General features: G+C 33.7%; 92 protein-coding genes. 57 read left to right on the forward strand and 35 right to left on the reverse strand.

All coding sequences use genetic code 11. From position 1 onward, the window contains the following. Window positions 1–532: 532 nt before the first annotated feature. The 7 genes from FLP_RS10630 to FLP_RS10660 form a co-directional block, all read right to left on the reverse strand. On the reverse strand, window positions 533–1,738 hold the full coding sequence (locus FLP_RS10630) for a hypothetical protein (RefSeq protein ID WP_065449501.1): 1,206 nt from the start codon (window positions 1,736–1,738) through the stop codon (window positions 533–535). A 132-nt stretch (window positions 1,739–1,870) separates the two neighbouring features. Next, complete coding sequence (locus FLP_RS10635) at window positions 1,871–2,647, reverse strand: hypothetical protein (RefSeq protein WP_065449502.1); 777 nt, start codon at window positions 2,645–2,647, stop codon at window positions 1,871–1,873. 145 nt (window positions 2,648–2,792) lie between these two features. Next, window positions 2,793–3,410, reverse strand: a complete 618-nt coding sequence (locus FLP_RS10640) for a hypothetical protein (protein WP_065449503.1) — start codon at window positions 3,408–3,410, stop codon at window positions 2,793–2,795. 126 nt (window positions 3,411–3,536) lie between these two features. Next, window positions 3,537–4,508, reverse strand: a complete 972-nt coding sequence (locus FLP_RS10645; protein ID WP_065449504.1) for a hypothetical protein — start codon at window positions 4,506–4,508, stop codon at window positions 3,537–3,539. Beyond that, a complete protein-coding gene (locus FLP_RS10650; protein WP_165606664.1) occupies window positions 4,508–6,841 on the reverse strand; it encodes an AAA family ATPase in 2,334 nt (777 codons plus the stop codon). Before FLP_RS10650 ends, FLP_RS10645 begins: the two co-directional genes overlap by 1 nt. A gap of 65 nt (window positions 6,842–6,906) precedes the next feature. Beyond that, complete coding sequence (locus tag FLP_RS10655) at window positions 6,907–8,697, reverse strand: UvrD-helicase domain-containing protein (protein WP_065449506.1); 1,791 nt, start codon at window positions 8,695–8,697, stop codon at window positions 6,907–6,909. A 3-nt stretch (window positions 8,698–8,700) separates the two neighbouring features. After that, window positions 8,701–10,842 (reverse strand): ATP-dependent nuclease, encoded by a 2,142-nt coding sequence (locus FLP_RS10660; RefSeq protein ID WP_065449507.1) that lies wholly within the window; start codon window positions 10,840–10,842, stop codon window positions 8,701–8,703. Between the two features lie 200 nt (window positions 10,843–11,042). On the opposite strand from FLP_RS10660, the gene FLP_RS10665 reads away from it, so the two are divergent. The 6 genes from FLP_RS10665 (at window position 11,043) to FLP_RS10690 (ending at window position 17,967) form a co-directional block, all read left to right on the forward strand. Then, entirely contained in the window at window positions 11,043–12,992 is a 1,950-nt protein-coding gene (locus tag FLP_RS10665; protein ID WP_083195843.1) for an AbiJ-related protein, read from the forward strand. Window positions 12,993–12,995: 3 nt separating this feature from the next. After that, complete coding sequence (locus tag FLP_RS10670) at window positions 12,996–13,838, forward strand: hypothetical protein (protein ID WP_065449508.1); 843 nt, start codon at window positions 12,996–12,998, stop codon at window positions 13,836–13,838. Window positions 13,839–14,355: 517 nt separating this feature from the next. Then, window positions 14,356–14,778, forward strand: a complete 423-nt coding sequence (locus tag FLP_RS10675; RefSeq protein WP_065449509.1) for a single-stranded DNA-binding protein — start codon at window positions 14,356–14,358, stop codon at window positions 14,776–14,778. Between the two features lie 30 nt (window positions 14,779–14,808). Continuing rightward, window positions 14,809–15,870: a DUF932 domain-containing protein gene (locus FLP_RS10680; protein WP_065449510.1), complete on the forward strand. Its 1,062-nt coding sequence runs from the start codon at window positions 14,809–14,811 to the stop codon at window positions 15,868–15,870. 230 nt (window positions 15,871–16,100) lie between these two features. Beyond that, window positions 16,101–17,642, forward strand: coding sequence for a MauE/DoxX family redox-associated membrane protein (locus tag FLP_RS10685; RefSeq protein WP_065449511.1), 1,542 nt, complete (start codon window positions 16,101–16,103; stop codon window positions 17,640–17,642). Between the two features lie 61 nt (window positions 17,643–17,703). Further along, window positions 17,704–17,967: a hypothetical protein gene (locus FLP_RS10690; protein WP_065449512.1), complete on the forward strand. Its 264-nt coding sequence runs from the start codon at window positions 17,704–17,706 to the stop codon at window positions 17,965–17,967. Between the two features lie 61 nt (window positions 17,968–18,028). Here FLP_RS10690 and FLP_RS10695 read toward each other — a convergent pair whose 3' ends face one another. The 3 genes from FLP_RS10695 to FLP_RS10705 are packed head-to-tail and all read right to left on the reverse strand — an operon-like array spanning window position 18,029 to window position 25,016. Beyond that, window positions 18,029–20,647, reverse strand: a complete 2,619-nt coding sequence (locus FLP_RS10695; RefSeq protein WP_065449513.1) for a S9 family peptidase — start codon at window positions 20,645–20,647, stop codon at window positions 18,029–18,031. After that, window positions 20,634–22,025, reverse strand: coding sequence for a RagB/SusD family nutrient uptake outer membrane protein (locus FLP_RS10700; RefSeq protein WP_065449514.1), 1,392 nt, complete (start codon window positions 22,023–22,025; stop codon window positions 20,634–20,636). The genes FLP_RS10695 and FLP_RS10700 overlap by 14 nt, the downstream gene beginning before the upstream one ends. A gap of 15 nt (window positions 22,026–22,040) precedes the next feature. Further along, window positions 22,041–25,016, reverse strand: coding sequence for a SusC/RagA family TonB-linked outer membrane protein (locus tag FLP_RS10705; protein ID WP_243397567.1), 2,976 nt, complete (start codon window positions 25,014–25,016; stop codon window positions 22,041–22,043). Window positions 25,017–25,564: 548 nt separating this feature from the next. Here FLP_RS10705 and FLP_RS10710 point away from each other — a divergent pair. From FLP_RS10710 to FLP_RS10720, 3 genes are all read left to right on the forward strand, one after another. Beyond that, complete coding sequence (locus FLP_RS10710; protein WP_065449516.1) at window positions 25,565–25,804, forward strand: hypothetical protein; 240 nt, start codon at window positions 25,565–25,567, stop codon at window positions 25,802–25,804. A gap of 268 nt (window positions 25,805–26,072) precedes the next feature. Next, complete coding sequence (locus FLP_RS10715) at window positions 26,073–28,250, forward strand: ATP-dependent endonuclease (RefSeq protein ID WP_065449517.1); 2,178 nt, start codon at window positions 26,073–26,075, stop codon at window positions 28,248–28,250. An 11-nt stretch (window positions 28,251–28,261) separates the two neighbouring features. Continuing rightward, entirely contained in the window at window positions 28,262–30,157 is a 1,896-nt protein-coding gene (locus FLP_RS10720; RefSeq protein WP_065449518.1) for a UvrD-helicase domain-containing protein, read from the forward strand. Between the two features lie 218 nt (window positions 30,158–30,375). Here the strand turns inward: FLP_RS10720 and FLP_RS10725 are convergent, their stop codons facing one another. Both FLP_RS10725 and FLP_RS10730 read right to left on the reverse strand, forming a co-directional pair. Then, on the reverse strand, window positions 30,376–30,552 hold the full coding sequence (locus FLP_RS10725) for a histone H1 (RefSeq protein WP_065450242.1): 177 nt from the start codon (window positions 30,550–30,552) through the stop codon (window positions 30,376–30,378). Window positions 30,553–30,630: 78 nt separating this feature from the next. Further along, window positions 30,631–32,328: a helix-turn-helix domain-containing protein gene (locus FLP_RS10730; protein ID WP_065449519.1), complete on the reverse strand. Its 1,698-nt coding sequence runs from the start codon at window positions 32,326–32,328 to the stop codon at window positions 30,631–30,633. 242 nt (window positions 32,329–32,570) lie between these two features. Here FLP_RS10730 and FLP_RS10735 point away from each other — a divergent pair, with 242 nt between their 5' ends. The 32 genes from FLP_RS10735 (at window position 32,571) to FLP_RS10890 (ending at window position 71,276) form a co-directional block, all read left to right on the forward strand. Continuing rightward, window positions 32,571–33,347, forward strand: a complete 777-nt coding sequence (locus tag FLP_RS10735; RefSeq protein WP_065449520.1) for a hypothetical protein — start codon at window positions 32,571–32,573, stop codon at window positions 33,345–33,347. Window positions 33,348–33,622: 275 nt separating this feature from the next. Continuing rightward, the gene (locus tag FLP_RS10740; RefSeq protein WP_065449521.1) at window positions 33,623–34,507 is read left to right on the forward strand and encodes a helix-turn-helix domain-containing protein; all 885 of its coding nucleotides are present in this window, start codon (window positions 33,623–33,625) and stop codon (window positions 34,505–34,507) included. A 25-nt stretch (window positions 34,508–34,532) separates the two neighbouring features. Continuing rightward, a complete protein-coding gene (locus FLP_RS10745) occupies window positions 34,533–35,723 on the forward strand; it encodes a hypothetical protein (protein WP_083195844.1) in 1,191 nt (396 codons plus the stop codon). A gap of 113 nt (window positions 35,724–35,836) precedes the next feature. Continuing rightward, on the forward strand, window positions 35,837–36,034 hold the full coding sequence (locus FLP_RS10750; protein WP_065449522.1) for a YqaE/Pmp3 family membrane protein: 198 nt from the start codon (window positions 35,837–35,839) through the stop codon (window positions 36,032–36,034). Window positions 36,035–36,281: 247 nt separating this feature from the next. Beyond that, window positions 36,282–36,719 (forward strand): hypothetical protein, encoded by a 438-nt coding sequence (locus tag FLP_RS10755; RefSeq protein WP_065449523.1) that lies wholly within the window; start codon window positions 36,282–36,284, stop codon window positions 36,717–36,719. A gap of 175 nt (window positions 36,720–36,894) precedes the next feature. Then, on the forward strand, window positions 36,895–37,185 hold the full coding sequence (locus FLP_RS10760; protein ID WP_243397568.1) for a DUF4134 domain-containing protein: 291 nt from the start codon (window positions 36,895–36,897) through the stop codon (window positions 37,183–37,185). Window positions 37,186–37,197: 12 nt separating this feature from the next. After that, window positions 37,198–37,527 carry a DUF4133 domain-containing protein gene (locus FLP_RS10765; RefSeq protein ID WP_065449525.1) on the forward strand — a complete coding sequence of 110 codons (330 nt, stop codon included), beginning with the start codon at window positions 37,198–37,200 and terminating at the stop codon, window positions 37,525–37,527. An 18-nt stretch (window positions 37,528–37,545) separates the two neighbouring features. Then, window positions 37,546–40,014, forward strand: a complete 2,469-nt coding sequence (locus FLP_RS10770) for a TraG family conjugative transposon ATPase (RefSeq protein WP_065449526.1) — start codon at window positions 37,546–37,548, stop codon at window positions 40,012–40,014. A 13-nt stretch (window positions 40,015–40,027) separates the two neighbouring features. Beyond that, window positions 40,028–40,711, forward strand: coding sequence for a conjugal transfer protein TraI (locus FLP_RS10775; protein WP_065450244.1), 684 nt, complete (start codon window positions 40,028–40,030; stop codon window positions 40,709–40,711). A gap of 15 nt (window positions 40,712–40,726) precedes the next feature. Beyond that, window positions 40,727–41,341 carry a hypothetical protein gene (locus FLP_RS10780; RefSeq protein WP_065449527.1) on the forward strand — a complete coding sequence of 205 codons (615 nt, stop codon included), beginning with the start codon at window positions 40,727–40,729 and terminating at the stop codon, window positions 41,339–41,341. An 11-nt stretch (window positions 41,342–41,352) separates the two neighbouring features. Further along, window positions 41,353–41,988, forward strand: a complete 636-nt coding sequence (locus tag FLP_RS10785; protein ID WP_065449528.1) for a hypothetical protein — start codon at window positions 41,353–41,355, stop codon at window positions 41,986–41,988. 55 nt (window positions 41,989–42,043) lie between these two features. Continuing rightward, on the forward strand, window positions 42,044–43,195 hold the full coding sequence (gene traJ, locus FLP_RS10790; protein ID WP_089477460.1) for a conjugative transposon protein TraJ: 1,152 nt from the start codon (window positions 42,044–42,046) through the stop codon (window positions 43,193–43,195). A gap of 17 nt (window positions 43,196–43,212) precedes the next feature. Then, window positions 43,213–43,833 (forward strand): conjugative transposon protein TraK, encoded by a 621-nt coding sequence (gene traK, locus FLP_RS10795; RefSeq protein ID WP_065449529.1) that lies wholly within the window; start codon window positions 43,213–43,215, stop codon window positions 43,831–43,833. 6 nt (window positions 43,834–43,839) lie between these two features. Then, the gene (locus tag FLP_RS10800) at window positions 43,840–44,106 is read left to right on the forward strand and encodes a hypothetical protein (protein ID WP_065449530.1); all 267 of its coding nucleotides are present in this window, start codon (window positions 43,840–43,842) and stop codon (window positions 44,104–44,106) included. 4 nt (window positions 44,107–44,110) lie between these two features. Continuing rightward, window positions 44,111–45,394, forward strand: a complete 1,284-nt coding sequence (gene traM, locus FLP_RS10805; protein ID WP_065449531.1) for a conjugative transposon protein TraM — start codon at window positions 44,111–44,113, stop codon at window positions 45,392–45,394. A 19-nt stretch (window positions 45,395–45,413) separates the two neighbouring features. Continuing rightward, the gene (gene traN, locus FLP_RS10810) at window positions 45,414–46,274 is read left to right on the forward strand and encodes a conjugative transposon protein TraN (RefSeq protein ID WP_065449532.1); all 861 of its coding nucleotides are present in this window, start codon (window positions 45,414–45,416) and stop codon (window positions 46,272–46,274) included. A gap of 15 nt (window positions 46,275–46,289) precedes the next feature. Further along, a complete protein-coding gene (locus tag FLP_RS10815; protein ID WP_083195845.1) occupies window positions 46,290–47,429 on the forward strand; it encodes a hypothetical protein in 1,140 nt (379 codons plus the stop codon). Between the two features lie 5 nt (window positions 47,430–47,434). Then, window positions 47,435–47,755 (forward strand): hypothetical protein, encoded by a 321-nt coding sequence (locus FLP_RS25120; RefSeq protein ID WP_083195846.1) that lies wholly within the window; start codon window positions 47,435–47,437, stop codon window positions 47,753–47,755. A gap of 871 nt (window positions 47,756–48,626) precedes the next feature. Beyond that, window positions 48,627–49,697, forward strand: a complete 1,071-nt coding sequence (corA, locus tag FLP_RS10825) for a magnesium/cobalt transporter CorA (RefSeq protein WP_065449534.1) — start codon at window positions 48,627–48,629, stop codon at window positions 49,695–49,697. Between the two features lie 49 nt (window positions 49,698–49,746). Next, the gene (gene pta, locus FLP_RS10830; protein WP_065449535.1) at window positions 49,747–51,840 is read left to right on the forward strand and encodes a phosphate acetyltransferase; all 2,094 of its coding nucleotides are present in this window, start codon (window positions 49,747–49,749) and stop codon (window positions 51,838–51,840) included. Between the two features lie 221 nt (window positions 51,841–52,061). Beyond that, the gene (locus FLP_RS10835; RefSeq protein WP_065450247.1) at window positions 52,062–53,246 is read left to right on the forward strand and encodes an acetate/propionate family kinase; all 1,185 of its coding nucleotides are present in this window, start codon (window positions 52,062–52,064) and stop codon (window positions 53,244–53,246) included. 99 nt (window positions 53,247–53,345) lie between these two features. Then, on the forward strand, window positions 53,346–56,090 hold the full coding sequence (locus FLP_RS10840) for a helix-turn-helix and ligand-binding sensor domain-containing protein (RefSeq protein ID WP_065450248.1): 2,745 nt from the start codon (window positions 53,346–53,348) through the stop codon (window positions 56,088–56,090). 295 nt (window positions 56,091–56,385) lie between these two features. After that, window positions 56,386–59,352, forward strand: a complete 2,967-nt coding sequence (locus FLP_RS10845; RefSeq protein WP_243397566.1) for a SusC/RagA family TonB-linked outer membrane protein — start codon at window positions 56,386–56,388, stop codon at window positions 59,350–59,352. A 4-nt stretch (window positions 59,353–59,356) separates the two neighbouring features. Further along, window positions 59,357–60,811 (forward strand): RagB/SusD family nutrient uptake outer membrane protein, encoded by a 1,455-nt coding sequence (locus tag FLP_RS10850; protein ID WP_065449537.1) that lies wholly within the window; start codon window positions 59,357–59,359, stop codon window positions 60,809–60,811. A gap of 18 nt (window positions 60,812–60,829) precedes the next feature. Continuing rightward, window positions 60,830–61,729: a LamG domain-containing protein gene (locus FLP_RS10855; RefSeq protein ID WP_065449538.1), complete on the forward strand. Its 900-nt coding sequence runs from the start codon at window positions 60,830–60,832 to the stop codon at window positions 61,727–61,729. 69 nt (window positions 61,730–61,798) lie between these two features. Further along, a complete protein-coding gene (locus tag FLP_RS10860) occupies window positions 61,799–63,187 on the forward strand; it encodes a glucoamylase family protein (protein ID WP_065449539.1) in 1,389 nt (462 codons plus the stop codon). A gap of 11 nt (window positions 63,188–63,198) precedes the next feature. Then, window positions 63,199–63,912, forward strand: coding sequence for a carboxylesterase family protein (locus FLP_RS10865; protein WP_065449540.1), 714 nt, complete (start codon window positions 63,199–63,201; stop codon window positions 63,910–63,912). A gap of 88 nt (window positions 63,913–64,000) precedes the next feature. Then, window positions 64,001–66,301, forward strand: a complete 2,301-nt coding sequence (gene bglX / locus FLP_RS10870) for a beta-glucosidase BglX (protein ID WP_065449541.1) — start codon at window positions 64,001–64,003, stop codon at window positions 66,299–66,301. A 127-nt stretch (window positions 66,302–66,428) separates the two neighbouring features. Continuing rightward, window positions 66,429–67,214 (forward strand): glycerophosphodiester phosphodiesterase family protein, encoded by a 786-nt coding sequence (locus tag FLP_RS10875; RefSeq protein ID WP_065449542.1) that lies wholly within the window; start codon window positions 66,429–66,431, stop codon window positions 67,212–67,214. Between the two features lie 69 nt (window positions 67,215–67,283). Next, complete coding sequence (locus FLP_RS10880) at window positions 67,284–69,206, forward strand: discoidin domain-containing protein (RefSeq protein WP_065449543.1); 1,923 nt, start codon at window positions 67,284–67,286, stop codon at window positions 69,204–69,206. Between the two features lie 149 nt (window positions 69,207–69,355). Next, window positions 69,356–70,744, forward strand: coding sequence for a M20/M25/M40 family metallo-hydrolase (locus tag FLP_RS10885; protein ID WP_065450249.1), 1,389 nt, complete (start codon window positions 69,356–69,358; stop codon window positions 70,742–70,744). Between the two features lie 7 nt (window positions 70,745–70,751). Further along, a complete protein-coding gene (locus tag FLP_RS10890; RefSeq protein WP_065449544.1) occupies window positions 70,752–71,276 on the forward strand; it encodes a PsbP-related protein in 525 nt (174 codons plus the stop codon). 53 nt (window positions 71,277–71,329) lie between these two features. On the opposite strand, the gene FLP_RS10895 is transcribed toward FLP_RS10890, so the two are convergent. The 15 genes from FLP_RS10895 to FLP_RS10970 all read right to left on the reverse strand — a co-directional run bounded on the left by FLP_RS10895 (window position 71,330) and on the right by FLP_RS10970 (window position 86,039). Then, on the reverse strand, window positions 71,330–72,430 hold the full coding sequence (locus FLP_RS10895) for a PAS domain-containing sensor histidine kinase (protein ID WP_065449545.1): 1,101 nt from the start codon (window positions 72,428–72,430) through the stop codon (window positions 71,330–71,332). A gap of 187 nt (window positions 72,431–72,617) precedes the next feature. Further along, on the reverse strand, window positions 72,618–73,301 hold the full coding sequence (locus tag FLP_RS10900) for a YiiX family permuted papain-like enzyme (RefSeq protein WP_065449546.1): 684 nt from the start codon (window positions 73,299–73,301) through the stop codon (window positions 72,618–72,620). Between the two features lie 223 nt (window positions 73,302–73,524). Then, a complete protein-coding gene (locus FLP_RS10905; protein ID WP_065449547.1) occupies window positions 73,525–74,427 on the reverse strand; it encodes a hypothetical protein in 903 nt (300 codons plus the stop codon). 19 nt (window positions 74,428–74,446) lie between these two features. Further along, complete coding sequence (kdsA, locus tag FLP_RS10910) at window positions 74,447–75,265, reverse strand: 3-deoxy-8-phosphooctulonate synthase (protein WP_065449548.1); 819 nt, start codon at window positions 75,263–75,265, stop codon at window positions 74,447–74,449. 681 nt (window positions 75,266–75,946) lie between these two features. Then, window positions 75,947–76,399: a 2-dehydro-3-deoxyphosphooctonate aldolase gene (locus FLP_RS10920; protein ID WP_065449550.1), complete on the reverse strand. Its 453-nt coding sequence runs from the start codon at window positions 76,397–76,399 to the stop codon at window positions 75,947–75,949. Window positions 76,400–76,647: 248 nt separating this feature from the next. After that, window positions 76,648–77,325, reverse strand: coding sequence for a lysoplasmalogenase (locus tag FLP_RS10925; protein WP_065449551.1), 678 nt, complete (start codon window positions 77,323–77,325; stop codon window positions 76,648–76,650). 7 nt (window positions 77,326–77,332) lie between these two features. After that, entirely contained in the window at window positions 77,333–78,604 is a 1,272-nt protein-coding gene (locus FLP_RS10930; protein ID WP_065449552.1) for a sterol desaturase family protein, read from the reverse strand. 134 nt (window positions 78,605–78,738) lie between these two features. Further along, the gene (locus FLP_RS10935) at window positions 78,739–80,250 is read right to left on the reverse strand and encodes a WG repeat-containing protein (protein ID WP_065449553.1); all 1,512 of its coding nucleotides are present in this window, start codon (window positions 80,248–80,250) and stop codon (window positions 78,739–78,741) included. Window positions 80,251–80,335: 85 nt separating this feature from the next. Further along, on the reverse strand, window positions 80,336–80,611 hold the full coding sequence (locus tag FLP_RS10940; protein ID WP_065449554.1) for an ATP-dependent Clp protease adaptor ClpS: 276 nt from the start codon (window positions 80,609–80,611) through the stop codon (window positions 80,336–80,338). 282 nt (window positions 80,612–80,893) lie between these two features. Then, a complete protein-coding gene (prmA, locus tag FLP_RS10945; RefSeq protein ID WP_065449555.1) occupies window positions 80,894–81,727 on the reverse strand; it encodes a 50S ribosomal protein L11 methyltransferase in 834 nt (277 codons plus the stop codon). 147 nt (window positions 81,728–81,874) lie between these two features. After that, window positions 81,875–82,627 carry a triose-phosphate isomerase gene (gene tpiA / locus FLP_RS10950; protein ID WP_065449556.1) on the reverse strand — a complete coding sequence of 251 codons (753 nt, stop codon included), beginning with the start codon at window positions 82,625–82,627 and terminating at the stop codon, window positions 81,875–81,877. 90 nt (window positions 82,628–82,717) lie between these two features. Then, window positions 82,718–83,212 carry a TlpA family protein disulfide reductase gene (locus FLP_RS10955; RefSeq protein WP_065449557.1) on the reverse strand — a complete coding sequence of 165 codons (495 nt, stop codon included), beginning with the start codon at window positions 83,210–83,212 and terminating at the stop codon, window positions 82,718–82,720. Window positions 83,213–83,632: 420 nt separating this feature from the next. Next, window positions 83,633–84,073 carry a hypothetical protein gene (locus FLP_RS10960; protein ID WP_065449558.1) on the reverse strand — a complete coding sequence of 147 codons (441 nt, stop codon included), beginning with the start codon at window positions 84,071–84,073 and terminating at the stop codon, window positions 83,633–83,635. A 248-nt stretch (window positions 84,074–84,321) separates the two neighbouring features. Then, window positions 84,322–85,422 (reverse strand): BT_3928 family protein, encoded by a 1,101-nt coding sequence (locus FLP_RS10965; RefSeq protein ID WP_065449559.1) that lies wholly within the window; start codon window positions 85,420–85,422, stop codon window positions 84,322–84,324. A gap of 77 nt (window positions 85,423–85,499) precedes the next feature. Then, window positions 85,500–86,039 carry a DUF1599 domain-containing protein gene (locus tag FLP_RS10970; RefSeq protein ID WP_065449560.1) on the reverse strand — a complete coding sequence of 180 codons (540 nt, stop codon included), beginning with the start codon at window positions 86,037–86,039 and terminating at the stop codon, window positions 85,500–85,502. 230 nt (window positions 86,040–86,269) lie between these two features. On the opposite strand from FLP_RS10970, the gene folP reads away from it, so the two are divergent. Continuing rightward, window positions 86,270–87,094: a dihydropteroate synthase gene (gene folP, locus FLP_RS10975; RefSeq protein ID WP_065449561.1), complete on the forward strand. Its 825-nt coding sequence runs from the start codon at window positions 86,270–86,272 to the stop codon at window positions 87,092–87,094. 151 nt (window positions 87,095–87,245) lie between these two features. Continuing rightward, entirely contained in the window at window positions 87,246–87,869 is a 624-nt protein-coding gene (locus FLP_RS10980; protein ID WP_065449562.1) for a hypothetical protein, read from the forward strand. Window positions 87,870–87,916: 47 nt separating this feature from the next. Here FLP_RS10980 and rlmH read toward each other — a convergent pair whose 3' ends face one another. The 7 genes from rlmH to FLP_RS11015 all read right to left on the reverse strand — a co-directional run bounded on the left by rlmH (window position 87,917) and on the right by FLP_RS11015 (window position 93,589). Next, window positions 87,917–88,390 carry a 23S rRNA (pseudouridine(1915)-N(3))-methyltransferase RlmH gene (rlmH, locus tag FLP_RS10985; protein ID WP_029269532.1) on the reverse strand — a complete coding sequence of 158 codons (474 nt, stop codon included), beginning with the start codon at window positions 88,388–88,390 and terminating at the stop codon, window positions 87,917–87,919. A gap of 86 nt (window positions 88,391–88,476) precedes the next feature. Further along, window positions 88,477–88,779, reverse strand: coding sequence for an antibiotic biosynthesis monooxygenase family protein (locus FLP_RS10990; protein WP_065449563.1), 303 nt, complete (start codon window positions 88,777–88,779; stop codon window positions 88,477–88,479). A gap of 171 nt (window positions 88,780–88,950) precedes the next feature. Beyond that, window positions 88,951–90,366, reverse strand: a complete 1,416-nt coding sequence (locus FLP_RS10995) for an amidohydrolase family protein (RefSeq protein WP_065449564.1) — start codon at window positions 90,364–90,366, stop codon at window positions 88,951–88,953. Between the two features lie 233 nt (window positions 90,367–90,599). Continuing rightward, window positions 90,600–90,884, reverse strand: coding sequence for a GNAT family N-acetyltransferase (locus tag FLP_RS11000; protein WP_065449565.1), 285 nt, complete (start codon window positions 90,882–90,884; stop codon window positions 90,600–90,602). 6 nt (window positions 90,885–90,890) lie between these two features. Then, complete coding sequence (locus FLP_RS11005) at window positions 90,891–91,286, reverse strand: OsmC family protein (RefSeq protein WP_065449566.1); 396 nt, start codon at window positions 91,284–91,286, stop codon at window positions 90,891–90,893. A gap of 3 nt (window positions 91,287–91,289) precedes the next feature. Beyond that, window positions 91,290–92,171, reverse strand: coding sequence for a pirin family protein (locus FLP_RS11010; protein WP_065449567.1), 882 nt, complete (start codon window positions 92,169–92,171; stop codon window positions 91,290–91,292). A 317-nt stretch (window positions 92,172–92,488) separates the two neighbouring features. Next, window positions 92,489–93,589: a DNA alkylation repair protein gene (locus FLP_RS11015; RefSeq protein WP_065450250.1), complete on the reverse strand. Its 1,101-nt coding sequence runs from the start codon at window positions 93,587–93,589 to the stop codon at window positions 92,489–92,491. A gap of 237 nt (window positions 93,590–93,826) precedes the next feature. On the opposite strand from FLP_RS11015, the gene nadC reads away from it, so the two are divergent. The 7 genes from nadC (at window position 93,827) to priA (ending at window position 100,090) form a co-directional block, all read left to right on the forward strand. Then, on the forward strand, window positions 93,827–94,684 hold the full coding sequence (gene nadC / locus FLP_RS11020) for a carboxylating nicotinate-nucleotide diphosphorylase (RefSeq protein WP_065449568.1): 858 nt from the start codon (window positions 93,827–93,829) through the stop codon (window positions 94,682–94,684). Between the two features lie 72 nt (window positions 94,685–94,756). Continuing rightward, window positions 94,757–95,677 carry a YihY/virulence factor BrkB family protein gene (locus FLP_RS11025; protein ID WP_065449569.1) on the forward strand — a complete coding sequence of 307 codons (921 nt, stop codon included), beginning with the start codon at window positions 94,757–94,759 and terminating at the stop codon, window positions 95,675–95,677. 4 nt (window positions 95,678–95,681) lie between these two features. Continuing rightward, window positions 95,682–96,110 carry a DUF2147 domain-containing protein gene (locus FLP_RS11030; protein WP_065449570.1) on the forward strand — a complete coding sequence of 143 codons (429 nt, stop codon included), beginning with the start codon at window positions 95,682–95,684 and terminating at the stop codon, window positions 96,108–96,110. A gap of 15 nt (window positions 96,111–96,125) precedes the next feature. Then, entirely contained in the window at window positions 96,126–96,860 is a 735-nt protein-coding gene (gene bla-B1-FLAV / locus FLP_RS11035) for a subclass B1 metallo-beta-lactamase (protein WP_065449571.1), read from the forward strand. Window positions 96,861–96,917: 57 nt separating this feature from the next. After that, on the forward strand, window positions 96,918–97,181 hold the full coding sequence (locus FLP_RS11040; protein WP_243397500.1) for a hypothetical protein: 264 nt from the start codon (window positions 96,918–96,920) through the stop codon (window positions 97,179–97,181). Continuing rightward, entirely contained in the window at window positions 97,181–97,585 is a 405-nt protein-coding gene (locus FLP_RS11045; protein WP_065449573.1) for a PIN domain-containing protein, read from the forward strand. Before FLP_RS11040 ends, FLP_RS11045 begins: the two co-directional genes overlap by 1 nt. Before the next feature lie 54 nt (window positions 97,586–97,639). Next, window positions 97,640–100,090 (forward strand): replication restart helicase PriA, encoded by a 2,451-nt coding sequence (gene priA, locus FLP_RS11050; protein WP_065449574.1) that lies wholly within the window; start codon window positions 97,640–97,642, stop codon window positions 100,088–100,090. 1 nt (window position 100,091) lies between these two features. Here priA and FLP_RS11055 read toward each other — a convergent pair whose 3' ends face one another. Continuing rightward, window positions 100,092–100,790, reverse strand: a complete 699-nt coding sequence (locus FLP_RS11055; RefSeq protein WP_065449575.1) for a LytR/AlgR family response regulator transcription factor — start codon at window positions 100,788–100,790, stop codon at window positions 100,092–100,094. A gap of 177 nt (window positions 100,791–100,967) precedes the next feature. On the opposite strand from FLP_RS11055, the gene rpsF reads away from it, so the two are divergent. The 7 genes from rpsF (at window position 100,968) to FLP_RS11090 (ending at window position 115,143) form a co-directional block, all read left to right on the forward strand. After that, window positions 100,968–101,309 carry a 30S ribosomal protein S6 gene (gene rpsF, locus FLP_RS11060; RefSeq protein ID WP_007810575.1) on the forward strand — a complete coding sequence of 114 codons (342 nt, stop codon included), beginning with the start codon at window positions 100,968–100,970 and terminating at the stop codon, window positions 101,307–101,309. 5 nt (window positions 101,310–101,314) lie between these two features. After that, complete coding sequence (gene rpsR / locus FLP_RS11065; RefSeq protein ID WP_002987043.1) at window positions 101,315–101,611, forward strand: 30S ribosomal protein S18; 297 nt, start codon at window positions 101,315–101,317, stop codon at window positions 101,609–101,611. A 66-nt stretch (window positions 101,612–101,677) separates the two neighbouring features. Further along, window positions 101,678–102,118 carry a 50S ribosomal protein L9 gene (rplI, locus tag FLP_RS11070; RefSeq protein WP_065449576.1) on the forward strand — a complete coding sequence of 147 codons (441 nt, stop codon included), beginning with the start codon at window positions 101,678–101,680 and terminating at the stop codon, window positions 102,116–102,118. A gap of 143 nt (window positions 102,119–102,261) precedes the next feature. Next, window positions 102,262–102,735 (forward strand): DUF6495 family protein, encoded by a 474-nt coding sequence (locus FLP_RS11075; protein ID WP_065449577.1) that lies wholly within the window; start codon window positions 102,262–102,264, stop codon window positions 102,733–102,735. 1,236 nt (window positions 102,736–103,971) lie between these two features. Next, a complete protein-coding gene (locus FLP_RS11080) occupies window positions 103,972–112,215 on the forward strand; it encodes an Ig-like domain-containing protein (protein WP_065449578.1) in 8,244 nt (2,747 codons plus the stop codon). A gap of 45 nt (window positions 112,216–112,260) precedes the next feature. Beyond that, complete coding sequence (locus FLP_RS11085; RefSeq protein ID WP_065449579.1) at window positions 112,261–113,193, forward strand: PorP/SprF family type IX secretion system membrane protein; 933 nt, start codon at window positions 112,261–112,263, stop codon at window positions 113,191–113,193. A 12-nt stretch (window positions 113,194–113,205) separates the two neighbouring features. After that, window positions 113,206–115,143: an OmpA family protein gene (locus FLP_RS11090; protein ID WP_065449580.1), complete on the forward strand. Its 1,938-nt coding sequence runs from the start codon at window positions 113,206–113,208 to the stop codon at window positions 115,141–115,143. Window positions 115,144–115,343: the final 200 nt, after the last annotated feature.

Consider the following 115,343-nt stretch of genomic DNA (forward strand, 5'->3'; position numbering starts at 1 on the left):
ATGAGGTTGATTAGGTATGTATGTAGCTGTAGTCCAAGTACGTTAGTTAGTTAGTTAGTTAGTTAGTTAGTTAGTTAGTTAGTTAGTTAGTTAGTTAGTTAGTTAGTTAGTTAGTTAGTTAGTTAGTTAGTTAGTTAGTTAGTTAGTTAGTTAGTTAGTTAGTTAGTTAGTTAGTTAGTTAGTTAGTTTTATTTTGATTTTGGCCGGTTATGGGGAGGTTGCTTAGAGTGATCAGTTGATTTGAATGAACGGATTACTTTAAGATTCTTTCTTAAATAATTTTATAAGAGATGGACAGAGGAGCTGTTTGAAAATATTTTGGGTCGAGTACTGTTCCCGCTACTAGAAAAAATTAAAAATCCACTTTTATAGCGTTTTTTAGTTCTACAGAACACATTTTTAATTAAGAAGCTCAAAATTTGTACGAAGCACTTCCTAGTAGCCCTAACGGGACAATTTTCGAACCATTTTTTAGATGATTTGAAAAATTTAAATTTTATTTGAAACCAAATCTATTGCAAATATTTTTAATTTAAAGATCAAATTTTATTTTTTCCTTCTGTAGTAAATCAATTAGAGGTTGAGTTAGTTTTTCATAATTATTTTCCATTTCCTGAATAACTTCCATCTTAATTTCTTTGAAAATAGTATATTCTAATTCATTTCCAATATTATATTTGAAGTCATTAGATTTGTCTAAAATTTTTCTTTGAAGATTAAAATTTAAGGAATTCCACACACTTGGTTTTAAAAACCAATGGTCAGTGCCATGAATCATCCAACTTTCAATCATGTTTATTACTTGTAATGAATTCCATGCAAAATATGACATATAGTTGCTTAACTGTTTAGAGTTTTTTTTTAGGCTCGATATAATTATATATGTCTTATCTTCATATGGTAATACATTGAATATTACTTCGATATTTTTTCTTTTTGTTCTCAGATTTATTATGAAATTTCCCCTCCCAGCTATTGCGACTGGAATTTGTACATCAAAATGCATTCCTATAAATGCAATTTTTCCAAATTTTTTCTTTTGTAGATCGTGAAGAATTGCATTATGATAAATATATAGAAATTCATTAAGATATCTTATAATCTCTTTTCTACGTTCCGAGACAGCTTTTAGCCGATAGTCGAAACTCTCTATGGAAATTTTTTTTATTTTTATTGGAGATGATTCAAAAATATTATGATCTAATTTTGCAATTGTGGTCTCTTGTATTTTCTTATCTCGAAAAATCTTGTAGCTGGAAACAAGGGAATCAAATCGTTTGAGGTGATTTTTATTTATTATTATTTCTCTACATACAGTCCTATATAATTGAAGCCCAAAATCTTCATCTGTTTTTAAATCTTTGGCTTGCTCAAAATTATTAAATAAGTTTTCGTGAAGATTACAATAGCCAGGAAATGTCGAAGCTTCATTAATTCCGATTTTTTTTAATTCAATTTTTTCCGTTTTGTAATTAAAAGCTGGACTCAAAACATAACCTTTTTCAGCAATTTGCTTAATTGATCCCGCTTTTTGTATTGTATGTGATCTTTCAATGCTAATATTGCTACAATTTTTAACTATACAATTCCGGTTTTTTTTCCAGTCTTTCAATTTATCAAAAGCACCATATCGAAATTTTAAATGTTCTGTATCGTCAGCGAAAATTATATCAGGATTATCCAAAAAATCATTCATTGCCTTTTCCATTGCGTCAGGAATAGTTATGCTCTTTTTCATAGTTTAAGTTTCTGATTATATAAAATTAAACTCATATTATTTTTTAAGAGTAAAATAGGTGGATCAAAATTGATATATAATTAATTTTTAGTTTGTGTTCGTTGTAGATTAATAAATAGTCGTTGTTGTTAATTACCACGAATCATTACAAGGACATTCTTCAATAAATCCTTCTTTATAAAAATTTAATAATTTAAATGTTGCATTAAAAGTTTCCTCATATTTAAAGTTTAAAAGTTTTTTTAAAATTTCTACATGATTTTGTCCTGTTATATCTGACTTTGTATGAATGATTTCATTTCTAAGATTTCTAAGGTTATGAATATGAGCATTTGTTGGACTTGGTTTTGAGAAGAAATTTACTCCTAATGCCAGTGGTAATACTTTTGTTAATTTATCATTAAATGAAATTGAGTATTGAATTTGACTTTTATTATAAATCTCTGTTTTTTTGTCACTATCAATTTTATATTCAAATTCTTCCGGTATTATATCATTAATAAAACATTCAATAGATGTAAATAAACTAATTATACATGCGCTTGCAGTCCCATGGTAATCGTAAGCGAAATTAAAACTAATTTCACTGGCGCTTGAAATATTAGATAGATTTTTAACCAAACTTTTACGTAGTTCTTTTCGCTGTATGTTAAGATTATAGGCGAAATTGAAATTAACCAATGAAAAATCAGGAACCGGAATCATACATTGATTCCCATTATCATTATAAATAAAACTAAAGATTTTTTCATCTGAATCTGTGGTTATGACAACAAATTTATCTTTTGAATTTTTCTTAAGAAAATTTTGGTCGATTTTACTCATTTCTACATTTTCTAATTCTCCTGTTATTACATTATCTTTTTTCAATTGTGTATGAAAAAGAAAATTTCTTTTTATGTGCTTCATTCTAAATTATTGAAAGTTAGTATAATTGTAGCAAATGTTTTGCATTTACTAATGTTGTAGAATTTTGAAAAGTGTAGTTTTAGGTAAACGTTGACATGGATTAAAGCTTTAAATTTCCATACTCCTGATTTATTATATGATTACTTTATTCGTGTTCCTTTATTATTTTAAGAAATTCTTTTGTTGTTATTTCTGCTTCGTCGTGTAATCGTTTAATATTTTTAATTTCATTTATCGTACTTAACGAATGAATAATAAAATAGAAAAGGTTAAACCAAACTGCCATCATTGGCTGTTCTAAAATTAACTTTTCCATTTTGTCTCTATCTATATTTTCATTAGTTAGTAGTTTTTTCCAATTCTTTTTATTTTCAGTATTTAATGTTGATACATATCTTTCAAATGTGAAGTCAATATTTTCATATTTGTGGACAATACTATTTCTAATTTCTGAAAGCTTGCAAATAAATTTTATTTCTTCTGGAGTAACTAATTGGTAAATTTTAAGTATTGAAACTTTACTAACAGTTTCTCCATGCAATGGCATTCTTTCTATGACTTTTTTTAGTTCAATTTCTGAAATTTTTGCTACAATTAATTCGGTTACTAAAGATTCGATAAGCGCATGAGATTTTATGACGAAAGACCAATCATCGCCTTCTATAAGCTTGGAGAGGAATTCGAATTTTTCAGTATAATCTATTTTTATATTTTCAAAAAATTCTTCAAACAACTTCTTCGATTGCTCAATAGTTAAATACATATTTATGTCTTTTAAATTCGGTTTAAAACTTCACGTATACAGTATTGCTTTGGTAGTATATTTTTTTTATTTTGTAATATCATAATTTGGAAGTCTTATTTTTTTATGTAATAATACCAATACATTTTATTTAACTAATCCAAGATCTTTAGCAATATCCATCATTAATTTACTCATAGGCCTTTTATGCAAATCTTTATCTTCTGTATAATTGCCGACTAAAGTTCTTTTAAACAATTCAGGATGTAATGATAACTTACTGAAATTAGATTTTAGTGTTTTTAAATAAGCTTTATTGTAAATTTGACTTTTAATTATTAATTCTTCAATTAGGTCATTTTGTGTTTTGTATATTCCTTCAATATGAAATAATTCATTAAATGCTTTTCCGCCTAATAAGTAAACCGGTTCTACAAAAGTAAAGTTAATTACATCTGAATCTTTAGTTGTTAAATATTTTGCTTTAGAGTACGCGTCTAGCTTAAATTTATATTCTGAACTTGTAGTTTTATTTAATTCATTAGAATACAAATCAAATTCAACTATGTTCGTACTTTTTAATCTATTACAAGATGCGCAAGCTGGATATAAATTGAATAAACAGATACTTAAAAAAGGGTAGTCGTCTTTAGAATGATAATGATCAACATCAAATTTTGCAGAGTATTCATTTTTGGAATTTTTGATAGCTGATATTGTTAATTGAGAATTACAATAAACACAAGCTTTAATTCCTATTTCTTTAAAATATTTGGGATAAAATTTACTTCTTAGTTCGGTGTAACCTAGTGCTTTTAAAATTTTATTTTTTATGTCACTTTTTACTTGTTTAGCTACTCCTTTATAATTTTTAGTAACAAGTGGCACATTACCAAGTGAAGTTTTTACATTAGATAGTTTAGCTGAATCCCATAATAAAATATCTGAATTTACATGAAAAAGTGATATTACACTTTCAAGATAAGTTTTGTCAGATCCTGCAACTGTGGCAACATTTAAAGAATTTAGATTTTTAAGAGCCTTTATTCTTTGATTTTCGATTTCAGATAAAAATTGTTTTTGAACAACCTTAACTTTATTAATATGTATTGCTATCATTATCCTTTCAATTTTATAAGTCTTTCAATTTGATATTGAATAAAATCATCTTTCTCAGACGGATATGCCTGAACATACAGTTCCATTAAACTACTTGCTAGCAGGGGTTCTCCTACTAATTCAATTAATTTCCTACAATACTCGCTATTATACTTTGAATCTAGGAGATTAGTTAAATTTAAAAGCCTATTATTTTTAATAATGTCAATACTTTTTAATTTTTTTTGAAGCTGTTCTTGTTTAGATTTAGATGTTGAATTCCTAATTTCGGTTTCTAAAGATTGAATATTATTAGATATTTTTAGAACATTCAAATGTTCGATTGCTTTATTTATTTCATTTTTAGTAAACTCTCCCATAAAACCATTTTCAAGGAAGAAATCATTAGCTAGAAGATCATGTATATTTGAACCAAATGTTTCTTGACCTGATTTGAGAATGTTTCCATTATCTAAATGCAATATGTTGGCTGATGGAATATCAGATAAAATAAAAGGAGAATGTGTTAAAAAAACAATATTTACACCATCAAGGAGCATATTTGTTGAGTTAATTGATCTTAATAACTCGTATGTAAAAATTCTCTGAAATTCAGGATGAAAACATATTTCAATTTCATCTAAAACAATGTTGAAATATTTATATGTTATTCTTTCTTCTGATTCTATAGATTTTAAATTTAATAAATGATAGATAATCGAGTTGATACTGTAAATCATCTGTTTTTCTCCAGAACTTAAATCTTTAAAAAATCCATTTTCATTAAATTCAAAATCAATTTCAAAAAAAGAAGGCGGTAAATAATTAATAAGGTAATGCTTCTTATAGATGATTTCCATGTTATATTCATAATCGATATCATTATTTATCTTGAAATTTTGATCTAATTTTACTTTATCCTTAGCTATAAAATTCTCAATATTTTCATTAATAATATCCGTAATACCTTTTTTGTTTTTAGTAGAAAGAAGATATTCTTTATTTATTGATGAAGACAAGTCATAAAAATTATGAATCAAGAAATTTATGGCCTGCCTTATTTTAAAGGTGCTATGCGTATAATCTGTGGCTAGTTTATCAAAACATTCTTTTATTACGTCTTTTATGGAATTTGTTCTAAAAACTCTTTTAGAATAATTTTTATATTCTGGGTATGTCTTTATAATATCAAATGCTTTTCGCAGAATATACTCAATGCTTATTTTTTTTAAGCTAGAATCTATTATATCTAAGCTAGGATACTTGGGAAAAAAAGCACTAATTAGTATAGATAAGTGATTCTCTTTATATTTTTCTGTATATTCAAGATAAATATATTTTTCATCTATTTTTAATAAGTATTTAGGAATCTGGTCAGTTTTTAAATTTCCGTCTTCAACAACTTTAAATTTATTTAAGTCTAATTTTAATATTAATTTATTTACGATCTTATTGTTAACTAAATTTCTTAAACTATCTTCTTCTTTTTGTTCATCTTCTAATTTTCTAAAAAGATTTGTTAATAAACGTGATTTTGATAAATATGTTAATCTATTAATATCAATCAAACCTTCAGTTCGCATTGGATTTAAAACAATCGGTGTTTGATAACCATCATTTTTATGAAAAATTGATTTTAACCAAATACCTATTTCATTTGTATTTAAACCATACAAGGAATAATTAGCTAGTATTGAATAAAAAAATGAATCTCTAAGAAAATCTATTTTTTCAATCTCATTGAGTTTTTTTGATAGATCAATATTGCTGTCCGAAATTAATTCAAATTGTTTTTTGTTACTTTCTTCAGAAGCTTCAAATGTTCTCAGACTAAATATATTACCATCTTTAGTAATACAATAAATTTTCTTTTCAAGAAAGTAATATAATTCGCAATTAAATGATTCAAAACTATTTAGTTCAGTTTCTAGCCTTTTTATATCTTCATGATTTAAATTGTGATTTTTTTTAAACTTTTCAATATTAATTAAATCCAGCTGGTTTGATAAGCAAAATATAAAGAGACTAAAAAGTTCAACAATTGTACTTTTTCCACTTCCATTTTTTCCAACTATAGCAGAGATATTAACATCTATAGTGTTTGAATTTATTGAATTTAAATTGTACAAACCCTCAGGAACTACTGAATCATATTCAATTTTGTCAACCTCATTACTGAAAATTTTATTTTCTAAACTTTTGACGAAATTTAAGTTATTAATAGATAAACCATCTTTATCTAAAAATTGAAAGTCATTATAGAATTTATAAATCTGACATTCTTTTAAATTCTTCAAGAACTTTCTATCACAACCAATTAATGGTCTTATTGCAATCAATTTAAATCCACTCATATTATTATAACCATTAAACATAGCGTAAAATTCTTAATTTCTAATAACAAACATTTTTTGCAAGTTTATTTTCTTTCAACTTTTATTCCAAATTTATTCATTTTAATTTCTTCCTCTTGTGACAATCTTGGAACATTAATAAACAACCTTGCCTGTGCTCTGCTACAAGCAACATATACTAAACGAGTTTCTTCACCAATTTCTGAATCAAGAACAATATTTGATTTAGCATTAAATATATAATCTTCTAAAATATTTTCTAGTTTTTTTCTAATATCTCCATTTTTATCTATTTTATCATTTAAGTACAATAACACATGCGTAAACTCACCGCCCTTTGATTGGTGGATAGTTCTAATTTTACTACTAATTTTTGTTTGCTTAGAAAGAAATGGTAGAAAATCTTTAAAAGGTGATTTATGAACGTCTTTTACTTTTTGCAAACCAGGTAAGCCGATTGAATATCTTTTAACTATTGGATGCAAATATTTGTAAATGTCTTCAATAGTTGAATCTGAATTATTTTTTAAATAGTCAATTATTTCAATCACTAGCTTTCTTTTTTCGAAACCATCTATTATGATGTTTGTTTTAAAGTATTTTTTAATTTCTTTAATTGCTTCTTTAAATTCTAGATTTTCATTAAAGTCGTAAGCTTTAATTAATGAGTGAATAAACATAGATCTTTTGTAGACATTATCCTGTGTGTAAAGTAGATTTATCAAATTGGAACCTTCACTATATTTGAAAAAAGACTTTAACTTATTAATGTCATTATTTGAACGGCATAATATAACAAAATCTTCATTGTTTAAGCCTTCAACATATGAAATTGCATATTCTGCATCAGAAACAATAATAACTACTTCTTCACCTAATTTTGCATCATCCTTTGGCTTTTGCTCAATGTCATTTCGTAATTTTTTTAAAAAGTCAATTATTTTTATAGTACTACGGTAATTATGCGATTTTTTGAAATGTTGTATCTCTGGTAGATGAAAATCATGAAAATCTTTACGTCGGGCACCTGCGAACTCAAAAATAGATTGAGCGGGATCCCCGATTACCCCAATCGTACTCCCTTTTTTTGCAATTTCAGAAATTATCCAAGTCTGTAAAGGATTTGTGTCTTGAAATTCATCTAAAAAAAGATATGGGAATTTATTACTTATAAATTCTATGACCCTTGGACTTTTATTAAAAATATAATGAGTAAAGTATAACACATCTTCATGGTGCATAATTCCTTTACTCCAGCAAGCTTGTTTGTATTCATACAGTTTTGAAGAGGGAAATTTTAAATTACTATAATTATTTTTTCTTAGTTTTCCTTTTAATTGATTTCCAGAAAGTACCCATTCGAATTCTTGTAGTAATTTACATGTCATCGCTAAATTTGTATATCCTTTACTATCTGCCTTTTTCTGATCATATAAATAGATATATTTATTGCCGATTCGATTGATCCAGCTACTAATTCTATCAAAACTAGGTCTATGTTCAGTATGCCCGCTTAGTTCTTCAACACAAAACAATTCATTTCCCTCTTCATCATATGAAATCAAATAAGCAAATGGTTTTATTACATTTCGGTATAAAAAACTATGAATTGTACCAATATCTAATCTATTTGTACCTGTAAGTTTTTTTACCTTCTTATCTACATTATCAGCGCCCATTCTAGTGTATGTAATACAAGCAACTTTTTGAGTTTTACCTAAATTTGAAGAATTTTTCAGGACATTTTGGACATGACTTACTAACCATGTTGTTTTACCAGCACCTGGTCCAGCAGATATTTTGAAAGGAATATCAATTTTTTCTAATATTGGGGGTAATTCATGTATTGTTGCCATGTCTTATTTTAATATTTCATTAATAGCATTTTCAATATAATCTGGAACAATAAATGTCGGTGATTCACTTAATAAATCTTTACGAAGATTCTTTTCTAAATAAAGAGCGTGTTCTCCTTTAAGTTTTTTTACAACATTATAATATATTGCGGAAATAATTGCTTTTGATTTATCATCATCTTGATACTGACTTTCTATTATATTAGTCTCTAATATTTCATATTTTTTACTTTGGTCAGCAGTTGTCAATATTGACTTATACTTTGCTAGTAAATTACGGTAGTCTTTGTCGTTTTTTGAAACTTCATCTTGCAAAATTTTAAAGTTTGCACTCGTATGTGGACTATTGCTAGATGGAAAACATTCTGTTATAAGCAATTCACTAGCTGGATTATACCTTGCTAACTCATACTCTAGTGTTTTCCCCATTCCATCTTCAGGGTGATATACTCTTATATTTTCAAATTTTGATTCATAGTCATTCTTCATATCTGTAACATGAGTTGCTAAATATTTGAAATTTGAATTCTTTTTTAATTGGAATGGAAAACACCCTCTCCATTTATTATCATTTCCTTTTTCTTCTGGATCAGCATCTGTGATGCACACGACTTTTTTTTGAATTGCAGAATCATTACAGTCTGAGTGTGAATAAAGATTTAAAAAATGTTTAAATGTCCTACTGTCTACAGAAATTATTGATATATGTTGATTAATTATCTCGTCCTCATTTGTGATTTTTTTTTCTTCGTTAAAGAATTTGTAAGCAGACATTGCAGGTAATAAAATTTGCTCTGCTAGTCCTTCTACAAAAATTACTTTATCTGCAAACAACATATTTGACTTAGTTGCGTCTAAAAATCTTTTGACATAATTTTTTGAATCGCTATTTTCTCCAAATGCTTTTCCAGGATAGCCTACTTTGAATTCACCAGATAGTCCTTTGTACAAACAAATGATATTATCTAAATCAGCAGCAGATGTAACATGAGTAGAATGTGTAGTGACAAATAACTGTCTAACTTTTCCATCTTTGTCAATATTGTCTTTAAGGAATTTTAAAAATTTAAATTGCATTGATGGGTGTAAATGTGCTTCTGGTTCTTCAATCGCCAAAATTGGAAACACTTTCGCATTTTCGCCATAATAACTACTTTGACTTTCAATTTGCATTTTTGCCAAAATTAAAGCAGTGTAAAGTAAATTGTTATATCCTAGTCCATTATTGCTAATAGGAACATTAATTTCTCCAATTTTTACTATTAACCTAAGAGCAAAAAGTAAATCGTCTTCGCTTACATGTACATCAAAATCAGGTGTTCCTCCTTTATTTGCTCCAGTTTCTTCTGAATATTTTAATATATTATCTTTTGAGATTCGTTCTTTTAATTGCGAAAAAAGGGATTCAGATGTCGTTTCAAAATTGTTCTCTTTCTGTTTTAAATTTTCTTTAGCTACTTTCGATAAATCTTTTAATTTCTTTCCATCCGTAATATCAAAATCAAGAAAATAATTGAGTACTTCTTTTAGAATTGTATTATGCCCAAAAAACATTTCTTTTTCAGCATCTCTTATAGCATCTAAAAATTGAAAATCAAATTTCTCAAGCATTTCATGGTCAGCATTTTCTTTGTTTTGAGGATTTCCGCCATAAACACGAGCAACATATTTTGAGAAGAAATATTTTTTTATAAATCGCCAAGATTTTTCTGAATTATAGCCACTATCGGTTTTAAATCTTTCAATTTCTAAACAATAATCTTTGTAATCATCACCTTGAGGAAGAAAGAAAGAGAAAGTTAATTTGGCTTCATATAACTCATCTGGATTTGTAATCCAATCATACACCACAACTTTGTCATCTGGGCTTTCGCCTTTTTGTTCTCTAATAACAATGGTTATATTAATTTCTGGTGGCTTTGAGAAGTCTAAATACTCCTTGCAAAAATCATCTATAGTAAGTCTGCTTTTTGCTTTTCTTGAGTCAAATACCAATTGAAGAGCCTTTATCAAATTTGTTTTTCCAGCGTTATTGTGGCCAATTATTACATTAGTTCCCTCTGAAAATTGAATTTTAGTTCCACACCCATTTATGGCAGGGGGAAAATTTCTGAAATTTTCTATTTCAATTTGTTCTATGTACATATTAGGTTTTTAGATTAAATATAAGGGAAAGGTAATGTGTATTATCAAATTAAGAGTTAATGACAGACATTAATACAAGAAATCAGGTATATATACGTGCTTAGTAAAATTTAAATTTGGAAGTTCTTTTCTAATTAAAAAAAACACAATTCTAGTGTTTTAAATGAATTATATTAGCAAAATGATTAGTAAAATGCTTTATGGAAATTTCTAAAGAAAATAAAAAAGAAATATTTGATCTGCTTATAAAGAGCCAAACAGATTTTATTGGCGACCAACACAATAATTGGACAAATAATAATTTTGAATTCTTAAAAAGTATTTGGGATATTTCAACAATGCCATCTGAAGATTCTAGATATCCAACTGCAGATGGAGATATCTATCAGCATGTGATTAATAATGACGACTGGGATTTAGAATATTTATTTACTGTTAGGCTTAGGTTATATGAAGACAATGACGTATTCATAAAATTTATTGAAACTGTTGTATCTCCAATTTATAGAAAGGATGAGGACGACATTTTATTATATGTAATACAAGTTAATAATATTCTTAGTAAGGATGGATTGCAATTGGCATTATCTGATTATAATGAAATGGGAAAACCAGTTTATCATGTTTATATTAAAGAAGAAGTTCAGGACATTCCAATTGACGTAAAAAAGAATTCAATTGTTTTCCTTGTTGATTACAACGCAAAATCCGGAGAAAAGAGGATAAGTGATAATGCAAAAGATGGATATTTTATTCTGAAATATTCTAATTGGGATGATTATTATAATAAAACCTCATTTGACTTATATTACACACAAAATGATGTTATTACAGAGATAGGTTTTGTAAAAATAATGTCTTTGGAAGAGCAAGAAACCATAAAAGTAATTCCTTCAAATTTTGTAATGTTGACATCCAAGTTTTGTTCGCTAGGCCAGAATATGGAATTTTACCATAATTTAAAAACAGCTTTTCCTTACAGTTTTGAAGATATACTATATGCACTTGGAGATTGTGCTTTTTATCCCGATAAACTTGAAAAATTTGACAATTTTGATGGTTTTAAAAAATCATTAATCAGAGATGATGATGCAGAAAGAACATTAAGATTAGCAAGATATATAATTAATAATTATGACTTAAAAAATCTATTTTCCTTTAAATATAAATTTACACCAAAATACTCTAAAGAGTCGGTTTATGTTAATTTTGATTTTAGCACAAATGATATTCTCTCAAATAGGATTTACGCTATAATTGGTAAAAATGGCGCCGGAAAAACGCAGTTATTAACCTCCTTACCTCTTAATATATCTAAAAATGATGAGGAATATTTTACACCTAGAGTCCCAATGTTCAGTAAGATGATTTCTGTTTCCTATAGTATTTTTGACAGATTTAAAATACCCGAAAAAACATCTAAATTTAATTATTTGTACTGCGGTTTAAAAAATGAGAAAGGTGATTTTATTACCGAAAGAGGGTTATTGTTGAGATTCCATAATACTTGGAAAAAAATCGAAGAAAATAAAAGAATGAATAAATGGAGGACAATACTTTCTAATTTTATTGAAGTAGAAATTTTAAATGAATTTTTAGTAAAACGCGAATTTATAGCGTCACCTTATAATTTGTTTGAGGTTGATATTGAGGGGTTTAATCGAGTTAAAGACAGGTTGAGTTCAGGTCAAAATATTTTGCTTTACATCATAACCGAAATTACAGCACATATTAGATTGGATTCTTTAATACTTTATGATGAACCTGAAACTCATTTGCATCCTAATGCCATATCTCAACTAATAAATACGATATATGAATTAGTTAATGAATTTCAGTCATATTGTATAATTGGAACTCATTCACCATTAATAATTCAAGAATTGCTTTCTAAAAATGTTTATGTAATTGAACGTAATGGAAATCTTCCAGACGTAAGAAGAATTGGAATTGAATCTTTTGGAGAAAATTTGTCAACTTTAACAGATGACGTTTTTGGTAATAGAGAGATTCCTAAACAGTATAAAAAAATTATAGACGAGAAAGCTGGCTTAGGAATGTCTTTTGAAGAAATTGTTGATATGCTACAGTTTGATGAGATGCCTTTAAGTTTAAATACCAGATTATATATTAAAAGTAAAACACAATAGGATATGAGGAATTTAGACAATACAACGATAAATTCATTTGATTTCCATAAACTTATAGTAGATAGTAAGAAAGCAACAAAACTAGATCCAGATTTTAAAACTCGTTTAGTTGCATTGGAAAATGAGGTAGAGGAATTATATAATATTTATAAAATAAATTTTGATAGTAATTCACTTGAGAAAACTGTTGCAAATTCTTATCCTGATAATCATAAAAATGATTTGTTAAAATTGTATAATTATAAAAGTAAATTAATTCAGGCTCTCAAAATTGAAATTACTACTACGAGTACACACCGAATACTTAACACTTGCCAAAATTGTACTCTAAGTGAAATAAATTCATTTGATCATATTTTGCCTAAAGAAGAATTTTCTGAGTTCGTAGTAAATCCACTTAATCTGTTTCCTAGCTGTACAATCTGCAATAGTTATAAAAGTAGGTTTTGGCAAGAAAATGGAAAAAGACTCTACTTAAATCTTTATTTGGATGAGCTTCCAAAGTCTCAATATTTGTTTGTAGATATTGATTACAAAAATGATACTTTCGGTTTGAGATTTTACTTGGAAAATAGATCAGAAATTGACGAAAATTTATTTAATATTATACAGAGTCATTATAATAAACTTCATTTATTAGAAAGATTTTCTAGAAATAGTGATAAAGTAATTACACCTCTTCAAAATAAAATTAGACCATTCATAAATATTATTTCAATTGAAGAAATAATAAAAATGGCAATTCAATCAGCTAATTTAAATCGTAATATATTTGGAATGAATTACTGGGAATCAATTCTAGAGTTAGCTCTGATTAATAATGATGATTTTCTTTGGACACTTTGATATCTCTTTTGAGTTTCTCCACCACCGAGTTCCGAGGTAGTAGGTGGCAAGATATCGGTTGTGATACAATCGGACATCTTGCCGTGAGCTTTGACGCTGACTTAAATCATCCAGGCGCTTTGATTTTTTTTTGAGATTTGTATGTTTTGCAGGATTCGGAAGGCCGCAGACTTGATAAGCTTTGCTGAAGTAAATTTTTAGTATAGATGAGTTTTCATTCGAAACGGCTAAAAAGGGCAGCCAAGATAGCGCCATACGTTTGCTGCATGCGCATAACGGACTCCAGTTTCCTTTTGTCCGCCCTTCGGGACTTATAGCACTCCGCATCCTTTAACTGACGCTTGATCTGTGCTTTCTTTTTTTCCGTTTTTTCTTTTGAAAACAATTTTTTTAAAGGGCGGAGCGGGATTTAAGGAAGCAGGGATCAGTATCTATTACTTGAGTATTTCATAAAATATTCCTTAGGTTTTGATCCGTGGTTAACGAATTATTTATTCATTTTTTAAATTTAAAGGTTATGGAAATTACAGGAAGAGTTACGGCAGATGCGGCAGTGCGCCGTGCGGGAGAAAAAGAAGTTTTGAGTTTCAGTATAGCGGTTAATGACCGCTATAAGGTGGCGGGGAGCTCGGAGTACAAAGAGGTGACAACATTTATCAATTGTTCCTACTGGCTCAGTATGAAAGCAGCGCAGTGGGTTAAGAAAGGAGCAGTGGTGCTTTTAAACGGCAGACTGGGTATGCATGTGTATATCAACAGCGAGGGAAATCCGATAGGCAGCATTGACTTTCATGTTAATGCAATAAATATTATTGCTTTTGCAAAAAGAGGCAGTGATAAAGGTGATGATGAGCAAAAGGCAGCAAGTGTGCAGGAGGGGAACAGCAGAACTGCTGTTAAGAAAGGGAAAGACAAGGCAGTGGAGGAGGTGCCTTTTTAATTGGATGTTTAACTTTAAAAATCACAAATCATGGGACATCATATTTATTATAATGAACAGACCCAGAAGCACAGTTTTTTCAGTGTAAAGGAAAAAGCATGGCACAATCTTGGGCAGATAGTGGAAGAATACCCGACAAGCGCTTCAGCAATAGCGCACGCCGGATTGGATTTTGAAGTGGAGAAAAGAAGGCTGTTTACACCTTCCTCTCCAATTGTAACGCAGGACTTTATTACTGCAGGAAGGCTTGATATTCCAGATTACTGCAGTACCGTGCGTACCGATAATGACACGGTGCTGGGGGTAGTAGGCAAGGATTACCATATTGTACAGAACAGGGATGCTTTTTCTTTTTTTGACAGTATAGTAGGCGGTGACGGTATAATGTATGAGACCGCTGGCGCGCTGGGCAACGGTGAGAGGATCTTTATCACAGCAAAGCTTCCTGATTATATCCGAGTAGGAAAAGATGATCTGATTGAGAAGTATCTTTTCCTGACTACCTCGCATGACGGAAGCGGCAGTATTACGGCAGCTTTTACGCCTATCCGCATAGTATGCGCCAATACACTTAATGCTGCGATGCAGTCTAAAACCAATACGGTGCGCATCCGTCATACTTCAAATGCTAAAGACCGCCTAGAGCAGGCGCATAAAGTTATGGGGATTTCAGATACCTTATCCAGCAGTCTTGAAGCGGTTTTTAATTATTGGACAAAGACCCGTATCTCTGACAAGGAAGTTAAAAAGCTAATCCAGCATGCTATGGCACCAGGCAGGGAAGTATTGAAAAAACTGAAGGAGGGAAGAAACGAGGAATTATCCGCCTGCTTCAATAATATGGTAGATAGTGCCTTCGAATATGCAATGAGCCATCCTACACAGCTCACTGATACCACTAGAGGAACGGTATTCGGCGCTTACAATGCCGTAACGGGATATTTTCAGAATGTGAGAAAGTATAAGAATGACCAGGCTAAAGTATCTTCCATACTAATGGGAGGAACGGCGCAGTTAAGAAGTCAGGCCGCTTTTGACCTATGCCTTGATTTTGCTGTTAGGGGCTTTAGTTCTTATGTAGTGCAGAATTGATCTTTTTTTAAATGCAGGCAGTTTTAAACTGCCTGCATTTTTAATGCCGGTCGCGCTGCAAATCTAGCCGATTTACAGCGCGGTTTTATTTTAGAATGTAGTATGCATTATATCTGTTTTGGAAGAATTTTTGCCTGATTTGGATAAGATTTGCGTGAAAGTGTTGATTTACATTTGTTTATGTTCTTTTTGAATCATCTCACGTTTCCCATTCTAACCAACTGATCGCTATGAATCTCAAACCTCAAATAAGAAATACTATAATTGAAATCATCAGCCTGCTGTATGTGCTGCTGTTTGTTTATGCCGCAGCAAGCAAGCTATTGGATTTCCAGCATTTCAAAATTCAGCTTGGGCAGTCTCCGCTGCTGAGTCCTTTTGCGGACTGGATCGCAGTGCTTGTACCGGTAACTGAATTCCTGATTTGTATAATGCTGATGTTACCCAGATACAAGCTGGCAGGACTTTTCTCTGCCTATGGATTAATGGTTATGTTTACGGTCTATATTTTTATAATACTGAACTATACCTCTTTTATACCCTGTTCCTGCGGCGGTGTTCTGGAAAAACTGGACTGGAAGTCTCATATGTTATTTAACATTGTATTTGTATGTCTTGGCGCAGCTGCAATTGTTCTGTATAAAAGCAGATTTAAAGTGAGCAATCATTTTTTGAAGGCAGTTAAGCTGACAGGGCTGTTCTCCATCATAACCCTAAGTGGCAGCAGCATAGTGATAGTCTTATTTATGCTTTCTGAAAATATCGTACATTATCATAACAAACTGACCAGGCGATTTCCTCATTCGCCCATCACGCAGGAAGCAATAGCAGACCTGAAATTTAATTCTTTTTATATTGCCGGTGCTGACAGTGCTCATATTTACCTTGGAAATTTAACCGCGCCTCTTCGTGTTACGATACTTAACAAAAAATTAATCCGGACCCAGCAGGGAATAATTAATTTAAACTGTAAAGATCTGCCCTTTAGGGCGGTTAAAGTAAGTGTGGCAGCACCGTACTTTTTTGTAACAGACGGGACTGTTCCATGTGTCTTTAGAGGAAAAACAACTGACTGGAAGGCGCAAATGGTATATAAAGAAGGAGAGTATTTCACAACGGCTCTTGCAGTTGATTCATCCTCAATTGCAGTAGTTACAAATAGTAAAATAACGGGAGAAAATATACTGGGAGTCATCCAGACGGGGTATAATAAAAAGACTATTTTAAATCCGGATATCCTGCAGAAGCAGTTTGACGGTGTATTTGATACCGATGGGCAGCTGCTCTTCAGTAAGGGAATGAATAAAATAGTATATCTGTATGCTTACCGTAATCAATTTACAATTGCCGATGAAAATTTGAGGATTATAGGCAGAGGCAACACTATAGATACCATAACCCAAGCGAAATTAAGCATCGCTAAAGACAAAAAACACAAGCAGCGGAAATTCTCAAAACCGCCCTTATTCGTGAATAAAAGAAGCGCTGTTTACAAGAATCTGCTGTTCGTTAATTCTGCTGTGCCTGGTCTCTACGAAGATGACAGAATGTGGGAAAGAACAAGCATAATCGATGTGTATGATCTTTCGCGGAAGAGCTATCTTTTAAGTTTTACTATCATTAATCTGAATGATCAAAAAATCAAAGAGTTTTTGGTGTACGACGACCAGCTTTATGTAATGATCGGCAATCAGATCATTCGGTATAAAATCGATGTACAGATCACTTCTAAATATCATACAATAAATACAGACAATCTATTGGCCAAGTAGCAGGGATTTGATCGAAAACCTGTAAAAAAGAGTAGATCATTAATCATAAAATTATATTATTATGAAATTAAATGTTTTAAAAATCGGTCTGCCAATGGCAGTTGCTGCATTTGCATTAGCAAGTGCAGCCGGTACAAGCTCTTTAAGAGCAGATAAAGCGGCACCTATCCCAGGTTATGCCCGTTTAACTCCTTCTTCTGCCTGTTCCTATGTGGCTGATTGTGACGATGCCGGTACTGTAATATGTACCGCTCCAGATGATAACAGCATGGTGTTACACGCAGAAGCAAACACTTGTCTCACTCCGCTTAAAAAATTCGATTAAAACCCGTCAGCGGAAAAAAGTACCGCGGTATCTTAAAAGGATACCGCGGTATTTTTATATATTAACGATTATAGTCAGCCTTCATCCAATCTTCCCGAACGCCGTTTTTTAGGTAATAGTCAAACCATTTCATTATCCGATTGCTTAAATCAACCGCATTTTTTTTGCTGTTGATTTGATGTTCCTCATTAGGATAAATAAGCAGCGTATGCTCTTTGTTTAATCGTCGTAACGCAAGATAAAATTCCTTACTCTGAAGGGAATGAACCTGACGGTCTTCTTCTCCTGCCCATCCTAAAAGAGGCGTTTTTATATTTCCGGCCAAAAGCACAGGAGAATTGTTCAGGTAAGCTGGCATATCTTCATACAGGGATTTTCCGATTCTGATCTGGTGGTTCTCCGTTCTAAAGAAATTAGGCTTACGAAATAATGGCCCGATATACAGATAGGTGCTGACAAGATCGGTCCAGGCGGCTCCCGCTACCGCTGCTGCGAACAGGTCAGTCTGAGTGATGACCAGATCGGTTTCATAACCGCCGAAGGAATGCCCGATTAATCCTATCTTGTCAGGCTTTATACTTCCTTTCTGTACTACGGAATCAACTGCCGCAAGTATGCTTTTAGTGACAGATTCCCGTAAATTACCGAATTCATATACGATATCCGGATATAGCACAAAATAATCCTGAAGCGTAAAATTGGGGGTATTAAACCCGTCTTCAGACAGCAGAGATGGATTTACATAGTCATTTAATTTGTGAGACTGGCGCTCGTATATAGACACAATCATAGGGTATTTCCGGTCTTGCTGATAATTTGCAGGATAGAATAAAACCCCTTTTACTTTTCTATTATTAACTGTATATTCTATTCGCTCATTTCTGCCCCAGTGGTAATGATGTTGCTGTTTATTTGTCTGTACAATCTCTTTAGCGCTTTTGTCATAAAGCATCAATCTGGGCGGGCTTGTGAAATTCTGATCGACATACATGTAGGCCGCTTTATTTTGGGCCTTACTTATATGTGACACTTTCTTATCTCTCCATACCAGTTCTTTTACTCCGGATTTTGGTTCCCAGCAGCTGAAACCACTGGCGCCTGTCTCTTTATTCTCTGTTGACATCAGGATACCTTTGGCAGGATCAACGATGTATTTTTTAAATTCCATATCGCCATAGGTTATTTCAATATCCAGGTGTTTGATCCTGAATACTTTTTGAATTTCTCTTCCATTAGTCAGTCTTCTTTTGATTTTTCCGTCCATAGAAATTAACCATAGGTCGTATCTGTCATATAGTATAATTTGTCCATTCGTGGTCCATGCCCCAAGTCCGTAATAGGAATTCGATTTTGGCCTGTCCGCGTCTTCGTCTCGAAAAACAGCGGGAATTTTCGATGTTATGCAGGTATGTTTTTTTTTGCGAATGTCAAAGATCCACCATTGCCCGTCCTTTGCATAACACAAGTAAGCTCCATCAGGAGAAGCTGAAAGTGTGCTGCCTGGATAGTGATTTTTAAAAATTATATGCTTTTCCCCGCTTTTTAAATCCAGCGCAAATAAGTCATATGGACATGACTGCATACTTTGCGGCTCATAGGCAGCGGGATCGTAAGGAAAAGCATAATTGTAATCAGGACTTAAAAATGCTTTAGGTAAATTCTTATCGGTGATCTGGCGGACCGTATTAGTACTTAAATTCCAGACCGCCAGTTTATCAGACCATGTATAATATGGAGAAAATTCATGAAAGTCAAAAAGAAGTTTGTCTCTGGAATTTCGTATCTCGACTTCATTCTCTTTAATTTGTTTGTTATTGTCCTGAGGTTCTCTCAGCCAAAAAAATACTTTTGACCCGTCAGCGGAATGCAGCGGATTTGTATTTTCTGAAGTAGAAATGGTCATGTTGGGACACACTGAATTTAGATCCGACGATTTTAAAGACTGAAGTTTTTTTCTTTTCAGATCATAATTATACAGCACAGGATATTGTTTTTTATTTTGTATAAAAGCTATGGCATCTTCTTTCCAGATAATATTCTGATACGAGGCATCACTATTTTCAGCAAGTCGTTTTTTTGCAGCGGAATCACTGAACATAAGAACCTCGAGGCTAAAGATATTTTTATCTGCTGTACTGTACGCGATGCCTGTCAATTTGGGATCAAAATAGTAACGGCTGATATTCAGGATCTCCGATAGTAACTTTCCATCGGTATTTCTGATTTCAAGTCTTTTCTTCCCTTCAGGCATTTTAATAATAAGGGTAACGAATCTTTGATCTGCTGAAAATTCAAAACGTTCTGCTCCCGCTATTTCAAACTGTTTCCCCGTATTAAGATTCACTAATCGAAATATGCTTTTCGCTATGCAGGCAAAATCTGTTTCGCCATTAAATTTTCCTTTTAAAGCGTTAGGGAAAATATTTTTTTTGCTTTGATCTGAAGTGTGCTGCACAAAGAGTGTATCATTATCAGTGTATTTATACTGGAGCCGGTAACTAGTCCAGTTTCCGTTGTTTGATATCTGGTCAGGAAAAATAGAGCTCCACAGCTTATAATCATCTGTTGTAAGGATTTTTTTTTGGCTGGCCTGTCCCAGAATGGCGGGACAGGTTACTAACCAAAAAATGAAACAGGTAATCCAGGTAAAAAAATCATTGTATATTTTAGTAGCCTTCATTTTGGGGATTTAGATTGGTATTCAGCAATAATTCAGATTCAGGAAGAGGCAATTGACGGCTGGTATTCTTCCATTGGGGCTTGACTGATGATAGTGTCGAGTTAAGCCTTCCTGTTCTTTTGAGATCAAAAAAACGGTGTCCATGTTCGGTGAAAAGTTCCAGACGGCGCTCAGCGAGTACCGCATCAATTATTTCTGATGAGGTAAGAGCAGCCGTATTTTCCAATCCTGCATGATTCCGTATCCTATTTAAGTCTTCTTTTGCCCCAATTAAATCCCCATAATGAGCACGGGCTTCAGCTCTAATTAAATATTGTTCCGAAAGACGCAGTACTATGGAATATTCGACAGAAGCCGCCGTAGAAGACTGTTTTTTATATTTATAGGGATGATACCAGGTTGAACTGCCATTAGTCACCACTTTAATCCACTGTGCTTTACGCTGGTCTTTGCTGCTGAAAGCATTTAAGAGTTCTGAAGAAATAGCGGCCGAAGGCGGCGGGCCCTGCGTGAAAATGTTAATATTCCCTTCGTAGGTGTTCCTGCCTGCTGTCACAGGCATTAACTGCCAAATGGTGGAACGGCTGTCTTTTAGAAAAACTAAATCCAGCGGAACAGGCCAGATATACAATTCTTTTTGATTTAAAACAGCAGAGGCATAGTTCGCAGCTTCTTCCCAAAGTTCCATATAGAGGCATATTCTGGCCAGCATTGCCTGAGCAGCAGCTTTATTGGGCCTAACTCTGTCAGTTCCAGCATAATTTACAGGAAGGAGATTAGCCGCCTGCTGCATATCCTCTTTGATGAGTCTATATACTTCATTTTCGGGGGTTTTATGCAAGGAGCTGTTTTTTTTATAATCCGTTTCAGTAACATAAGGAATCGGTCCGAATGAGTTTACCAAATAGAAATGTATCATTGCACGGACAAACAAGGCTTCACCGGTAAGCTGCCCTGAATCGGAAGCAGAAAGAGAAACTGAACCTGAGATTCCTTTAATAACTGAATTTGCCGCATAAATCTGATTGTAACTGCTGTTCCATAATTCTGCTATTTCCGGACCTGTAGCCAGCAGTGTATTTTGATAAAAATAATCCTGTGCAGTTCCTGATGTGCCATAATATTGCAGTTCGTCGGCATATAATCCAAGCTGCCTGGAAAGCCCTGACGGAAAACCCGTCAAAAGACCCCGGTCTCGGATTTTTGAGTAAATATCAACCATTGCCGCTTCAGCAGTGGCTTTATTTTGAAAGACCGCATCACTGGTTAATTGTGAAGACGGAAGTTCTACATCAGTAAAATTTTGACAGCTTGCAAACAGTGCTGCAAAGCATGCCTGTTTCATTAAAACTTTTATTTTTAGTTTAAATGTTTTCATCTGAGAATAATTAAGTTAGAAGGTTATATTTACAGCCGTACTGTAAATTCGTAGGGGAGGAAGATATCCAGCGGATCTAAATTCAGGATCCATTCCTTTGTATTTAGTGAAAGTGAGCACATTTTGTCCCTGAAAGCTAAGTCTGCAGCTAAAATTTTTTGTCCATTCTTTGGGAAGCTGATAAGACAATGAAATGTTTTTCAGTCTTATATAAGAGGCATCACTGATCGAAGCATCACTTTGTGAATACCTGCTGTTGGCCAGATTTCGTAGGCTGTTACTGTTGCTGTATCCTTGATAAGGTCCGGAATCTCCAGGATTCATCCAATGGTCAGTTACTCCTGACAGCTGGTTAGACATTGTACCAGGCATCGGATTGGCATAATTTTCATTGAAATTTTCCTGCTTGACAAATTGAAACAAAAAATCGAGATTCAGATTACGGTATCGGAACTGATTTTGTAATCCCCCGTAAAACTTAGGGTTCAGGTTTTTTATTGTCTGTTTGTCATCAGCGGCAGTATAAACGCCGTCGCCATTAACATCATTAAAATGATATGTTCCTGTTGCAGGATCAAGTCCAGTGTACTGATAAACTTTTAGAATATTAAGCGGCATGCCGATTACATATTGATTTTTGTATGTTGAGACAGCAAGTCCAGGAAAAGAAATCAATCTATTTTTAATACTGGTGAAATTCAAATTTGTGGTCCAGCTGAATTGCTCAGATTTTAGATTCAGCGTTCTGACAGTAAATTCTATGCCCTTATTTTGAACCACCGCATCAAGATTAGCCTGTATGGATTGAAAACCTGTGGTGCCGGGAAGAGGCACACCTACAAGCTGGTTTGATGATTTATTTGTAAACCATGAAACAGTCGTAAAAATTCTATCGTTTAAAAAACCAGTTTCTAATGCTGATTCAAATTTCAGATTTGTTTCCCATCCAAAATTTGGATTAAACAATCTGCTTGGCTGTAATCCTGAAATCCCTGAATAACTAAGTCCCGAAGTGCTATATGTGTCTAAAAATTGATAATCTCCTATCTGGTCGTTGCCGCTTGTTCCGTAGCTTGCCCGTATTTTTGCAAAACTTAGGAAACCGAGATTCTCTTTTATATAATTTTCTTCGCTTAAAACCCATGCTGTTCCTATGGCGCCAAAATTTGCAAGCTGCCTTCCTGGTCCAAATCTGCTTGAACCGTCGCGTCTTCCTGTTAGGTTAAGAATATATTTTCCTTCCCAGTTAAAATTTATTCTTGTAAAAATGGCATTATAGCGATATAAGTTCTGATCGCTGCTCACAACTCTAAAGGTTGAAGCAGAAGAAGGATTTTCCATAAGACTATTGCTGGCAAATCCTGTTGCATTATTTAGCTGGCGATCTCCCTTCTGCTGTTGGAAGGTAGTACCAATAAGAACTTCGATATCCCCTTTTCCGTAACTGCTTTTATAAGTTAACTGTGGTTCAGCAATCCAGGAAGTCCTGTTTATAAGATTGGTATAGAGTGAGGAAGCTTCGCTTCCAAGGCCGAAAAAGGGATTTAGAATGGTATGGGGCTGAAAATTTAGCTGTTCCTGACGCAGGTCCGTGAAACCAAAACTGCTGCTGATAGTAAAACCGTAGCCTAGTTTATATGATAGCAATACATTTGCCAGCAGGTCATAAGTGGAGCCTTTTGTTTTTCCTTCTAAAGGAGCGACAGGGTTAGCAAAGGTGTTGTTTTCCCAATTAAGATTTCCAGAAGTATCATAAAGGGCAGGTGCGTTTGGTGCCAATCTGGTCGAAATCTGCGTCAGATCAACAGATGGCAGACTGCTAAATTGTGCAGTATATATCGCTGAGAAATTAACTTTGAACTTTTTGCTTTCCGACTCGTGATTAAGATTCAAATGACCACCCGCTTTAACGTAGTCAAAATCACCGGGAAAGACGGTAGTTTCTCTGGAATAGTTTCCGCTTAATAGAAAATTTGTCTGAGAAGATCCTCCTGAGATCGAAGCCTGTAGATTAGTATAACCAGCTAGACCACCGATTAATTCTTTCTGCCAGTTTGTGTTTCGATTCTGATCCCACGTGCCGTTAACATCATAAGCAGATGCGGGATATTGCGTGACACCATCGTTCGCAAAAGCTTCACGACGCATTTCTAAGTATTGTGGTGTCTCTAAGACATCTTTAAAACGGGTTACCCTGCCGAGTCCGTATACATACGAAGCAGAAAATGAAGTTTTGCCTTCTGCGCCTTTTTTTGTTGAAATTAGCACAACACCATTAGCTCCTCGGGAACCATAAATCGCAGTAGCATCAGCATCTTTTAAAACTTCGATAGTTTCAATATCGGATGGGTTAATACTGTTTAGCGGACTGTTCTCAGCAGGCATATTTGATGATGTAAAGGTGCTTCCTATACTTTGCGAGGAATAGGGTACTCCGTCAATTATATACAGTGGATTGTTTCCCTCAGATCTTAAACTGTTCTTTCCACGGATTTCAATTGTAAAACCACTTCCGGGCATTCCTGTGTTTTGAGTTACGTTTACTCCAGGCATACGTCCCTGCATCACGGAAAGAACATTAGAGACAGGCTGAGTCTGTATATCCTTGGATGTTATGCGTGCTATGTTACCGGTTCGATCACTTTCTTTTACAGTGTAATATCCAGCATTGACTCGTACTTCCTGTAGTGTTGTGGTATCGTAAACAAGTTTAACGTCTACAATTTTGCGTCCATTTACAGGAACATACGCCGTTTTATATCCAATAAAAGAAACAATCAACGTATCCGATGGGGATGCGGCAATTGAATACTGCCCGCTGTAATCGGATATCGAAGTAGAATTTAATTTATTCTTAATTGAAATAGTTACCCCGGGAATAGGACCCGATCCATCAGTTAAAGTTCCGTTGACCTGAGACTGCTGAGGTATAATTCTAAAATGCCGTTTTGTACTGGCAAAAGATGATGAAAAAGCGAAACAAATGCCCATAAAAATTAGGCAATAAAGAGCTCTTCCATCCTTGTAAAATGAAAAATAATTCATAATATTGGGATTGGTTAATTAAATATGATTTGATTAGCTGTAGGTCCTCTATGGTTGTTTGGCGACGAAATAGAGGGCCATTTTTTATGTTAAAACTTAAAACTAGATTTTAATTCACAGGCAATATTATTTCATGGTTGAATAATGTTTTTAAACTTGAAACATTGAAATAAGGAAGAATTGCTAAGAAAGAAAGAGGAGAAAAATATATGGCGTGGGTTGTTCTCGACTTATCATGCATTAAAGGTACTGGAATGACCCGCGCGCATACAAGTGAGCCCACGCCAATATTAATATGGCGTGAGCATTAACACTTATCATCTTGCGCGCTTAAAAATTTTCCAGTTTCTTAATGCAAGTTTCAAAGCGAATGCTTCAAATATTTTATATGAAGAATCGCAAAAATATGTATTTCATTACAAATATAACAAAATAATTTAAAACGCGCATTTTCGTACGCATTATTTTTTTTGCATTAGACTTACTTTGTTATAATGGCAGAGACAAATAAAATAATATGTACTTACATTTTTAATAACTGGATTAAAAGTTATAAGTCTCAACGTGCCTTTGGTTTAGATCATGGAATTGAAGAAAGTATTGTTAGAAAAATTAAAAATACTGCATTGATACCTGATCAGGTTGATTACAATATCCCTGTAAATACTCTTCAGAAAATTTGTGAAGCAAGAAATATTAAGCTTTCCGATTTCTTTAAACTTATTGAAAATTAAGGTTTATAATTATAGATCGTGCTTTAAGATCTTTTTTTGATATACGTAAAAAGCAGGTAATTCTACTGGTTCTTTATATGGAGTAAAGAACTAATTTTCCCTTTATAATTTCGATTACGGAAAACCGTAAAATAATACAGCATTGGTTTTATATGTTTGATTTTGTAAATGATTAAATATAAAACCAATGGACTGCTTTATTTGTGGTTTAAAATTCTAGTTAATGATTTTATAAAATTTGAAATAACTGCAATTAAAAAAATGATAAATGAGAATAGACTTTGTAAAAATTAAAAATTTCAGAAAATTACATTCCTGTAAAATTGAATTTTCCGAAAGAGAAACAATATTTGTTGGGGCAAATAATAGTGGAAAAACCACTGCGATGGATGCTTTAATAACTTTTTTAAAAAGAAAGGAATTTAAAACACAAGATTTTACAATTTCTAATTGGACTGAGTTAAATAAAATCGCTCAAACATGGATCACAAATCCTAATTTATCAGAATTAGATAAAAGTATAAAATTACTGGAACCGTACTTACCATCACTGGATTTATGGATAAATGTAGAGACTTCTGAGTTAAGGTATGTAAGTCATTTAATTCCTACTCTGGATTGGGAAGGTGGATTATTAGGAATTAGATTAATTTTTCAACCTAAGAGTATTGAAACATTAATTGAAGATTATACCTTAAATAGAAGCAAAGCAAATAAACTAAATGATGATTCTGGTAAAAAAGTTAAATTATGGCCTGAAGATTTCTGGCAATTCTGTGAAAAAAAACTAAATTCTTTATTTGAAATAAAAACCTATATTCTAGACCCTAAAAAATCCGATGAAGATCAAGAATTAACTGAATATAATATTGCCTTAGAAGGTAATCCTCTTAAGGGATTAATTAAGATTGACACAATTAACGCACAGAGAGGCTTTAGTGATCCCAATTCAGAAAATGCTGAATCGCAAAATTCTAGAAACCTTTCCTCACAATTACGTACCTATTATGACAAACATCTTAATCCTTCAATCGCTCCAACAATAAATGACTTAGATGCATTAGAAAAATTAAACGATGCTCAATTAGTTTTTGATAGCAATTTAAAAACCAGATTTGAAGACCCTCTTAAAGAACTAGAAGATTTGAATTATCCTGGTTTTGGTAATCCTCAAATAACTTTATCTTCACTCATTAGAGCCGCTGACGGACTAGAACATGAATCTGCCGTTAGATATGAAGTAGACAATGGATTATCTCTTCCAGAGAAATACAATGGACTAGGATACCAAAACTTAATCTCAATAATTTTCAAATTAATGCGATATAGGGATGAATGGATGCGTAAAGGAAATACAGCAAATGAAGACAATGATATTATAGAGCCTCTTCACCTAATTCTAATTGAAGAACCTGAGGCTCATTTGCATGCTCAGGTTCAGCAAGTTTTTATTAAGAAAGCGTATAGTGTTTTGAGAAAACATCCTGATTTGGGAGAATCTAAAGATTTTATCAGTCAATTGGTTATAAGTACACATTCAAGTTATATTGCACATCAAAAATTTGAGAGTTTACGATATTTTAAACGAAATAATACATTAATAATACCGACATCAGAGGTATTAAGTATAAGATCCGTTTTTGATAGTTCTAATAAAAAAGAAAAAGAAACAGAGAAGTTTGTAATTAGATATCTCAATACAACTCACAATGATTTGTTTTTTGCAGATGCAGCAATCATTGTAGAAGGACCAGCAGAAAGAATGCTTATTCCACATTTTATAAAGAATAAACACAAAGTGCTGGATTGCTGTTATGTAACTATTCTTGAAATTGGAGGAAGTCATGCTCATCGCCTCAAACCATTAATTGAAAAGTTAGGTTTGATAACTTTGATAATTACAGATATTGATTCACAAGAAAAGTATAGTGACAACACCAAAACTTCTCCAAAAGATAAATTTAGAAAATGCCAACCTAAAAAAGGATTAAAACAAGAAACTAATAATGACACGCTAAAAAACTGGAATCCAAAACTTAGTAGTATAGATAAATTATTGGCTTTAAAATATGAAAAGAAAGTTCTAGGTGATAATCCAATTAGAGTTGCCTTTCAAAATGAAATAGTTGTAAAAGGTAAAAAGATTTATCCATACACTTTTGAGGATGCACTAGTAGTAGAAAATATTGAGACGTTTAAATCAATTGCTAATGCAGCAGGCTTGCTAAAAAAAATGGTTGAAGCAGCTATTGAAACTGATATAATTAATAGTGCTACAAAAGCCTATAATGCAATTAATGCAGACGGTGCAAAAAAAGCAGAATTTGCATTAGATGTATTATATTTTAAAGATCCTGAAAGCTTAAGCACACCTAAATATATTGCAGAGGGATTAAGTTGGCTGGAAGAACAACTGAAGGTAAATAAAAATGTTAAAATTGATTAAACATAGGGAATATGACTATATACAATAATGATATTGATAAAAATGTTGATGATGAAATTTACGATTGTATCAATCCTGCTAATCTTAAAAGCTTTTTTCTCTTTGCAGGTGCAGGATCAGGTAAGACAAGTACATTAGTAAATGTGTTAGATCGATTTAGAGAAAATTACGCTAAAGAATTTAGGTTAAAAAATAAAAGGATTGCAATAATTACATATACAAATGCAGCCGCAGATGAAATAAATCATAGGTTAGCTTATGATCCCATTTTTGAAGTTAGTACAATACATAGTTTTTGTTGGAATTTAATTCAAAATTTTACGTCAGATATAAAGCCTTGGTTAACTATAGATTTAAATAAATCAATAGATGAATTAAACATACAACTGTCTAAAAGTACTGATCTCAATAATAAAACATCTGTTACTAATACAAAAAAGATTGAATCTAAAATCAAGAGACTTGAATCGTTACCTAAAATTTCTAAATTTATCTACAATCCAAATGGCGATAATTTAACAAAAGACTCGTTAAATCACGCTGAGGTAGTTTCAATTGCCTCTCATTTTATAGCTTCGAAGGATTTGTTTAAACAAATATTAATTAATAAATACCCAATTATTTTAATTGACGAAAGTCAAGATACCAAAAAAAAACTGATCGAGGCTTTATTTTCCTTGCAATCACTTAACGGTAAAAAAATCTCGTTGGGATTATTTGGCGATACTATGCAACGTATTTATAGTGATGGTAAAGAGAAATTAGAAGAAAATTTGCCACCCGACTGGCTAAAACCGGCAAAACAAATGAACCACCGTTCTAAATCTAGAATAATTGAACTAATCAATAAAATTAGAGAGGATGGCGATAAACAAAAACAAATTCCAAGAATTGAAAATTCAGGTGGTACTGTAAGATTTTTTATTGTTCAAAGGGGACTAGATAAATTATCTACTGAAGAATCAATTAAACAGAAAATGTGTTCGATCACTAAAGATTTTAAATGGACAAGTGAGAATACTTCAAGTAATAAAAACGATATTTCGGTAAAAACTCTTACTCTTGAGCATCACATGGCCGCTGTAAGAATGGGATTTTCAACTTTCTTTAATCCTTTGTATTCTATAGAAAAAATGAAAACTGGCCTAATAGATGGTAACTCTGCGTCGGTTAATTTTTTCATTAAAACGATTTTACCTCTTATTGTAGCTCATAAAGCCAATAATAGTTTTGAAATAGCTAATATTATTAAAAAACAATCACCCATTTTTGACAAGGAAAATATCAAAAATGAAAGTAATAAAATTAATATATTAAAAACGGCAAATATTAATGTTGCAAATCTTTTTAAACTTTGGGACGATGAAAAATCTCCAACCTTATTAGAAATATTAAAGAATGTCAATGGTTCAAAATTATTCAAATTACCTACCGAATTAATGTTGGCTATAGATCGCTCTAGTATAACTATCGAAGAAACTAGTACTGAGGAAGAGGAAGATGATAAATTATTGCTTGCATGGGATACCGCATTGAATGCAAATTTTAATGAGATAATGAAATACAATGATTACATATCTGAAAATTCAGGCTTTGGAACACATCAAGGTGTAAAAGGCTTAGAATTTGATCGAGTCATGGTCGTAATTGATGATGTTGAAGCAAGAGGTTTTATGTTCAGCTATGATAAGTTGTTTGGAACAAAATCACTAACTCCAGCTGATAATAAAAATATTGCAAATGGTGACGAAACAGGAATTGATCGTACTTCAAGACTCTTTTATGTAGCTTGTAGTAGAGCTAAAGAAAGTTTAGCTATTGTAGCTTATACAGATAGTTCAATGAAATTAAAAAATAATCTATTAGATTTTGGTTGGTTCAAAGAAGAAGAAATAGAAATTGTATAAATAGTACTTCGTGTGAAATTATTGAGTACTGAAAAGGTTCTCATAGATGTCAAATATCTTAAAAAGATAGGATTAAGAAAATGAGGGTAATTTTTACTCTTAAATAAAGTTTTGTTCATCATTTTACCTTGCAAATAGTGCACATTGTAAAAGATGGATATCAGAAAAAAAGCCTTTCAGAAATCTGAAAGGCTTAATTAAGTAAAGTAAGAATGAATTTATTTTTTAGATTCCTCTATCGAAACTTTTCTAAACTCTTTCAAAAGTTTCTCCAGTTCTAATGTTGATTTACGAGCTCTAGCTCCTGCAGCTTTAACTCCTTTTTCAATTAGAGAGTCTGATTCTGTTTTAAATGTTTCGATTTCTGCATTGATTTTTGCAACTAGATCTTTCATGGTTTTCTGTTTTTTTAAATTACAGGGCAAAAGTAAAAAGTTAAAAATCATATCCTACTATTATTTTCTGTAAAGCTATTAGGTTTTTTCTTTTTTTAGCTTATTGATAAAGAATGATGGAGAGAATCCCATTTTGGCTAAAAATGCTTTTTTAAAGCGTTCCGTGGTGCTGAAACCTGCTTCTTTTGCCAATGCTTCATAAGTATAATGCTTGAATTTGGATTCTGTCTGAAGCAGATTGATGATATAATCAATTCGAAGTCCGTTTATATATTCATTAATACCTTTAGTTCTGAAATGTTCCAGGATATTGGAGACATACTTCGGATTGGTATTAAAGGCTGAAGACAGACTGCTGAGGTTCCAGTCTTTGTCAAGGAACTTTTTATCCTTTTCGAAATTTTCAAAATGTTTTAAAAGTAAAGCAACAGTTTCGGAATTTATATTTTTGATAGGAACTTTTTCTGTTGGTGCTTTTGGCTTATCTTTAGCTTTCTGCTGTTCTTCGACATGAAACTGATAGTTCTTTTTATATTTTTTTCTAATTTTTTGATAGCGGTAAGTAACAGCAAGAAGTACCATAAACAGCAGTAAAATAACCCCTGCAAATATCCAGTGGTAATATTTCTCCCAATGCAGTTCTGCCACCATTTTCTCATTTTCCATTGTAATTCTTTCCTTTTCCAGAAGAAGTTCTTTGGTATCATACTGCTTGTGGATTTTTCCTACTATGTATTTATTGGTTTCTGTCAGCAGGGTGTCCGCTTTAAGCAGCTGGTCAACGTAATACAGCTGTTTATTAAAATCTTTTTTGGTTTTATAATAATTGATCATCAGCTCAAAAGCCTGTCTTAAATCCGGCCTCAATATTTTTTTTTCATTGAAAATTTTATCTACCCGCTGGAAATAAGTTAACGCTTTTTCTTTCTGATGCAGTGACCAGTAACATTTGCCTATGTAAAAGTATCCGACTTCCTCATTGGCAGAGTCATCATTTTCCTTAATGGCTTCAATTGAAGATTCAATATTTTTGATTGAGGCTCCGTAATTCTTCTTAAAATATTCATTGATGCCTTCTGAGTGAATAAAGTAAGGCGTCATTTCTTCAATTTTGAGTCTTTTGCTTTCCGAGATTCCAAGAGCGTTTATTTCAGAGCACCGGCCAAAATTACCAAGTTTGTTATAACACAGTCCAAGGGAGTGCAGCGAATTCAGATAAGGCCTCGCGTGCCCGTCTTTGTAATATACGATGCACTCCTGCAGAAGTGAGACAGCCTCATCGTAAAATCCGATATAAAATTTAGTCTGCGCAATACTGTATTTAACCTTATGAATTAAGTATTGGTTGCTGGTTTTTGAAATATAGCTGTTGGCGGCAAGGTAATTATCCATTGCCTGATCCTGGATCCTCTGGCTGTAGTACACAATTCCTTTACTAAGATAGGAACTACCGATCAGTTCATCATTATTTGATTTTTTTGCCGCATAAATCATGCTGTCAGCATAAACAATGCGCAGTTTTAGAGGAGACATGTGCAGCAGGTTTTGATAGCCGTTTATAATTTCCTTCCAGTTCTGTTCTGATTTGGCTCTGTAAAGCAGGGCATATGCATATATTGACGCCTGGGCACTGTCCTTTCTGAAATGATAAATTTTATCATCAAGGTATTCGTAATCCTTTTTCTTCAGTGAATCCGGTATCTTAAAATTGTTTTTCTGGGCAGATGCCAAATAAAAAAAAAGGAGCAATAGTAAAAGTAGATTTTTTCGATTCATAGGGATGGCATTAATGGAAGTTTAACTGGGGATAACGCTGAACTTCTAATTTGAAACTGTATGAATTGGTTTACTTTAAATTAATATAAAAATAACATAAACGATTGAATAATAAAGGAATGTTGAGGAAAAAAGCACTGTGGATTTCTCGAAAATCCATAGTGTAATTGACGAAAATCCACTGATATAAGGTTGCGGGAGATTTTTAAGCGGAATAGTTTTGTCCTGAATTCAAAAGCAAAATGTCCGGCATGGTGCCGGATAAAAGTTCTGCTTATCCGGATGAAAGGAACTGGGAAGATATTCCCATTCACCTTCAAACCATTCAAATCATGAAAACCTTTTTATTATGCATTATCACTTCTGTTTTTTTTGTTTCCTGTTCTGCCGGGGAAGATATTAGCACTGTTGCAAATTTGTCTGCTCCGAGAGCTATTATGCCGGAAGAGTATCCAGCTAATACCTCTAATCCCTTTGATGCCAGAGGGAAAGCAATTTATGATGCGCTGCAGTTTTATTATCAGGATCATCAGGCACCAAATTCCGTCTCAGCACTTTCCGGTCAGATCAGGCATGTTTCTGCAAAGGTGTTTAGAAATGGAAACCCGACAGGCAGGTTAATACCCTTTACTGACGAAATGGTAGAATCCATAATGGAGGATCCTGATGAAAGTATGATCTTAATTGTTGAAAATAGTGTGCTGCAGGTTTATGCAAAGAACAATTTGATCACCTTTCTGCAGCATCTTATTGTTAAGAGGCAGCAAGAATTCAGTGTAACTTATGACTACATTACTGATTATGAGCAAGAAGTACTGAATGATACTGTTTTTTCAGCTGAAGAAATGGAAACGATCCTCACAGTAGCTTCTATTTCAAGATATTCACTCTATTCCGCTGAGGACCGCAAAGACAGGGACTGGGAGACAAACGTAGGAGGTAAATCCGTTAGACCTTTTTTTGGAACCAATGAAATGCCGATTATTTCGATAATCGCTTTACTGTCCGAAGTTATTTAAATTTAAAACAATGATAGCTTAAATGAAACTGCCAACTGTTTTATATGTGCTGCTGGTATTTTTTAATCTGTTAAGTCTCGGCTTCATTACAGCGCTTTTTATCTTTGATGGAACCTATGACGCTATGGTAATCGTGCATACCAGATTTACCTTCTATCTGCTGTATATTACAGTACTTCTTAATCTTTATGGACTGTTCTATATAGTCGTAAATAACAGGTTTAATGGCTAACAGAAGCAGTTTCTTTTGAGCTGTCTTTTAATTAGACGAATCTATGCTGAAAGATTTGATTAACAAAGAGGTGAATAAGTTTCCTTTTTTAGGAGCTACAGTTTACAGGGTCAAAAAGTATGTTGCTGAGACTCCTGCAGATGAAAAATTTAATCTTCATTATCCTGCAGCACTGCTTATGAAGTCCGGGAGATTTAAAATACGGACTGGAGAAATCGTTCTTGATCTGGAGCCTTATGATTTGATAATCCTGCCTGAAAAATTGCTCTGCACGCAGATCGAGGCAGGAGATAAACTCCAGTTTTTTTTAATTGTATTTTCTTCCGCTAAACAATTGCACGGACTTAAATACAATAAAGAGAGTACCTTGTTTTACCTCTATGGAAATCAGCCTGTACAAGTAAGTCTTGATTCCATTGATTATCTTGTACTGTACTTAATCTGCAGGCTGATTTATGCTGAAGGGCAGAAGCGGCCGGCAGGTGATTTTGAACTGGAACTGCAGCGATTAAGTTCTGATCTGCTGTTTTTTGAACTCAAGTACATTTATTCCATATATATTGCTTCATCGGGTCTTCATGTGTCAAAAGCTGAGGCTTTAACAGCAAGGTTCTTAACTGTTTTATCCATTCATTGCCGAAAACATCACAACGTCAAATTTTATGCCGGGGCACTTTATGTGGCTCCCGAATATCTGAACAGGGCGGTGAAGGAGGCTGTGGGAAAGACTGCCAAAAAGATGATAACCGAAGCAGTACTTGCTGAAGCGTTACAAATGCTGGAAAATTCTAATTACAGCATTGCTGAAATTGCTGAGGATCTGGAGTTTAGTTCTTCCACCTCATTCGGCATCTTTTTTAAAAAATGGATGTCATGCACACCGTCAGAATTTCGTTCGAATGCTGCCGATAAATTTAAGAGTCGTTAGTCTTAACTGTTAACTGCAATTAAACATGAAAATGATGAACAATAACTATCCTTTAGAATGGCTTGATACGCTGATACTGGTTCATTTTAATCCCGATAAAACAGATGTAAACCGATTGACAGAAGTTGAACTGGCTGTTATTTCAGAACATGCTGTAAAAGAGTCCAGCCGAATCCAGGTCAGGATTAAAAATGAAATTTTCGATCTCAGACGAAAAAGACAGATCCGTCTTCTGGTGCGAAAGTATCATTCCATGCTGATCTTTCTTTTGGATACGATAGTGGACAGCCATAAATGCAGTGCATTTCAGAAGCCTCTGTTAGCCGCCACTGCTGCGGTCGTAGTTAAATGCTTAGACGATCTGCTGTCCTTTTTAGAGAAACGGTTTTCCAGTTATCTGAGTTTAGATGAGAGGGTGCCGATAACCTATCTGCTGGTGTCCAGAAAGGAACTGCAGCTGAAATTAAAAAGCCTTAAGAAGAGGAAAGTGGAAAATATGGAAGTGCAGCAGGTTTTAAATGTGGTGATTAGGGAGCTCGAATTATCCCTTTCAATGCAGGACAGAAACAGGATAACTTTCCGCCAGCTGCTGTATGAACGAACACTTTTAAATGAATTGGAACAGGCAAGTATTTTAGAAGCGCATGGGCTTTTCTCTATGCTCGATCATGTGCTCATAGGACTGAATTTCAACAGTGGTGCTTACATAGACCTGCTGGCCCAGCGTCTGGTTTCAAAACTCGTGACAGAGCAGGAATTGTCGGAGAAACTGAGCCTGCTTTCGTATTACCGCAAGGAGTTCAATCAGATTTATTCTAATGAGAAGCTTTTTTTTAAAGCAGGAACGCAGCATCTTAAAACAGTACTGGGAAACTGGTTTGTCCATGAGACACAGTATCTGGAAAGACAGGTGGAACTCTTGGCTGTTTCGCTTAAAGAGTCAGTGCCTCAGGATAAAAAGGAAAATAAGCTGGAATGTGATCTTTCTGCGGATCAGATCGCCATTATTCTGCGGGCAGCCGATGAAGCGCGGGTGGTGAAATCCCGATCCATGAGCCTTGTTTTTCAAAGGATCGTGCCTCATCTGTCCACGGCGTTTAAAAGAGATTTGTCTTATCATTCAGTCAGAAGCAAGTCCTATAATGCTGAAGAGAATGATAAAAACATAGCCATTATGACGCTCGAGAAAATGATTAAAAAAATCAGGTCGTATTAATTTTTGAATTATTACTGCATGCATTGAAACAAAACGAGGCAATTGCAGACTAATAATTCACGGATGATTTTAAATTATGCACTTTTAACCGTTAACTTAAACTAAAAACTATGATGACTTTAATCGCTATATTTCTTCCATCGCTGTCCTTTTTTCTGCGTGGAAAACTTTTGACAGCACTGCTGTGTCTCATACTGCAGATTACGCTGATCGGTTGGATTCCCGCAGCAATCTGGGCTGTAATATCGCTTCAGAATTCCAGAGCGGACAGAAGGAATGCAAAACTTATTAAAGCAGTGCGATCAAAATAAAATAAGCTCATAAGCCCATCAGGCCCCTGAAAGCAAAAGTGCTTTCAGGGGCTTTTTTTATCCTGCTTTTTCACGTTCTTCTGGCAGTTAAAAAAGGTTTTTAAAAATTTAACTTACTAGGGTACAAAAGGGTACAGGGAAAGTTGTACTTGTAGCAGGGCTGTATCTGCTGTTTCTTTGCGGTGTAATAAAATCATAATCCATTTATGATTTTAGGTGGTGATGTCTAATCTTTAAAGAAAAAGTTATGTTTTCAAATGTTTCATGGAGCAGTTACCTGACTACAGTGGCTCTTTTCGTTTTGGTGTGGTACGGTTATCTTATTTTTAACTACTACCGGAAAAATATCCAGGACCTTTTTAAAAATAAGATTAAATCTTCGAATCGGAAAGAGGACTTTTCCTCAGGGCCGTTCTCCGAATTCAAGGAATCTTTCAGTACACTGGAAGATGCGGAGGAATTGTATAATAAGATTTTAACAGTGTTTACTGAAAGTGATGCCGGAGGATTATCCAAAGCGGCATTTAAAAATTACATCCGTTTTATCCTCCTGGAATATCCGTTTGTAAAGCAGTCGGCACTGCGTGAGAAAATCAATTCGCTTGCTGTTTTGGAGAGTGCCAAATATCCCGAATTCCTCCTGACCAATGTGGAGATGGACAGTTTGTGGGAAGAAGAGAATTAAAAATTTAGTGGAGGAACAATCCCTGTTCTCTCTGGTGCGGTATGGCTTTATGTGACAGGAAATAGAGTTGCAACGGCGATATTCCTCTGCTTTTTAAAATTGATATAAACTTTAAAAATGATGTGTGATGAGAAAATGCTGGTGGAAATTAAAGGATTTAGATGAGGAAAAATTAATGTCGTATTGCATTCTTGTCTTGATGTTAGTATACGAAACAAGAATTTACGCGCAGGATGGTGTGGCCGGAATTAACGAAGCCAACCAAAAAGTCAGGAGTTATTTTGATGCAGGTACAGAACTTATGTACGCTGTCGGGGCTATACTGGGCCTTATAGGTGCAGTTAAAGTGTATCAGAAATGGAATGCGGGCGATCCCGATACAGGAAAAGTGGCGGCAGCATGGTTCGGTAGCTGTGTGTTTCTGGTTGTAGTGGCTACAGTAATTAAATCCTTCTTCGGGGTTTAAACATGAGATCTTATGAGTAACAGTGTTTATCAGATCAACAAAGGAATCAATCAGAGTATAGAATTTAAAGGCTTAAAGGCTCAGTACATATGGTATTTGGGAGGAGGCGTTGTATCGCTTATGATTCTTTTTGCAGTCATATATATTATTGGCCTTCCGTCACTATTGTGTGTTGGACTCGTTGGAACAGCTGGTGCTTTTCTAGTTTTTAAAATATATAAAATGAGCAACCAGTACGGAGAATACGGCATGATGAAGGCGCTGGCCAAAAAGCAGGTTCCAAAATGTATAAAAGTTTACAGTAGGGCTATTTTTTTTAAAGGCATGGTTGTAGAACGTTAATAATGAAAATGAAGGGTGATGGAGAAGAGGATGGAAGATTTACTGCCGATTATGGCAGTAGAACATGACTGTATTTTATCAAAACAGGGCGATGTAACTGTAGTGTTTAAGGCTGAGCTGCCTGAGATTTTTACTTTGTCTGATCAGGAGTATGAAGCTTTTCATCAGTCGTGGATAAAAGCAATAAAGGTGCTTCCCAAATTCTGTGTTTTTCACAAGCAGGACTGGTTTTTAGAAAAGAGTTACAAAGCTGATTTTACGAGTGATGACAGCAGTTTTTTAACCCGGAGCAGTGAGCGGTTTTTTAATGAAAGACCTTTTTTGGATCATTCCTGTTACATTATGCTGACTAAGAAGCCACAGGGAAGGAAGAATTCAAGTTCGCTTTTCTCAAATCTACTTAGGCGTTCGATAGTACCGGAGGAAACTCTAAAAGCGCAGCTGTTACAGGATTTTATTGACTGTACCGGCCAGTTTAAAAGAATTATGGAAGACAGCGGTTTTGTCAAGCTTACCCGATTGAAAAATGATGTGCTTCGAAGCGAGAGCAGAAAATTGGGACTCATAGAAAAATACTGTTTTTTATCCGGGAGCGAAGATTCATTTGTTTTTAAGGATATCAAATTTGATGAAGGTTTAGCGGTTGGCGATAAACATTGCCAGCTTTTCGCACTTGGGGATGCGGCTGATCTGCCAGCGTTGTGTGGTTCTCGAATCAACTTTGACCGGTATTCCACTGATAAAACCAAATTCAGTGTTGGCTTTGCATCAACACTCGGACAGCTTTTATCCTGTAATCATATTTATAATCAATATCTGTTTATTGAAGACGCCCAAAAAACGATTCAAAAATTGGAAAGCAAAAGATTAAGGCTTCAGTCTTTATCGGCATACAGTAGGGAAAATATGATTGCCAGGGATGCGACGAATGATTTTCTCAATGAAGCGGTGTCCCGGCAGCGCCTTCCGGTTAAGGCACATTTTAATGTGCTGGCTTGGAGTACAGACAAAGAGCAACTGAAGGATATTAAGAACAAAGTATCTTCAGCCCTCGCTCAGATGGACGCGGCAGCCAAGCAGGAAACAGTCGGTGCTCCGCAGATTTTCTGGGCAGGGATTCCGGGAAACGCAGCTGATTTTCCGATGAATGATACGTTTGACACTTTCACCGAGCAGGCAGTATGTTTCCTGAATATGGAAACGGGCTACAGGTCTTCACTCAGTCCTGTTGGCATCAGGCTGGGAGACAGGCTAACTGGAAAACCTGTTCATGTGGATATCAGCGATGAGCCCGTCAAAATGGGGATTTGCACCAACCGTAATAAGTTTATACTCGGTCCCTCGGGAAGCGGTAAGTCATTTTTTACCAATCATATGGTCAGAAGCTATTATGAGCAAGGGACACATATTGTTCTGGTGGATGTCGGTCACAGCTATAAGGGGCTTTGCGATATGGTTAACGGATATTATTTCACTTACGATGAGAAGAACCCGATCCGTTTTAATCCTTTTTATATATCGGAAGGAGATACTCTGGATACCGAGAAGAAAGAAAGCATAAAAACACTGCTTCTGGCACTTTGGAAAAAAGACGATGAAACCTTTAATCGGAGCGAGTATGTAGCTTTATCAAATGCGCTTCAGCTCTACTATGAAAAACTGGAGTTGAACTCCGATCTCTTCCCATGTTTCAACAGTTTTTACGACTTCCTGAAAGATGATTTTGTAAAGATTTTGCAAGGCGATAAGGTGAAAGAAAAGGATTTTGATGTAAACAATTTTCTATATGTACTACGGCCCTATTACAAAGGAGGAGAGTTTGATTATCTATTAAATGCCACAGAGAATCTGGAACTTTTAAAGGAAAGGTTTATCGTATTTGAACTGGATAATATCAAGGATCATCCGATTCTATTTCCTGTGGTAACGATCATTATCATGGAGGTTTTTATCAGCAAAATGAGAAAGCTCAAAGGCATCCGCAAGATGATCCTGATTGAAGAGGCATGGAAAGCGATTGCTAAAGAAGGAATGTCCGAATATATTAAGTATTTATTCAAGACCGTGCGGAAATTCTTTGGAGAAGCCATTGTAGTCACTCAGGAGGTTGAAGATATTATTTCATCGCCAGTTGTCAAACAGGCCATTATCAATAACAGTGACTGCAAGATCCTGCTGGACCAAAGCAAATACCAGAATAAATTTGATCAGATACAGGAATTGCTTGGGCTGACCGAAAAAGAAAAGGCATTGGTGCTATCGGTTAATAAAGCGAATGATCCTGATAAGAAATATAAGGAAGTGTTTATTTCACTGGGAAGTATGCTTTCAAAAGTGTACCGAACAGAAGTTTCATTGGAGGAGTATTTGGCCTACACCACAGAGGAAAGCGAGAAAGTGAAAATGAATACCTATGCCCAAAAGTTTGGGGGCGACATCAAAAAAGGCATCGCAGCTATGGCCCGCGATATGAGGAGTGGAAATTAATTTAAAGGAAAAAATGAAAGCAAAAATAATTACGTACATAATCTGTCTAGTGCTAATCAGCACGCCGGCAAGACCGGTAGAAAAGACAGCTGCACTGCCGATACTGGAAATTGTAAAAGCGGTCACCAAAAAAGTGATTAAAGCAATTGACCTTAGGATTCAGAAACTTCAGAACAAAACGATCTGGCTTCAGAATGCCCAGAAGCAGGTAGAGAATGTACTCTCTAAGTTAAAGCTGGATGAAATTTCGGACTGGACTAAAAAGCAGAAAGATTTATATAAAGGCTATTACGAAGAACTGGCAAAAGTAAAATCTATTATTACCTATTACCAGAGGATAAAAGATATTACCAAGAAACAGACTAAACTGGTACAGGAATATGAAAGAGCCTGGAATTTATTCAAACAGGATACTCATTTTAAAGACAATGAAATCCAATATATGGAGCGTGTTTATTCGGGTATTTTGGAAGAAAGCTTGAAGAATATGGATCATATTTTTTTAATACTTGATTCTTTCAGCACGCAGATGAGCGATCTGAAAAGACTCGAAATTATTAATGAAGCTGCAGATCAGATTGATGCCAATTATGATGATCTCACGCTTTTTAATCAGCAGAATGTGATGCTCAGTCTTCAGAGGGCCAAAACAGAGGCGGATGTCAATCAGGTCAAACAATTTTACGGAATTCCGTAATTCAATGAAAATATCATGAAAAAAATAATCTCATTATCCTTGATCGTACTGTTTATGCATCAGGGAATTCAGGCGCAGGCCAAGCAGAGAAAGGAACTGCTTTTGCAGATCGCTGCGCTTCAGGTTTATATTGATTATGCTAGAAAAGGATATTCAGTTGTGTCAAAAGGACTGAATTTTATTGGCGATGCAAAGAGGGGAGAAGTGAATCTTCATGGTGATTATTTTACGTCGCTTCTGAAGATTAATCCCAAGGTTAGTAATTATTATAAAGCAGCTGAAATTCTCTCGATGCAGTTTAAAATAATGAAAATATGTAAAAGGACATATGCCGAACTTAAAGGAAATGATCTGTTTCACGGCAGTGAACTCGATTATATAGAGCGTTCTTTTGAAAGACTGCTTGGGAACTGCAGTGATACCCTTGACCAGCTTTTGGTTATTACCACCGATTCCAAACTGGAACTTAAAGACGACCAGAGGATCGAGCGTATTGATGCGCTGCACAAAATGATGCTGGAGGATTATCATTTCTGTTTGTCTTTCAGCAATGAAGCGAAACTTCTGTCTTTATCAAAGACTCGTGAAAAAGGAGATGTCCGAAATGCAGGAGCTATCTATGGATTATAAAATAAAAAACGATGAAAAAAATATTGATTTTAATATTGCTAGTTTGCTTGGCTTTTGTTCCTAACACAGCAAAGGCGCAGTCAGCGGAAATCCAGCAGTTAATCTTAAACATTGAAAAACTCTCCCAGTTTAAAAAAATCCTAAGCGATATGAAAAAGGGTTATGAACTTCTTTCCGGCGGCTATAAAACAGTCAAGGATATGGCAGAAGGAAATTTTAGCCTGCATAAAACTTTTCTGGATGCCCTTATGCAGGTGAGCCCTGTTGTGAAAAATTACAAAAGGGTAGGGGACATCATCAATTTTCAGATGCTGCTGATGAAGGAAAGCAAAAATGGATTGAATCGTTTTGTAAAGAGCGGCAACTTTAGCGAAAAGGAAATCAGCTATTTTGAAAAAGTTTATGGAAATCTTCTGAGCCAGAGTTTAAGGAACCTTGATGAACTCACAATGGTTGTAACAGCCGATAAACTCAGGATGTCGGATGATGAAAGGCTCCACGCAATAGATGGTATTTACCTCCAGATGCAGGATAAGCTTTTTTTTCTCAGAAACTTTAATGCTACATCAAATGTGCTGGCACTGCAAAGAGCAAAAGAAGCGAAGGATGTTTATGCTTCCAAAGAACTTCACGAACTAAAAAACTAAAGCGATGAACATTTGTAAGTCTTGCAAAACAATTGTTTTTACAATTGGGGTATTTATGATGTCTTTTGCTATTCATGCTCAGGGGCTGGGCGATAACATGCAGAGTCTTCATACCGTTTTGGATCAGCTGTATGATGAGATGATGCCGTTATGCAGTAATCTTTTAGCGGTAGGTCAGGGTATAGCGGGATTCGGAACGATTTGGTATATAGCTTCGCGAGTATGGAGACATATTGCCAACGCCGAACCCATTGATTTTTATCCGCTCTTCAGGCCTTTTGTGATTGGATTTTGCATTATGATTTTTCCTTCGGTACTCGCGCTAATTAACGGGGTTATGAAACCCACAGTTACGGCAACTGCCGCTATGGTTACAGGATCGAACAATGCTGTTGCAGTCCTTCTCAAAGAGAAAGAAAAAGCGATAAGAGAGACTGATCCGTGGAAAATGTATGTTGGTGTTGCAGGAACAGGGGATAGGGATAAATGGTATAAGTACACCCATGATGAAGATCCGTCCAATGAGAGCATGCTGGCCGGAATCGGCAACGATGTCAAATTTGCAATGGAAAAAGCTTCCTATAACTTTCGAAATTCTGTCAAGGAATTTATGAGTGAAGTACTGAGGGTTTTGTTTGAGGCTGCGGCATTGTGCATTGATACGCTCAGGACATTTCAACTCGTGGTGCTTTCTATTCTCGGACCTCTTGTATTTGGAATAGCTGTTTTTGATGGTTTTCAGCATACACTCACGGTATGGCTGGCAAGATATATCAATATTTATCTCTGGCTTCCTGTTGCCAATATCTTTGGAAGCATCATTGGGAAAATTCAGGAACTGATGCTAAAACTGGATCTCTCGCAGGTTCAGGCAACAGGGGACACCTTTTTCAGCAGGACCGATATGTCTTACTTGATTTTTATGATTATCGGAATCATAGGATATTTTACGGTTCCATCGGTTGCCAATTATATAGTCCACGCTGCCGGAGGAGGCGCCTTAGGTCAGAAAGTTACCGGACTCTTTAGTAATTCAACCAGTTCAGTGGTTTCAAAAACATCAATGGGAGCTGGTATGGTACTGGATGCAATGGGCAATGCGGCAGGGCGTATGTCCCAAAGTATGTCATCATCGGCTGGAAGTACCCCTTACTTTGAGGAGAAAGGAAACTATATGAGCGACAGGCTTAAAGGGAATTCAAAATAATCAAAAAAAATCTGCTCATGTTTACCAAAATGAAAAATATTGATATTGCATTCCGATATGTAAGAGGGTTTACGATGCTGGTTATTGTGGGATGTATTATGATAAGCTGTTATACACTTTACAAAAGTTTTGAGTCGGTAACCCAGATGCAGGATAAGGTTTATATACTGGCAAATGGAAAAGCGCTTGAAGCTTACGCGTCGGAGAGAAAAGATAATGTACCGGTGGAAGCAAGAGATCATGTAAAGACCTTTCACAAATTTTTCTTTACCCTTGATCCTGATGATAAAGTAATTAAAACCAATATTACAAAAGCGCTTTATTTAGCTGATGACAGTGCCAAACGGATTTATGATGACCTGAAAGAAAATGGCTTTTACTCCGGAATTATCTCCGGAAATATTAGTCAGACCATTCAGATTGACAGTATTTCGATAGATATGCGTGATTATCCGTACCGCTTTAAATGTTTTGCAAAACAGAACATTATAAGAACAACCAGTATTCTGAAAAGAAACCTTGTAACAGAAGGGTCTCTTCGCAATGTGTCAAGAAGTGACAATAATCCCCACGGCTTTTTAATTGAACGCTTCAATACCATCGAAAACAAAGATCTAACAGTTGAGAATAGAAAATAGACGGATATGAAATCACTATTCAAAAAACAGCAAACTCCTTTTGTGTATCACAGGTATTATCATTCTGCACAGACAAAATGGGTTCAGAAAATGGATGTACTGATCAATGGTCTTCCCAGAAGAAAGCTTATCTGTCTGCTGATTTTATTTATCATTCTAACAGGAAGTTACTTTATCTATAACATTTATACAGCGTTTTCAGAAAGTGATTTTCCAATAGCTCAAAAGACAGCTGTCATTTCAAAAATTAGAACTATCAATTTTAAAAAGTAAAGTCATGGAACATAAAACAATATCAGCCAAAGAATCCAAAAAGCGAAAAATGCTTTTGGTTCTGCCCCTTATAACACTTCCTTTCATCACGATTCTGTTTTACACTTTGGGAGGAGCGACGATGGAAGCGATGGGAGGTAAAAATGAAATTAAAAAGGGATTTAATTTTAATCTGCCTCTTCCAAAATTTAAAGAAGATTCGGCGCTTGATAAAATGAGTTATTATGATCAGGCAGCAGTGGATTCTATTAAACTTCAGGAACAGATCAAAAAGGATCCTAATTATTCCAATCAAAAAACAGTACAAGAATCTATAGGAGAGTTTCCAGATACGTATTTTGAGGTTCAACGATTTCAAAAAGGCAAAACAGGTTTTAATTCGTCATCATTTCAAAACAGGAGCGAGCAGAAGGTTTACGAAAAACTGCAGGCCCTTCAAAAAGCAATCAGCCAGCCCGCCATACCTGAAAATTACGGTCAGGATATGAAAGAATTTGAAAACTACGGCTCATCAAAAGGAGTTTCTGATGAGATAGAGAGCTTAGAGCAAATGATGAGCAAGATGGGAGAGTCCCATGAACCTGACCCCGAACTAAAACAGCTTGGCGGAATGCTTGAAAACATACTGGATATTCAGCATCCATCCCGTGTGCAGGAAAGGCTAAAACAGTCTTCAGATAATAAAAAGGGAAAAATCTTAACGGTTAACCGTAAAAAAGAAGAAGATAATGTGACTTCACTTCAGCAGGATAAAACTGATCTGCGTTCTATAAAGAACAACTCATTTTATACAGTAGATGAGAATATAGAGCAGGAGCAGCACCAAAATTCAATAGAGGCTGTGATTCACGAGACTCAGACTATTGTCAATGGCTCTGTGGTGAAACTCAGACTAAGCAGTGATATATTTCTCCAAGGTACTATGATTCCAAAAAACACATTTTTATATGGAATAGCAACTTTAAAAGGGGAGAGGCTGGAAGTTAAAATCAACAACATTCAGTTTCGAAATTCAATTTTTCCGGTGGAATTAACGGTGTATGATATGGACGGTATTGACGGGATTTATATTCCCGGTGCTGTCAGCAGGGATGTTGCCAAGGCTTCGGCTGATCGTTCTATTCAAACATTAGGGCTTACAGGGCTTACGGACTCCTGGGGTGCGCAGGCGGCCGGGATGGGAATTGAAGCGGCGAAAAGCCTGATGAGCAAAAAAGTAAAACTGGTTAAAGTGGTTGTGAAAGCCGGTTATCAGGTGCTTCTGTATGATGAAAAACAAAAGAATTAAACCTTAAAAAAGAGAAAAAATGAAAAAAATAAATCAATTGTTTTTAACATTAGTAATGCTGGTTTATGTCTCAGCTTATCCACAATTAAAAGAAAGAAAAACTGTGTTTTATGAAGAGCAGTATAAGAACCTTCAGATCGGGTACTCTAAAACAACAAGCATCGTTTTTCCTTACTCGATTAAAAGTGTAGATAAAGGAAGCGCTGATGTGCTGGTGCAAAAAGCCAAAGGAGTGGAGAATATACTACTGGTAAAAGCCGCTAAACAGTATTTTTTCCAGACCAATTTGACAGTGGTCACTACCGATGCCAGATTGTACGTATTTGTACTAAATTATGATGACAACTGCCCCGACTTAAACATAAACGCGGAAAATGCTGTGCCTGCCAGTAAAGATGTTTTATTTTCAATGGAGCACGAAAATCAAAAGAAAATAGAACAGCTGGCCTCACTTGCCTTATCAAAAAAGAAAAAGAGCAGTGGATTAAAAAAATCGAAGTTTCAGATTAGACTTGAGGTAAATGGTATTTTTATTCATCAGGATGTTTTGTATTTGAGGGTCGTATTGGAAAATAAATCTAAAATTAATTATGATATCGACCAGCTGCGTTTTTTTATAAGGGACCAGAGAAAATCAAAGCGGACTGCGTCACAGGAAATAGAAATCCTACCGCTGTATACCACTTCATCATCTGCTGTAATTCCCTATAAATCTGAAGTAACAAAAGTCTATGCAGTAGAGAAATTTACGATTCCTGAGAATAAGTATCTGACACTTCAGCTCATCGAAAAGAATGGTGGAAGGCATTTAGAGGTTAATATTAATAATCTAAGTGATAAAGCATTTCCAATTCCTGCATCCGGCAGTAATGACTTTTAAACTTTAAAATATATTATGACAATAAACTTAGCCGATACTGAAATTTTGTCGGGGCTTGCTAAAGAAATGGTGGCAGGTGGTTATCACTATACAGCTTTTCCTTCAGATGAAATATCTGACAGCCACACTCTTGAGTTTTTTAAAACTTTATGGGAAGCAAGGGAATACTGTTATGAGATGACTAACGATGCAGACTATTTTGAGAGTCTGCCGACAACTTCGCTGATAAGCGACTTAAACATGCTTATGAAGAGTGGAATTGATACTTCATGCAATGAGGCATTTGATCTTACTGGATTTGCCCGCTTGGAAAGAGAGAAAAATGAATTATTAGGAAATAACTTAAATATAAACATTATGAATGAGAAAAACTTAGAGTTCTTAAAAGACCAGCTGAAATATACTGGCTTTGGAGAAACGTTCGACCAGGACTTGAAAGAGAAAATGCTTAAAGGCGAGACAGAATTTAAGCTGATGAAAGAAGGTGTGTATGGAGCAGATTCCATGACTGCAGTGCTGAATTTTAAAAAATCAGATCAGACCGATTTATACTTTTTTAATTCATATCATGTGAACCTTAAAAAAGAGGATTCCAAACAAGGATTGGAACAGACTTTTTATATTAATAATAACAGCAGCAATATTACGCTCAAAGAAGCTTATAATTTAATGGAAGGCCGCTCGGTGAATAAGGACCTGAAAACCAGAGAAGGAGAAGTTTATAATGCTTGGCTGAAAATAGACTTTAAAAATTCTGATGATAAATCCAATTTTAAGCTGGAGCAATATCATCAAAATTACGGTTACGATCTGGAAGCAAGTCTTGAGAAACATTCCATTAAAGAACTGAATACTCCAAAATACAAAGAAGATCTTTTAAACTCGCTAAAAAAAGGAAACCTGCAGTCTGTAACTTTTGTTGTAGCTGGTGTGGAAAGCAAGATGTACGTAGAGGCGAACCCGCAATTTAAAACTTTGAATGTCTATGACGGCGATAAACAGCGCATTAACCACCGCGAAAGCAAGGAAGAGAAAAAGGAAAATGCCTTGGATAAAAAAGAGTCTAAAGAACAGCAGAAAGATCTTGATGGTGAGCCCGAAGGCGGGGGACAGAAAGAAGGTAAGAAAAGAAAGGTAAAATCACAGTCTATTTAGAAGTGATGGAAAGTGTAAAACCCTTATCGGATTTCTTTTCGGTGATTGAAAAGGATTATCGGATCAGCAGCACCCATATTGCCATTTATGCGGCCCTGCTGCGATGCCGTTCCCTTAAGGGTTTTATCAATCCTATTGAAATCTTCAGGCATGAACTGGCACCTGTTGCCAAGATATCTTCTAAATATACCTATCATAAATGCATGCATGAATTGCATGATTACGGTTACCTGCGCTATGAGCCTTCTTTTAAAAAAAACAGAGGTAGCAGGATCTATTTTTTTGATTTTGAACTCCGGAAAATTGAACTGTCATTAAATCTTTAATACTGAATATCTTCCCAACATCTGACACATTCTCGTTTTGGATGTAGAATATTGATCTTATCATCCAGGTTATAAAAGTGAAGTTGAATTATAGAAAAGAGGTTATCTCAATAAATGAGATAGCCTCTTTTTATTTTGCTTTGAAACAAATGAACTTAAGAAGATGAGGTATGTTATATTTTTTTAAATTTCATTTATTTCCATCTCTAGTCAAGTCAGTATAGCCAAATCTGATTTGGAAATACTGACATTAGTTTTATTAAGTCGTTTGTTGAGCAGGGACATTTCACGTCCAATAGTCTTTTGCTCTGTAATAGCATACGCTACGGTTTGTTTGACAGATGCATGACCTAGCATTTCTTCAACATTTATAGGAACATTATTGTTTACTTAAATGATCAATCCTTATTTATTTCGTGACTATGTTTTACGCTGATAGAGTATAATGAATATAACAGTAAGATTTTAGAAAAGATAAAAAGGGGAGATATAGTTTCCTTTTTTAATGATGAAGGAGGATTTCTTTCTAATTAAAAAAACTTAGTTTATTCACAAACTAATCCTGTCTAATAAAGTTTAAAAAGATTGATTTTTAGAAAGGAAATATGTTATTTTGTGAAATAAAATAAGCACTTTGTTCCATATTTGTACCATTGATTCATAAGTTGTTGGTTTTCAGTATTGGTTATTTTTGAAGAAGTGAAATAAGTATTAAGTAATTAATACTAAATATTAAGAAAGCCGAGTCAGAAATGACTCGGCTTTTTTTATGCCTCATTTTTAAATATCTTCAGACCGATGCTGTCAAAATGATAAATGTCATTTATCGTTCGAATTCTTTTTCGTAATATTACTATGAAAATATTTTTGCATGAGAAAGATCAAATACAAGAAAGGGCGGAAGCTTCAACATATCACTTTAGAGTATACAGGCACACAAAAAGGACATGAAACCGAGATGCAGCTTTTTGTGTATGATAATGAAGATGTAGTTGAATATGAGAAGTTTACTGTTTTGGCATTGAATACCTGTATTGATTATACCAAAAATAACTGGATTAACATTCACGGATTAAATGATATTAATTTACTCAAAACAATTGGCGCTCATTTTAAACTTGATGATTTTTTATTAGCAGATATTTTAAATACAACCAAAAGAACCAAACTTGAGGAACAAAAAGATGTTTTGTTTTTTAATATAAAATCGCTTCTGCCATCTGAATATTCAGATAATATAAGTGTCGAACAAATAAGTTTTATTTTAAAAGACGGAATTTTGATTTCTTTTCAGGAAAAACGAAGTGATTTTTTTACTCATATCAGGGAACGCCTTCGTACACATGCAGGCATTGTAAGAACAAAAAAAGTAGATTATTTGCTCTACTTGTTACTAGATGCCGTAATGGAGAATTTTTACATTACAATTGAAGACGAAGAGGATAAAATTGAAGAATTAATCAATTTAACTAAAAAAGGCGCTGACCCCATTATTTTGGAAAAGATAGAAAATCATCGTGATAATTTTAATTTTTTAAAACGTTCGATTATTCCACTGAGGGATTCTTTGTATTATCTAAAAACAATTAAAGATGATGATACCTATAACGGAATTCAAAAAGAAACTTTTAGTTTTTTCATCCGTTTGCATCAAAAAAGCTTAGAACTTTTAGAACAAATTGATTCGGATATGAGTTCATTAGAAAGTGCCTCTAATTTTTATTTTTCGGAACAAAGCCGGAAAATGAATGAAATAATGAAGACACTTACGATTATTTCGGCCGTATTTATTCCGCTTACTTTTATTGTTGGAGTCTATGGAATGAACTTTGAATACATGCCGGAACTCAAAGCAAAAAACGGGTATTTTATTGTGCTGGGCGCAATGGTTTTATTGGTGATAGCCCTGATAATCTATTTTAAAAAAAGACGCTGGTTTTAGCGTTTATTATATATAATTAAAAAATTTGTTAAGTTTCAAAATATGAATTATGAGTAAAGCAGTATATATTGCCACAAGTGACCACAATAGCGGAAAGTCGATTATCACGCTCGGTTTGATGAGTATTTTAATTGGTAAAACGGCAAAAGTGGGTTATTTTAGACCGATTGTAGAGGATTTTGTTGATGGAGAATTAGACAATCACATCGAGACCGTTTTATCGTATTTTAATCTTGATATTAAGTTTGAAGATGCTTATGCAATAACGAAAAGTAAACTGATCAAGAAAAAAAATAAAGGAAAAATAGGCGAAGTCCTGGATTTGATTATCGAAAAATATAAAAAACTTGAAGAACGTTTTGATTTCGTTTTAGTAGAAGGAACAAGCTTTACCGGAGAAGGAACTTCGATAGAATTAGATTTGAATGTTCTAATTGCAAAAAATCTTGGTATTCCAACTATTATTATTGGTTCTGGAGTTGGAAAAACACTAGAAGAGTTAGTGGATAGTCTTTATTTGGTCTATGATTCCTTTAAAGTAAAAGAGGTTGAAGTACTATCTGTAATTGCAAATAAAGTACAATTCGAAAATATAGAACTTGTTACACAAGGATTACAAAAAAGCTTACCGGAGAATGTTTTAATCAATACAATTCCGTTGATTTCGAGTTTGAATAATCCAACAATGCAGGAAATTGTCAACCAGTTAGATGCAAAAGTATTGTTTGGAAGCGCTTACTTAAACAACGAAATTGGTCATTTTAGTGTAGGTGCCATGCAATTGCATAATTATTTAGTTCACTTGCATGACAATGCCCTGGTAATTACTCCGGGAGATCGTTCAGATATTATTCTGGGAGCTTTACAAGCTAACGAATCGGCTAATTATCCTACTATTTCCGGAATTATTCTAACAGGAAATATTGTTCCTGAACAAAGTATTTTAAAACTTATAGAAGGACTTTCAGCCATCGTTCCTATTATAGCTGTTGATGGAGGTACCTATAATATTACCAATAAAATTGGTGCTATTAAATCTGAAATTTATGCAAATAATACGCATAAAATTGAAACCTCGATTAGTACTTTCGAAAAATTTGTTGCCATGGATGATTTATCCGAAAGATTAATCACTTTTGAAGCTGAAGGCATGACTCCGAAAATGTTTCAGTACAATATGGTCAAAAGAGCCAAACAGCACCGCAAACATATTGTTTTACCAGAAGGAAGTGATGAGAGAATTATCATTGCAACATCACGATTATTAGCTATGGATGTAGTAGATATTTCGATTATTGGAGACAAAAAACAAATTGAAAGCAAAGTAGCAGAATTAGGAATTTCATTTGATTTTTCGAAAGTAAGCATCATCAATCCAAAAGAATCTGAACTTTATGAAGATTATGCCAATACATATTATGAGCTTCGTAAAGCGAAGAATGTAAGTATTACAATGGCAAGGGATTTAATGGAAGATGTATCTTATTTTGGCACCATGATGGTATACAAAGGTCATGCTGACGGAATGGTATCAGGTGCTGCTCATACAACTCAGCATACTATATTGCCAGCACTTCAATTCATTAAAACAAAACCAAATTCATCTGTAGTTTCATCGGTATTTTTTATGTGTTTAGAAGACAGAGTTTCTGTTTTTGGGGATTGCGCTATTAACCCAAACCCAACAGCAGAACAATTGGCAGAAATTGCGATTTCTTCCGCAGAGTCAAGTTCAGCCTTTGGAATAGAGCCTAAAATTGCCATGCTTTCTTACTCATCAGGTTCATCAGGAAAAGGAGATGAAGTAGATAAAGTAAGAACTGCAACCGAAATTGTAAAACAAAGACGTCCGGATTTAAAAATTGAAGGCCCAATTCAATACGATGCCGCAGTAGATCGTGCAGTTGGTAAAAGTAAAATGCCGGATTCTGAAGTAGCAGGGCAGGCGAGTGTACTTATTTTTCCTGATTTAAATACCGGGAATAATACTTATAAGGCAGTACAAAGAGAAACAGGAGCATTAGCTATTGGACCAATGCTGCAAGGTTTAAACAAACCCGTAAACGATTTAAGCCGTGGTTGTACGGTAGATGATATTATAAATACAGTAGTTATTACAGCGATTCAGGCGCAAGGATTGTAAATTAATTAAAAATTTAGAATTAAAAATTAAATTAAAATTTTATGACTTAGTGCCCTTGTGGTAAAACATAAAAAAAACGTTTTTATCTGCGTTTTGCTTTAGCAAACTGTGTGATCCGCGTTCAAATTTAGTTCTATATAAATAAATTTAAAAAGCTTTGAGGCTTTTAGTAAAAAATAAAACTTAGTGACTTAGTGCCTTTGTGGCAAAAACAGAAAAAAATGAAAATATTAATTATCAATTCAGGAAGTTCATCAATAAAATACCAATTAATGGTTATGCCAACAAACGAAGTAATTTGTACTGGTATGATTGACAGAATTGGACTAGAAACTTCAAATGTAACGTTTAAAACTTCATCAGATTCAATAGAAGAATTGCTTCCAATTGCGAACCATAAAGTAGGTTTGCAAAAAGTGGCTAATATGCTTTTAGATCCTGAAAAAGGAGTTATAAAATCTACTTCAGAAATTGGTGCGGTTGGACATCGTGTGGTACATGGAGGAAGTTATTTTTCAGACACGACCATTATTACAGAAGAGGTTAAAGAAAAAATAAAAGAGCTTTCAGAATTGGCTCCGTTACATAATCCTGCACACTTAGTAGGAATAAATGTAGCCGAGGAAATTTTTGCAACGGCAAAACAAGTAGCAGTTTTTGACACCGCTTTTCATCAAACAATTCCTGTTGAAGCACATAAATATGCCATTCCTAATTATCTTTTAACAGAGAATAAAGTTAGAGTTTATGGTTTTCACGGAACAAGCCACAAATATGTTTCTGAAAAAGCAATAGATTATTTAGAGAAGAGCTCAAAAATAATCACCATTCACTTAGGAAACGGCTGCAGTATGACTGCAATCAAAGACGGAAAAAGTATCGACCATACTATGGGATTCTCACCTGCAAATGGTCTAATAATGGGAACTCGTGCAGGAGATATTGATCAGTCGGTAATTTTTTATATGATTAAAAATCTGGGATATTCTGCAGATGAAGTGAATTCAATTTTATTAAAACAAAGCGGAATGCTTGGTCTTACAGGATATAGCGATTTACGTGACATTCAGACAGAAGCCGCTAATGGAAATAAGGATTGCCAGCTCGCTTTATTGATGAATGCTTATCGTATTAAGAAATTTATTGGTGCGTATACAGCAGCTTTAAATGGTTTGGATGCTATCGTTTTTACAGCAGGAATTGGCGAAAACTCAGCGCATATGCGTCAATTAGTGTGTACTGATCTGGATTATTTTGGAATTGAATTAGACGATGAAAAAAATCAAATCCGTTCAAGAGAAATTAGAGAAATTAATACACCAAATTCAAGAACAAAAGTTTTGGTTATACCAACTGATGAAGAATATGAAATTGCGAGTCAGGTATATCATTTACTTGAAAATTAAAACATATTAAAATTTACAAAAGCTCCTCGTTTGTGGAGCTTTTTTTATGCTTTAAGATTAAAATATTTGTCAGTATCTTTGAAGATAAAACCGAATATTTTGAAATCGATACTTTTAAAACTTCTTTTCTTCTTTTTCATTGCTTCACAACTACAAGCACAAGAATTACTTCCTTTCGTTGAAAATTACAATAAATCAGATTATCAGGGAGACAATCAAATCTGGAATGTCGCTCAGGGAAAAGATAATGCTATGTATTTTGCCAATAATCACTATTTATTACGATACGATGGCGTAATGTGGGAAAAATATACTTTACCTAATAAAACCATTATCCGTTCAATTATGATTGAAGGGGACAAAATATATTCGGGTTCTTATAAGGAATTTGGTTATTGGTATAGAAAAGAAGGACAAATGCATTATGTTTCGATTACTAAGAATCTGCGTTTGTTTGATGAAAAAGACAATGAAGAAATCTGGAAAATTTTCAGATTCAACGGATCAATTTATTTTCAGTCGTTTAATGATGTTTTTATTTATGATGGAAAACACATTCAGAAAATTAAATTTCCTTTTTTAATATCGTATTGCTTCGTAGTAGATAATGATGTTTATGTAGCCTCGGTAGAAAAAGGTCTTTTTAAAATGAATGGATCTGAAATTACAAATCCTAAAGGGTGGAATGTATTAAAAAAGACAGTAGTACATGCCATAGAGAAATATGAAAATAAAACCTACATTTTCACACAAAAAAAGGGAATATTTATAGTAGAAAAAGACGGTTTAAGACCTTGGAATAATCCTTTAAATGAAACTTTAAAAGCAGCTACTATCAATGTTGCTAAATTTATTAAAGGAAATAAACTGGTTATAGGAACCGGAAACAGAGGCCTTTTTATTTACGATTTCCCAACAAATACCTATAAAAATATAGATCGAAATAATGTTTTAATGAATAACTCTATTTTAAGCATTGGTTTTGATAAAGAAAATGATTTATGGCTAGGATTAGATAACGGAATTGCTCATGTAGAAGTTAATTCTCCAATTTCATTTTTTTATGATAATTCAGGCCTTTTAGGTTCCGTTTATTCTGTAGCAACAACTAATAAAGGATACTTGATAGCCTCAAATCATGGCGTATTTGAATTTGATTCGGGGAAATTTCATATGATGCCGAATACACAAGGGCAAGCCTGGAATATTACTAAAATTGAGGATAAGTATATCATCGGCCATAATGATGGTACATTTTGTTATAATAATGGAGCATTAGTAAAAACCAATAACGTTAGCGGTGGATGGAATTTGTCAAAAAGCATTATTGGTAATACCTATTTTCAGTCAACATACAGCGGGGTTTTAGTTTATGATGACATTTCAAAATTAACAGAGACGAAAAAGATCGAGGATCTTTCGAAACCCATAAAATATGTAGCCCAAAATAAAAAGAATGAAATCTGGGCTGCTGATAATTATCGGGGATTATATCGTGTTTTATATGATGATAATTATAAGACTAAAAAAGTTGAAAATATTACCCAGCAAAGTAAAATAAAAAATGATTTTGGAGTCAAAATTTTTGAGTTTAGAAATGAAATTCTTTTTCTAATTAATAATTCATGGTATACTTATAATTCTATAACGAATAAATTGGAAGAAAATGAATTGTTTAATGTGAACTTCAAAGATATAACTGATGTTGTGGCTATTGATGAAGATCATTTTATGGTACTTCAAAATGGAATTTTATATCACATTCTGGCTACAGGAAATAAATTTGTCTGGAATATTATTCAGGAGAAATATTATAAAGGAAAATTAATAAACGATAATCTAAGAATTTTTAAAACCAATAATCATTATTTGCTGAATCTGGATGATGGATTTATTTCCCTTCAGTTGAAATATGAAAACAAACAGAATTCAGATGTTAAAATCGAAGCATTTAATGATGATAACCTAGTTTCTGATGATTCTACGATTAAATACAATACAGAACTGAAGATAAATGTAATCTCAGGTATTTATGGTGCCAGCAAGCCAAATTTATTTTACAAGCTCAACAATAATAAAGATTTTATTCAAATCTCAGAAGGATTAATTGTATTAAATAATTTAAGTAGTGGCAGTCACTCTATGATAATTTACAAACATAATGGTGCCAGTTATGAGAAAGTTTCAGAGTTTGAATTTAATGTAGCGAAACCATGGTATTTTTCAATATGGATGGTCATTTTATATATACTTGTAATTGGAGCAGTATTATTTTTCTATTATAAATGGAACAAACTTCGCTATATGCAAAAATTAAAATTGCAGGCAGAAGAATTAAAGCATCAAAGGGAAATTCTTGAAATGGAATTAAAAGCCGAGAATGAAATAAATGTTCAGGAATATGAAAAGCATATTTTAGAACTCGAATTGCAAACTAAATCATCAGAAGTTGCCGGTAAATCTTTGTCTATAGCTAAACAAAGTGAAATGATTGAAAATATACAAAGCATTCTTGATTCAGAAAAAGATTTTAATAAGCTGAAGAGTGAAATTAGAAAGGCGATTAAAATAAATGAAGTAAATAAACACGAATGGGAAATTTTTGAAACCAATCTGAATCAAATTCATAATGAGTTTATAATTAATCTTTCTAAAAAGTTTCCAAATCTTACTCCAAAGGATATAAAATTGTGTGTTTACCTTAAAATGAATCTCTCCTCTAAAGAGATTGCACCTATGATGAATATCTCTTTTAGAGGGGTAGAACTACACCGATATCGCTTAAGAAAGAAATTAAATCTCTCTCAGGAAGAAAATCTCTCAAAATTTTTATTAAGTCTGTAAGATTCACATTTAAATTTTAAGGATTTTATATTTTTGAGCATCATTTTTTATATAATTCCAATACATCATTACTACATCATAACGTTATGTTAATGAAATTAATTTAACATTTAAAGCATTGGTAATCATTAGTATATGATAATGTTTTAACATAATGATGTAGCTATGTTGTAGTGGTATATGATGTACTACAACGTTGTAATTGTTTAATTTGGCTCTACTAACTTAAATGATTACGAACTGTATGAAAAATTTTATTTTTAGCTTTTTAGCACTCTTGCTACTACCAGCATATATGTCTGGTCAAGCAATTAAAGGAAAAGTAGTAGACAGTAGCGGAATGGGAATTCCTGGGGCAATTATTGCTTCTTCGGATGCCAGAGCAACTACTGATGCAGATTTTGACGGAAACTTTACAATTAACGCTAAGCCTGGGGACATATTAAAAGTCTCTATGTTGGGTTTTGATGCGGTTTCTCTACCGGCAACTGCCGCGCCAATGACAATTACTTTAAAAGACGCTCAGGATACAGCCTTAAAAGAGGTTGTGGTAATTGGGTATGGAACGAGAAAGAAAATTGATAATACTACTGCAATTTCTTCAATTAAATCAGAAGAAATTACCCGAACAAAGGTAATGAATGCTTCTCAAGCGATTCAGGGTAAAGCAGCGGGTGTTCAGGTAGTTTCTTCAGATCTTCCTGGTAGTACACCGTCTGTTGTTATTAGAGGGTTGGGTACAGCTTTAGGAGGAAGAAATCCTCTTTATATTGTTGATGGTATGCAAACGGAAAATATCAATAATATTAATACAAATGATATTACGTCTTATGAAGTTTTAAAAGATGCATCAGCACTTGCTATTTATGGTACCAGAGCAGCAAATGGAGTTATTATTATTACCACAAAAAAAGGTAAAAGTGGAGCGCTATCTGTTGAAATAGAGAGTTTCGCAGGATTTAGACAGCCATTACAAAAAGTCAAAATGGCGGGAAGCAATAAGTTTTCTTATTATACAAACGCTGCTTTGCAATCAACAACATATTCGCAGGATCAGCCGGTAAATACGGATTGGTTTGATGCCATTACAAGAACGGGTTCCTATACACAAAATAATATTTCTCTCTCAGGAGGTAGTGAAAATATTAAATATTTTTTCAGTTTAGGAAATTATGAAGAGAAAGCAGTTTTAAATGGTTTAGACTATGGGCGTACTACATTTAGGAATAATAATGAATATAAGATTTCTAAAAAGCTTACACTAAATCAAAATTTTAGTTTAACTGCTGCAAATTCAACTCCAAAACCTTTAAGCGCTTTTACGACTGCTTACAAGCAATCGTCAATTGTTCCTGTACGTTTTGCAAATGGTCAATATGGAGTAGCGAGAGTTGGAGCAAATGGTTTTGCAAGTACAACTGGAACGGCTATTAATAATGTTGGGAATCCTGTTGCTCAACTAGATCTTTTTGATGAACAGCAGAGAAGTGTTACATTACAAGGAGGTTTAAAATTAGATTATGAAATTTTACCTTCTTTAAAGTTTACTTCACAATTTAATGGAGAGTATTATACTTGGAAACAATACAATTTTTCAGATTCTGAAAGTATTTGGTTGGCTGCTAATCCAGATAAAACATCTGCTGATTTTGATCAAAGGGTAGTTAATGAAAAAATACCGTACAATTTATTAACAAAAGGAAGAGAAGAATACTTTAATTGGAATTTATCAAATTATTTAACATTTAATAAAATATTTAATAAAATACATGATGTTGAGTTAACAGCTGGAATTGAAACATCAATAAGAGGTCCTAGACAAAAGCTAACTATTGTTAGAAAAAATGCAAATACAGATTCTAATTATTGGTCATTAAAAGATGTAGATTATGTTGCAAATGTGACTAGTTACAAAGATGAAGTATTTAACGAAACAAAATTAGCTTCTTACTTTGGACGTTTTCAATATAAGTTAATGGACAAATATCTTTTAACAGGTACAATTAGACGTGACGGTTCTTCAAATTTTGCAACTGACTATCGTTGGGGAACTTTTCCAGCTTTTGGTGCAGGATGGATTATTAGCAAAGAAAGTTTTATGGCTGACGTAAAAGCAATAAACATGTTAAAATTAAGAGGGGGCTGGGGTAAATTAGGTAATCAAAATGTGCCTCTTAACAGACAAGGATATGCTTCTGGATTGTCTTCATATTTAGGAGGGTCTATCTTGTATGAAGGAACAACAATTAACTCTCAGATTGACCCAAGCTTGTCTTGGGAGGTTACAGAAGAGACTTCTGTAGGATTAGATTTTGAATTGTTAGATAATAGATTAAAAGGAACTTTTGATTTATATAATAAAAACACAGACAACGTTATTTTAAATGTAATGCCATATATGGCGTCTGGTATTACTAGTGCTTCGCCTGCTCATGTTGGAGAAGTTTCTAACAAGGGATATGAAATTTCGCTTCGTTGGGATGATAAAATCAATGATGATTTATCTTACTGGATTGGTGGTAACTTTTCAAATAACAAAAACGAACTTACAGGTCTAAAAAATGTTGTTCTCTCTCCTATTGAAGGTGGAAGCTTAGGAAATGGTCAAATTACTAAATTTCTTGATAATTCATCAATTGGGCAACCATTAGGAAGTTTCTATTTATATGAATATGCTGGTTTTGATGTGGATAATGGAAAAATGCTTTATTACAAGGCAGATGGGACAAAAGTAACTCAAGACGCTTTAGCTGTTGCCGACAAAAAATATGTAGGATCAATTCTGCCAAAGTCTAATTACGGCGTTACACTTGGAGTTAATTATAAAAACTTCGATTTTTCGGTAGACGGATATGGTACATCAGGAGCCAAAGTTTACAATGGTAAAAAGGCGCAACGTTTTGGAGGTGAAAATATTGAAGATTCAGTTGCAACTGATTTCTGGACATTAAATAATAAAACAGCTTCTAATCCTGGGGCTTTTAATTCAACTCCTATTGCTTCTACATTTTATTTAGAATCAGGTGATTTTTTTAGAATCAATAATATTACGTTAGGTTATAAGCTTCCTTTACAAGAAAATAGTTTTATTAGCTATTGTAGATTGTATGTAAATGCGATTAACCCATTTATTACCCAAAAATTCTCAGGTTTTTCACCAGAATTAAATGGAGACGGTAATCCATATGGCACTCAAGGTGTTGAGCTAGATGCTTATCCAACTCTAAGATCATTTGTTGTTGGTGCTAATTTAAAATTTTAATAGTATGAAAAAGATATATATATCAATCTTTGCATTAACAGCATTTTTATTTACAGGCTGTGCAGATGATTATTTAGATGTAGACCAAACAGAGTCTATTTCTACCGGTGACATTGAATTATTTAATAATGACGCTGGCGCGACAACATTTGTTACCGCTATTTACAGTAAGTTTTTAGATTGGGACATGACATCTTTTGGATGGATTGGATTAACTAGCATTACCTCAGATGACGCTGATAAAGGATCAACTCCAAGTGATTTGGGTACTGATAAAGATATATTAGACGCTTTAACGTATAATGCATCAAATCCTTCAGTTAGAGACAATTTTAAAGCGTATTACGCTGGAATTAACAGATGTAATCAAGCTTTAAATATTATTCCTCAACTAAATAAAGCGAATGCAGGTTTAAGAGGTAGATTAATAGGTGAGGCCAAATTTATGAGAGCTTTTATGCACTTCACTTTGGTAAAATTGTATGGTGGAGTTCCAATTGTTGATCACTTACCAAATCCGTCATCTGCAGAAGATAATGCAATGTTGCTTACTCGTAAACCAGTTGCAGAAGTTTACGCCTTTATAGAAAAAGACTTAGCAGATGCAATAGCAGCGTTACCATTAAAATCAGCATATTCTGCAGATGAGAAAGCTCGAGTATCGAAAGGTTCAGCCTACGCACTTTTGGCTAAGGTAAATTTATATCAAAAAAATTGGCAAAATGTGGTAGATAATTGTAATCTGGTGACAGGTTATTCTCTAGTGCCGAATTATGCTGTAATGTTTAGATTAGAAGGTGAAAATGGGCCAGAGTCAATATTTGAAATTAACGGTGTAGGCTCTGTACCTGCAAAAGGTATTAAACAATTTTCGCAAGTTCAGGCACCGCAAGGAACCGGCGGATGGGGATGGGGTTTTAATTCACCATCGCAAAGTTTAGTAAATGCTTACGAGCCTGGTGACGTTAGGAAAGAAGCAACAATTATTTTTAGGGGCTCAACTTTATATGATGGAAAATTAGTTCCTACAACAGTTGCAAATGAAAGATATAGTTATAAAGCGTACTCATCAAGCTATAGTGGAGCAGATGATAGTGATGCTAACGTTATTTTCTTAAGATATGCAGAGGTGCTTTTAATGAAAGCAGAAGCATTAAACGAGTTAGGACAAACAGGTGCGGCTATTCCATTGTTAAACCAAATTAGAAACAGAGCAGGGCTAGCCAATACAACTTTTACGTCACAGGATGATATTAGAAAGGCTATTTGGAGAGAAAGAAGAGTTGAATTGGCATTTGAGTTTGATAGATTTTTTGATTTAGTGAGAACTGGTCAAGCAAAAGCAGCTTTTCAAGCAGACGGTAAAGTGTTTACTGAAGGAAAAAACGAGTTATTCCCAATTCCTGAATCATTCTTAAATGAAGCAAAAGGTTTGTCTTCTCAAAATCCTGGTTACTAATCCTTAATAATAATTAAAATGAAAACAAATAAATCTATTTTATTACTTTCTTTTGTTTTGGCTTCATCATTTTTGATCAGCTGCGAGGATAGTATTGATAAAGTAAATAGTCCAATTCCGTACGAGTCAATTGGCGGGTATGAAAGTTCTGACGAAGTTGCAGCTTCACACTTAGTTTCCAAATTTAGTTTTGAGGGAAATTTAGAAGATTCTAAAAATGGAATTACAAATGGGGTAGGAACAAACGTTACTTATGGAGCTGGAATAAAAGGTGAAGCATATCAAGGTTCTTCAACTTCATTTATAGCTTATAATAATGTTGCAAGTTCTGTAAGTGATTTAAAAAGCATTACTGTTTCAATGTGGATAAAAACAAATCCGCATACAGGTGGAGCTCAATCATTGTTCATGCTTCCTAAGAAAACTGATTTTTGGGGAAATATTTTCACAATGATTGAAGGAACTGGTCCTGCAACAACAATGTTAATGAAAAATCATATTCAAAAAGATGTAACACCTAGCATTCCCTGGGCAGGACAATTTATAGAACATGGAGGGGCAAATGTTTTGAATAATATGTATGGTACATGGAAACATTTAGTCTGGACCTACAATGGTACAAGTTCTATATACAGTATTTATATTGATGGTCAAAAATTAGATTTGCCTGCGTCTATTTCAAAAAGATATGCTAGCGACCCATTAACAGGTGGTGGTCCTTTTGGAGAATTAGGTAATTCTGAAGTTTCAAAGTTCATCATTGGAGGTTTTCAACAGCATTTAGGGGCTCCATGGGGAAGTCCTGACGGATGGATGCTTAACTATACTGGTCTAATGGACGAATTTAGAATTTATGATGCAGCTCTTACAGACAATGAGGTTACTGCTCTTTATAAATTAGAAAAAGATAAGAGATAGATTTTTCAGCATACACCTGTAGCAAATTCAGGTGTATGTTTGTATTGAATAATTATAGAAATTGATAAAATGAAGTTAGGTATATATATATTATTGTTTTTGAGCGCAGTTAGCTCATGCTCGTCTTCGTCACCAGAAGGTGGAAATTCAGAAGGAACTCCTTTACCAACAAATCCTACAACACCAACTCAGCCTTTAACAGATGAGCAGGCAATGGATCAGGTCCAAAAAGATGCAATTAAATATTTTTGGGAATATGCAGAGTCTAATTCAAAATTAGGCAGAGAACGTTATCATACAGACCAACCTGAATTTGAAGCCAATAAAGTAGCGCTTGGTGGATCAGGTTTTGGGTTAATGTCTCTAATTGTTGGAATAGAAAGAGGTTTCATACCTAGAGAAGAAGCAGTTAATAGAATGAATACATCTATGAACTTCCTTGCAAAAGCAGAACGTTTTCACGGAGCATGGTCACATTGGATAGATGGAAACACAGGAAAGGCTATTACTTTTGGAAACAAAGATGATGGAGGAGATATTGTAGAAACCGCTTTTTTATGCCAGGGCTTAATTGCTGTCAGAGAATATTTTAAAAATGGTAACGATAAGGAAAAAGCATTAGCTGCAAAAGCAGATGAACTTTGGAAAGGCGTAGAATGGAGCTGGTATACAAACGGGGAAAATGCAATGTATTGGCATTGGTCTCCTAACTATAACTGGGAAATGAAATTTAAATTAGAAGGATACAATGAGTGCCTGCTTGCTTATATTCTAGGAGCTTCTTCAACGACTCACTCAATTCCTGCCGCTGCGTATCATGAAGCATGGACACGAAACGGAAATATTACAACTACAAAAACACAATATGGAATTCCTCTTGTATTCAAGTACAATACAGTTAGTGGAAATGTTGGCCCCTTGTTTTGGGCACAATATTCTTATTTAGGTTTAGATCCTTCTCAATTATCTGATAAATATGCAAATTATTGGGAGTTAACGCAAAATCAGGCCAAAATCGTTAATAAATATTGTATTGATAATCCAAGAAAATGGAAAGGATATTCTGAAAAATGCTGGGGTCTAACAGCAAGTTATTCGAGAAATCCTGATGGAACAATAGGTTATTCTGCTCATGATACTGACAACGATTTAGGTGTAATTACTCCAACTGCGGCATTATCATCTTTTCCATATACACCAGAAGAAAGTATGAAGTTTTTACATTTTTTATATGATGAAAATAAAAGTACTTATATTGGAATTGCAGGGCCTTATGATGCTTTTTCACCTCAATATAATTGGGTTGCACCACGTTATTTAGCAATAGATCAAGGAACGATTGCTCCAATGATCGAAAATTACCGCACAGGGTTATTATGGAAATTATTCATGAATGCACCAGAAGTGAAACAAGGTTTAGTTAAGCTTGGTTTTAAATCGGGGAAATACGGAATTTAATAGCATTTCGAATGAAATTTAAAATAGCATTAATAGCAATATTATTTTCTGTAATGGGTTTTGCGCAAAGCGAAACGACCGGAAAAATAAAAACAGTAATAGTAACCAATTATGAATTGGGTTATGCATTACACAAGCCGGTAAATACAAAAGATAAAAAGCCATTAATAGTTTTTATTTCAGGTGACGGAGAAAAAGGAACAGACATTGAAAAAGTAAAAATTAATGGGCCTTTAAAGTATCTGAAAACACATCAATTAGATGCTTATGTTTTAGCTCCTCAATGCAAACAAGATGAAAATTGGAATATTGAATCGATTAATGAATTGATTTTAAAAATTCAAAAAGAGAACAAAATAGATCCTGACAGAATATATGTTACCGGTTTAAGTTCCGGAGGTTGGGCAGCATGGAATTTGGCATTATCATATCCCGATAAGTTTGCGGCAATTGTACCTATTTCCGGTTTTGTTGATTTGATTGAATTAGAAAGTGCTTGTAAAGTTGCTAATATTCCAACCAGAATTTTCCACGGATTATTAGATGATGTAGTAAAGGTAGATTATGCGATCACCATTTACAAAGAATTAAAAAAGTGCAATACCAAAGATGTTCAATTGACCATTTTTGATGATGCAGGCCACGATAGTTGGTCGAGAGTTTATGACAGTCCCGAAATTTATAACTGGATGCTTAAACAAATCAAAACGAATACAAACAAATAAATAGAATGAAATCGCTTTGATTGCAAATTATAAATAAAAAAGACAAAAGCGATTCCATGTTCTAATAAGAAATAAATATTAAATACACATGAAAAACAAATTAGTCTTACTATTTTTAGGATGTGCTGTTTTGGGTTATGCTCAGAAAAAGAATACTAAAAATACAGTAAAAATTAAACCAAGGTCAGAGTTTGTAGCTGAATTAATGTCGAAAATGACATTGGATGAAAAATTAGGTCAGCTTAATTTACCAACTTCTGGAGATATTACTACAGGACAAGCAAACAGTTCTGACGTGGCGACAAAAATTGCTGAAGGTAAAGTTGGAGGTTTATTCAATATTAAATCTGTTCAGAAAATTAGAGAAGTACAAAAAATCGCTGTTGAAAAAAGCCGTTTAAAAATTCCATTGATTTTTGGTATGGATGTTATTCACGGTTACGAAACAACTTTCCCAATTCCGTTAGGATTATCTTGTACTTGGGATATGGGATTAATAGAAAGAAGTGCTCAAATTGCAGCTCAGGAAGCAAGTGCAGACGGTATCAACTGGACATTTTCTCCAATGGTTGATGTTTCTCGTGATCCACGTTGGGGAAGAGTTTCTGAAGGTTCTGGTGAAGACCCATACTTAGGAAGCCGAATTGCAACTGCAATGGTAAACGGATACCAACAACACGATCTTTCGAAAAACAATTCGATTATGGCGTGTGTAAAACATTTCGCTTTATACGGAGCTCCTGAAGGTGGTCGTGATTATAACACCGTTGATATGAGTCATATCAGAATGTTTAATGATTATTTCCCTCCATACAAAGCAGCTGTTGATGCGGGAGTTGGATCTGTTATGGCTTCTTTTAATGAAGTTGACGGAATTCCAGCAACAGGAAACAAATGGTTAATGACAGATGTTTTAAGAAAACAATGGGGCTTTAAAGGTTTCGTAGTAACTGACTTTACCGGAATCCCTGAAATGATCGAGCATGGTATGGGAGATTTACAAGCAGTATCTGCTCAGTCTCTAAATGCAGGTGTAGAAATGGATATGGTGGGAGAAGGTTTCTTAGGAACTTTGAAAAAATCTTTAGACGAGAAAAAAGTAACTATCGAAACCATTGATAATGCTGTAAAACTTATTCTGGAAGCTAAATATGATTTAGGATTGTTCAGCGATCCTTATAAATATTGTGATGAAAAAAGAGCAAAAACTGAAATATTTACTACAAGCAGCAGAAAAGAGGCAAGATCAATTTCAGCACAATCATTGGTTTTACTAAAAAATCAAGGACAGGTATTGCCACTTAAAAAATCAGGAACTATTGCTTTAATAGGACCATTGGCTGATGCTAAAGAAAATATGCCGGGTACCTGGAGTGTCGCTACCAAAATGGAAAATGCTATTTCACTTTTAGAAGGAATCAAAGAAGTAGCAGGGTCTTCTACAAAAATATTATATGCTAAAGGAAGTAACTTAGATTATGATGAAACTTTTGAAACCAACGCGACAATGTTTGGTAAAACATTACACCGTGATGGTCGTTCAAAAGAAGAATTATTAGCTGAAGCTTTAAAAGTAGCGAATCAATCTGACGTAATTGTTGCTGCTCTTGGAGAATCTGCAGAATTAAGTGGAGAATCTAGCAGCCGTACGAATTTAGAAATTCCACAAGCTCAAAAAGATTTATTAAATGCATTATTGAAAACAGGAAAACCAGTTGTTCTAGTTTTATTCGATGGACGTCCGTTAGTGATTAAAGAAGAAAACGAAACTGTTCCTGCAATTTTGAATGTTTGGTTTGCAGGTAGTGAAGCAGGTTATGCTATTGCTGATGTTTTATTTGGAGATGTAAATCCTTCTGGAAAACTTACATCAACTTTCCCAAGAAGTGTTGGTCAATTGCCAATTTATTATGCACACAAAAATACAGGAAGACCACTTTCTAACACAGAAGGTAAATTCGAAAAGTTCAGATCTAATTATATCGACGAAAGAAACGAGCCATTATTCCCATTTGGTTTTGGTTTAAGTTATACATCTTTTGAGTATTCAAACCTGAAAATTTCATCTGATAAAATGAACGCGACAGGAAAATTAAAAGTAACTGTAGATGTTGCTAATACTGGAAAATATGACGGAAAAGAAACAGTTCAGTTATATATCAGAGATTTAGTTGGTTCAGTAACAAGACCAGTTAGAGAACTGAAAAATTTCCAAAAAATTACACTTAAAAAAGGTGAAAAACAAACCGTGACTTTTGATATCACAGTTGAAGATTTAAAATTTTATAATTCTGATTTACAATTTGTAGCAGAACCTGGACAGTTTGATGTTTTCGTTGGTGGAAATTCAAATGCCGATAAGAAAGTTAGTTTTGAGTTAACTAAATAGTTGGTTTATTTATTATTGATCGGCCCTTCGTTGTTAGTTCGAAGGGCTTTTTTTTAGCTTTCAAATTCTATTTTGTAAGTAAATTCGATAGTACTAATTAAAAAATACAAATCTTAATTTCTATACAATGAATACAAATAAAACATTTTACGCATTTCTTATAATGCTGATCATAGTTGGTTTCTCTTCTTGTAATGCACAGAAAAATGCTATCGTAGCACATCGCGGAGCATGGAAAAAAAATAACTTACCTGAAAATTCAATAGCTTCTCTCAGGCATGCTATCGACTTAAAACTTCCCGGATCAGAATTTGACGTTTGGAGAACCGCAGATGATTCATTAGTAATCAATCACGATGCACATTATAATAAATTGCTTATCGAAGAAACAAATTATGCCGACCTAATCAAGTTTAAGCTTTCTAACGGAGAAAAACTTCCAACTCTGCACGAATATATTGTTGAAGGTAAAAAGAATAATAAACACACACTTTTGGTATGCGAAATAAAACCTTCGGAAATAAGTAAAGAAAGAGGAAAAGAAACGGCGCTAAAAACGGTTGAAACGATCAGAAAACTAAAGGCTGATAAAAATACCTGTTACATTAGTTTTGATTACGAAATCCTAAAAGAAATCAGAAAAGTAGATCAAAAAACAGTTTTGCAATATTTAGAAGGAAACAAATCCCCAAAAGAAGTAAAAGCAGACAATATCAATGGTGTCGATTATCATTATTCCTTCTTTAAAAAACATCCCGAATGGATTAAAGAAGCAAAAGAAAATAATATTATTCTAAATGCCTGGACAGTTAATGAAGCGGCTGATATGGATTGGATCATTCAAAACAAATTTGATTACATCACCACAAATGAACCTGAATTATTGAGAGAAAGAATAAAGAATAAGAAATAAAGAATTTGAAGTTAAGGGGGCACAGTAACTCATAACGAATATCTTAACGAATAACGAAAATAAAAAGAAATGTATAAATTATCGTCTATATCGCTTTTGATGCTTTTGATAGGATTTAATATCAATATATCAGCACAAAAATCCAGTATTCCTGGAAAAACGGAATGGTTTGATCCTAATAAACCTGCATCAACCTACTGTAATCCAATTAATATTGGGTACAACTATACTACTCATAATCATAATGGAATACCTGAATCTCGTCGTTCAAGTGCAGATCCTGTTATTATTACCTATAAAAATGAATATTACTTATTTGCCACCAATCAGGCTGGTTTCTTTTGGAGTAAAGATATGTCTGACTGGAATTTCGTTTACGGAAGTTTTCAAAGGCAACCAGGCGATGATGATCAATGTGCACCTGCTGCATGGGTTGTAAATGATACTTTATTTTATGTAGGTTCAACCTGGAAAAAAGATCATCCTGTTTGGAAAACTGCCGATCCAAAATTAGGAAGATGGTTACGACATGTAGATAAAGCAATGTTGCCAACGTGGGATCCCGCTATTTTTCAGGATGATGATAAAAAAGTCTATATGTACTACGGTTCAAGCGGAAAACTGCCACTTGTAGGTACCGAAGTAGATTATAAAACATGGCTGCCGGTAGGAAATCAGGCAGATTATGCAAAATTGTACGCTGCAACCGAAGTAGAAGACATTCAGCGTCCGTATGGACAAATTAAAGAAGTAGTAGGTTTGGATCCTAAAAACCACGGATGGGAACGTTTTGGACCTAATAATGATATGGAACCTGCGCCTTGGGGCGATTTTATAGAAGGTGCATGGATGACCAAACATAACGGAAAATACTACATGCAATATGGCGCTCCGGCTACTGAATTTAAAGGATATGCAAATGGAGTTCATGTGGGTAATAGTCCGTTAGGACCTTTTGAGTATCAAAAACACAATCCAATGTCGTATAAACCGGGGGGATTTGTAATTGGAGCCGGACACGGAAATACTTTTGCCGATAATTACGGAAATTACTGGAATACCGGAACGTGTAAAATTTCGATCAAAGACCGTTTTGAGCGTCGTATCGATATGTTCCCGGCAGGTTTTGACAAAGATGATGTCATGTATTCTATCACTTCTTACGGCGATTTTCCAATTGTATTGCCAACACAAGAACGTGATCAGACAAAAGGTGCTTCAGCAGGATGGATGTTACTTTCGTATAAAAAACCGGTAACAGTTTCTTCTTCTGAAGAATGTATGGAAGTTCAGACACATAGAGTTGATACAGGCGGAAAAAAAGTATTTGAAAAGTTTTGTTACGGACCAAATAATTTGACAGATGAAGATATTCAAAGCTATTGGTCGGCAAAAACGGCTGATCCGGGCGAATGGCTGCAAATTGATTTGGGACGCAAAATGCAGATAAATGCATTACAAATTAATTACGCAGATCATAAGGCAACGCAGTACAATAAGGCAATGGATATTTATTATCAATATAAAATATACATGTCAGATGATGCTAAAAACTGGACTTTGGTAGTTGATAAATCTAAGAATGACAAAGATGTTCCTCATGATTATGTAGAGTTGACAAAATCAATAAAAGCACGTTACATTAAAATGGAAAACATTCACAATGCATCGGGATTATTTGCGATTTCAGATTTCAGAGTGTTTGGAAATGGATTATTAGAAAAGCCAAAAGCGGTTACTTCGTTTAAAGTAGATCGAAATAAATCAGATTCAAGAAATGCTATGATCTCATGGAAAAAACAAGCAGATGCAATTGGCTACAATATTTATTACGGAATTTCACCTGATAAACTATACAACAGCATAATGGTGTATGGCGATAATACTTATGATTTTAGAGGTTTAGATAAAGGAACAAAGTATTATTTTACCATCGAAGCTTTTAATGAAAATGGAATTGGAACAAAGAATAAGATTATTGAAATAAAGTAGTTTTATTTTATTAATATCATAAAAACTCTAATTGTAAACTACATGGTTTGTAATTAGAGTTTTTTTTATGTGAATAGTTGAGTAGAAACTCCGGCAGTTCTAAAGAATTTTGTTCCTTTGTGTAACAACCCAAAAACATTATGAACCCTATGAAAAAAACGATTCTTTTAACTGCTTTAGTTTTAAACGGATTGACATCTTTTGCACAATCAAATGATGAAAAAAATATTAAATTATTCTATAAAAAAGCCTTAACCGAAGCTAAATGTTATTCATGGTTAGAATATTTGTCTAACGACATCGGAAGTCGTTTGTCAGGTTCTAAAGGTGCCGCAGAAGCAGTAGAATATACCAAAAGGCAGCTTGAAATATTAGGACTTGATAAAGTGTATTTGCAGGAAGTGATGGTTCCGCATTGGGTGCGTGGAGAAAAAGAAACAGCTTATATTTTAGATGGGAAAATAAAAACGAATGTTCCAATTTGTGCTTTGGGAGCTTCAGTCGCAACTCCAAAAGCAGGAATTACAGCAGAAATTGTTGAAGTAAAGGGAATCGAAGAATTAAGGGGTTTAGGAGATAAAGTAAAAGGTAAAATTGTTTTTTTTAACAGACCAATGAATCCTGAAAATGTTGGAACTTTTGATGCTTATTCAGAAGCGGGAGATCAAAGGAGAATAGGAGCAAAAGAGGCCGCTCAGTTAGGAGCTGTAGGAGCAATTGTTCGTTCATTAAATTTACGATTAGACGATTTTCCTCATGCAGGAAATCAAAGTTATGGCGATTTGCCAAAAGAAAAATATATCCCGGCTGCGGCAATTAGCACAAATGGAGCCGAATTATTGAGTAGATCCTTGAAAGCAAATCCAGCTTTAAAGTTTTATTTTAAGCAATCATGCGAGACTTTGCCGGATGTCTTGTCGCATAACGTAATTGGTGAACTGACAGGAACAGTGACACCAGAAAATATAATGGTAGTGGGCGGACATTTAGATTCCTGGGATCTTGCTGATGGTTCTCATGACGATGGAGCAGGAGTAGTACAAAGTATGGAAGTAGTTCGTATTCTTAAAAACCTAAACTACAAACCTAAAAATACGATTCGTGTAGTTTTGTTTATGAATGAAGAAAACGGCGGAAAAGGCGGAGCAAAATATGAAGAAGTCGCCAAGCAAAAGAACGAGAACCATATTTTTGCCCTTGAAAGCGATTCAGGCGGATTTACACCCAGAGGTTTTTCTCTTGAAGCAGATGATACTAACCTGAAAAAAATTCAAGGATTTGCTCCTCTTTTCGAACCTTATTTCGTGAATAGTTTTGTAAAAGGACACAGTGGTTCAGATATCGAACATTTAACGTCTAAAACGATCGTTAAGGCAGGTTTAATGCCAGATTCACAACGTTACTTTGATTACCATCATGCCGCAAACGATAAATTTGATGCCATCAATAAAAGAGAACTTGAACTGGGAGCAGCCACAATGACCTCATTAGTATATTTAATGGATCAAACAGGAATTATACTGCCAACGAAAAGTTAGATTTAAAATGAAAATAGTTTTTCAAATAGCCTTTTTAGCTTACGCTACAATTTCGTTTAGTCAGCAAAATTCTGAAAAGGCTTATAGAAAATTATATATTAGTGAGAAAAAATATTCGTTGCTGTTTCCTGAAAATTGGTATCTAAAAAGAACAGATTCACTTCAAAATTCATTTATGTTGCTGAGCGAAAAAAGTTCGTTACAGGATAACTTTACAGAGAACATTGGTTTATTAATTAAAGACATTGGTTATGAAAACGTTAAGCCAAAAGTGCTTAAAAAAATAATAGATAAAAAATTTAGTGTTAGCAGTGAAATTATTTCAAATCGAAAAGTCTTGAAAAATGGTTTAACAGGACAAGAAATCGTCTATAAGACAATGTTGGATAATGGATATTTTGCGACAATTCTTCAATATTATTTTATAAAAGGAAGAGACTTATACCTATTAACATTCTGTTCTAAACCTGAAGAGTTTTTAGAGTATATGCCAACTTATCAATATATATACGATAATTTTGATATTAGGTAAGCAGTGTTATATAAAAGAGCCATTCGATTTCGCGAATGGTTTTTTTATGCAACTTAATCCTTAAAAGTAATCGTAAATTTTGCACCCTCATTAAGTTTACTTTCCAGGCAAATATGCCCGCCAAGATTGGTGACATGGTTGTAAACCAAATACAATCCTATACCATTACTGTCTTTGTGTGAGTTGAATTTTTGATGCAGTCCAAAAATCTTATCCCTTACTTTTTCCATATCAAAACCAATTCCGTTGTCTGTGATAGTAAGTTGTGTACTTCCGTTAAAACGATGTGAATTAAAGTTAATGACAGGCAAAGAACCTGGTTTAGCATATTTAATTGAATTTGTAATTAAATTCAAAAAAATACTTTTAAGAGAACTTTTATTAAAAAGAACTGTTTCTGCCTCAGAAAATTCAATAGTAACTTTTGCTTTTGAATTATGAATTAAAGAGTTGATCGAAAACAAAACCTCTTTTAAAACAGCATCAAAATTCAATAATTCCAATTGATTGTCTTCTTCATTTTTTTTATCCAGAAGAGCAACATGATCAACCAACGTCTTTTTTAAGCTTTGCGTTGCAATTTCAATAATCGAAATAAGCTCGAGCGTTTCGGGATCTGAAATAGTCGATGTATCCAGAAGATCAAAAACAGCCAGTAAATTATTTACCGGAGATCTCAAATCATGTGCAGTAGTATACGTAAGCTGCTTGAGTTCGTTATTTACCTTGGTAAGTTCTGTTAAATGAGCATTTCGTTCTTGTTCTAGTTCTTTTTTAAACGTGATATTTTTAGCAATCGCAAAAATGAGTTTATCTTTTTGTATGGGGAATGAAGTCCATAATAACCAAACAACATTGCCGCTTTTTGTGACATAGCGATTTTCAAAATTAGACAACCCAATTTTCTTTGTTAGATTTTTTCTGGCGTGCGTTGTACTAATTCTGTCAGCTTCAAAAACAAAATCGTTTATGGGTCTCGAGAATAATTCTTCTTCGCTAAATTCGAGTAATTTCGATACAGACGGATTAACTCTCTTAAAGTATCCATCAAATCCTGCTACACATAATAAATCTGGTGAAGAATCAAAAAACTCCTCAAACTGATTGAAAAAATCAACAGTGTTTTTAGTAAGGCTAGGTGCGCTATTGTTCATAGATTAAACCTAATTTTGAAATTACATTACTAAAATAATATTAAAATTTTATACGAATGTTGTATTTTTAACAATACAGCGGGTTTTTCGTTTAAAACCGATTTAATTCGTTGAATAGCAATTTCGATTAAAATAATGCAGAAGTAAAATCTTATAAATGTTTTTTTGCATCATCATTTAAGAAGAATTAGTAAGTATCTATTACGGTTTTTAATAGATCAGAATCTACTAAATCTGATGGTGCAACCACTTTTTCATCAAACGGAATAGCATTCCCGTATCGCTCTTTTAATATTTTTTGAACTCTGACATCCGTTAAATTAAAATCCTTCAATTGCTTTAATTTAGATAATTCAATTCCAGCGCCATTTTTATAAATTTTCCAGATCAGTTCAGAGCAATAAATTCTTGTATCAGACCAATCAAAATAGGCATCATATTCTTTGCCCATAAAATTCTGACTATAATCTTTCATTTTTTGCAATGTAGCAGGTTTTAATACTTCATTAGCATTTTTTAATCTTTTTACAAGATATTTATGGTTTTTTCCGTGTTGAATCCAATCCTCCAATCGCGTCAGTTTTACAGGCTGAACAGCTTCAAAAACAAATAAACTTCCATTTATACTGTAAATAATTCCGCAATGCGAAAATTTAGAATTAGTTGCAATTCGAACCGCCTCGCATTGACTTGATTCCGAAGTTTGAAAAATAAGATCCCCATCCTGAATTTTGTTCTGTACAGAAGCTTCTGTATTATTTTTTGTCTTAGAAAAAGGATTGTTCGGAAAAACCTTAATCGCAACAAACAAAGCGCAGCCAAAACTCAGTAAAAATGTAACTATAGGAAATAAATATTTTGATTTTTTCATGTTTAAGTTTAATGTTTTATAGCCCACAGATCTAGCTGATTAAACAGATTTACACAGATTCTTAAAAAAAAGTTTTTAAATCTTTATAAAAATTAAAAACTGCGAAAAACGGTTTAATCCGTATAATCAGTGGGCAAAATAATTGATTTCATAACAAATAAAGCGCAAAAAAAAATAGTTACCAAAATGATAACTATTTTTAAATATAATTTGAACAGAACTATTAGATTCTAAAGATTCCGCCTACAGCAATAATTCTTTGAAAAAAGAAGAAGTCCTGCGAAGCACTATCATCATTACTTCGTGTAGTTTTAATATCCTGCATGTTAATGTAACCGCCTTTTAGCTCACCTTGCAAGTAGAAATACTTGAAGAAAGTAAAGTTAATTCCCGCTTTTGCAGATAAACCATATCCGGAAACGTGAAAATCATCATGACGTTCTTTTCCTAAAAGAGTTGTATTCGTTTTAGGATATAAAAGTCCTGCACCTAAACCTTCAGTTAAATTAATCTGAACTTTATCTGTGTTATTGATACCAAATAATTTCGAAATATCGTCATGTCTTGAAACCTCAGTATTCACATAATTCAAACCATCGGTATGTTCATACATCAAAAAAGCAGGACCATTTGGATTACCACCTTGTCCATAACCGCCTTCCTGAGCACCACCTTGTGACATACCTACAGGTGTATTATTATAAACTCCGTTGTAAACAGATCCGGCTTCATCAGCAGGTAAATTAATATAACCAGTAACATTAGCTGTCTGATTCTGCGTCATCACATATTTCATGTGGTCAACACCAATAGTTACACTGTAATGATCACTAAAAAAGTAACCAAGTCTTAGGTTTGTCTGAGGAATAGTCATGTTAGCAGGATTTATATAATCAACGTGCCATCCTTTTGGTTTATCATGAGCTTTCATATCATTAACCGTAAAGTTGTAATCTTTTCCTCTAAAATTAACATCAGATTTTGTATAACTATCTCTGTTACCTCCCCAGGAAATAAAGAACTTTCCTTTATTGTGAGCCGTATATCTTTGTACTGTGATTTCTTCCTGAGCAAAAGTGTTTAAAGAAACACACATCAGTAAGAAAAATAAAATTTTTGTTTTCAAAGAACTTAAGTATTATAAATTAAAATGCGTTAACTGTTTTTCTAATGGCAACCAACTTCGTCATTAGACCTTCAAAATAGTCCAAATGAAGCATATTAGCACCATCACTTTTTGCATTAGCAGGATCAAAATGAGTTTCGATAAAAATACCGTCTACACCAACTGCAATACCCGCTTTAGCAACAGTTTCGATCATATCAGGTCTTCCGCCTGTAACACCGGCAGTCTGGTTAGGCTGTTGCAGCGAATGCGTAACATCAAGAACTGTAGACGCATATTGTTGCATAGTAGGAATACCTCTAAAATCTACAATCATGTCTTGGTAACCAAACATAGTACCACGATCTGTAACCATAACATTTTCGTTTTGGCAATCCAAAACCTTTTGTACAGCGTGTTTCATACTCTCCGGACTCATAAATTGCCCTTTTTTAAGGTTCACTACTTTTCCGGTATTAGCCGCAGCCACAACAAGATCAGTCTGACGAACAAGGAATGCCGGAATTTGCAAAACGTCAACGTATTGCGCCGCCATATCAGCATCTTCATTAGTATGAATATCTGTTACAGTAGGGACATGAAAAGTTTCCGAAACTTTTCTTAAAATTTTTAATGCTTTTTCGTCACCAATTCCAGAGAAACTATCAATTCTCGAACGGTTGGCTTTTTTAAACGATCCCTTGAATACATAAGGAATCTGAAGTTTGTCGGTAATACCAACTAATTTTTCAGCAATTCTTAGAGCCATTTCTTCTCCTTCAATAGCGCAAGGTCCCGCCAATAAAAAGAAGTTACCACTTTCAGTATGCTTAATTTGTGGAATATGTTGTATGTTCATAATATGATTTTTTGACAGTGCAAAGGTAGTCATGATTTATGAATACGAGATGAAGATTTAAGATTATTTTAAGAAGCCAATCGCGCTATCCGCTGCAATATTTTTCTCTAAACCCTTTTTTTCTTGGTCTTTGCAGGAGCTTCCTCCGGTCGCTCTGCAAAAACCAGAAAAAATAGGCTTTCTCAAAAAATGATTTTCGCTCCTATCACGGCTAGAAGTGTAGTGGAATTATGTATCCTGCAAGGAATATTTCCTCAATTACGCTTTAATATTAAAACCGAAATTTTAATAGCTAAAAAAAGATTAATCTTCGTAAGATTTTTTTATAAAGTATTGAATAACTATAACAATTACAAGAATAACAGTTAAGAGAAGAGACAGCATAATGAGACCAAGAAATCCCATACCGCATCTAAAGGAATTTGGATTTTGTTCTAAAAATGTATTAAAATTATAGGAAGAAACGCCGAAGGCTGCGATCGATAATACTATTTGCGAAAAAAAACTAATCAAACAAACCGTTGCGAATTTTAAAGATATAGTTTCACCAATTGCTTTTCTGCCCGCTATAATCTGAAACAATAATGGAAGAATAATTAAGATTAATGGAGTTGTTCCGTACATGGATTTATTTAATAGTTTATAATCAATTACATAACGATGAGGTGCTTATGTAAATAGTTACTCCTTCTTCAAACTCAATCCCATCGGAACCATCAAAATACCTTTCTCATAAATGTTTAAATATAATTTGACAGGTTTCTTTTGTCCTTCCCATTTTAATTCATAAACATTCAGGAATCCAGCTCCCATGTCGCTTCTTTTAGTAGGGAAAGGACAACATGTTTCTAAACGTATGTAAGTAATTTTTTCTCCGTTTGGGCCGGCTAAAGCATTCAAAAAACGAGTTTCGTTTATAGCTTCATCTCTTGTGTTTCTAAAAAAAATATTAACCGGATAATCAGGATCATAACCGTATTTTTTATCAGTACTAAAAAGTTTTATTTCAAAAGTATTATTTTGCTTCAAAACCAAATCGGGAGCATTATCATCAACATTTTTCAAAGTCGATCTCGTACTCACGCAAGACGATACAGTAATTATTAAAATGATATAAAAGGCTATTTTTTTCATGGTTTAAAGTATTGGTAGTACAAATGTAAAAGTGTTTTTTCTTTTTACTCCGAATTTCAATAATTTTCTCTAATTTTTCTTTTTTGCCACAGATTACAGAATTAAAAAGATTCAAAAAAACCAGCTAAAATCTGCGTGATAAAATAATTTTCAATTCGTTTTATCTGCAAGCTATTTCGTTAAAAATTATTACGATTCAAAAAATCAGCGAAAATCAGTTTTATCCGTTAAAATCCGTGGGCTAATTTTTAATCTAATTTTTGTGCATTCAGTCTTATAATTCCCACTACAATCAGATATTGTGCCACAAGGTAAGATAGCATAATAAAAAAAGAGCTTTTTTCGATTGGAGCATGAAATTTGTCAAACGCCAGAATACTATCTGAAATGACAAATGTTATGGCACCCAGGAAAATGTATAAGGCTCCGGGCTTTTTCCAAATCAAGTAACCATTAAAAGCAAATAGTAACATAGTCGAAATTACAGCTGCGTAGACAATAACAGGAATTTTTAAATCGCCCAAATTAGGCATTAAAACTAAAATTATTGCTGTTAAATAAAAAGCAATTACAAGGCTTCCAAGTCCAAAAAGAACTTTGTTAATCTGAATTTCTCCTATAATTTGTTTATTAAAAAGAACACAATAAGTAATGTGTGCAATCAAAAAAGAAACCAATCCTAGGATGAAATAAATTTCAGCAATATCGGCAAAAATTAAAATCACATCTCCAATCCAGGAAAAAATCAAAGCATTCAAAAGGATTCTTCTGGAAAGAAATTTGGGATGAAAATAAACTCCAAATCCCAACAAAGGGATTAATGCCGGCTTTAAGTATAAATCCAGATTTTCATGTCCTGTAAACAAGACAATCAGATATAAGATACTAAAAACGATATAAATTTTAAAAAAAACAGCATTTCTCATAAGTACTTTATGAATTTATTATTTGGTTTGTTTGGGGTCTGAAATCAATGGTTACAAAGTATATCGTAATTAAAAACGATAAACTTAAATAACTTAAAATAATATAACTACTCATAGAAAAACTATGATTTAAGCCAAACCAATCTCCATAATACATGATAATTGCAATCGCAATTGTTACACGTAAACCTTCCCAAAAAATGGCATATTTGTTTTTGTCCATCAACTCCGTGTAGCTATAAATAGTAACCAGGATAAATAAACCATAGATGAAAATATTGGGCAAACCAATTGTAGCAATATTATCAAATAAATAAGTGACAAACAATAGCGTAATTAAAACCTGTGCTACAGACCAGTAGATTAATTTCTGAGAGTTTTGTGTGCCGTATTTCTCAAAATCAAAAACGTTATCGATTTTATGTACAGGATATTTTTCTTCAAAATTTTCCGGTCGCCAGCCTGTAGGTTTAAACCAGATGGTGAATTTGTCTTTCCAGTTTTCGGCTCTCCAGGCGTCTTTAATCAATAAACCCAAATGCTGGAAATTAATTCGGATAGGGTTCCAGGTTTGAGCAGGCCTTGTAATGCCAAATACGGGCGGAACATCGTCTAATTCGGCTTGAAAAGTGCCAAAAAGTTTATCCCAGAAAATAAAAATCTGCGAATGGTTTTTATCTAAATATTCGGGGTTTATTGCGTGATGTACACGATGATGCGAAGGAGTAACCAGAATATATTCCAGAATCCCCATTTTCTTAATATGTTTGGTATGATACCAAAATTGCAAAAACAAATGCAGCGGCAAAGTGATCGCGATTACTGTAGCCGGAACGCCTAATAACGCTGCAGGAATCAACAAAAAAGTAAATAAATTAACCAAACTCGCAATAGGCTGGCGCAGTGCACAGGCAAGGTTAAATTCTTCGCTGCTGTGATGAATTGCATGTTTATTCCAGAAAAGATTAATTTGATGCGCCCATCGATGACTCCAGTAACCATAAAAATCGATGACAAAAAAGGCGATGCAATAAGAGAGAACATTGGGTTCTAAATGGTAAATGGCAATTTTAGAAACCATCCATTCGTAAGAAATAAAAGTCAGGCTTAATCCCAAAACATCTTTTACAGAATTTGTAATTCCGGAACTGATACTCGATACGCTATCGATCAAAGGAGCAGTATCGTCCTTTTTATAAATGCCGTATATTTTTTCGATTATAATTAATACTAAAAAAATAGGCGTAGCGATAATCAATATCTTTCCGTATTCTTCCATAAAAAAAGCATTGTATTTTGTCCAAATATAGAATAAAATAGAATGTTTTTTAAATTATTAAGAAATTATAGCATTAATACAATCTAAATTTTTAATTAAGTCGAAATCTGCAATTTAAATTTGAAAGAAAATAATTATTTTTTTTCTTTAGAAAAATCAACCGGATAGAATTTTGGTGTTTTTTGATTTTTAATTCCAAATTTAATAACCTCTTTAATTATTTTAAATGAATCATATTTTAACTCTAAAAGGATTTTATTATCAGCGTTTACAATTCCGTATTTTTTGTTTTTTTGAACAATGAATTCTCCGGTAGCATAGATTTCGGTAATGAAATCAAATTCAGATGGAATTACAATTTTGTTTTGATTGCTAATGACACCAAATTTATTTTCGTTTTTGAAAATTTGATAGTTGCTTTTTGAAAATCCGTTAAAGCTAAATTTATCTTTAACAAATTCACCAGCAAATATTTCGGTTTCAGAATAAGCGTTATCTCCAATTGTAAGAAGATATTTTCTTGAATTTTTTACGGCAAAAATTTTATTTTGAGACACATTATAAAAATCGTAATCTTCCGGAATTATAATTGCACCTTGCGATGAAAACATCCCATTTTTGTTTTCCTGGTTAGCCGTAATATAATAGTTAGAAAGTTGTTCTACGTGTTTATAAGTAATAGGAATTATCTCTTTCTCTAAAAATGGATTTATTACACCGTGTAAATCTCCTTTACGGGCAAAATATTGATTTTGAAATGAAATACTATCTTTATAAAAAGCCGAAAAAATGTAATCATAAATTAAGGGTTTTAATAAAGAATCCTTTTTAGTAATGAGACCACTTTTTTTATTATTACTTACAATATAAATTGAATTCGATTGTGAAATTTCATCGTATTTGCATTGAATCTCATAGTGGCCTGAAGAATTAATTATTCCTTTTTTCTTTGTAATTGTATTTTTGATAAGATAAGAATCGGATGCAAATACTCTTTCGAATTGATGATCTTTAATGGAGCTTAGAATTATATTTCCTTCATTATCAATTATCAAAGTATTTTTGTTTGCAAGTGTTACAATAGATTTTTTATATTTAAAATACTCAATATCTATCGCTTTAAAATTGGTAAACTGCTTTCCCTTAGCATCAAATAAATCAATTGCATTGTTAGTCTGAACAAATAAAATACCATTATCATTCATGATGTCATCGTATTTTATAGGCAAAATGGTGCTGTTTTCAATATCAACAACACCTGTTTTGTTGTTTTTTGACACTCTGATGAGACCATTTCCTAAATAAAAAATATCATCGTGTTCAAATGGAATTTTTACATTGTTGCGTAAGTCAATAAAACCCCTTTTATATTTTTTATTTACAATTTTTGCAGCTTCAAAAAGGTTTTTAAGATCTTTTTTATTGTCAATATATTCATAAACAGGTTTAATGACTACGTTTCCTATGCTGTCTATCAATCCCATTTTATTATTGAAAGTTCGAAATACAGCATAGTTATTTTCGAATTTATAAACATACTCATATGTTTTATTTTCGATTAGCTTTTTTCGAAGAGGCTCAAATTTTGATTGGCCTTTTGAAATAAAAGGCAATAATAACAAGATTAAAAGTCTTATGATTCTCATTTATTTCAGATGATTTGAAATAAAAACGCATTCTATTCAGTTTTAGTGTAAAACAAAATAGAATGCGTTTTAAGTTATTGGTAATTTAAACAATTTCGGCGCTAAGTCCAGCTTCCAGAAGTTGTATGCATTGAGGTTTTAATTTGTCAATTGGACCTGTTTTTACAGTGCATTTTCCGTTGTAATGTACAATTAGGGAACATTGTTCTGCTTGTTCAGGTGTGTGACTGCAAACACGCATTAAAGTATCAATTACGTGATCAAAAGTGTTTACATCGTCGTTATAAACAATGATTTCGTTATTAAAAACCGTCGCTTCTTTTTCGCGAACTCTTTCTCTTACTTTTTCTTTAGTACTCATGTTTTTAGGTTTTTGTACTTTTTGTAATTATTAATTTTGTTTATCAAAGATTAAAAAGGATTCTCAAAGAATATAAAATTCACGCAGATTTAAAAAGGTGAAATCAGCGCAAATTATTTTAATAAATTGAATTAAATCTGCCTCAATCCGTAAAATCTGCGTGAAACAAAATCTTTTTAATCCTTTGTCTGTGGATTTGTTTTTATTAAAACTTTCACAGATTTTGTAAGTTCGCTAAATATTTAAATTTCTGAGTTTGTTTATAGATAGAAAATCAACTATTTAATTTACGTATTTTAAGGAAACCCAGTTGTTTCTTTGAAACTTTTTAACATATGTTAGCCCTTTTTCTGTGCATGAAGCATCAATAAACGGAATGTCTTCTTCATAAAATCCGCTAAACAATATGATACCGCCTTTATTTAAACAATCAACATAACTCTGCATATCATTCAACAAAATATTACGATTGATGTTGGCAATGATCAAATCATATTTTTTACCCGCTAATAAAGCCGCATCGCCTTCGTAAACCGAAATATGTTTACAATTATTACGTTCCGCATTTTCGATAGAATTCAGATAGCACCAATTGTCAATATCAATTGCATCAATAGGCTGAGCGCCTTTCATTTCGGCAAGAATGGCTAAAATCGCTGTTCCGCAACCCATATCAAGTGTCTTAAGTCCTTCAACATTCATCTCTAATAAATGCTGAATCATCATATGAGTAGTTTCGTGGTGACCCGTACCAAAACTCATTTTTGGCTCGATCACGATATCATATTCAGCATTGGTTTTTGGGTGAAAAGGAGCGCGAACATGGCATTTCCCGTCTACATCAATCGCTTCAAAATTCTTTTCCCATTCTTCGTTCCAGTTTACCTGATCGATTTCTTCAACTGTATATTCAATTTTAAACTCTTCAGATTCTAAAATATAAATGCCATCAAGAATATTCTCATCCCATAAATCTTTTTTTACATAAGCTGAAATTCCTGTTTCAGTTTCTGTAAAAGTCTCAAACGCTTTTTCGCCTAATTCAGCAATTAAAATTTCTGAACCCGGTTCTTTTGGTTCAATCGTAAAATGGTATCCTAAATATATATTCGACATAAATAATTTTTTTGCAAAGGTAATAATAGAAAGTAGAAGTTGCTTATAATTATGGGAGAACATTCTTAATTTAAGAATTATTTAATGCACAAAAAAAGCGTTCGAAAAACGAACGCTTTATATAATAATTAGCTGTTAAATCTAAATTTAGATAGCTGTTACGATAGCTAAGAAGTCATCAGCTTTTAAAGCAGCACCACCAATTAAACCACCGTCTACGTCTGGTTTACCAAAGATTTCTTTAGCGTTATCCGGTTTTACAGAACCACCGTATAAAATAGAAACTTCGTCAGCAATATCAGCTCCGTAAGCTTTACGAACAACTTCTCTGATGAATTCGTGCATTTCCTGAGCTTGTTCAGGTGAAGCAGTTTCTCCGGTTCCAATTGCCCAAACAGGCTCGTAAGCTAAAACCACTTTAGACCATGATTCTTTTGCAATTTGAAATAATCCGTCACGTAATTGGTTTTCAACAATATTAAAATGATTATTTGACTGACGGTCTTTTAATTCTTCTCCAAAACAGAAAATTACTGTTAAGTCATGTTTTAACGCAGTGTCTACTTTATTAGCGATTAAAGCATCAGTTTCGTGAAAAATTGCGCGACGCTCAGAGTGACCAAGAATTACGGTGTTTACACCAATACTAGTTAACATATCAGCAGAAATTTCTCCTGTAAAAGCTCCGCCTTCAGCCTGGTGAACGTTTTGAGCGGCAACACTAATAGTCGTGTTCTTAACTTTAGCAACCGCTGCCTGTAAGTTTACAAATGTTGGAGCTACAATTACCTGAGCAGTAGTTTGAGCTGGTATTTTAGTAATTAATTCGCTTAATAATTCTTCAGTTTGCGCTGCGTTTTTATGCATTTTCCAGTTTCCTGCAACAATCTTTTTTCTCATTTTGGTAGTTTTTATTTTATTTTTTTATTTTTTGTTCTGCGTTATATAACATTGACATTGAATTTTGCAATTGCCATTGTTATTATTTTTTTATTTCAGGCTTTTTAAAGTTTCATTGATTTTATCAAAATCCTTTTCAATGGCACGATACAATACAATTTTTCCTGTTTTATCAACGATGATATATCGCGGAATCCAATCCAGATCAATTGCTTTTCCAAAAAGGCCTTTCATACCGTCATTCATCATAAAATGATCACCTTTTAATTCGTGTTTTTCAATTCCTGCTTTCCATTTTTCAGCGGTTTTATCAGCAGAGATAAATAAGTACGAAACATCAGGATTGTTGGCTTGTAACTCTTTTAATTGTGGCATTGCTTTTACACAATCTCCGCACCATGAAGCCCAAACTTCGATAACCAAAGTTTTACCTTTGTATTTTTTTAAAATATTTTTGAAAGTAACCTGACTTTCATCAGTTGCTAATAATTTTTCAGACAAAGCTTCTTTAGAAAAACTTGTTTTCTGGGCTTGTGAGCATGAAAATGTAATAAAGGCAATTACAACAAGGGCTAATTGTTTCATACGTAGATACTATTTGTTTTTTTTTAATTCTAATTGAAGACCCTCTTTATACTATTAATTATTAGTTTTAAAATCCTAATGATTTCAGGTAATAAAAGATCATCAACAAAGTTAAACAAACAAATTGAATGAGAAATGGAGATTAACAAAAATTGAACAGTCCTATATTTTATAACAAAAGATAAAAATTAGGTTAAAAAATATAGAGTGAAATCGTAATAGTAGAGCAACGAAATACAAATTTTGATGTAATTTTTGATTTAATTAAAAAACAGATCACAAAAAAGTTTTGTTTTAATTTAAAATCTTTTCATTTTAGACCAAAAAAACGTCTGGAAAAAGTCTTTTTCAAGAAAAGGAATTCCTTGTGTTTTTTTCGAAAAGAAGAATGAAAATAGTAATGTAATTTATTTTATGAAGTTAGTCAAGAGAGGCCAGAACATTATAAACTCCTGAAGTTTTATCCCGCTTAAATGTTGTATTGGTAATTTCAACATTTTTATATTCAAAATCTAAACCTTTTTTTACCAAAATGGCATCTACATGAAGTTCAAAAATACTTTTGTCCCCCACATTTATCGAATAGTTGACATCTTCACTTTCTCGTCCCACATTTTCAAGAACGATTATGTTTAAATTGTTATCAGATACAAAATGATGTTTTACGACATCGTCAGAATCCAGATTTTTTACTGTGATTTTTTTCGCGTCATATGTTTTGTTGGAGAAAACATTTTCTCCCTTATGATCTAAAATTTGAAAAGCGAATGTTTCAGGTGCTGTTAGGTTATCCGTGATATCAGCTTGACTATTACATCCAATAAGTAAAAAAATAAATACGAGGCTCGACAATTGTTTCATAGTTATTGATTTAAATTAACAATTTCTAAGATTAACAAAAGGTACGGCTTAAAATTTATATTTTTTAGCAGAGAATGTTATTTTAACGTATTTTTTAGTTTAAATTATGATTGCATTTGGTTGCTTTTGCTGGGGATAATTCATTAATATGTGTTAGGTTAATATTCAATTCTATTCGTTTTTAAATAAAAAAAAACACCAATTCAACTATAGAAGAATTGGTGTTTCTGAATTTTAGTTTTGATGTGTTATAACTTCAAATCCTTAATATCATTATAATGAACTTTTTGAATTATAGTTCCGTTTTGTATCACAACAATGCTAGGGTTTGCTCTTTCTACCGTTTTTAGCGCTGTAGCGTCACAGAAATAAAAATCAGTATCTAAGCCGTATTGTTTCTTCGCTTTTGCAATTTCATCCGCCCCGGAAGCTGTCATTGCAATTACTTTGTATCCTTTTGCTTTTGCATCTTTGCTTAAGCTTTGTAATTTTTTCATTCCGTCAGGATTAGACAAGGCCAAATCATACGTTACAAAAACGAGTAATTTAGGTTCTTGTAATAATTCTTCTTTGTAATCAGAATCCTCTTTTACCATTGTAAAATCATGAATTGGCGGAATATAACCTTCAGTAATTACTTTGTCTTTTCTGTCTACAAAAGTAGCTCCCTCAGGAATATTGGCCAGATCTTTTTCGGTAAATTCTTTGTCAACACCATTTACTTTGTAGATAAAAATCATTTCAACTACAGATTTTGGCGCGCCTTCAGGAATTTCCATTCCTTTTTCTATATTCGTTCCCACTTTGTAAGGACGGAAATCTTTTATAGGATTATGATTTAAAACCCAAACAGCCATGAAAATGCACAATACAACACTTGCGTAAGTAATAATGTTTGTTACTGCACTTGAGAATAAAGGTTTTACTAGTTTTTTATTAATGAATAAAATCAGAATAAAGAATAGTAAAACAATATCTTTTGTAAAGGATTGCCAAGGCGTTAAGTGTAAAGCGTCACCAAAACAACCACAATCTTTTACCACATCAAAATAAGCAGAGTAGAAGGTAAGGAACGTAAAGAAAACGATTAAAAGCAATAAAGCCCAAATCGTTAGTTTTGATTTGTACCCCACCAACAACATAACGCCCAAAACAACTTCAAGAATAACTAAAAAGATCGCTAATCCTAAAGCCAAAGGCTCTAAAAACGGCATATTGAAAACCGGTTCGCTAAAATATTCTGCCAGTTTATAAGAGAAACCAACTGGATCGTTCAATTTTATTAATCCGGAAATGATAAATAATACGCCGACAAATAGTCGGGAGAATTGAGTAATGATGTTTTTCATGGCATACAGTTTAAATTTAAATCCCAAATTATAATTTTAGACTTGGAATTTGGAATTTATTTTTTGGAATTTGATTTTTATTTTATCGGTTCTAGTATCAATGCAAAAACAGCGTAATTAATCATATCCTGATAATTAGCATCAATACCTTCAGAAACTAGCGTTTTACCTTTGTTGTCTTCAATTTGCTTTACGCGAAGTAATTTTTGCAGAATCAAATCGGTCAATGAACTTACACGCATATCACGCCATGCTTCGCCATAATCGTGATTTTTGGCTTCCATTAACTCTTTGGTTAGTTTTACTTTAGCATCATATAATTCAGTTGCTTGTTCTACACTTAAATCAGGCTGATCTACAACACCTAATTCTAACTGAATCAAAGCCATGATAGAATAATTGATAATTCCGATGAATTCTCCTTTTTCATCTTCATCAACTTTACGTACTTCGTTTTCCTGTAAACTTCTGATTCTTTGTGCTTTTATGAATATCTGATCAGTCAATGATGGAAGTCTTAAAATTCTCCACGCACTGCCGTAATCTGTCATTTTATTGATAAACAAGGTTCGGCAAACCGTGATTACATTATCAAATTCAAGGGAAGTATTCTTCATTTATTGCTGTATATTTGCTAAAATTTCTTCAAAAATAAGGATTAAATTAAAGAGTTTCAAGTTTCAGGTTTTCTTTGTTTCAAGTTTTTTCTAAACAAAGTGTTAACGGCGGTAACTTGAAACTAAAAATAATGTAAAAAGTTTCAGGTTTCAGGTTTTCCTTGTTTCAAGTTCAGGCTTGCGCAATCGAGATTAACCTGAAACTTGAAACAAATAAAACTTGAAACAAAATGTTTATTAACTGCAAAGGCGAACTTATAGATTTATCGATTCCTAAAGTAATGGGGATTTTGAATGTTACGCCAAATTCCTTCTTTGACGGAGGAAAATATAAAAACGAAGACGAAATTATTTCTCAGGTTGATAAAATGCTTTCTGAAGGTGCGACATTTATCGATATTGGTGCCTATTCAAGCAAACCAAGCGCTGAATTCATTAGTGAACAAGAAGAAATTGATCGAATTGTTCCTGCAATCGAATTGATTTTAAAACATTTTCCTGAAGCGTTATTATCGATTGATACTTTTAGGGCTTCCGTTGCAAAAGCCAGTATAGAAAGTGGTGCAGCGATTATAAATGATATTGCAGCAGGAGAATTAGACGATAAAATGTTTGATGTTATTGCCAAATACAATGTTCCATATATAATGATGCATATGCGAGGAAATCCGCAAACGATGCAGAGTTTGACTCAGTATGAAGATATTGTAAAAGAAATGCTTTTTTATTTTTCAGAGAAAGTTAGAAAAGCAAGAAGTGTTGGAATCAATGATTTAATCTTAGATCCGGGTTTCGGATTTGCCAAAACAACCGATCAGAATTATGAAGTTTTGCAAAAAATGGAACTTTTTAATGTATTAGAATTTCCTGTTTTAGCAGGAGTTTCAAGAAAATCAATGATTTATAAAACACTTGGTAATACAGCACAAGAAGCCTTAAACGGAACAACAGTTCTGAATACAATTGCTTTGACAAAGGGCGCGAAAATCCTTCGTGTTCACGATGTTAAGGAAGCTGTGGAATGTGTTACTTTGATGAATAAAATAGGTTTATAAAATAAATAATCGTTTAGTTTGTCATTCCGAGGAACGAGGAATCTCCATGGAGTTGCTCGACAAAGATTGACGATTTTCTTTACGGAGTTTCTTGCGGAGATTCCTCGTTCCTCGGAATGACAAACTAGATGCTGAAAAAACAATAATAAATATGAAATACTGTACTCTAATTATCATTTTTCTTTTATTTTCCTGTGAAAAAAAAGAAGACGTCCTGCTTCCAAAATCAAACATAACAATTGTGAAAGACGTAGAAGATCATTCACCAATTTATATCTTTTTTAAAATAGAAGGAAAAGATACAATTGCAGATGTAAACCGTAAAAACAGTATTATTTCGACCAATTGGCTTTTCAATATCGATAAACGTCTACCTTTAAAACTGGTTATTCCCCAAGTAATAAAACTTCAGGAGAAAAAACGAGCGGATAGTGCACACAAAAACGAAAACGCCGAAAACTATTATTCTTACGCAGATTCTATCGGGAAGAATTTAGCCTTTTTACCTTTTACGAAAGTGTATTATAAAACAGAGAAACCGAAATCAGAAGGTTTGGTTATCTTCTTTAAAAATAATGAAACGGTTGAAGTTAATAATCAGGTTCTTAAAAAAGAAGAATTACTAAATTACATGGCAAGTCTTGATTTTGCGGTTAAACCGAAAATGCAATTTTGGTTTGATAAAAATATGAGTTTTGATGCTTATATTCAGGATAAGATTTTGGTTCAAAAATTAGAATCATTTGCAAAAATTACAGAAGAATTCATCTTCTAAAACTGAATACTAATCCCGATAGCTATCGGGAGCGACTGAAAACTCTTCTATTGATGATGATAAGGCTCATTCCTTAAAATCGTAAACCCTCTATACAATTGTTCGATAAAAAACAATCGAACCATTTGGTGCGAAAACGTCATTAACGAAAGCGAAATTTTTCCTTGCGCTTTGCTATAAACGGTATCTGAAAATCCGTAAGGCCCGCCAATTACAAAAACAAGCGTTTTGATTCCGGAATTCATTTTCTTCTGCAATTCTTCAGAAAAACCAACGCTTGAGAAGTTTTTTCCGTTTTCATCCAACAAAATCAACTGATCGGTTGGGGTTAATTTCGACAGAATCAATTCGCCTTCTTTTTCCTTTTGCTGGCTTTCAGATAAATTCTTTACGTTTTTGATATCGGGAATAATCTCCAAATCAAATTTGATGTAAAACGACAAACGTTTGGTGTAATCATCAATCAAAGTTTGAAGCGATTTGTTATCTGTTTTGCCTATGGCGATAAGTTTGATATTCATTTGTGATTTTTTTTTGCCACTAATTTCACGAATGAGCACGAATTAAAAAATCTGTGGTAATCCGTTTGATCCGTATAATCTGTGGGCTATTTTTTATTCTCAAAAACGGTTACGAAATGTTCTACAACAGGAAACGGTTCGTAATAATGATGTAACATCTTTTTCCATTCCAGATAAGCTTCAGAGTTTCTGAAACCTACCGTATGATCTTCAAGCGTATTCCAGTCGACTAGTAAAAGATATTTGTTTTCGACTTCAAGACATTTCTCTAAACGATGTCCTAAATAACCATCGATAGATGAAATGTATTGACTTGCTTTTGCAAAATCTATTTCAAATTGATTTGATAAATCAGTTTTTACGTAAAGGAATGCGGCTTCTAAAATCATAATAATTATATTTTGTATCTGCTCGATCTGCTAAATCTGCGAGAAAAAAATTAGCTCCCGCACATCTAGCAGATTTAGCAGCTTTTTTTGATATTTCGAAATAAAGAATCTGCGTGAATCCGTTTTAACCTGTTTAAATCCGTGTGCCATCTTTACTCACGGAAAAGTTTTTTAGTTCTTAGAAAATTTATCTTCAAAAGTTTTAAATCTTGCATCCAAATCTTTCAATAATTGCTTTTTCACAGCTGCATCCTGAATAAAACTATAATTAATACTGTTGTAAACGTATTGTTTTATCGTAGCGTACGAAACATCCGGATATCTTTTTGCTAATAAAACATATTGCTCTGTCATATTGGTTCTTAAAATTCCGGCATCGTCTGTACTGATTACGATTGGCACATTAAATTCTTTGTAAAGTGTAAAAGGATGTCTGTTTTCTTTTACTTTCAAAATGAATTCGTTACTCGTTAAGTTAATCTCAATCGGAATGTTGTTTTTTGCCATATAGCGCAATAAGTCGTATGAATTGGCTTCGTACGCAATATCAACTCCGTGACCAATTCTGTTTGCTCCTGCAACGTAAATCGCATCGTTTATATGCCAGGTTAGATCTTCGGGTTGAACCAATCCTAAAGTCAGTTCACCAGCGTGAAGCGTATATTTTACCTCTGGATATTTAGAATGACAATATTTGAACATTAGCATATGCAACCAATAATCTTTCATCGAATTTTCGCCATGTTCCGGAGAAACAATGTTTACACCAGCAACCAGTTTACTATCGTTTGCAGAGAGAAAAGCAATGGTAAGATTCTTGAATAAATCGACCGGATCCATAAAACGAAGTACAAAATTTTGATAACGCATAGTAAATTTGTCGTTATCAATTTTTAAGTCTTTATGTAGTTTTGCTATGAAATTAGTATTGAAGTCTGAAGCGTATTTTTTAGCATCTTTCTTTTGAATCGATTTGTACAATTCGTCTAAAAGTTTCAGAACTGCTTTTTCATCTCTTTGACTTGCTGCCTGACGTAATTTCGAATTAAAATCGGTTAAATCTGAAACGTTCATATCACACGGAATCGTTGATAATTGTGTTTCGATATAACTCACATTTTCAGCAATGGCACGTTTTTTTAGTTCGAGCATTCCTTCTGCAAAGTGTCCCTGAATAGTTGGTTCGAATTTCATAAAAGAATCAAAAAATTGATCGTCAGAAGGAACAGAACCATTATAGTCTTTAACCGACCAGGTTTGCATGATTTGCTGTTCGTAATAATCCAGTTTTTCGAGTTTTTTTATACTATCGAAATTTATCCAGTTTCCTTTTTCAGGTTTAGTTTCAGAAACTGCCAGAGTTTCTAAATTCAAATAAAAATTTTTTGCAATCGCTCTTTCTAAAAGAGGTTCTGCATAAACTGATCCTGAAAAATGGTGGTGTAAATCGCCGCCTTTTGGCATTTGTTGAAAGAAAGCTGTTAAGAGAGCTTCGTTATTTCTGATTTTATTTAAATAATTTTCAGCCGTTTGAGAAAAGCCGATTTGTGCTATGAAAAAACAGAAAAGTGTAATTATCCTTGACATACTCTAAGTTTAAATTACATGCAAATATAATGGTTTTTGAGGAGATTTTAAAATTTGATTTTCTGGATGATAATTTAACCGCAAAGAACGCAAGGTTTTTATCTCTAAGACTTAATACAAAACGCAAAGTTCGCAAATCTTTACCTAAAAACTTTGCGAACTTTGCGTAATTCGTTGCGAACTTTGCCGTTAAAAAAACCTTAGCACCTTAGCATCTCAGAAACTTAGTGTCTTTAAGAAAAAAGCACATCATGAATTTCATCTGTTTTATCAAAAACGCTTTTTGCAAAAGGACAAAGCGGAATGATTTTTAAATTGTTGTTTCTCGCATAATCAACGGCAGCTGTAAGCAGTTTTTTTCCAACCCCTTTTCCGTTGTATTGTTCACTTACTTCTGTATGGTCAATTATGAATTTAGAATCTCCCGCCCAGGTGTAGGTCATTTTTCCGGCTTCTTTTCCGTCTTCTACGGCTTCAAAATGGCCTCTTCTTGTATCGTTTATTTGTTTGATTTCCATGATTATTTATACTAATGAGGTTTCTATTTTAATTGTATTTACTAGAGTTTTATGAACAGGACAGCTGTTTGCAATTTTCAAGATTCGTTGTTTTTGTGCATCGTCTACGTCCCCTGTAATTAGGATTTTCGTTGCAAACAAAGAAACGGTATGCTCTTCATTTTTTTCAAAATCTACCCAAATACTAAGTTCTGAAACATCCCAGCCTTTGCGGTCAATATACATTCGTAATGTAATTAAAGTACAGGAAGCCAGAGACGAAGCCAAAAGTTCAAAGGGACTAAAACCTAAATTTTTTCCGCCCATTTCCTGTGGTTCATCTGAAATAAGAATGTTACCCGTTTTAGAGGTTATTTCGGTACGATATTTTCGTGTATCAATAGTTGCTTTAATTGTATCCATAATTTATTTGATTCTAGGTTGAGGTAAAGGCACAAATTCAGTTTCTCCCGGAACTTTTGGGAAAGTTTGTTCGGTCCAGTCTTTTTTAGCTTTTTCGATTAGGTTTTTATCTGAGGAAACAAAATTCCAAAAGATAAAATGTTCTTCAGGAAACGGTGTTCCTCCAAAGATGTATACCGTAGAATTCTCGGCTATTTCAAACTCGCATAAAGTGCTGTCGTTTGTAATAAGAATTTGTTTAGGATCGTAAACATGTTCACCGCTTTTGATACTTCCTTCAAGAATATATAAACCGCTTTCGCCGAATAAATGATTGCCGATATTTATTTTTTTAGCCTCTTTACTTTTTATTTCTATAAAATATAACGGACTGTAAACAGGAACGGGAGATTTTTTACCAAATGCTTCTCCGGCAATCAATTTGTATGAAACACCATCTTCTTCCCAAGCTGGAATATCATCTGCTTCAACATGTGTGAAATTCGGCTCCATTTGCTCTAATTCTTTTGGCAAGGCTACCCAAATTTGCAATCCGTGAAGCATTTTGTCAGAATGTCTTAAGTATTCAGGCGTTCTTTCAGAATGTACGATTCCTTTTCCGGCCGTCATCCAGTTTACGGCTCCGGGCTTTATTTCTAGTTCGGTTCCTAAACTATCGCGGTGCATAATGCTTCCTTCGAACAAAAAAGTAAGAGTCGAAAGTCCGATATGCGGATGTGGCGGAACATCCATATTTTCATGATCACTTAAATGTGCAGGTCCCATATGATCGATAAAGACAAATGGTCCAACAGCTCTTTTTTCACGGAAAGGCAATAATCTGCCTACCATAAAGTTGCCAATATTGGCAGCACGTTCTTCGATAATTAAACTGATATTTGACATGGTATTCGTTTTAGTTGAAGCAAAATTACAGTGGTAGTCACCATCTGTAACTTAATTTAGATTAAGAAATTTTGTTTCTGGTATTATTTATAAAAGTAAGAAATAGAATTATAAGGATTTCATTAGATTAAAAATATAACACGAATTATGTGTTTTTTTGTCAGACTGAGCGAAGTCGAAGTCTAATATGCTGAATCACTTTGCGAGACTTCGACTTCGCTCAGTCTTACAATGCGGTTAAAGATTATTCGTTTCTCAGATTGACAAAAAACTAGAAAATCAATTAGTGATAATTAGTGAAATTTGTGTTTAAAATTTTAATCCGTAAGCTCAAATTCCAGTGCTTCACTTTCATTTCCATTAATAATAATAGACAATTGATGCATTCCGGTATGAAAAACTCTTGTAGTAATAATTTTGAATGATTGATTTCTATCGACTTTAATTAGCTGATTGGGCTGATAAGTTTTCTCACTAATTTTAAAGACTTTTTTCGCCAAATGACCTTTTGATTTTTTGTAATGAACAGCATATTCTAAACGAACAGTTTTTACTTCGTTGTTTTTATTATTTAAATGAAATTGAAACTGCAGATAATCTCCAATCTTTACAACAGGAGTTTTAATTTCAAAATCAGAAAGTTCGATATTCGTGCTTTCTAAGCCATAATGACTCAGGATTTCAGGATGTCCTTGTTTTAGTAAAGTTCGGCAGCCGTGTTTGATGATTGCGTCTGTTTCTTTACTGTTATTTTTCCATTTATTGGCAATTTCTAATACAATTTGCGGGTTATCTTTTGCGATATCATTCAGATTATTGGCAACACTTCTGCGCACATATTCTGATGAATCATTTTTCAGGTTTTCTAAAATGGGCAGGATTGAAGTTGGATCTTTCTTTAAAAACGGAATCGCCATTGCCCAGGGTAATCTTGGTCGGCTTCCTTCGCTTGATAATCGGCGAACATGATGATTTTCATGCAAAGACCATTTAACCATTTCATCAATCATTTGTTCTTTGTACTTTAAAATAAAAGGACGAACTGCAAATTCGCAGCTGATAAATTGAGTGATCGAAACAAAGGCTTTCGCCGAAGTTTTAAAATCGTCTAAGCCATACATTTCGATATAATCGGCAAAGAAAATGAAAGCCAGATTGCCATCTGTAAAATTGTTTTTCTTAAGATTTTCAATGATTTTATGAATTAAGGAAACAGCTTCTGGAAAATTTTCCGGCATAAATTGATGCAACACCACTGTGGTGTGTTTCATTCGTTCTTTCCATTCTTTTTGAGCAAAATCACCTTCGTAAATGGTTTCAATAAATTTTTGTTTATCGAATGCCGGATGGACTTCGGCCACAGCCTGACCAAATTTTTCGTAAAAAGTAACCGAGTAAATATCTTTAATTAAGCCCATGATTTTGTTTGAATGAACCTCAAAGATATTTAATGTTTTTTTGTTTTGAACTATTAAGTTTTTTGTTTTTTGAACCATTAAGATATTAAGTTGATTAAGAACGGTAGCTTAATTTTCTTAATATCTTAATGGTAAAAAAAAAGACGTATTTTGCTGTTAAAAAATAAATTCACTTTAGTGTAGTTTTCAAATCCACAAAATATGTCCTACTTTAGCATCTCATAAAATTTAAGAAAAATGATTAGCGAAATACAATTTCAAACCGAATTACAACTATTAATTAGCAATGCAATTCGCGAAGATGTAGGCACAGGCGATTATAGTTCATTGGCGTGTATTCCGGAAACGGCGCACGGTCAGGCCAAATTATTAGTGAAAGATCAGGGAATTATTGCGGGTGTTGCGCTTGCAAAAATGATATTTGAATATGTAGATCCAAAACTAAAAATCAAAACCTATATAGAAGACGGAACGCATGTAGAATATGGCGATGTAGTTTTTGAGGTTTCAGGAAGCTCACAGTCTATTCTAAAATCAGAAAGAGTGGTTTTGAATACGATGCAGCGTATGTCGGCAATCGCTACAAAGACAGATTATTTAATGCAGCTTTTGGAAGGTACAGGCGCTAAAATATTAGATACGCGTAAAACAACTCCAAATTTCAGAGCTGCAGAAAAGTGGGCTGTAAAAATAGGAGGAGGAGAAAACCATCGTTTTGCATTGTATGATATGGTGATGTTAAAAGATAATCATATTGATTTTGCAGGCGGAATTACTTTAGCTATCAAGAAAACCAAGGAATATTTGAAAGCCAATAATTTAGATTTAAAAATTATTGTTGAAGCCAGAAATCTGGATGAAATTCGTGAAATTCTTTTGAGTGACGGAGTTCACAGAATCCTGATTGACAACTTTAATTATGAAGATACCAAAACGGCTGTTCAGTTAATTGGTTCAAAATGCCAAACAGAATCTTCTGGAAATATCAACGAAAAAACAATTCGTGAATATGGTTTGTGTGGCGTAAATTACATTTCATCCGGAGCTTTAACACATTCGGTTTACAACATGGATTTGAGTTTGAAAGCTTTTTAAAGAAGTTATAAGTTTTGAGTTATGAATTTTAAGGAAATCTAAAATCAGAACTCTAAAATCTAAAATAAAAATATGTCGAAAGAGATAGAAGACCGGATTGAAAAGTTGCCTTTAGTACGCAATTTGGCTCGACTTTTAAAAAAAATAAAGCTGCCTTGGCTGGAAGGTTTTTCGCTGTATGATTTGCTCGAAATGTATACTTTAGGAATTCTTGAAGGAGCATTTTCTTATCATGCGAGTGCGGTATCTTTTAGTTTTTTCATGGCCTTATTTCCTTTTACATTATTTATTCTAAACTTAATTCCGTTTATTCCGATAGATAATTTTCAGGGAGATTTTTTGCTGTTTGTGCAGCAAAGTGTTCCGCCCAATACGTACGATGCGATTAATAAAATTATCAGTGATATTTTAAATAATAGTCATTCCGGATTGTTATCATCGGGATTTTTACTTTCGATTTTTTTGATGGCAAATGGTATTAACGGAATCCTTAGTGGTTTTGAATCGTCTAAACACGTTTTTGATAAACGCGGTTGGTTTAGTCAATATTTAGTAGCGCTGGCCATTTCACTTGTTATGACTATTATACTATTTGTAACAGTGGCAACAATTGTTGTTTTTGAGGTGTTTATTCAAAAAACAATTATTCAGGATGTATTGAGCGATCGTATTCCTCTGATTATTTTGGGTCGATATTTGTTTGTTGTTTTAATGATTTTGATAACAACTTCAATATTATTGCGTTATGGTACAAAGCAATATAATAAAGTACCTTTTATAAGCATAGGATCTGTTTTTACGACCATATTAATTGTTATATCTTCGTTCTTTTTTGGGATTTGGGTTATAAAATTCTCAAAATACAACGAACTTTACGGCTCAATTGGTACATTATTGATTCTAATGTTTTATATTTGGATAAACTGTATGATTCTGCTTTTAGGGTTCGAATTGAATGCTTCTATCAGAAAATTAAAACAAAAAAACAAATAATATTATGAAAAATTGGATGTTAACTATTGGTGTGTTTTTCTTTGCATTGAGCATTCAGGCTCAAAGTGTTATTGGGAAATGGAAAACAATTGACGATGAAACCGGAGAAGCAAAATCTGTTGTAGAGATTTACGAAAAATCAGGAAAAGTGTATGGTAAAGTTGTAGAGATACTTCGCGCCGATCATAAAAAAGATGTTTGTACAAAATGTGAAGGAGCAGATAAAAACAAACCAATTTTAGGTTTAAATATTATTAACGGACTTAAAAAAGATGGTGATGAATATAGCGGAGGAACTATTTTTGACCCTACAAGTGGTAAAAAATACAAATGTTATATAACACTTGAATCTGCGGATAAACTTAAATTACGTGGTTATGTTGGAATTTCTATTATGGGAAGAACACAATACTGGACGAGAGTGAAGAATTAATTTTATTAAAATATAATGCGAAAGTTAGCATCAATACTTTTATTGTTGGGAATATTATCCAATAGTTTCGGACAATCTAAGAATTCGCCATTACAAATAAGTCATCTTACAGGTGACTTTTATGTTTATAAAACGTTTCATGATTATAAAGGAACGCTGATTTCTGCAAACGCACTGTATCTGGTTACCAATAAAGGAGTTGTGTTGTTTGATGCTCCTTGGGATAAAACCCAGTTTCAGCCATTGTTAGACAGTATTAAGGCAAAACATCATAAAGAGGTTGTGATGCATTTTGCAACACATTCTCATGAAGACAGGGCAGGAGGTTTGGATTTTTACAGACAAAAAGGAATTAAAACCTATACTATAAAATTAACAGACGAGATTCTGCAGAAAAACAACGAAAAAAGAGCTCAGTTTATAATTCCTAACGATACAACTTTTACAGTTGGTCAGCACGCTTTCGAGGTTTATTATCCTGGTAAAGGCCATGCGGTAGATAATATAGTGGTTTGGTTTAATAAAGAAAAAATACTTTACGGAGGCTGCTTTATCAAAAGTACAGAAGCTACAGATTTAGGATATTTAGGTGATGCCGATGTAAAAGACTGGGAAAAGTCCATTAAAAAGGTACAGACAAAATTTAAAAATCCTAAATATATTATTACGGGGCATGACGACTGGAGAGATCTGAATTCTTTAAATCATACTTTAAAATTAGTGAAGGAATTTAATGCAGCCCAGCACTGATTATTGTGAATGTTTCTTTAATTGGTATTAGATAAAATAGCTTAATTTTGCTTATATTTGAAAACTAATTTAATTAGATTTAAAATGACAATAACGGATAAAAATATACTTGAAAGCTACTCAGATTTATTTGAGGGGCTAAGTTTTTCGAATAAACTAGAACTGATCGAAAGACTTACAAAATCTTTAAAAGTTGCTAAATCTAAAGAGAATAATTTTTATAAGTCTTTTGGCGCATTTTCTTCTGAAAAATCTGCAGAGGAAATTGTTTCTGAAATTAAATCTAACAGAAAATTTAAAAACACTGAAATTAAATTTTAATGAGATATTTACTTGATACAAGCATTTGTGTTTTCTTTTTAAGAGGAAGATTGAATCTTGATAAAATAGTAAAAGAAGTTGGATTGGATAACTGTTATATTTCTGAAATCACAGTTGCAGAACTTCGATTTGGTGCTGAAAATAGTGATGATCCAATAAAATCGAATAAAGCCGTCGATGTTTTTTTAAAAGGTTTAGCTATTATTCCAATTTTTGGCTCGATTAAAAGATATGCAATCGAAAAAGTACGGCTTAGAAAAATTGGAAAGCCAATAAATGATGAATTTGATCTTTTAATAGGTGTAACTGCAATTGAAAATCAATTAATCTTGGTTACTGATAATACGAAAGATTTTAAACTTTTAAACGGAATTCAAATGGAGAATTGGTTTGAAAGAGTCTAAATTTTTCTTATTGATTTTTTTCAGATAGTTTTCTAAATCCTATAAAATATCTACATGTTTTTTGTCGAAGTTGTTCTACCGCTTTCTTTAGCCAAAACCTTTACTTATCGTATTTCTGAGGCCGAATTTCATTTCATTAAAAAAGGAATGCGGGTTGCGGTGCCTTTTGGTAAAAGTAAAATTTACACCGGGTTGGTTATTGATATTCATCAAAATGAACCGAGTTTGTATGATGCTAAAGAAATTCATCAGATATTAGACGAAAAACCTATTGCGACCGAAATCCAGATCAAACACTGGCTTTGGGTGGCAACTTATTATATGTGCGGCATTGGCGATGTATATCGTGGTGCTTTTCCCACCGGATTATTGCTGGAAAGTGAAACAGTAGTATCGCATAAGACGGATACGCTAGTAAATGATTCTGAACTTTCTGATGATGAATTTTTGATTTACGAAGCCTTGCATCATCAGAGTTCGCTTAAGGTTGGGGAAATTGTTTCTATTTTGAACAAAAAGAATATTTTTCCGATTCTTCAAAAACTAATTGCAAAAGATATTATTGTTTTAGAAGAAGAAATAAAAGAAAGTTATAAGCCAAAATTGGTTCGGTATGTAAAGCTACATGCAAAATACGAATCAGATAATGGTTTGGGAGAATTGCTGGAAGTTTTAAAAAGTGCTAATAAACAAAAGGAAATTGTTTTGGCTTATTTTCAAATAATGGCTTCTGAAAAGAAACCCATCACTGTCAAAAAACTGGTTGAGGTTTCGAATTCAACTTCAACTACGGTAAAAGCTCTAATTGATAAAGAAATTTTCGAAGAATATCTTTTGCAGCAAGATCGTGTTTCATTTTCCGGACAGGCAACTGAGAAGCAACTGTTGTTGAGTGAAGCTCAGAATACTGCTTTTGAATCGATTAAAAATAGTTTTTTAGATAAAGAAGTTTGTTTGCTCCACGGCGTTACATCCAGCGGAAAAACAGAAATTTATATCAAATTAATCGAAGAATATTTATTGACAGGAAAACAAGTTTTGTATTTGTTGCCGGAAATTGCGCTTACCACTCAATTAGTCTCTCGTTTACGTCTTCATTTTGGCGATAAAGTAGCAATTTTTCATTCTAAATACAGTAATAATGAAAGAGTTGAGGTTTGGAAACAAACACTCGAAAATTCAACAAAAGCCCAAATTGTAATAGGAGCAAGGTCGGCTTTGTTTCTTCCGTTTGAGAACTTAGGTTTGCTAATTGTTGACGAAGAGCACGAGCAGACGTTTAAGCAAACGGATCCTGCACCAAGATATCACGCCAGGGATTCGGCTATTGTTTTGGCTAATTTTCATAATGCAAAAGTTTTACTGGGATCAGCAACACCAAGTATCGAAACGTATTTTAATACACAAACAGATAAATACGGGTTGGTTACGCTTACAGAGCGTTATAATGATGTTCGAATGCCAGAAGTGCTTTTAGTCGATTTAAAAGACAAGCATTTTAGAAAACGAATGACAGGACATTTTAGTGATCTTTTAATTGAAGAAATTGCAGAGGCTTTGTCTTTAGGCGAGCAGGTGATTTTATTTCAAAACAGACGTGGATATTCACCTATAATAGAATGTATGACTTGCGGGCACGTGCCGCATTGTCAGCAATGCGATGTGAGTCTGACTTTTCATAAACATAAAAATCAATTGCGTTGTCATTATTGTGGATATTCTATTGCAAAACCAACGCATTGCCATAGTTGTTCAAGTATTGATTTAACGACCAAAGGTTTTGGTACAGAGCAAATAGAGCAAGAGTTAGTAGCGCTTTTCCCGAAAGCCAAAACAGGCAGAATGGATCAGGATACGACTCGCGGAAAGTTTGGTTTTGAAAAAATAATTGATTCGTTTAAAAACCGTGAAGTTGATATTTTGGTAGGAACACAGATGCTGGCCAAAGGTTTAGATTTTGATAACGTAAGTCTGGTTGGGATTATGAATGCAGATAATATGCTGCATCATCCTGATTTCAGGGCTTTTGAGCGCAGTTTTCAAATGATGACGCAGGTAGCAGGAAGAGCGGGGAGGTCAGAGAAACAGGGAAAAGTAGTTATTCAAACTTATAATCCAAATCATAATACAATTCAACAAGTTACAAACCATAATTATATAGGTATGTATAAGGAGCAATTGTACGATCGCCAGATTTATAAATATCCGCCGTATTTCAGGATTATAAAACTAACATTGAAACACCGTGAATTTGAAAAACTGAAAGAAGGTTCGATGTGGTTGTATCAGGTTTTAAGTCAAAATTTGGGTATTCCGGTTTTAGGGCCAGAGGAACCAGCAATTAGCAGGATCAGGAATGAATATATCAGAACAATTCTGATTAAGATTCCGAATAATATGCCTTTAGCAGGCACAAAAAAAACTATTCAGAAAATGTTGAATAGTTTTGAGGCTGTTGCTCAGTACAGAGCTATAAAGGTTATTGCGAATGTCGATTTCTATTAAATTATGATGACGTTGATAGTGCCTTGACTAAATCTTCTTTTTTATTTCGGCTAAGCGGAATTTTGGTAATGCCAATTTCGGCAAACTTACTATTAAAACGCTCTACCTTATCAATGTTGATAATATAAGACTTGTGTACGCGAATAAATTTGTCTTTTGATAAATCGTTTTCAAAAGATTTCATTGTAGACAGCACTAAATTACTATCATCCTCGGTAACCACTCTTACATAATCCCCAAAAGCTTCAATCCATTTGATTTTTGCTGTAAAAATTTTAAGTTTTTTAAGGTTGCTCTTGATGAATATGTGTTCGCCTTCTTCTTCTTTTACATCTTTTTTAAGCAAATGCATGTCTATCGCTCTTTTTACAGAAGCATTAAAGCGATCTACCGCAATGGGTTTTTGCAAATAATCAGTAGCGTCATAATCGAACGCTTTTAAAGCATACTCTGCTTTCGAAGTAATAAATATAATTTGCGGCTTAGATTTTAAGCCGTCAAGAAAATCAAATCCATTAATAACAGGCATTTCTATATCAAGAAAAATTAAGTCGATATTATTTAGAGAAATACAGCTCTTTGCTTCTATTGCATTAGAAAAATCCCCGATTAAGTGCAAACCTGGGTGATTATTAACTAATTTTGCAATAATGGTCCTTTGTATAGAACTATCATCTACAACAACACAGTTTAGTTTCATAACATTAAGATTTAGAATAAATTCAGGATAGCAGTAGTAAATGTATTATTTTTTTGTAAAAAAAACTAAAATCAGCCTGCATTTTTTACATTACAACGAATAAAAGCAAAAAAGTGTTGTATATATAAATTAAATGGTTACTTTTGCACCCAATTTTAACAAATAAATATTATATTTATGAATCATTATGAAACTGTTTTCATTTTAAATCCCGTTTTATCTGAGGTTCAGGTGAAGGAAACAGTAACGAAATTTGAAGAATTTCTTACTAGTAGAGGAGCTGAAATGGTATCGAAAGAGGATTGGGGTCTGAAAAAAATGGCTTACGAAATCCAAAACAAAAAAAGTGGTTTTTACCATTTATTCGAATTCAAAGTAGCTGGAGAAGTTCTAATTGCTTTTGAAACTGAATTTAGACGTGACGAAAGAGTTATGCGTTTCTTAACTGTAAGTTTAGACAAACATGCTATTTCATGGGCTGAAAGAAGAAGAGCCAAATTAAAATCTACTAAAGCTTAATTATTATGTCTACAATAGAGCAATCTGCAAAAGGAAAAAAAGACGGAGATATCAGATATTTAACGCCTTTAAACATTGAAACTAACAAAACTAAAAAGTACTGTCGTTTCAAAAAATCAGGAATCAAGTATATCGATTATAAAGATGCTGATTTCTTATTGAAATTCGTTAATGAGCAAGGAAAAATTCTTCCTCGTCGTTTAACTGGAACTTCATTGAAATACCAAAGAAAAGTTTCTGTAGCTGTAAAAAGAGCACGTCACTTAGCTTTAATGCCATACGTGGCCGATTTATTAAAATAATATTAAAAGAATAGTTGTTGGTTTCCGGTAAGATGGAACCTAACTTCTCAAATAAAGGACAACAACATGGAACTTATTTTAAAACAAGACGTACAGAATCTAGGATTTAAAGATGATGTAGTTACTGTAAAAGCTGGTTACGGACGTAACTTTTTAATTCCTCAAGGTTTTGCTGCTTTAGCAACTCCTTCTGCTAAAAAAGTTTTGGCTGAAAACCTAAAACAAAGAGCTCACAAAGAAGCTAAAGTTGTTGCTGATGCAAAAGCGTTAGCTGAAACTTTAAAAGCGATTGAAATTAAACTTTTCGCAAAAGCAGGTGGTGAAAAATTATTCGGTTCAATCACGAATATTGATATCGCTGAAGCTTTAGCTAAAGGTGGACAAGTAATCGATAGAAAATTCATCACTAGCGGTATCGTTAAACGTACTGGTAAATACACTGCAAATGTGCGTTTACACAGAGATGTAATCGTTGAATTACCATACGAAATTGTTGCTGAAAAGTAATCGTTTTTTATATGATACAAAAATCCCGATGCGAATCGGGATTTTTTTGTTTAAAAGAAATAATAATTAATCAGACTTAAAGTTATTTGCGCAAAGCATCTTGCTTAAAGCATATAGCGTAAGGCATAAAGCCTAAAAAGAAAATGAAGTACGCAAGATTAACAAAAGAGCAATTTGATGAATTGCACGCAGAATTCGCTAATTTTTTAGCTACACAAACTATTGATAAGGCAGAGTGGGATTCTATTAAAATAAATAAGCCGGAAGTGGCTGAACAAGAACTGGATGTTTTCTCCGATTTAATTTGGGAAGGTGTGTTGTCAAGAGCGGAGTATTTAGAGCATTTCTCCAGGAATCATATTTTCCTGTTCAAGTGTTTTGAAAAAGATGTACAATCTATAGTTTTAAAGTCATTGGTTCCTGAAACTGATTTTCTTACCAAAGACGGATTGCAATGGTTAAGTGATAATATGTTTACAGAAAACATAGAAATGAAAGTAGGAAAAAAAGTATTTACAGAAGACAGAAATGCTTCTATTTTTGAATTGATCCAACAAGGAGCTTTTTTAAGCGATGGACAGTTATTTACTCAAATTAATACTATTATCGAGTCTTAATTTTACAAAATATATTTTTTAAAAGGTAAATAATTGATCTCTAATTATTTGCCTTTTTTTTATTATTTTAACTTTTGTTTAAACTTTTATTCTTTTTTGACCCCGTATTTTTACTCGTTTTTTTTGAATAGTGTAAAGAATTCTTCTTTAGTAAATAAAATGTAGGTTTTGCTTTTCAAATTAACTTTTTTCTTTGTGTTTTAATCGAATATTAACCATTAAAAGTAATATAAAACTTACTTTGTACTTTTTTAACAAAAAATAATTAGATTTTTTTATGATGTTTATAACATTCATTTTTATGTTAAAGCTGTAGGTTTTTCTGATGTTTCGATTGTTTTTTATGACTATTTTGTTTTTAAAATTTAAAAAAATAAGAATTTTATGCTTGTTTTACATTTTTGTTTTTTCTAATTTTAGAATATGAAAGTTAAACAAAGCAGTTTTTTATTTTTTGAAATGCATAAAAAGTGAGATGATTTTTATTGTTATTTTAATTGAAAAGCATTCTTCCTTGAAACTTTAATTGAAACTGAATATTTAAATAATAACTTAATTAATTCGCTTATGGAATTGACATTTACTCTCTTTATCAGGTTTGCATTAATTATTCCTATTATTTTGACTTTGTTTTTTATCTGTATCAGAATTAATCGATTTTTCTTGAAATCCGATTTTTTAATAAGTGCAAACTTTTTTCAACAATTTTATAGTTATACACGTTTTTTATTTTCAAAGCCCAATCGGAGTCTTTGTTGGTGAAGACCTTTTTGTATTTAATATTTTTAAATCAGGAAGTGCTTCTTAATAAGCATAATGATTCAATTTTTAGAATTAATTCTAAAACAACAAAATTTACAGATTGCCTAATCAACTTTCTATAGATATTGAATCATACTATATATTAAGAATTCCCCCAGTTCTACTCAACTTAAATTTTCTTTTATGAAAATTAATCCTGCAACAAATCACTCCTTCTGGAAGATTGATTCAGATCAATATTTCCTAAATTTTTCCGGACATTTTTTATTCTACAGGAATAAAAACTGCTCTTTAGTATACTTCGGTATACGCAATACGACATGATTTTTTTATCGAAATGCAGTTTACATTCTTAGTATACTACGAATTTAAATTTCATTTTAACTAGTTGATTTTATTGTTTTTAAGAATTGCCTAAGCATACGTGCTTATCGCAACAGGTATTTTATTGTCCATTTTCTAATCTTCCAAATTATGAAAAAAAATTCTACTTTTTATGATCTCATCGTAAAGAAGAGATTGTTGGCCGTATGGCTTTTATTGTTTTTATTTCTTATAAGTAATAAAAACTTTGCCCAGACCTTTTGTAGACCAACCACACACAGTACTGATACTGGTGGAGTATGTTTAGGTACTACCGGAGTAAGTAATCCTACGCTAGCTTATGATTCTAGTTTAAATACTTATGCAACTATCACAAATTCTTTGGGCGTAGCTTGTTTTGCTGAGGAAACGGTAACCTTTAATCAAACTGCAAAAGCAGGAGATCAAATTGTATTATATTACGGTAATGGTAGTGCTCTAATAAGTGCAGGAGTATTAGCAAATTCAACTATTCAGCCTTTGTTATCGGGTGCCTCTGCAGGAAGTGCTGTTCCTTTGAGCGGATTAGTAAATCTTCAACTGTTAGATAATGGAGAGAATATTAATGTTGTAAAGTATACTTTAACATCAGATGCAAATCAGATAAAAATTCAAACAGGGGGACTTGTAAGTCTGCTAATTAATTTAAGAGTATATGATGTGCGTTTGCAATTTGCAAAACCTACTATTACTAATGGAGAAACACAATCCGTTTGTTTCGGACAATCAATAGCGCTTTCGGCTACTGCAGCTGCGGGTACTACAATATCCTGGTATGATTCGCCAACAGCGATTACACCGCTTTCTACAACTGGTAGTTATACAACGCCAGCTTTAACAGCTTCGACTACTTATTATGTAAGTACTTCAAGAATTGCTGGTTGCGAAAGTGATCAGCGATTACCTGTAACGATTAATGTTATTGAACCCATAGTACCTGTAGTTAGTACTACTGGTACGACTATTTGTTCAGCTGGAGCAACTCAGGCAACTACTTTATCAGTTGTAAATCCGGTTTTAGGAACAACTTATTCCTGGTATGATGCTCAAACAGGAGGTACACTTCTAACTACTGGAAGTACGTATACACCAACTGTGCCTACAGGTACTTCTACTTTTTATGTGGAGGCATCTATTGGTACATGTAAATCGACACGTACTCAGGTAAATGTCACTTCGACTCCCGTTCCTGGACCTGCGACGATATTAACACAAAGTGTCTCGATAATTTCTGGTCAGAATGCAACTTTAAGTGCTTCTACAGCTGAACCGGGTGTTAGTTTAGACTGGTATGATGCTGCTTCTGGAGGAACTAAATTATTAGCTAATTCTAATACTTTTACAACTCCTATTTTAACAGCAAGTAAAACCTATTATGTTGAATCTGTTAATCTTGCTGGAGGATGTGTGAGTGCAACGAGAGTTCCTGTTCCGGTAACGGTTATAGCTGCTGCGTTGGGTGGTTGCTTAGAAGCAAATAGTCAGCAGACCACTCAAAACGGACTTTGCTTACTTTGTTTTTCCACAACGCCAAACAATTCAGTTGATGGTAATACGACTACAGCTGCAAGGCTTACTCTTCCGGTTGGCTTATTAAACGGATGGATTCAGCAAACATTACAATTTAATAATCCTGGTTTAGCAGGAGATATTGTAGATGTTGAATTGGAGTTACCGGGGGGAATTGCTGACCTTTCATTGTTAGGAGCCGTTAGTCTGGCAACTTACAACGGTGCAACGTATAACAATGACAGAGTTTCAACTAATAATAATACTTTGGTTACTTTACAGCTGCTATCAGGAAACCGATTTAAAGCGAGCATCGTTGCCGGTGCAAATTTTGATCGTGTTGAGGTTAGGTTAGGTGGTTTGGTTTCAGCATTAACTAATTTAGATATTTATCAGGCATCTTACAGATATAAAGCACCAACATTTGCAGGTAACACTGCAATCTGCGGCGGACAAACTACAACTTTGACAGCAAATTTAGCTTTGGGCGAAACAATCAAATGGTACGATGCCTTAACAGGCGGAAACCTATTGAGCAGTGTTCCCTCTTATACAACTCCGGCTTTGACTGCTGATGCTACTTATTATGTAGAAGTTACTCGCGGTAATTGTGTAAACAGTGAAAGAAACCCTGTTACTGTTACAGTAAGTAATCCTGTTGCGCCATCAACAATTAGTGTTGTGCCTTTAAATTTATGTAGTGGAGAATCAACAACAATAACTATTCAATCACCTGTTGCGGGTACAACTTACAGATGGTATGATGCAGCTACTGCAGGAAATCTGGTATTTACAGGTACTTCTTACACCACACCAAATTTAACTGCTCCTACTACTTATCATGTTGAAGCTGTAATTGGAAGTTGTGTAAGCACACGTACACCTGTCAGTGTTAATGTAAATTCAAGACCTTCAGCACCTGTTCCGGTATCTTCGAGTGTTATTATTCAACCTGGTCAGACTGTAATGTTAGCCGTTACGGCTGAGGCGGGCATGAATTATAATTGGTATGACGCAGCTACTGGAGGAAATCTTTTACAAGCAAGTTCCAGTACTTATATACCCAATCCGGTTGTAACAACAAATAAAACATTTTATGTTGAGACTGTAGCCGGAGCATCAGATTGTAAAAGTAGTTCACGAACTGCAATTAATGTATTGGTTACTAATACAGTTAGTAGTTGTTTGAAACCAAGTGCACAAGCAATAACTGTTGACCCTGGGTTATTATGTGTTTTATGTAATGGTAATAACGGAGCTAACGCTGTTGATGCAGATCCAAATAATTTTTCTAGCTTAACTATCACTGCAGGAGTACTTAATTCCTATATTCAACAAGCGTTAGAGTTTACTACTCCGGGGCAGGCAGGCGACATTATTGATGTTGAATTAGAATTGCCTGGCGGTCTTGCTGATATTGCATTGCTAGGATCTGTAAGTATAGGAACTTCTTATCTAGGGACCGAAAATCCTGGAAGACTTGCAGTAAATAATAGTATATTGAATCTGCAAGTATTGTCAGGAAACAAATTTAAAGTTAGTTATCCGGCAACTGCAGCATTTGATAAAGTTGAGATTAGATTGGGAGCATTAGTTGGCTTATTAACTACTTTGAATGTTTATGGAGCTTCTTATAGATTTCCAAATGCTACAATATCAGGAGCAGCGGATCCAATTTGTGCAGGAGGAACTACCACATTGTCGGCATCTTCTACTTTAGGAACTGAACTATTTAAATGGTATGATGCTCCAACAGGTGGAACTGAAGTTAATGTTAGTTCACCTATTTCTTTTACAACTACTACAATTTATTATGTAGAAGCTACTCGTTCAGGATGTGTAAATAGCGTTCGTCAGCCTGTAACGATTACAGTATTGCCTATCCCAACTGCTGCGGATATTACAATTGCAAGTCCTTTGACTGCCTCTTGTAATGGAACTGTAGTATTGACTCCAACATCTGCTTTAGCAGGAGCAACATTTAAATATTATTTAGATCAAAATAAAACACAAGTTGTGGCGGGAACTATAGATCCTTCAACGGGAGCTTTAACCATTAACGGACTTACTGCCGCTAATTCGCCTTATACTTATTATGTATCTGTTCTTAACGGAGGAACTTGCGAGAATATAAACGGAACTTTAAAAGAAGTTGTCGTAAATTATCCTGCAGGTTCAGCTTTAACAGTTTCATCCCCATTTGCTGGTTGTGCTAAAGTAAATTTAAGAGATGCTATTACAAATTTTGATACATCAGGAAATACTACTTATACTTTTTTTGATGCTTCAAATAATCCAATTACAGATGTGGCGGCTGCAAATATTGTTGCTGATGGCACTTATTTTATTCAGGCTCAAACAGCTGGTGTTGATTGTCCATCTGTGAAATTACCGGTAGTGGTAACAATAAATCCGTTGCCAACACTAACAGGTGTAACAAGTTCAATAGCTGTTATAAAAGATTCTTCAGTTACATTAAATGCAACGTCAAACGGAACAATAACCTGGTATGATCCACAAGGAAATTTATTGTCTTCAAATATTGTTGGGCCACTAAATACTGTTGGTGTTTTTACTTATACAGTAGTTGCTACTAATGCAAATGGAACTTGTACTACCAGTCAGACAGTAACCATTAATGTTATTGATCCCGCTACTTGCGATACATTATTAGAAAGAGTTTATGCTAATACTGAATTATCAGGATCAATTATTACCGGAGCTGTAACAAGCGGACCTTTGGCGGTAGATACTGATCCTAGTACTTATTCAACAATAACTACAGGTTTAGGACTTTTAGGTATTGGTACAACATGGCAAAATCTACAATGGCCAACCACTATAGCTAAAGGAACTCCGGTAACAGTTAAACTCGGTTTACAAAATAGTTTACTTGCGGTAGGAGGAAGTATTTCGGTTATAGGAACAAAACGTGATGGATCTAACAATCCTGTTGATATTGGAACTTTACAATCTGTATCAGGATCATTATTGACTTTATTACCAGGTCAAAATTCATTCGAATATACATTTGTTCCTTCAAATACTGCTGGGGTTCAGGATTATGATGGTATCCGAGTTCAACTCGGATCTGTTTTAAGTGTAGCACAAAACATTAATGTTTATGATGCTTACTATAAAAAACAAGTAACACAAATTGCTTGTGGTCAAGGCGATATCGAAGATATTTTCTCTGGTGCAAAAGAGCAGGCAGGACTTGGCGTGTTAACAGCTACTGTAGGTGTTTCTAACCCTTGGAATGTCGCCGATGGAGATGTAGCAACATACGCTACAATGTTTAATGGAGTAGGAGTTCTTGCAGATGCTGAACTAACAACCACTTTTAGAACACCATCTATGGTGGGAGACAGTCTAAGAATTACAATTTCTAAACCTGGAACTCTTTTAAGTCTTGGCGTACTTTCAGGACTTAGTATTCAGCTTTATTCCGGAAATATTGCTGTTGGTCCACCAATACAAGGCAATGATGGAAATTTGCTGACCTTAAAATTACTTGCAGGAGATACTATGGCCATGACAATTGTTTCACCTCAAACACAGCCATATGATAAAGTTGTGATTACTTTAGGAGGAGTTGCAAATGTTTTAGATCAGCTTAGAGTGCATACTATTGATCGTGTAACCAATACTAAAGTCATTGGGAGCGATCCGGATAATAAAATCACAGTTTGTCCCGGAGCAGCAATTACGCTCGCAGTTACGCCAAAATCTTGTGCTGATTATGCATGGTACGATACCCCAATTGGAGGAACTCCTCTAACAAGTGGTCAAACCTACACACTTCCTGCTACTTTGGCAGCGGGTACTTATAAGTATTATGTTCAGCCAATTCGTTACGGTTGTGCTGCTTTAGAAAGAGGAGAAGTAACAGTTGTGGTTAGAGCAACTACTCCTGCTGCTGCGATAGCAAACGTAACAGTAAACGGAGGACCTGGTACTATAATTTGTTCTGAAACTGGTACAGTAACATTAGATGCTATTTTAAATGGCGCAACAACTCTTACTAATCAGATATATTATTGGTATAGTTTCAACGGCACAACAAGTCAGTTAATAGCTGGCGAAACTACTCCTAAATTGATGTTAAATGGATTAATTCCAGGAACTTATACTTATTACGTAGGAGTTAGTGCAGATGAATATTGTGAAACTGCAGCTGCCGATAGAAAACAGGTAACATTTACCATATTACCAAGTTCTCTTGAATCTGATATTGATGTAAATAACGCTTCTATTTGTCTTGGTACACCTGCAACGTTAACACCAACAACTGCATTAACAAGTCCGGTTTTCTTTTGGTATTTAGATGCTAATAAAACGCAACCTATCTTTGATAGTTCAGTAATCAATGGAGTAACTTATGCGGTTAATGCTGTAAATGGAACTTTAACCGCTACTGGTTTAACCGCTGCAATGAGTCCTGTTTCATATTATGTTGCCGTAACAAGTGATAATACTTGTCAGAATAAAAACGGAGAACTTAAAGTTGCAACTGTAATCGTTAATGATCCTCCAACTCCAACATCAACAAATAATCCTCAGAATTTCTGTTCAGCAGATCAGCCAACAGTAGCTAATCTTCAGGCAAATGAGGTGAATGTAGTTTGGTATCTTGCTTCGTCAGGCGGAACTTCATTAGATCCAACAACTGCATTAGTTAATGGAACAATTTACTACGGTGCTATAAAGGATTTACTAGGTTGTGAGAGCTCAGTTCGATCAGCAATAACAGTAAATGTTAACGATCCCGGAACACCAACAACGGCAGATGCCACACAAGATTTCTGTTTGGTTAATGCGCCAACAATTGCAAGTATTCAGTTAAATGAGACAAATATAGTTTGGTATGATGCTTTAAACGGAGGAAATTTAATTCCATCAACTACAGTATTAACAAGCAGAACATATTATGCAGCTATAAGAGACGCTTCAGGATGTGAGAGTGTACTAAGACTACCTGTAACGATTAATGTAACAGATCCTGTTACACCAACAACTACTCAGGCGAGTCAGACTTTCTGTTCAGGAAATAATCCAACTGTTGCGAGTATTCAGGTTAACGAAAGTAATATAGTTTGGTATCGTACAGAAAATGGAGGAACACCAATTGCGTCGACAGCAGCTTTAGTAAGCGGAGACTACTTTGCAGCATTAAAAGATGCAACGACCAATTGTGAAAGCAGTGTCAGACTAAAAGTAACTGTTACTGTTGGAAATTCAAATAATCCAACAACAAATAATACAGCGCAAAATTTCTGCTCAACCAGTAATCCAACATTTGCAAGTATTCAGGTCAATGAAAGCAATGTATCATGGTTTACTACTGATACCGGAGGAACAGCAATTCCTTTAGCTACAGCTTTAACTTCTGGTACTTATTATGGAGAGATTACAGAACCGGTAACAGGATGTAAAAGCGCAACTCGTTTAATGGTTAGTATTACCATTGTAAATCCAATGGCGACTCCAACAACGAATTCACTAACTCAAAACTTCTGTTCTGTAAATGCACCAAAAGTTGCTAATATTCAGGTAAATGAATCCAATGTAATTTGGTACAGTACACCGACAGGAGGAACAGCAATTCCATCAACAGCAGATTTAGCGAATGGTGTTTATTACGGTGTTGTTGCAAGTGGATCAGGTTGCGAAAATCCGGTACGATTAGCAATTACGGTAATTATAAATACACCACTTCTAGTGACTACGCCAAGAACAACTCAGACATTCTGTTTATCAGCAGTTCCATCAATAGAAGATATAGTTGTAAATGAAGCAAATGTAGTATGGTATACTTCTGCAAATGGAGGTACACCGCTAGCAGCAAATACACCGCTTACAGCGACAACATATTATGCTGCAGCACTTAGCAATACAACGAATGGTTGTGATGGAGTTTCCAGATTAGGAGTGGCAGTTTCTTTTGAAAATGATGCAATGGTTCCAATCACTACTACAGATGATACACCATGTGTTTTCCAGGGAATTACATATTCTATTGCTAACGGAAAATCAGATTATATCTGGACAATCGAAAACGGTACCATTACTTCTGGCGGAGGAAATGCTGACGGAACTGTAACCGTATCGTGGTCGGATATTGGACCTGGAAAAGTGAGTGTTGCTTACATTAATACATGTAATGAAAGAACCATCAAATCATTAAATGTAAACGTAGCTACTTGTTCTGATCTAACAATAACCAATACAGTTAATAACCCTGCACCTAATTTTGGAGAGCAGATTACCTTTACTGTAACGGTGAACAATGTTGGCGAAGGTAATTTTATAAATACGATAGTTAGCGAATTATTACCAAGCGGATTTGATTTAGTTAGCGCCAGTACAACTGCAGGAACATATGATTTAACTACACAGCTTTGGACAATTCCAGCTTTAAACGCAGGACAAAGCGTAGTACTTACAATTGTTGCAGAAGTATTGCCAAGCGGTAATTATACAAATGTTGCAACGGTCGAAATTTCGACTCCTTTAGATGTTGATGCATCAAACAATTCAGCTTCAGTTACTGTTGTACCGGTTTGTTTGACAGTGTACAATGAATTTACTCCAAACAATGACGGAGCGAATGATCTTTTCAGAATTGATTGTATCGAATCCTATCCAAACAACGAGTTGAAAGTGTATAACAGATACGGTTCATTAGTATATAGTAAACAACATTATGAAAATGATTGGGACGGAACGGCCAATGTATCCGGAGTTATTAATAGAGGAGATATGCTGCCAACAGGTACTTATTTTTATGTGATAACCATTGGAGATGGAACGGTTAAAAAAGGCTGGTTATCTATAATGAGATAATCACTGTATTAATCATCTAATTAATTAAACTTAATAAGTATCGTTATGAAACTATATATAAAATCATTAGAAACGTATTTCATCTTAATATGTTCTTTTATTACATTTTGTGCCAGTGCGCAACAGGATCCGGAGTACACACAATATATGTACAATACAATGTCGGTAAATCCAGCTTATGCTGGGTCTACCGGTACATTAGAAGCAACACTTTTACACCGTTCTCAATGGGTTGGAATTGATGGAGCTCCAGAAACACAGTCGTTTTCTATTCACTCACCGCTTCGAAACGAGATGATTGGTTTAGGGTTAAGCGTCGTTAATGACAAAATTGGTCCTTCAAACGAATTGTATGTTGATGGTAACTTCTCTTATTCAATTCCTTTAGGATATGAAAAAAGGTTAGCATTTGGTCTTAAAGCCGGTATGCGAATGCTGAATATAGACTGGTCTAAGGGTAGATATTATAATAATAATGATGTTTTGCTAAATCAAAACATAGATAATCAAATGAAATTAGCTGTAGGAGCAGGGATTTACTATTATACTGATAAATGGTATTTAGGTTTCTCAATTCCAAGTTTTATAGAAAATAGTTATTACGACGATGTTCAGGAATCTATAGATTACGATCGTTTGCATTATTATTTAATGGGAGGTTATGTTTTTGATTTGAATCCGAATTTAAAGTTTAAGCCGGCATTTTTGGTAAAAGCAGTAAATGGAGCACCGCTTACAGCTGATATATCGGCGAATTTCATGATTGCAGAGAAATTTGTAATTGGCGGATCGTATCGAACAGATGATTCTGTGAGTATATTGGCGGGTTTTCAAATATCCAGAAGTTTCTATATTGGGTATGCTTTTGATTACACAGTTAGTGAATTGAACAAATACAACGATGGTTCTCACGAAATCATTCTGCGTTATCAATTTACTAAAAACCAAAGTAAAATTAAATCTCCTCGATTCTTCTAAATCTAAAACCCTATGAAAAAACTATATATCCTTAGTTTAGTCTTGAGCATTACTTTCAGTTTTGCTCAAAAGACTAATTTAAAAAAGGCCGATGCATTGTTTAAAAACTATTCTTATGTAGACGCTTCTAAAGCTTACGAAGAATGTCTGCAAAATATCGAAAATCCGTCGGCTCAAACGTTAAAAAATGCTGCAGATTCGTATTACTTTATTTCAGATGCCAGAAATGCTTTAAAATGGTATAAAAGATTGTATGAAGTACAAGGCAATAATTTAACAGATATCTATTACCTGCGTTATATCCAGTCAATGAAAGCGGTGATGGATTATGATGATGCAGATAAAATCACGAAAGAATATCTAAACAAAAAAGGAGATCAGAAAGAAATCAACAGATACGTGGCTCAAAAAAAGCAGTTGGATAGTCTGGCGAAAGCGAAGTCTCTTTATTCCATTAAAAATTTAGATATCAATACCAGTAAATCAGATTTTGGAGCTACTTTCTATCAGGATCGAATCGTATTTACATCGGCTAGAGATACAACAAGGTTTGCAGATAAATTGTATAATTGGAACAATCAGCCTTTTCTAAATTTGTATGTAGCTGAGAGAAATCCAGCCGACGGAAGTTTGTTTAATGATGCATTGTTTATACCCAATATAATGACAAAATATCATGAAGCAACAGCAAGTTTTGATGCCAGCGGAAAAACAATTTATTACTCCTCGAATATTGTCAAGAAAAACAAATTAGTTACTGATGGAAATAGTGTTAATAATTTTCAAATCCTTAAAGGTTCAATAGTAGATGGAAAAGTAGAAAATCCACAAAAAGTTTTCTTTGACAATAATGACTATTCTGTTGGGCATCCTAGTTTAAGCGATGACGGACAATGGCTTTTCTTTGCATCAGATATGCCCGGAGGTTATGGCGAAACCGATTTGTATGTGGTGAAAATTGCAGATGACGGAACGATGAGTTCACCTCAAAATCTCGGTCCTAAAATCAATACTATCGGTAATGATCTTTTTCCGTTTTTCCGCAACGGAATACTTTATTTTTCTTCAGACGGACATTATGGTTTGGGAGATCTGGATGTATATCAAAGTACTTTCTTATCAGATGGAAGTTTTTCTACACCAAAAAATTTAGGAGCTCCTATAAACAGTAACAAAGACGATTTTACTTTTGTTATTGATAAAACGGGTACTTATGGTTATATCTCTTCTAACAGAGCAGGCGGTAAAGGCGATGATGATATTTATTCTTTCATAAAAGGAGAACCAGTTTGCAACCAGAATATTTCAGGTAAAGCAATCGATCACAAATCAAAATCACCAATAACAGACGTGACCATTGTGGCGTATAATTCATACAATGAGATTCTGGCAGAAACAAAAACAAATTACGAAGGTAAATATGCTGTTACAGTGCCTTGTAATAAAACAGTTCGACTAGTGGCTTCAAAAACAAATTATAGTAACGATGAAAAAACGGTAGAAACTACAAAGGAAAATGAAGCAGAAATTACCGATGTTAATTTCGAACTAAGTAATTACGATGATCTTGTAGTGAAAAAGAAAGGGGTAGAAAAAGTAGATGTTAACCCCATTTATTTTGATTACAATAAATTCGATATAACCCCTAAGGCAGTTGATGAATTGGCCAAAGTAGTTTATATTATGCGAAAGTTTCCTAATATCCGTATCAAAATCGAGTCTCATACAGATTCCCGAGGAAAAGATGCTTATAACCTGAAACTTTCAGACAACAGAGCAAAATCGACACGTGATTATATTGTAGCACAGGGTATTGACGCTTCGAGAATAGAAAGCGCAATTGGTTATGGCGAAAGCCGATTAATTAATAAGTGTAAAAATGGAGTAAAATGTACTGAAGAAGAACATTTATTAAACAGAAGATCAGACTTTATCATTATTCAAAAATAGTTTTATGGTTTTGTTCTTGTAATTTGGGGATTATTAGAATAAAAACATAGAGCGAAGAAACCATTTGGAAGTTGGTTTTGTTTAATTCTTTTTAAGAATAATGGGCAAGAAGAAAATCAAGTTGCATCGTTTTGCAACTTGATTTTTGATTTTATAAAAGTTTCATTTTTTGCTGTTTTTCAACAAAAATAATCCTAATT

Source organism: Flavobacterium piscis, from assembly GCF_001686925.1.
In the GTDB taxonomy this organism is placed as follows: domain Bacteria; phylum Bacteroidota; class Bacteroidia; order Flavobacteriales; family Flavobacteriaceae; genus Flavobacterium; species Flavobacterium piscis.

Excerpts from the sequence above, each read along its gene's own strand:
- FLP_RS11085 (WP_065449579.1), top strand. The coding sequence starts at position 112,261 with ATGAAACTATATATAAAATCATTAGAAACGTATTTCATCTTAATATGT.
- FLP_RS10755 (WP_065449523.1), top strand. The coding sequence starts at position 36,282 with ATGTTTTCAAATGTTTCATGGAGCAGTTACCTGACTACAGTGGCTCTT.
- FLP_RS10675 (WP_065449509.1), top strand. The coding sequence starts at position 14,356 with ATGGAAATTACAGGAAGAGTTACGGCAGATGCGGCAGTGCGCCGTGCG.
- FLP_RS11010 (WP_065449567.1), bottom strand. The coding sequence starts at position 92,171 with ATGTCAAATATCAGTTTAATTATCGAAGAACGTGCTGCCAATATTGGC.
- FLP_RS10925 (WP_065449551.1), bottom strand. The coding sequence starts at position 77,325 with ATGAGAAATGCTGTTTTTTTTAAAATTTATATCGTTTTTAGTATCTTA.
- FLP_RS10720 (WP_065449518.1), top strand. The coding sequence starts at position 28,262 with ATGACTATATACAATAATGATATTGATAAAAATGTTGATGATGAAATT.
- FLP_RS11000 (WP_065449565.1), bottom strand. The coding sequence starts at position 90,884 with ATGGAAATCAAACAAATAAACGATACAAGAAGAGGCCATTTTGAAGCC.
- FLP_RS10680 (WP_065449510.1), top strand. The coding sequence starts at position 14,809 with ATGGGACATCATATTTATTATAATGAACAGACCCAGAAGCACAGTTTT.
- FLP_RS10630 (WP_065449501.1), bottom strand. The coding sequence starts at position 1,738 with ATGAAAAAGAGCATAACTATTCCTGACGCAATGGAAAAGGCAATGAAT.
- FLP_RS10685 (WP_065449511.1), top strand. The coding sequence starts at position 16,101 with ATGAATCTCAAACCTCAAATAAGAAATACTATAATTGAAATCATCAGC.
- FLP_RS11080 (WP_065449578.1), top strand. The coding sequence starts at position 103,972 with ATGAAAAAAAATTCTACTTTTTATGATCTCATCGTAAAGAAGAGATTG.
- FLP_RS10815 (WP_083195845.1), top strand. The coding sequence starts at position 46,290 with ATGACAATAAACTTAGCCGATACTGAAATTTTGTCGGGGCTTGCTAAA.
- FLP_RS10920 (WP_065449550.1), bottom strand. The coding sequence starts at position 76,399 with ATGAAAAAAATAGCCTTTTATATCATTTTAATAATTACTGTATCGTCT.
- rplI (WP_065449576.1), top strand. The coding sequence starts at position 101,678 with ATGGAACTTATTTTAAAACAAGACGTACAGAATCTAGGATTTAAAGAT.
- FLP_RS10765 (WP_065449525.1), top strand. The coding sequence starts at position 37,198 with ATGAGTAACAGTGTTTATCAGATCAACAAAGGAATCAATCAGAGTATA.
- nadC (WP_065449568.1), top strand. The coding sequence starts at position 93,827 with ATGATTAGCGAAATACAATTTCAAACCGAATTACAACTATTAATTAGC.
- traM (WP_065449531.1), top strand. The coding sequence starts at position 44,111 with ATGGAACATAAAACAATATCAGCCAAAGAATCCAAAAAGCGAAAAATG.
- FLP_RS11005 (WP_065449566.1), bottom strand. The coding sequence starts at position 91,286 with ATGGATACAATTAAAGCAACTATTGATACACGAAAATATCGTACCGAA.
- bglX (WP_065449541.1), top strand. The coding sequence starts at position 64,001 with ATGAAAAACAAATTAGTCTTACTATTTTTAGGATGTGCTGTTTTGGGT.
- FLP_RS10860 (WP_065449539.1), top strand. The coding sequence starts at position 61,799 with ATGAAGTTAGGTATATATATATTATTGTTTTTGAGCGCAGTTAGCTCA.
- traK (WP_065449529.1), top strand. The coding sequence starts at position 43,213 with ATGTTTACCAAAATGAAAAATATTGATATTGCATTCCGATATGTAAGA.
- FLP_RS10845 (WP_243397566.1), top strand. The coding sequence starts at position 56,386 with ATGTCTGGTCAAGCAATTAAAGGAAAAGTAGTAGACAGTAGCGGAATG.
- pta (WP_065449535.1), top strand. The coding sequence starts at position 49,747 with ATGAGTAAAGCAGTATATATTGCCACAAGTGACCACAATAGCGGAAAG.
- prmA (WP_065449555.1), bottom strand. The coding sequence starts at position 81,727 with ATGTCGAATATATATTTAGGATACCATTTTACGATTGAACCAAAAGAA.
- FLP_RS10770 (WP_065449526.1), top strand. The coding sequence starts at position 37,546 with ATGGAGAAGAGGATGGAAGATTTACTGCCGATTATGGCAGTAGAACAT.
- FLP_RS10700 (WP_065449514.1), bottom strand. The coding sequence starts at position 22,025 with ATGAAAACATTTAAACTAAAAATAAAAGTTTTAATGAAACAGGCATGC.
- kdsA (WP_065449548.1), bottom strand. The coding sequence starts at position 75,265 with ATGAACATACAACATATTCCACAAATTAAGCATACTGAAAGTGGTAAC.
- corA (WP_065449534.1), top strand. The coding sequence starts at position 48,627 with ATGAGAAAGATCAAATACAAGAAAGGGCGGAAGCTTCAACATATCACT.
- rpsF (WP_007810575.1), top strand. The coding sequence starts at position 100,968 with ATGAATCATTATGAAACTGTTTTCATTTTAAATCCCGTTTTATCTGAG.
- FLP_RS10980 (WP_065449562.1), top strand. The coding sequence starts at position 87,246 with ATGAAATACTGTACTCTAATTATCATTTTTCTTTTATTTTCCTGTGAA.
- FLP_RS10730 (WP_065449519.1), bottom strand. The coding sequence starts at position 32,328 with ATGAATCGAAAAAATCTACTTTTACTATTGCTCCTTTTTTTTTATTTG.
- FLP_RS10955 (WP_065449557.1), bottom strand. The coding sequence starts at position 83,212 with ATGAAACAATTAGCCCTTGTTGTAATTGCCTTTATTACATTTTCATGC.
- FLP_RS10865 (WP_065449540.1), top strand. The coding sequence starts at position 63,199 with ATGAAATTTAAAATAGCATTAATAGCAATATTATTTTCTGTAATGGGT.
- FLP_RS10930 (WP_065449552.1), bottom strand. The coding sequence starts at position 78,604 with ATGGAAGAATACGGAAAGATATTGATTATCGCTACGCCTATTTTTTTA.
- FLP_RS10725 (WP_065450242.1), bottom strand. The coding sequence starts at position 30,552 with ATGAAAGATCTAGTTGCAAAAATCAATGCAGAAATCGAAACATTTAAA.
- bla-B1-FLAV (WP_065449571.1), top strand. The coding sequence starts at position 96,126 with ATGCGAAAGTTAGCATCAATACTTTTATTGTTGGGAATATTATCCAAT.
- FLP_RS10995 (WP_065449564.1), bottom strand. The coding sequence starts at position 90,366 with ATGTCAAGGATAATTACACTTTTCTGTTTTTTCATAGCACAAATCGGC.
- priA (WP_065449574.1), top strand. The coding sequence starts at position 97,640 with ATGTTTTTTGTCGAAGTTGTTCTACCGCTTTCTTTAGCCAAAACCTTT.
- FLP_RS10775 (WP_065450244.1), top strand. The coding sequence starts at position 40,028 with ATGAAAGCAAAAATAATTACGTACATAATCTGTCTAGTGCTAATCAGC.
- FLP_RS10935 (WP_065449553.1), bottom strand. The coding sequence starts at position 80,250 with ATGAGAATCATAAGACTTTTAATCTTGTTATTATTGCCTTTTATTTCA.
- FLP_RS10990 (WP_065449563.1), bottom strand. The coding sequence starts at position 88,779 with ATGATTTTAGAAGCCGCATTCCTTTACGTAAAAACTGATTTATCAAAT.
- FLP_RS10660 (WP_065449507.1), bottom strand. The coding sequence starts at position 10,842 with ATGTACATAGAACAAATTGAAATAGAAAATTTCAGAAATTTTCCCCCT.
- FLP_RS10710 (WP_065449516.1), top strand. The coding sequence starts at position 25,565 with ATGGCAGAGACAAATAAAATAATATGTACTTACATTTTTAATAACTGG.
- FLP_RS10965 (WP_065449559.1), bottom strand. The coding sequence starts at position 85,422 with ATGAAAAACATCATTACTCAATTCTCCCGACTATTTGTCGGCGTATTA.
- FLP_RS10655 (WP_065449506.1), bottom strand. The coding sequence starts at position 8,697 with ATGGCAACAATACATGAATTACCCCCAATATTAGAAAAAATTGATATT.
- FLP_RS11090 (WP_065449580.1), top strand. The coding sequence starts at position 113,206 with ATGAAAAAACTATATATCCTTAGTTTAGTCTTGAGCATTACTTTCAGT.
- FLP_RS10670 (WP_065449508.1), top strand. The coding sequence starts at position 12,996 with ATGAGGAATTTAGACAATACAACGATAAATTCATTTGATTTCCATAAA.
- FLP_RS10785 (WP_065449528.1), top strand. The coding sequence starts at position 41,353 with ATGAAAAAAATATTGATTTTAATATTGCTAGTTTGCTTGGCTTTTGTT.
- FLP_RS11025 (WP_065449569.1), top strand. The coding sequence starts at position 94,757 with ATGTCGAAAGAGATAGAAGACCGGATTGAAAAGTTGCCTTTAGTACGC.
- traJ (WP_089477460.1), top strand. The coding sequence starts at position 42,044 with ATGATGTCTTTTGCTATTCATGCTCAGGGGCTGGGCGATAACATGCAG.
- rlmH (WP_029269532.1), bottom strand. The coding sequence starts at position 88,390 with ATGAATATCAAACTTATCGCCATAGGCAAAACAGATAACAAATCGCTT.
- FLP_RS10970 (WP_065449560.1), bottom strand. The coding sequence starts at position 86,039 with ATGAAGAATACTTCCCTTGAATTTGATAATGTAATCACGGTTTGCCGA.
- FLP_RS11075 (WP_065449577.1), top strand. The coding sequence starts at position 102,262 with ATGAAGTACGCAAGATTAACAAAAGAGCAATTTGATGAATTGCACGCA.
- tpiA (WP_065449556.1), bottom strand. The coding sequence starts at position 82,627 with ATGAGAAAAAAGATTGTTGCAGGAAACTGGAAAATGCATAAAAACGCA.
- FLP_RS10695 (WP_065449513.1), bottom strand. The coding sequence starts at position 20,647 with ATGAAGGCTACTAAAATATACAATGATTTTTTTACCTGGATTACCTGT.
- FLP_RS10760 (WP_243397568.1), top strand. The coding sequence starts at position 36,895 with ATGTCGTATTGCATTCTTGTCTTGATGTTAGTATACGAAACAAGAATT.
- FLP_RS10645 (WP_065449504.1), bottom strand. The coding sequence starts at position 4,508 with ATGATAGCAATACATATTAATAAAGTTAAGGTTGTTCAAAAACAATTT.
- FLP_RS10855 (WP_065449538.1), top strand. The coding sequence starts at position 60,830 with ATGAAAACAAATAAATCTATTTTATTACTTTCTTTTGTTTTGGCTTCA.
- FLP_RS10745 (WP_083195844.1), top strand. The coding sequence starts at position 34,533 with ATGAAAATGATGAACAATAACTATCCTTTAGAATGGCTTGATACGCTG.
- traN (WP_065449532.1), top strand. The coding sequence starts at position 45,414 with ATGAAAAAAATAAATCAATTGTTTTTAACATTAGTAATGCTGGTTTAT.
- FLP_RS10690 (WP_065449512.1), top strand. The coding sequence starts at position 17,704 with ATGAAATTAAATGTTTTAAAAATCGGTCTGCCAATGGCAGTTGCTGCA.
- FLP_RS10800 (WP_065449530.1), top strand. The coding sequence starts at position 43,840 with ATGAAATCACTATTCAAAAAACAGCAAACTCCTTTTGTGTATCACAGG.
- FLP_RS10635 (WP_065449502.1), bottom strand. The coding sequence starts at position 2,647 with ATGAAGCACATAAAAAGAAATTTTCTTTTTCATACACAATTGAAAAAA.
- FLP_RS10875 (WP_065449542.1), top strand. The coding sequence starts at position 66,429 with ATGAATACAAATAAAACATTTTACGCATTTCTTATAATGCTGATCATA.
- FLP_RS10885 (WP_065450249.1), top strand. The coding sequence starts at position 69,356 with ATGAAAAAAACGATTCTTTTAACTGCTTTAGTTTTAAACGGATTGACA.
- FLP_RS10900 (WP_065449546.1), bottom strand. The coding sequence starts at position 73,301 with ATGAAAAAATCAAAATATTTATTTCCTATAGTTACATTTTTACTGAGT.
- FLP_RS10780 (WP_065449527.1), top strand. The coding sequence starts at position 40,727 with ATGAAAAAAATAATCTCATTATCCTTGATCGTACTGTTTATGCATCAG.
- FLP_RS10650 (WP_165606664.1), bottom strand. The coding sequence starts at position 6,841 with ATGAGTGGATTTAAATTGATTGCAATAAGACCATTAATTGGTTGTGAT.
- FLP_RS10940 (WP_065449554.1), bottom strand. The coding sequence starts at position 80,611 with ATGAGTACTAAAGAAAAAGTAAGAGAAAGAGTTCGCGAAAAAGAAGCG.
- FLP_RS10880 (WP_065449543.1), top strand. The coding sequence starts at position 67,284 with ATGTATAAATTATCGTCTATATCGCTTTTGATGCTTTTGATAGGATTT.
- FLP_RS25120 (WP_083195846.1), top strand. The coding sequence starts at position 47,435 with ATGGAAAGTGTAAAACCCTTATCGGATTTCTTTTCGGTGATTGAAAAG.
- FLP_RS10715 (WP_065449517.1), top strand. The coding sequence starts at position 26,073 with ATGAGAATAGACTTTGTAAAAATTAAAAATTTCAGAAAATTACATTCC.
- rpsR (WP_002987043.1), top strand. The coding sequence starts at position 101,315 with ATGTCTACAATAGAGCAATCTGCAAAAGGAAAAAAAGACGGAGATATC.
- FLP_RS10835 (WP_065450247.1), top strand. The coding sequence starts at position 52,062 with ATGAAAATATTAATTATCAATTCAGGAAGTTCATCAATAAAATACCAA.
- FLP_RS10735 (WP_065449520.1), top strand. The coding sequence starts at position 32,571 with ATGTCCGGCATGGTGCCGGATAAAAGTTCTGCTTATCCGGATGAAAGG.
- folP (WP_065449561.1), top strand. The coding sequence starts at position 86,270 with ATGTTTATTAACTGCAAAGGCGAACTTATAGATTTATCGATTCCTAAA.
- FLP_RS11045 (WP_065449573.1), top strand. The coding sequence starts at position 97,181 with ATGAGATATTTACTTGATACAAGCATTTGTGTTTTCTTTTTAAGAGGA.
- FLP_RS10960 (WP_065449558.1), bottom strand. The coding sequence starts at position 84,073 with ATGAAACAATTGTCGAGCCTCGTATTTATTTTTTTACTTATTGGATGT.
- FLP_RS11015 (WP_065450250.1), bottom strand. The coding sequence starts at position 93,589 with ATGGGCTTAATTAAAGATATTTACTCGGTTACTTTTTACGAAAAATTT.
- FLP_RS11055 (WP_065449575.1), bottom strand. The coding sequence starts at position 100,790 with ATGAAACTAAACTGTGTTGTTGTAGATGATAGTTCTATACAAAGGACC.
- FLP_RS10890 (WP_065449544.1), top strand. The coding sequence starts at position 70,752 with ATGAAAATAGTTTTTCAAATAGCCTTTTTAGCTTACGCTACAATTTCG.
- FLP_RS11030 (WP_065449570.1), top strand. The coding sequence starts at position 95,682 with ATGAAAAATTGGATGTTAACTATTGGTGTGTTTTTCTTTGCATTGAGC.
- FLP_RS10665 (WP_083195843.1), top strand. The coding sequence starts at position 11,043 with ATGGAAATTTCTAAAGAAAATAAAAAAGAAATATTTGATCTGCTTATA.
- FLP_RS10850 (WP_065449537.1), top strand. The coding sequence starts at position 59,357 with ATGAAAAAGATATATATATCAATCTTTGCATTAACAGCATTTTTATTT.
- FLP_RS10750 (WP_065449522.1), top strand. The coding sequence starts at position 35,837 with ATGACTTTAATCGCTATATTTCTTCCATCGCTGTCCTTTTTTCTGCGT.
- FLP_RS10640 (WP_065449503.1), bottom strand. The coding sequence starts at position 3,410 with ATGTATTTAACTATTGAGCAATCGAAGAAGTTGTTTGAAGAATTTTTT.
- FLP_RS10740 (WP_065449521.1), top strand. The coding sequence starts at position 33,623 with ATGCTGAAAGATTTGATTAACAAAGAGGTGAATAAGTTTCCTTTTTTA.
- FLP_RS10895 (WP_065449545.1), bottom strand. The coding sequence starts at position 72,430 with ATGAACAATAGCGCACCTAGCCTTACTAAAAACACTGTTGATTTTTTC.
- FLP_RS10705 (WP_243397567.1), bottom strand. The coding sequence starts at position 25,016 with ATGGGCATTTGTTTCGCTTTTTCATCATCTTTTGCCAGTACAAAACGG.